Genomic DNA, 115343 nt, shown 5'->3' on the forward strand with positions numbered 1-115343 from the left:
GCTGATAAAAAGTTAATTCCTGATTCTTCTAACGGCTATATATTTACCTGTCTATCAGGTGATGCTCCTGATTCAAATGGAAAAATAAAATTTTATACCCAAGAAGAAGCTTATAAATTGGGTGAGCAATTAGCTCAAATTGTAAAATTAAAAAATATGATGCTTTTAGTGACAAATGGACCTAGAACCGGTCAATATGATCCTAAGGCTTTTCCTGATAAAGTAAAACTTCCAGTACATGAAAAAAATAGTGATATTGATTTAGTTAGTAAAGCTTTTTTAAAAGGAGTAGAAAGTATATTAGGTAATGAAGCAGAGGAAAAAGTAAAATTTGAGAATTTTGTATTTGGAAAGCCAAGTGTATTCAAAGGATATTTAGGTGCAGCCATAGAAAATGAAAAAAGCATAGTAGTTATTGGCGGGGAATCTTCAAGCCAAATCACGCAAGCTTTAGACTTAGTAGCAGGTAGGTTATATATTAAGAAAAATACTGCTATGAATGATGTTCATAAAAAGCAAGTAAATAAAATACTAGAAACTAATAAAGGAGCTAAATTATTAAAGGATAATGAAGTTAATTTAATTATTAATGTTATTACTGATGAAGCCTATAGTGATGCTGAAACAGTTGCAAAGGAGTTTGAAGAAGAAAATCATTTTTTTAATGAAGAGGAATGTTTATATGGAGATAGAGGTTTAAAAATTATAGGATATACATCAGAGCTAGGAACGGCATAAAAAACATGAAAAAAATTATTTTTAATAAACAACAAGATTTTGTCTCAATTATAGCACCGGCATCAAGCTGTCCTGATGCACAAGATAGGTTAGCTAAATCAATTGAAATGCTGAATTCACAAGGATTTAAGACCTTAGTAGATGATAAAATATTTATGGGGGATGAGCTACCATTTTTTGCTGCTCCGAAGGCTGAAAGGCTGAGAATGTTTAAAGAGGCGATGGAAAACGAGCAAGTTAGAATAATCTGGGCTTTTCGTGGTGGATATGGTTGTAGTGAGATTGTAGAAGATTGTTTTAACATAGAGAAGAAAGGTGATAAAATCCTGATAGGTTATAGCGATATTACAGCACTGCATCTACTTTTAAATGGTCATTATGATATTCCAACTATTCACGGCTCAGTGCTAACTTCTTTTTTGCCGCCTGTAAATCAAGATATTAATTCTATCCTAAATGTTTTAAAAGGTGAAGATAGTAAAATTGCTCTTTCGCCAATAAATAAAATTAATGACAATCCTATAGAGGGAAAAATACTAGGCGGTAATTTAACGGTTTTTAGCAAGCTAATTGGCACTTCTATTAATCTAAAAACAAACAATATATTGCTACTCGAAGACATCAACGAAAAAGGTTATGCAATTCATCGTAATCTAGTACAACTAAAAAATGCTGGTATATTTGATGGAATAGAGGCGATAATTTTTGGTGATTTTACTAGCGGGGATGAAAATACAGAATTAGCTATAAAAAGCTTCTGTTTAAATTAATTCCAAATATTGAGACTTATAGAGCTGAAGGAATAGGGCATGGAGCAGTAAACCAACCGGTTATTATGAATCATGAAGTAGTTATAAGCGGTAATTACTTAAGTTTCTCTAGTCCTTTTGCCTTAGAAGATTAATATATGATACAAACCATTAGAATAGGGACTAGAAAAAGTAAACTCGCTTTAACACAAACTAACCTAGTTATTGAGCAAATCAAAAAGCATTTTCCTAATATTAATTGTGAGATAGTAGAAATTACTACTAGCGGTGATTTGATCCAAAATAAACCTTTATATGATATAGGCGGTAAGGCTTTATTCTTGAAAGAAATAGAGCAGGCTTTGCTTGATAAAAAGGTTGATTTGGCTGTTCATTCTTTGAAAGATGTTCCAGGAATAATACCTGAAGATTTGAGTATTGCAGCTGTTTTAGAGCGGGAAGATTCAAGAGATGTGTTTGTTTGTCTAACACATAAATCCATCGAAGAACTGCCAAAAAATGCCGTAATAGGGACTTCTTCGGTACGCCGAAAATTATGTGTACAAAGAATAAGACCGGATTTAGAAATAATAGTGTTTAGGGGTAATGTTGACTCAAGAATCAATAAGCTAATTAATAAGGAAGTCGACGCAACCATACTTGCATATGCCGGCTTAAAAAGGCTTAATGCATTTAATCCGGAATATTGTCATTTGATAGAGCATTCGCAGATGTTGCCATGTATAGGGCAAGGTGTTATTGCGATTGAAATACGAAAAGATGATCATGCTATGATTGAGATATGCAAACAAATTAACCACCTACCGACTTTTGAATTGGTAAAGCCGGAAAGAGCACTTTTAGAATATTTAGATGCAAATTGCCGCACGCCTATAGGTGCTTATTCGAAATATTTAGATAATGGTGATATACAAACCGATTTTATGCTTGGTAATCTCGATGGTAGTAAAATAGTTTCCCATACAGAAATATCTAGCCCAAAAACCTCAAAAGAAGCAGGCATAAAAGCCGCTAAAATAATGTTAAGTAACCTCGAATAATCTATGAATTTTCAACAGTAAGATGGTATTGTTACGTGGATCGGTTTTTCCGTCTGAGCTAAGGAAATTACGAAGTAATTGACGAAGCAATCCAGCTAAAAAATGCTAAAATTAGTTATTTTTTACTATTTTTCTGGATTGCCACGCGGTCTACGACCGCTCGCAATGACAGTTTTAATAATACTCCAATTTTCTCCGGACACTACTGTGCCTACGCGGGAATGACATAGGATAATAACTGCCCGGTACTATAGTGCTATTGATGCGGTAATAACTATAAATCCCTACTCTTTCTCCGCATTCTTTCTAGCAGATGGGGATAGCATGACACTTAGTTCTTTTAACGCCTTATCTTCTACGTAATTCGGAGCGTTCATTAATAAATCTTCGGCTTGCTGATTTAATGGAAAAGCGATTATCTCCCTTATATTAGTAGCTTCCGCAAGTAACATAACGATTCGGTCTATACCTGGAGCTATGCCGCCGTGTGGAGGAGCTCCAAATTTAAACGCTCTAATCATACCGCCAAATCGTTTATCCACTTCTTCTTCACTATAACCAGCTATAGCAAATGCCTTATACGTTATCTCAGGCTTATGATTTCTAACAGCACCGCTAGAAAGCTCTATGCCATTACAAACAATATCATACTGATATGCGGTAAGCTCTAGCAACTCTTCGGTTGTTTTTGCGTTCTCAAGAGCTTCTAACCCACCCTGAGGCATAGAAAACGGATTATGGCTAAAATCAATTTTACCGGTTTCTTCGTTTAGCTCATAAAATGGAAAATCGGTAATCCAGCAGAATTTAAAGCAATCTTTTTCAAGTAAATCTAGCTCATCAGCAAGTTTAATTCTTACCTTACCGGCAAGTTTAGCAGCTTTATCTTTCTTATCGCTAGCAAAAAATACCGCATCTCCATTGCTAATATTAGCAGTAGCCTTCAAATCTTCTAACTGCTGAGTGCTTAAGAATTTTGCAACTGGTCCTTTTGCTTCCCCGCTTTCGCTAAACTGAATATAGCCAAGTCCTCCAGCTCCCTCCGATATTGCGAATTCTATCATTTTATCGAAGAAACTACGAGGCTGACTTGCAGCACTTGGTGCAGGAATTGCTCGGACAATACTACCTTTCTTGATATTTTCCCTAAAAATAGCAAAGTCTGAATCTCTAAAAATTTCCGTTACATCGGCAATAATAATAGGGTTACGTAAATCAGGCTTATCAGAGCCGTATTTTAACATAGACTCATTATATGGAATGCGGATAAATGGTGCTTCTGATACTTTCTTATCTGTAAATTTAGTAAATAGCTCATACATTATAGGCTCGATTGTGGTGAATATATCTTCTTGCGTAACAAACGACATTTCGATATCTAGCTGATAAAACTCGCCTGGTGACCTATCTGCTCTTGCGTCTTCATCACGAAAACATGGAGCGATTTGGAAATAGCGATCAAATCCCGATACCATCAATAGCTGCTTAAATTGTTGTGGTGCTTGCGGTAATGCATAAAACTTGCCTGGATGTAATCTACTTGGGACTAAGAAATCCCTTGCTCCCTCAGGTGAGCTAGCGGTAAGAATTGGTGTTTGAAATTCGGTAAAGCCTCTTGCAATCATTAAATGATGAATATAAGAAATAATTTGTGAACGTAGCATTATATTATTATGCAACTTCTCACGTCTTAAATCTAAAAAGCGATGTTTAAGCCTTGAGTCTTCAGGTGCGTCTTTTTCCGTATTAATCACAAACGGCAGAGTATCAGCAGCTGATTCAACAATAAACTCACCAGCTAAAACTTCTATATGACCGGTAGGAAGTGTGTTATTAATAGTCTCTTCTGATCTTGCTACTACTTTCCCAACTACTGTTACAACTGACTCATAACGTAAACGGCTAGCATCGTCCATAAGCTGCGGATTTTGGTCGGTAAACACGATTTGTGTTATGCCATAATGATCACGTAAATCTACAAAAACTAGATTGCCATGATCTCTTCTTCTATGTACCCAACCAGACAGTTTTACTTCAGTCCCAACATCGGAAATTTTTAATTCATTACAATTATGAGTTCTATATTTATGCATTTTATCTTTGTTTTTTAAATCAACTCACTATAATCAAAATAGCTAAATCCTGCAATAAAATTATCTAGGTTCTGTGAAAGGTTCTAATTGATTTTGAGTTTTGAACTATTTTTTAGCGAAAATTAATAAGATTTTTGACGGAATAGTTATTCATATTTCAAAAAAATCTTGTAATTTGCAGCAAAAAAGAGTCAAAATTAAATCTTTTTAGAAATCTTCACAGAGCCTAGGATACAAAAGTAATATTTAGGAATTTTAAGAAATTTTTTAGTTCCTGACGAGCAACTATATGTGAGCTGTTAAATGCTCGGTCATAATTTGCGACTTTTAAATCAAGTAGAGTTAAACCTTGCAGAAATAACTCTCTATATATTACACGTTCACTAAAACCATCAGCGAGTTTAAAATTGATTCTTTTAGCAAGCTTGTTCAATACGTTACTAACACGTCTTTTATTTAGAGCATCAAGGTTACTTAAACGATTACGCAAAATTATCCAATCTATACTCCCTCTATCACGACTAGCACGCTGCATTTTCTGTTCCCATATCATTTGGCTATAGATTGAGGGGCTGATAATTTCATCTTTATTGTCAACTTTTGCTATTACGTCTAAATCTAAAAAGCTATCATTTATCGGCGTAATAATGGTGTCAGCATAAGAATGAGCAAGCCTTGATAAAGCAGTATGGCTACCAGGCGTATCGATTACTATATAATCAGCATCCATATTATCCTTTAATATCTGCTCAAAACTATTTGCTTGCTCTTCTTCAGAACTTTCTTTGACATGGAAATGCTTTGGTACTAATACCGGTTTGTCAGGGTTTTGCTCATTATACAAATCTCGATTTTTTAGGTAATTAGTTAAAGAGCTTTGGCGAGAATCAGTATCAATACTTACAACTGAATATTTTTGATAAAGTAGTGCCACTATTAAATGGATAGAGCAGGTTGTTTTACCTGCCCCACCTTTTTCATTACCTATAACAAATATATAAGGCTTACTGCTCATAATTTTCCTTTATAAATTTCTCAAGTAGCCTTACACCATAACCTACAGCACCCTTCGGGCCAAGCGATGAGGGTTTATTGCTATTTGCAACGCCTGCTATATCTAAATGTGCCCATTCTACCCCTTCTTGAATAAAACGTTTGATAAAATGAGCAGCGGTAGAACTTCCAGCAGCTCCTGGCACATTACCGATATTTGCCATATCAGCTATGTCGGAGTTAATCATTGCATCATAATCTTCATGAAGCGGCATTCTCCATAATTTTTCATTTACTTCTTCACCAGCTTTTATTAGCTTATCAGCAAGCTCATCATTATTAGAAAAACAACCAGCATATGTAGGACCTAAAGAAACGACTATAGCACCGGTTAACGTCGCAACGTCAATCACGCATTTAGGTTTGAATTTTTCTTGTGCATACCAAACAGCATCAGCAAGAACTAAACGCCCCTCTGCATCGGTATTTAAAACTTCAGCAGTTTGACCTGACATAGTAGTTACAACATCCCCAGGACGCTGTGCATTACCTGATGGCATATTTTCAACGAGCCCTACAACACCTACGATATTTACCGGCAATTCTTGACTAGCAACCGCAATCATAGTACCAACTACTGCGGCAGAACCACACATGTCATATCTCATTAAATGCATATTATTTGATGGTTTTAGAGATATACCTCCTGTATCAAAAATAACTCCTTTTCCGACTAGAGCAATATAAGGAGCCTCTTTGCTTGCACCTTGATATTCCATTACCACTAGCTTTGATTCATTTTGTGAACCTTGACCAACTCCAAGAAGAGCACCCATGCCAAGATTTTTCATTTCTCTTTCACCAAGAATAGAAACATCGACATTTAATTCTTCTAGTGTTTCTGCTATTCTTTCAGCATATATTTGTGGAGTTTTAATATTTGATGGTTCATTACTAATATCTCTTGTGAAAAAGACCCCTTCAGCAATTAATTTTTTAACTTCAAACAACTTTGCTGCTTCTACGTTATTATCTGTAGAGATTTCAAATGATTCTACAACAAACTTATCTGCTTCTTTTAAAGTAGTTCTATATTTATCGAATCTGTAGGAAGCAAGTAACGCACCACTAGCAATTAAAGATGCAACAAGCGATGATGTAAAGCTGCTTATTCTATTCTTAATTTTTAAGCCAATAGTAGCGATTTTAGCATTAGTAGCATTTTGTAGGATTTTACCCGCTAATTCTTCAATCTTAACCTCAGTTAGTTTTTCTTCACTTCCAAGCCCTGCTAATACTAAATATTTTACTTCCCCTGACTTAACAACAGAAGGAATAATTTTGATCTGCCCATATTTACCAGTAAATTGTAATTTATTGGCAATAGTCTTGGAGATCAAACCATGATGTTGTTGGTCAAGGTTTATTAGTTCACTATCAAGTTTTAATTTGTCATCAATAAACACTATTAATGCTTGAGTATTTAATGATTCTTCCTCAGTAAATTTTACATGTAGCATATTTATTTTTCCTTATTAACATTTTCCTAGATAATTCTATTTATCTTATGAAACTTTGCAAGTATTAATTGCCTATAGAGAAACCAAATTAAAAACTAATTGACATAATTTAACGTTTTTTATATTTTTTGCCTAGTAATAATTAAAATTAAGTAATTTAATGCTGAGTCTAGAAGCTAAAACCTTTTTACACATTGAAAATAGATATAAAGAAATAAAAGAATTTCATAATGTTTATGATCTTACACCTCATCCAACAAGATATAATATTCTTAAATACACATTAAAATTCATTTCTTTACCATTTATAATAGCTATTCAAGCTATAAAATTTGTTACATTAGATACTGTTTCACTTACATATTTAAACATTGGTAATACTCTTTTAAAAAAAATAAATAAAAGCATTGAAAAGAAAATAAAAGAAGGTTCATGTAAAGAAACTGATGACAATATCCCGAAAATTGTTGAATATATATTAAAAAAATATGAAGAAAAGCCTGAATTAATAGAGCAGCCTAAATTTTCATTGTTACAAAATTTTATAATAAAAGTTAAAAAATATGTACCATTCGCTTCAAAACTTATAAATTTCTGGGATAATGGGGGAGTAAAGCATTCTGAGGAAATGGTAGAGAAACAAGAATTAGTCGAAATCATTTATAAGAAAATTGTTTCTGCAATATATATGGCAGGTAAGAATGGTGAAACAATGGAAACGGAAGATGTAAAAAAACTTTTTCCTGAAGTAGATTTTAAAGAATTTGAAGAAAAAGTTGAGTTGGTTAATACCGAAGCAGTCAAAATAAAAGATAACAACCCGGTATCTTTACCATGTAGTCAACCGCCTATTATCCTAGAATCTGAAGAAGTTGAGGTTACTACTGGCTCTGATGATATCATAGAAATTCCAGCAGAACCGGCTATTGCTATTCCAAATAATACTATAAACCCGCTAGTAAATCTAATGATGCTGAAAGCGGTATATGATGGAATAAATCGAGTACAGCAAGGAATGGCTGAATTTTATCAGGAGCAGGTAGCTATAGAAAATGATATAGAAATTCAAAATGCACTTTTTGATGAATTTTGTCAAGAACAGTGGGCTATAGAAAAAAGCATGAAAATTGAAAATGCCCCTATTCCATATTACATAGAGCCGCACCAATATTATGGTTATGATAATGCTCTTTTAGGAAATAATTATATCCCACAAGCAATAGCATGTTGTTGAAAATTTAACGTCATTGTGAGAGAAAACTGACATTATTACATGGCTCACCCCCACTCCTGTCACCCCGTGATTTATTCACGAGGTCCAGTTAAAAATGTCAATATTGTTGATATTTTTAGTTGTTTTTTAGATTCCGTGGTGGCATTGTTGCGTAGATCAAAACACGTGTTCGGTGTCATACCGTGGCTTGACCACGGTATCCAGAAAAACAACTTTTTATACTAATAATATTAGTATTTTTTAGCTGGACCTAGTTCCCAAGCCACGGGGTGCATTGTTGTGTGGATTGAGAGTCGTCATTGCGAGGAAATTACGAAGTAATTGACGAAGCAAGGAAGTAAAAAAATGCTAACTTTATAACATTTTTTATTATTTTTTTCTGGATTGCCACGCTCCTTGCAGTCGCGTAGCTCAGACGATTTGGTATCCACGCAACAATGCCTCCACGGCATGACTACCTTAGGATGTTTTTCAATGCATGCGGACAAGCCTCTGCGGGGATAACACAAAACACTTTTTTCAAACTATACACAAAGCTTGTGAGAGAGTTAAACCTACAACTTAACTTTTAATTTAACAAAACCTTGGTGGCTTTTATACTTCTTTTGTAAGTGACAATTATACTCGACTAATACACTTATATTACCTTTTTCAGCTAAAATATTAGCACCGATATTGTAGCCAATTTTAGGTTGTTTTGGTAATGCAACAATTTCAGTAACTTCTCTATCTCTCCATTTTATTTTAGCCTCAAGTTTGTTATTTTTGTTGTTAAAATAATTCTCTACAGAAGCCATAATTGTTGGTGTAATGCTTACTGCTCCTATTTTCTGTGGAGCTAACGATACATTACCGCCTACAATACTAGACCATATATTTTGCTTTTTAGAGGCAATACTTAAATGCTGAATACCAGCTCCGCTTTCTTGATAAGTACCATCTTTAATATAACCATATCTTATCCCGATATTTGGAGTGAAGCTCACTTTATTGCCGATAAGATAATTATAACTTAATAAACTTTCAAAATTATAATTATTATTCTTATATTTACCGTTTGCAATAGTGCCTAAGCGGTTGATCTTACTCTTTACAATATTATGGTTATAAGCAAACATACCTTGGATCATAAAGTTTTTTGGCAACTCTTTTTGACCATATAAAGCTATGATATGACTATCGACATTAGTATTTAATTTACCGCCGTTAGATTTAAACTTTGAATCTAGTCTAGTATAAGCGATACCGACTAAATCTTTATCATTATCAGATCCAATATCAAAACCGATAGTACCACCGGAAGTATGCCCTCTATACCCTATAAAACCTTTTTGAGTACCTTGCTTACTGATTCCATAAGTTCCTGATATCCAAAAACCTTTATCAAGCACTCTTTCATCTTCATCACCGGCAGCAACTCCAGTAAAACTATTTATTCTGCTAGATACAGTACCTTTGCTTACAGTATAAATGTCTTGAGTTGAATTAAAAATCGTTGCGACTACTTTCTCATCTTCTTTTACTGCTACCTGCATTGTCGCTACTTCTAAAGCTTCAATTCTTGCTTCTTCTGCACGTTTTGTCTCGAAGATAACAAATTCTTCTTTAGCTTTTTCCTCTTTATCTAATTCTTCTGCTTCTTTAAAAGATTCACTGCTTCCAGTTTGTTCTTGATCTTGTCTTCGGTTTTCACCTTGAGTTTGATTTTGTGCTTGCAGATGAACTTGATTTTGACCCTGCTCCTGTAGTCCTCTTAATTTTAATATTACCGTCCTTAGATCCCCATTCTCTCTTAATAATTCTGCCATTTGTGCTTGTAGTATTTGCACGGCTTCATTTTCCGGTAAAACTATTACCTCCTTTGCTTCTACATTTCCTTGGCGAGTTATTACTCGTGCTACAGGTACTGGATTTGGAGATAAATCAGGAATTATCGGATTTGCTTCAATTCCTGTTCCAAATTTATCCGTTGTGATATTTTCTATTGTTCCGTCTGCTCTTTCAATTGTAAGTCTAGTATCATTTATAAGATTGGCTCTCTCCATATTATCTATATATGCAATAACAGCTCTTCTTTTTGCATCCTTTATTAATTCTTCTTCATATATATTATATTTAACTTGTGTAACACCAGGTTGTGGTTTAAATGGAGAGCGTATATACTCAGATTCCTCGCCATAATTATCAACAACTAAGTTAGCCATCTTATCATCATATTGCTGTTGAGTAAGGTTACCATTTTGGAATTGATGAGTTAAAAGATCCATATCATTTTTAATCATTAATGCTTTCTCTTGATAAGCTAATACCATTCCTCTTCCATCTTTTATAGCATTAATTTCTGCTTGTGTTAGATATTTCTTATACTCATTTTTTTCTTCTGATTTATCAACGACATTATCATAATATAAAGTATAATTGTTACGTTCTTGGTGACGTGGAACTTGAATATTTTCAACAGCTTTTACTATATCGACACCATTTATTACTTCTGTTCTAATATCTTCTTTCAAATTTTTTAGTAATACTTCTTTTTCACGAAGTTGATCAAGTGTTAAGTCCTTATCTCTAAATGCTCTAATCCCCTGTAGTTCAAAAGTTCTTCCTGCTTCAATAAGTTTATCAGTAACATCTATTTCTTTAATTATATTATCTCTTACATGAAAATATTTTATTTTATAATTATCACCTACAGTAAAGCTACTTTTATATCCAATTGTAGGATTAACATTAATTGGTTTTACTTGAACTGGTGGAAGAACTTTATTAGGGTTTACCGGGATATTGATTATATCATCTTTATTATAGTGCCAGTCATTTGCCTTTATTGTTTCAAGTATTTGTACTTTTCGAGCTAATGTTAATGGTGAATTATTTTCTTTTACTTTATTTAAGGTTCTTTCTATTTCTTTTCTTATATTTTCATTCAGAGCTTCTCTTAATATAGGTTTAAAGAAGCGAATACCATCAAAATTATCATTAGCTCCTGTAATTTCTGGGTTTATTGCTACATGCGGTACAAATCCTCCTATTTTAATAGTATTCATAATTATATTTCTTGCAGCTCTTTCTGCTTCTCTTTCAGCTGCAGACCTTAATACGTTCTGACCTTTTGCAGCTTCATTTCGAGCATTTAGCTTTGCCTCCACTACTTTTTCATCAATTATCTTTCCTTGTTCATCTCTTAAAATAGGTTTTAAATTTTTTCTTCCTTTTAATGCTGCATTAGTACCGACTGCTGCCATATTATTAAAAGCTTCAACGTCCATACCTTTTTTAATAACACGCTTACGAGCTTTTTTAATATCCGCCTCTGCTGTAGCTTGAGCTTCTAGATTTATACCGGTTAATATAGTAGTTGCAGCACAAATTAAAATTAATTTAGAAAAGTTTTTTGATTTTGTATTAGACATAATATTCAGCACCCCTTAATAAATAATTATTAATTATAATTTAAAAATATTAGTATTTTAGTTACTATTAATGGAAATTATACACGAAAAAAATATTATGTCAAAAAATTTTTATTGAAATTATATAAGATAATATGTAGGGTATTTGTACCTTTAATATTTCAAGCTTTGGAAGTTGTAGTAAAATGATTTGAACGCATGTAGCAAATTATTCGTTGTCTCGTCTATTGTTATAGGTTCTACCCTCACGCCTGTCATAAAATTTAACTAAGTTTACTATACATTTCGGGATTCGCCTGTGTTCAACTATTCTTGTATACCTAGCTGGCATTGCCCACGTGGGGCTTTGTTGCATAGATCACTTCCCCCTGTCACCCCGTGGCTTGTCCACGGGGTCCAGAAAACAACTTTTAATACTAGTAATTTTAGTATTTTAAGCTGAATCCCGCTACAAGTGAGCTAGATGACACAAGGGAAAAATCGATCCACGCGGGCAATGTCTCCTCGTAATGACGAAAAAATCAAACTATGCAACAACTGCCTCTATAGAATATTAACTATCCTCGCAATGTGGTGTTTTACCAAGTTTGTCTACCTCATCTATTTTATTTTCTACTGATGATGTTATATATGAACTTATAGTTGAACAAATTAAATCCACTGGAGTATAATCATCATTATTTTTTATACATATTTTTATTCCTGGACATTTTAGCAATATCTTTATTATATCTAGGTTTCTTTTTTCATAAGCATAATGCAGTGCTGTTTTACCATAGATGTCTTGTTCGTTTACGTCGCATTTTTTATGTAAATATATCCTTATATTTGAGACATTACCGTCCAAAACTGCTTTATGTAGTGGCGGTAATTGCTTAAATTTATCTATCTTAATTCTTGCTTTATTTTCAAAAAAGTCCCACATAATATGCTGCTATAGGTTGTATGTGCGTCTTATAGCATATTATGTTTAGTAAAGCAACTACTAATTGAATAAATTTTTAGTTATTTCATACCAACAGTTTTCGGGGATATTTGATTTGTTACTAAAACCACATATAATTAAATGATCTTTAGCCCTAGTCATTGCAACGTAGAGTAGCCTTATATATTCTTGTAGATCTTTTAGCTTTTCTGCATCTTTCATTTTTTGTAGAAATTCAGGAGTGTCAGCAGCATTAGCAGAAAAGAACATTCGACCACTTGTATAACTTGCTTCTAAAGGTAATTTATGCGTCAATCCGGTACTCGCATCCTCACGTACTAAAGTATATGCTGCGGTGCTGCGTTCCGTGTTTCCTATAAATTCCTCTTTATTAGCTGCGTTCTCCAAATGGTCTATTCCCCCATTATCATGCCAAATAAATTTACTACTGCTGATAGGTAGGGTGGTGGAGTCGCATAATATAACAATTGGTGCTTCCAAGCCTTTAGAACCGTGTACGGTCATCACTCTTATTTTATCGGAATGCTCCATATCACGCTTAATCCAAATATCGTTATTCTCAAACCAAGCTACAAAACCTTGCAGAGAATTATCCATATCATTTGCGTAATTACTGCTTAGTGTTAGCAGCTCATTTACCATATCATCGATATGTAAATTTAGAGTATTCGCGACTAAGATAAAGAAATTATCAAGAGTAGAATTTTGATAAAGTTCAATAAAAGAAGTAAGTTTATTATATATATCCGTATATGAGGACAGATTTTCCCACAAACTTTCATCATTTTTATTCATTAGAAGTTCGTATAATTGTTGCTCGCTAATACCGATAATCGGTGATTTAAGTAAGGCTGCAAGGTTTAAATCGTCGTAAGGTAAAAGTACGAATTTAGCTACCGAAATTAAATCCATCATCGATAAATGCTCTTTAAGGTTTACTTTATCGCTTGCCTCGACTTTAAGGTTAGCTTTGTTAAGCTCTTTTATAAGATTATTGCTAAATTCATCTCGCTTTCTTACCAAAATCATAAAATCTTTTTCGGATATAGGATTACCGGTTGCTGGTAGAATTTCTTTGCTGGCTATTTTTTCCTTTATGAAGCTAATAATTTTTTCTATAAGTAAATCAGCTGATGAAAGAGCATTGGCATAATCTTGTGGCAATGCCCAAAAAAGTTCCTCCTGCTTTTCGCTTGTTACCAAAGACCAAACTGTTACAGAACCGGTATGTGTACGAAATGCAGAAATTACCGGATTATCGGATAGGAAAAGAGTAGGGTAATGAGCTTTTATATATTTAAAAACCTGATGAGTAAATTGTAAAATTTCGCCGCATGATCTATAAGAATATTCAAGTGTAATTTTCTTAAATTTTTTATTTGCTTTAGCGAGATTCGTTTGTAATTTCTCATTCACTAAATTAAAATTCGCAAGATCAGCACCTTGAAAACTATAAATAGATTGCTTATCATCACCAACTATAAAGATGCTACTATCAGGTCTATTAAACTCGGTTATTAGAGTGGTGATTATGTTCCACTGATTACGGCTTGTATCTTGTGCCTCGTCGACAAGTATGTGATTAATCTCACTTTCAAGCTTATGCGATAACCACTCATGTATAGCTTTATTCTCAAATAATTTTTCGGTATAATAAATTAAATCATCATAATCAAGCAAGTTATTTTCTTCTTTAAATTTCTCATATTTCTCTAGCAAAATATAAGCAAGTTTACAAAGTAAATTAGTATGATATTCTAGCTCTTCTATGCGATATTCTTCATCTAATTTATAAATCTGAGATGTTAGCTTCTCTAACTCTAACAGTAATTTAGGATATTTTTGGGTTAGCTCTTTCGATAAAAGGCTTTTACGTTTTTTTCCGTCTTTGGTAAAAAATAACTCTTTCGGCTCTATTTCTAAATCATAATCTGCAAATAAATTTTTTACCTTATCATAGATATTATTTAGCTCGGATAGTGCTAATCTCTTATTGTGTATTTCTGCCGGAATAGTTTTATAAGTGAATAATTTTTTGAATTTAATTTTTTGGTCAATAATCTCGCTGAAAATATCCTGCAAAGTTATTTCATGAAAACGATTTAGTAAAGTTTTAATTAAATCATTATGTTCATCGCTTAAATAAATCTCATTTCGTATTTTTAGAAAGATATCTTGTAATTGAGTCTCTTCAAGAATCTGAAACTCGGGTGTTATGCCGGCTTCTACGGGAAAAGTTTTAAGGATTTTTTGGCAAAAAGCATGGATCGTATAAATGTTTAAAGGTTCATTATTATCAAGCAATTTACTATATAGATTTTTTGCATTTTCAAGCTCTAAAGCAAGCGGCTTTTGACCACTCATTAAGAAAAGCTCTTGTTCTAGTTGTTTGGGATCACAAAGAGAGAAAGTTTTGAGTTTGTTACTAATTCTTAGCTGCATTTCTACGCTAGCTGCGTTAGTAAAAGTAAGGCATAATATATTTTGAAAATTTACTCCTTTGATTAATAGGCGTAAAAACCGATCAGTTAGAATTTTGGTTTTACCAGTACCAGCAGACGCCGACACCCAAACGGAATAATCAGGATCAGAAGCTTGTTGTTGTAAATTGTTCATTAGTTATAATTTTAAATATATGTAAAAAATAATATTAAAATTATAACGCTAACTAAAGATTATACAATATCTTCATCTGAATTATATTCTACTCCCATAAGAGCTAAATCATTTTCTGCATATGGTTCTAGAGCTTTCATTTGTTTTTTTCAAGGTTTAGTATGTAATTTATTATGTGATGTTTTTTTGTGAGTGCTGTTGCTTATCTATAATTATCTTTAAAGTAGCATCAATTGTTTGAGGATAATTATTAGTACTTGAGTATTTAGATTTAGCGTAATTATAGTATGATAGAGCTTTTTCGTACTCTCCTAATTCCATATAATCATCAGCAATATTTAAGTAATTTTGATATGTTTTTTCTTGTAATAAAAGCTTTCTATGTTCTTTAAGAATAGTATATTTTTTTAAAAAAGCAGTTGAACTGATATTAAATATATTGCTAAAATCATTTGCACATTTTTCTATATCAAGATTTTTTTCTATAAAAAGAGATTTGTTTTCCAAAGCTTTCTGTACATATATTTTAAATTGTATTTCATGTAAATCTTGTATTTTCTGAATTATAAGAGCTTGTTTTTCAAGATTATTAATTTCTAAAAATCTTGCTTTATTATAAAATTTTAAAGCAAATTCAAACATTACGTTTTTAATATATAAATCACCAATTTCAATATATAAATCTGAATTAGCTAAGCTAGGATTTTCTTTAATTTGCGATTTATATTGGCGAATTAACTTATAAGCTTCCCGCTGTTTATCAAAATCTAGAAGATTGGATATTAGATGATTAGTCATAAACTCCTGCAAAATCAAAAAATTATACTCATAATATTTATTTGTTTTGCTTTTGCAAGTAAAAATTTAAATTTTGGAAAGGTTATTTTTCTTTCTATATATTACATAAATTACAACTAAAGATGCGGCGAGTCCAAACCAAGTAAAAGCGTATTCTAAATGATCATTTCTAATAGCTGCTAAATGATTTATTGAAAGCGGTAGCAAAATATCTAGATTGCTAATATCTTTGCTCTCTTCAATGAGATAAAAATTTTTAAGATTTAATCCTAAAACTTTAGATGCCTCTTGTAAGTCTAAGGTCAACCATACGTTGTTTTTAATATCATTTGCAGGTAAGTAGCTACGAGTTTTTTCGGATGTCATAGTAACGCCGATAAGCTCATGGGGTTGGTCATTGGTTGCTTGTGTAATAATATTTTTATTGCGGTTACTAAACCAACCACGTGCTACTAAAATAATTTTGTCTTCATCGGTCTTAAATGGTGTAACTAAATAATAGCCATCCTTTTCACTCGACATTGACCGCCTACCATATAAATATATGTCTTTATCAGGTAAAAAATGCCCATTAAGTTTTATTTTTTGATAAGGTAAGTTGTCATGAATTTCAGCTAAATCGATTGCAGGGGAGGTAAGATTTTCTTGCATCGATGCTAAAAATAGCTTCTTTTCTTTTAAGCGATTAAGCTGCCAAAAACCTAAAGAGATGAGTATTATAAAGGTGATGAGTACGGTGAGTTTGGTTTTCATAATTGGGTTTTAGGAATGTTAATAATCGTCATTGCGAGGAAATTACGTAGTAATTGACGAAGCAATCTCATGCAATAGTATAAAATTCCTGAGATTGTCACGTCGATGCTATGCATCTCCTCGCAATGACGCTTTACGAAGCAGGTTTTAAAATCTTGCTTAAGAATTCCTTGTGTTTTTGTAATTCTTCTTTTGTTGGTTTAATAACGGGAATATTCCTATGTGCCTGAGAATCCAAGCGATTATAGCTAAAATTATTTACCTTAGCAGCTTTATCAAGCATCTTAAAGGCTGACTGCCTACCGCCGGTTAGTTCTACATATACTTCAGCAAGTAAAGCTGCATCTTTAAGAGCTCCATGAAGTTGTCTGCCGGAATTATCCACCTTAAATCTTTTACATAAAGCATCAAGGCTATATTTTGATCCAGGAAACATACTTCTAGCCATCACTAAAGTATCAATAGCATGTTCAAGTTCTAGGAGTTTAATTTCAGCTCTTTTTAATAATGATAATTCATGATTTAGAAATTTAACATCGAAAGGTGCATTATGAATGACGAGCTTACTATCGGCAATAAACTCTAAAAAATCATCTGCAATAGTATGAAATAGTGGTTTATCTTTTAGAAACTCGCCGGAAATGCCGTGAATTCTATAAGCCTCAAATGGCATGTCTCGTTCTGGATTAAGATAGAAATGAAAATGTCTGCCGGTTAGTACCTTATTTACCATTTCAATAGCACCGATCTCAACAATTCGGTGACCGCCTTTTGGATCAAGTCCCGTAGTTTCGGTATCTAAAATTATTTCTCTTAAACTTGACATTCCAAATCCTCTATTAACTTTGCTATCTGAGTTTCTAATTCTAACATATCAACGCCGCTATTTATAGCAAAATCTGCTTTTGCTATTTTACTCTCCTGCGAAAGCTGAATTTCCTTTATCTTGTTATAGATTTCCATATCAAAAGAAGATCTGGTTGTTGCTCTGTGCATTCTTATTTCTTCAGAGCAATGCACAGTCACGACAAAATCAAAATATTTATCAAATTTAGCTTCGTATAATAGCGGTATTTCGGCAAATCCGAATTTGGATTTTATGTTTTCCTGTTTAAATTGAATTAGCTTATCTATTAGGAGTGGATAAATAAAGTTTTGTAATTTCTCACGTGCGAGATCATTGTTATAAATTAAATTACTAATCTTTCCAATGTTAAAAGTTTCAAGCTCCGGCAATAATTTTAAAATACCGGTTTGGATCTTTGAATCTTGATATAATTCTTTTATACATCTATCGGCACAAAAAGTCTTATATCCTTTTTCTGCTAAATAATCCAAAATAAAAGTTTTGCCCGATGCATAGCTACCGGTAATACCTATTGCTAACATTTTGTTATAAAAATTTTATGTTCATTAGCGAGTTTTATAGTTTTCTCTTCTTCAGCTATAATTACTTGGTTTTTTTGAATTGCAACGCCTTTGTAATTATATTTAGCAAGATTTTTTATAGTATTAACGCCTATAGTTGGTAAATCTAGCCTATTATCTTGTCCTATTTTTGAAAGTTTAATAAGCACTCCACCGCAAGATTTTTTACGTAAGTCTGCACATCTAGCTATTAAATTATCCGTTCCCTCAGCCGCTTCTATGCCAAGCACATAACCATCTTCAACTATAACCGACTGACCAATATCAAATTTACTTAAATGATTTAATAATTTTACCCCAAATTCAATATCTTTTTTATCAGAATTTGTAGGGCTAGTATCAGTTATAATATTAGAATCACATTGTTGATTTTGATATATCTCACTACTTGAAATTATCTTAAAACCATAATTCTCAAAGAATTTAGCTACTATTCTTAATAAATTATCATCCCCACGAATTTTTTGGCTAATTATTTTAAGAAGTAATAAACTACCTATTTTATCCACTGCTAAATTTTTAAAATTTGGTCTATCGACTCCTCCTATAAGAATAATATTTTTTACGTTATGTTGTGTAAAATATTTAATAGCTGCTCCAACCATACCGATTTTAAGAGGTTGATACTCAAAGTCTTTAATTAACTCTATATCAGCTTCGCCCTCTATCGCAGCTATATAACAATTACCACCTTGTTTTCTATAATTACCTGCTATTAAAGAAGGTAATGAACCTTTACCAGCAATAATTCCAAGATTTGGGAGCATAAAATAGTTTGTAATTTAAAATCTAATATTGATTATAAGCGTATTTTAAATATAAATCTATAAAACCTTTACAAATTAATCAAATTAAGCGATAATAGTAAGTGCTAATATAGCTATAGTAATAAACGTAATTTAGAATAGAGGTTGCGGACTCGGGGGCAGTACCCGACGCCTCCACCAATACTCATACTCGATGAATTTCAAAAATTTGCTACGTTGTCCTACAAGTACTCCGGTACTCACGTATTAAGTATACGCTCCGTTCCTCGTCTTGTGGACGCCTTGCTCTTTTTGAAATTGATCTTCGTATAACAATATGATGCAAATACTGCTTGTATTTTAAAAATTGAATTTTATTTTGATGGGTGAGTGAGCGGAGCGTATACTTAATACGTGAGCATCACGAATCCCTGATAAAATGAAAGAGCAATTTTTAAAAGATAAGTAGTATTTTGAGGGGGCGAAATAGGATCGACGTGCCTAATAAAAAAATTGCTTTTACTCGGGATGATTCCGCCGCAGGCTTTTGCCTTACGGGTCAAAACAAAGAAACGCAAACGATAACTATCGTTCTGCAGGTACTCCAGCTTTAGCTGTAGCATAAACCTGCGCGGTTTGGGGGTTTACCGGGCAACAGAAAAACCCTCATGTATACTCGTTTAATTTGAAAAATTGGCGTCGTTGTTTTTTGCTTTTAATCCTCACGTATTAAGTATACGCTGCGGTTAAAAGCTTCAAAACGCCTTGCTCTTTTCCAAATAAAACTTCGTCTACTTACTTACTATTATTTAGTTCTTTTATATATGAATATCGAATATAAAAAATTTTTAAATGAATCTATGTTGGAATTTGTAAAAAAGGTTTTGGCAAGGATTCAGCATGAAAATTTATATTGGGACCAATTAATATATATATCATATAAGACCGATCATCCAGCTGTCATTTTGCCTTTAAAAGTTAGACAAGCATACCCAAAAGAAATAACGATAGTACTTCAGAATCAATTTGAGAATATAATAGTAAAAGATACCGGATTTTCTGTAATGTTAAGTTTTAGCGGCATTAAGGAAACAATTTATATACCATTTGATGCTCTTATTAGTTTTGTTGATTCAAGCAATAGTTATAGTTTTACTTTTAATCAGCAATTAAATATCCAAAATAATAATACAGCTGAAATATTGAAAATAGAAAAGCAAATTTTGGAAGAAGAAAATAATGATAAAATTGATGAAGCTTTATTGTCAAAAAATGTTATTATGCTAGATAAATTCCGTAACTCTTCTAAGTCTAAACCTATTAAACCTAGTTAAAATATTGAAAGAAGATATATCGAAAGTAGTTATATATACCGATGGTGCATGTTCTGGTAATCCAGGTCCAGGAGGGTGGGGAGCGTTACTTCAATTTAATGAGGTGAATAAGGAAATATTTGGACATGAGCTTGAGACTACTAATAACCGTATGGAAATTACAGCAGCTCTTGAAGCACTAAAAATTCTAAAAAAACCTTGTCATGTGGAAATTTATACTGATAGTAAATATTTACAACAAGGTATTACCGTTTGGATCCATAATTGGATAAAAAACAACTGGTGTAAAAGCAACAATGAACCCGTTAAAAATGCTGATTTATGGCAAAATTTGTACGAAGAATTAAGCAAACATACTATCATTTGGAAATGGGTAAAAGGACATGCAAGTAATAGCGGTAATATTGCTGCTGATAAACTTGCAGTACAAGGAAGACAAACTGCTATAGAAATTTTAAAATGTCGTGGATAAATAAGTTTTTTATTACTTTTTTTCATAAAAAAGTAGGAGAAGATGAGTTACTAAACCAATATTACGAAAGTAAGAAGCTTGACTATTTAGGGCGTCCTAAAAGATTTGTTATTTATAAAAATGCTAACGAACCAACAAAAATTTCGCCAAGTTGGCATGCATGGCTGCATCATTTAGTAAATGAAGTGCCGAGAAATGTTAAGCTTTTTTCTTGGCAAGAAAGTAACAAAATAAGCCAAAAATCATCTAAATCGTCAAATGCTAGATATAGTAGATGGCAACCATAAATTAACTATTTGGTATAAAAAACAATGAAACAAAATATTATTGAAACAATTATTGGTTTTGCAGTATTAATTATTGCTTTCCTATTCTTAATTTTTGCTTATAAAACTGGCAGTTCTATGACTAATGCCAAAGGCTATCAGCTCACTGCCAGCTTTCAAAGTGCGGAAGGGATATCAGTCGGAAGTGACGTGATGATTTCAGGTATAAAAATCGGTAATGTTAAAAAGATTTTTTTAGATCCAACCAGCTATTTTGCTACTGTATATTTAAATGTCAATGAGAATGTTAAAATACCTAAAGACTCAAAAGCTCAAGTAGTTACTAGTGGTTTACTCGGAGGTAAATATATTGCAATCGTACCAGGAAACGATAATGATGATTTAACACCTAATGAGGAAATAAAATATACTCAATCGGCAATTAATATCGAATCCTTAATTAACAAAATTGTTTCTTCATTCGGTAGTAAGTAAATCCCTCAATATCTGGGCTTTGCTTCCTCTTTTTGGAATTATAAATTTAGTTTTTATATTATATAGTTTTTTAAGAAAACTAATAATTGATTCAGAATTTTGTATCGGTACGTTAATTATTATTTCTTTAGCAGGTTTTCTTGTTTGATAAAACTGCCCAATAAAAGACTCTAAAACTTTTAATTTAGTGCTTGTTCTGCTATAAATGGGGGAATAGTTTTGCTCCCCCCATTTCTGTCCTCCCCTGTAAAGTGTAACCTTAATATAAAATCTATCATTTTCTTCAGTAATAATAAGCACATTAGCATCTATTATCCTTTCATATTGTTTTCCGATACGTAATTTAGATAATTTTATAAGATTAATTCTATCTCTAATCAAAGCTGCTTTTTCAAAATGAGAATCATCGCTTAGAGTCTGCATTTTAAGAGCTAATTTTCCTAGTAATTTTTCTATATTGCTTGATAAAAAATCGTTAATCTGTTCTATCAATTCGGCATAATCTTCTTTAGAAATATTACCTGTGCAAGGAGCAAAGCATTTGCCAATTTCATATTCTAAACACGGACGTTTTCTAAAGGCAAAATCGCTATCGCTACAAGTTCGTAGCTTAAAGATTTTTTGTAACTCTGTAATGATCAAGTCGATTTGATGTCCAGAGGTGAAAGGTCCAAACAATTTATTTCCTGTTGAATTATCTACATAACATTTTACTAATGTAGGGAAGTCATGGTCTGATCGTAGCTTTATATAGCTAGCTGATTTATCTCGTCTAAGTAATATATTAAAACGTGGTTGATGTTGCCTAATTAATTGTGTTTCCAGCAAAAAAGCTTCGCTTTCTGAAGTAGTAACTTTATATTCAACTAAATAAACTTGACGCACCATTCTAGCTATTCTGCCACGCAAATTATTTTTACTATAATAGTTTAAACGTTTTTTTAAATTTTTAGCTTTACCTATATAAATAATTTCCTTATCAGAATTATACATTAAATATATTCCTGGTAGAGTAGGAACTAAAGGTAGTAACTTTTTTATTAGGTTTGCTAACATCTAACAAAATAATTAAAATAAATAATAAATATAAATATCATTTTTTATGCAGAAGCCAAGTTATTTAAATTTCGACAATAAAAATTATAGATGGAAAAACGATATTGATTATCGCAAGGAGCCTGAAAAATATAGAGTAGAGAAAGGTGAGCAAGGCGTGCTTATTTGTCAGCCTTATAAAAATGAAATATTACCTTTCTGGAAGTTTAAAACCCCTGAAATTGCTAAAGAAAGTAGTGAAAAAATATATGATATGTTTTTGGAGTATTTAAATGATGATGATTTTGTGGGGGCAGATATGGCTCGTAAATATTTACAAATGGGTTTTACCAGAAGCAGACGTTACACTAATTATAAGGGGGGTAAAAAATATGATGCTGAGCATGATTACGAGCAGTTAGAAAAAGGAACAGGTGATCCTGAAAAAGCCATAAGTGCTGAGATATTTTTTAAAAAATGGCAAGAAGCGGAAGAAAATGAGAAATATAAAGCTATGAAGAAAGAATAGAAAAAGCAATTTGGTTAAATAAAAATAATGTAATTAAGCTATTGTAAAGAAGATTTTAGAGGTGTATCATCTAACTATAAGCAAAATAATTTGCTTAATAAAACATAAATTAATAAAGGAGTAAATTATGAAAGACTTAAAAGTTGGTTCTGCTAAAGAAGATATCGAAGGAATCAAAAAAGATATAGAGAGCCTAGTTTCAAGGTTACATAATTTAAAAGGTAAATCTGGTGACATCCTAGACGAGCAGCTAGATAATTTATCATCTGTTATGGATCATTACAAACATAAAGGAATAGAAAAAGGTAAAGCTAATGTAGCTGATTTATGTGAGTCGACACGTGACCACCCTTTGCGGAATCTCGCCTACGCTTTTGGTGCAGGTGTGTTACTCGCTATTCTTATGAAATAGGTAGTTCAATGTTAAAATCTCTAATATTTGAGTTATTAAAAAGTAGCATGGAGCAGGAAAAAAAATCTTACGGTAAGCCGTTTGTATATTTTTTCAATGTTCTAGGTTTAGCTTTAATAATTGCTGCTAATTATCTTTATGTTGCGGATGCGGTAAAATTCTGTTCTCTTATGAATATCGGTATAGCATCTATAGTAATTTCTATTATTATTGAAGCTATCAGATGTTATCTAAAATACAAAAATAGATATCGTACAATAAATATGTTAAGGGATAAAAGTAGAAATCTAGTAGATGGTGTAAGTGATCAGTTTGCAGATTTAATTCCTAATAAAACCTTGATTAAATATTTACCAACGATTATCCGCTATGTTCCAACCACTATGTTAACATTTTTAATAGGTGTTTACATAAAAAGAAAATTTGCTAAAAATATTACAAATCCGCTTTTAGGTAAATGGTAATAAAATAAGATAATAGTAATTTAAAAATTACTATTATCTTATAAATAAAATTATGAGTATAATTCTACGTGATCAAATATAGTTTCGCCTAAGCCTATAATATCATCATTTATGTTGGTTTCTAATATTGGGGCTTCAAGGTTATTTGAGATTAATTGCTCATGAAAATCTTTTACCGGCATATACTGAATAAACTTGCCTTCATAATTTCCACTAATGTGAGGCGTAGATCCATCATAATTAGAAAGAAATTCTACAAGTGTTTTAGTATCTACTTGTTGATTTGCAAAAAATTCGCTAAATTTTTCACAATTAAAACTTGTAACTAAAGAAGACTCGTTTTCGCTAGCAGTGATGAATAAAATAGCATTTTTGCTGCTTTCTTCCCAAGCTTTATGATATTGACCTGAATAGCAACTTCTAATAAGATATACAGTTTCCTTTGCTAAATCATCTGGAAATTCTGATATTACTTTTTGTAATTTTCCTTCTTCTTTTGAGTCATGAGAATGAATCATTACAAAAACAAAATCTAGTTTTTAGTCTCTAATATTTTTTGCTTCTTTTTGAAGTGTTTCAGATATTTGGTCTGAAAAAAGATATTTAGAACCGGTGCCATATGTTACTAATTGATCAAATAAAGGGCGTAAATTATTATATTCATAATTACAACTATTATAATTCCAAGTTTTCCCCCCATCATCTTGTATAATAAAAGCTAAGTTATTTTTATCTATACTAGTAATTTCGGTAAATATATTACTAAATAATGAATAAAGAGGTATATCTTTTTCATTAATTTTAAGAGTTAAGTTATACTTAAAATTATCTTGATTTATAGCAAAATTCATGAATCTAAGTTTGTTTCTATATTATTGCTGGTCAGGTTTTTTACACTTTCAAAATCACCTTTAATAAAAGCGATATCTAAATCAGTTGCCTCTAAACGTTTTAGTTCTTTCACTCTTTCAGGGGAGTCAGCTAACTTTTTAATTGTTTTAATAGCAATAGGAAGTAATGCTGTTATTTCTTCATTTTCAGGGTCGTGACTATCTGTTATAGCTTGATCAATTGCACATCTTATAATATCAATATAACTATTATTTGCTTTACTAGTTTTAACAAATTCTACTTTTTTTATATTTTTTAATTGAGTAATTAAACCTTGTAAATTTAAATTAAAAATATCTGTGTTATGACTATCAAAATTTAATTTTCCATGCATAAATAATTTCCTTTAATAATTATAAATTAACTTTTAGTGCATTACCATATAATATGGTTCTAAAGTTTGTCAACAAAAAGTTTATAATAATTAAGATTTCAGTATAATAAATATTAATATAAATTAAACTAATGATTAGTTTATCAACTTTCTTTTGAAGCAGCGTAAATATTTTACATTAGTTTAATATCAAGCTATTCTTGATTATTATTAAAAAATCTTTAACAGAGGTGATTATGACTAAAAATAAAAAATCAGTTCGATTTAATGAAAATCCACAAATTAAAGAGTTTGATCCAAAACTCGATAAAAATAGCGATATCTATTCTATAAAGAGAAAAATAATTAATATAGTTGACGATGAGGTAGAAAATGAAACTAAATTACTTACTGTAACTCAGTTTCTTGTTAAAAAAACTCTGCATGGTAAAGATTTCAGATATGAGATAACTGGTTTTATTAATAAAGCTGGGGAATATATAACTGAACCTGAACAGATAAAACAAAATTTAAAATTATACGCTTTTGCAGAATTTGCCGATTTACAAAAAGATATTTTAGGCAAGTTTGATAAGGAGGGTAATTTAAAAATATCTAAAAATTTTGAAGCCGATGAAGAGATAGTATTACGAAAAAATGGTAAGTTATTGTTTGTTAAAACAGAGAAAGGCTTAGTAATATAGGCAAGGAGAATTGAAGAAAGTGAATAAAATTTTACAAAAAGATGGATTCTTTTTTGAAGATTCAGGTAGAGATGTAAAAGTTCCAAAAAGTGCAATAAGTCCTAATGGAAAGCCAAAAAAGTCGATTCTTAAAAGAAGTTAAAATAATATTTTATTCTTATCGTAAAAAAGAAATTTAAAAATTATTTAAAATAGTGTTTGACAACATTCGAAATTATGGATATAAAATCAATCACACAAGGTTTGAAACACAAAACTTTGTAGCTGTTTAAAAAGTTGATAAAGCTAAAAACTAAATACACCGCGATAATAAAAATTTATATCGTGAGTTAGATACTGAAGAAATTGTAAAATTAATTCTGTATGCATCGTGTAATCTCAAGTAATAAAGCGTAAGTAAATATAATAAGAGCATTTGGTGGATGCCTTGGCATTAGAAGGCGATGAAGGACGTAATACGCTGCGATAAGCTTCGGGGAGCTGCGAATAAGCTTTGATCCGAAAATTTCCGAATGGGGAAACCCACCTAATTTATTAGGTATTGTATAGTGAATACATAGCTATATGAGGCAAACCCAGCGAACTGAAATATCTAAGTAGCTGGAGGAAAGGACATCAACCGAGACTCCGTTAGTAGTGACGAGCGAACGCGGACCAGGCCAGTGGCTTCAAAAAAATAACTAAAACAACATGGAAAGGTTGACTGTAGAGGGTGATAGTCCCGTATAGGTAAAAAGTTTGAAGTCCTTGAGTAAGGCGGGACACGTGAAATCCTGTCTGAACATAGGGGGACCACCCTCTAAGCCTAAGTACTCTCTAGTGACCGATAGTGAACAAGTACCGTGAGGGAAAGGTGAAAAGTACCCCGACAAGGGGAGTGAAATAGTATCTGAAACCAAATGCTTACAAGCAGTCGGAGCAAGCATTTATGTCTTGTGACGGCGTACCTTTTGTATAATGGGTCAGCGACTTAGTTTATCTAGCAAGCTTAAGCCGTTAGGTGTAGGCGTAGCGAAAGCGAGTCTGAATAGGGCGACTATAGTTAGATGAATTAGACCCGAAACCGAGTGATCTAGCCATGGCCAGGTTGAAAGCGGAGTAAAATCCGCTGAAGGACCGAACCCACTACTGTTGAAAAAGTAGGGGATGAGCTGTGGTTAGGGGTGAAAGACCAATCAAACTCGGATATAGCTGGTTCTCCGCGAAATCTATTTAGGTAGAGCGTTATAGCGGTTACCATCGGAGGTAGAGCACTGAATGAGCTAGGGGGTCCCACAGACTTACCAAACTCAATCAAACTCCGAATGCCGATGAGTATAGCATAGCAGACAGACTATGGGTGCTAAGGTCCATAGTCGAGAGGGAAAAAGCCCAGACCGCCATCTAAGGTCCCTAAATCATGACTAAGTGTTAAAGGATGTGAGAAGACCAAAACAACTAGGATGTTGGCTTAGAAGCAGCCATCATTTAAAGAAAGCGTAATAGCTCACTAGTCTAAATAAGTTTTCTTGCGCCAACAATGTAACGGGGCTCAAGTCATGTACCGAAGATGCGGATTCACACATTTGGTGTGAGTGGTAGCGGAGCGTTCCGTAAGCCTGTGAAGGTGAACCGTAAGGTTTGCTGGAGGTATCGGAAGTGAGAATGCTGACATAAGTAGCGATAAAGAATGCGAGAAACATTCTCGCCGAAAGTCCAAGGGTTCTTGCGTAAAGTTAATCTGCGCAAGGTTAGTCGGTCCCTAAGGTGAGGCTGAAAGGCGTAATCGATGGGAATCAGGTTAATATTCCTGAACCTGAAGGATGTGACGAAAGTAGTAAGTTGTACAGTCTTAATTGGATTGATTGTGCAGCGAATATTTTCCAGGAAATAACACCTTCATTATAGACCGTACCCGAAACCGACACAGGTGGACAGGTAGAGTATACCAAGGCGCTTGAGAAAACGATGCTGAAGGAACTAGGCAAATTGCATCTGTAACTTCGGAAGAAAGATGACCTACATATGGGCAACCATTTGTGGGTGGCACAAGCTAGGGGGTAGCGACTGTTTATTAAAAACACAGGGCTCTGCAAAGTCAATAGACGAAGTATAGGGTCTGACGCCTGCCCAGTGCTGGAAGATTAAGAGGAGGGGTGCAAGCTCTGAATTGAAGTCCCAGTGAACGGCGGCCGTAACTATGACGGTCCTAAGGTAGCGAAATTCCTTGTCGGGTAAGTTCCGACCCGCACGAATGGCGTAACGATTTCCCCGCTGTCTCCAGTATCGACTCAGCGAAATTGAATTCTCCGTGAAGATGCGGAGTTCCCGCGGTCAGACGGAAAGACCCCGTGAACCTTTACTATAGCTTTGCACTGGTGTTAGGAATCAAATGTGCAGGATAGGTGGGAGACTATGAAGCAGAGGCGTCAGCCTTTGTGGAGTCATCCTTGAGATACCACCCTTTTGGTTCTTGACATCTAACCGAGATCCTTGAATCAGGATCCGAGACAATGCATGGTGGGTAGTTTGACTGGGGCGGTCGCCTCCCAAAGAGTAACGGAGGCGCGCGATGGTTAGCTCAGGTTGGTCGGAAATCAACTTTTAGAGTGCAATGGCATAAGCTAGCCTGACTGCGAGTCTGACAAGACGAGCAGAGACGAAAGTCGGTCATAGTGATCCGGTGGTCCCGAGTGGAATGGCCATCGCTCAACGAATAAAAGGTACTCCGGGGATAACAGGCTGATGATTTCCAAGCGTCCATAGCGACGAAATCGTTTGGCACCTCGATGTCGGCTCATCACATCCTGGGGCTGGAGAAGGTCCCAAGGGTTCGGCTGTTCGCCGATTAAAGTGGTACGTGAGCTGGGTTTAGAACGTCGTGAGACAGTTCGGTCCCTATCTGCCGTGGGTGTAGGAAGTTTGAGAGGATCTGCCTTTAGTACGAGAGGACCAAGGTGGACGTACCCCTGGTGGACCAGTTGTCGTGCCAACGGCACAGCTGGGTAGCTAAGTACGGAAGGGATAACCGCTGAATGCATCTAAGCAGGAAACCCACCTCAAAACTAGACTTCCCCATTAGAGCCGTGGAAGACCACCACGTTGATAGGTCAGGTGTGGAAGCACAGTAATGTGTGTAGCTAACTGATACTAATAGCTCGATTGATTTACTTTGCTGTGAGATTACACATGTATATAGTGTTTATTCTATAATATGTCAGTATCAACTCACAAAGTTATCAGGTTAAAATAGCTTTATCAATTAATAAAAGTGTTGTTGCATGATTGTTATCCCGTGGCTTGACCACGAGATCCAGTAAAATATAATGTCATCTCGTGGCTTGTCCACGGGATCTCAGGATACAAATTGTGATACAAGATAATTAAGCCATGCAACAACACTAACAGCAACCAATACAAATCTACTATTTAAAAAGTTTGTATTGCTAGCTTGGTGGTTATAGCATGAGTGAAACACACGATCCCATCCCGAACTCGAACGTGAAACCTCATAGCGCTAATGGTACTATGTCATAAGGCATGGGAGAGTAAGTCGCTGCCAAGCTTGCAATGCAAATTTTTTAATTCCTCTTGTTAAATCTTCTTTTTATACTCAAAAAATTAAGTTCAATTACAAAAAGTAGAGGCTATAAATAATAAAATGAGCTATGAGCGACAAAAAGCATCGTTAGGACATTCAATCATTTTATTATATACTCCTAATAAATGAAGAGTTGGGTATACGAAGATCAACTTGGAAAAGAGTAATCGGTCTAAAGCCCTCTGAGCGAAGCGTATACTTAATACGTGGCTACCTGCGATCTTATAAGACGACGTAGCCAATTTTTCAAGTTCTATCTGAGTAGATACATAAGATATGATTTTTCTTTATATATTTTTTAGTATTATTTTTTTAACTAGCTGTCAGAATGATAATCACAGAAACAGCGATCTTAAATATATTTATAACGAAATTCAAGAAAATCATCCTGGTATTTTTAATAAAGAAGACCCTACATTTAAGGAAAACCTTAAACATAATTATCTAAAAGCAAACAAAGCTTTTTATAAAACATCTCAACAAAACCCTAAGCAAATTATAGAAGCTTTTATCAGCACTTTTAACGATACTCATTTAAGCGTTAATTGGTATAATGAAATGCCAAAAATAATACCTTATAATTTTAAACCATTTCAAATTAAGTATTTTCTTAAAAATATTGTTTGGATAGAGTTACCTAACTTTGATTTAACTGAATCGCAACAACAAGAATTTAATTCACTTCTTGCTGCAATTAAAAACTTTAGAAAAAAGAATATAATAGTTTTTGATTTAAGGGGTAATCAAGGAGGAAACTCTGATTATGGTAGCGAACTTATTAACCAATTATTTGGGAAAAATTATGCTACACAACAAAGAAATCTAGCTTATAAAAATGTTTATGTAGATTGGCGGGTAAGCCTTAATAATTTAAATCATGTTAAAAATTTATATAAACGATATCAAAATCCTTGTCTTAAAAATATTATTGAAGGTTTAGAGAAAAATTTACAAGAAAAGCAACCTTATTATAGAGAGTTACTATTTGATAAATCTTTACCCTTAAATACTTCTTTACTAAATCCGGTTAAAGCAAAAATTATTATAATTATTGATGAGAAAAATGTAAGTAGCACACTTGATTTTATCGATGAGTTAGAAATAATGACTCAAAATGTAATTCTTGTAGGAAAGACTACAAAGGCAGATCGGTTATATATGGAATTAAGAACGGTCGAGCTACCAAGTAAGCTAGGCGTTTTTTCTTTTCCTATTAAGGTTTATAGGAATCGCAATCGAGGCGACAATATACCTTATATTCCTGACTTTGAAATCGATCCTAAAAATACGCCTAAATTAGAAGATTTTATTTTAAATAAAAATTATGATTAATAACTTAATTTCTGATATCCGTTATTTATAACGTTTGGTTTTGCATTACCAGTATATTTTAGTGATATATAATAATTACTAATCTGTTCTAGTTTTATGCATTCATCAATATCATATATATTATCTGTATGTAACATTTGGTGATTAGCAAAAAGTTTATTCCTTGCTGCTTTTATTGCTTCTGCTCTAGATTTTGCTACTGTTAAAGTCATAAAATGACTTTCGCCAAAATTATCTTGTAGGTAATAACCTAAATTGACAAAAAATAAACTATTAGGCGTTGGTTTTATTTTGCCTTGATTAACTTCTATCTCAAATCCATCAATATTTTCTATCATAAACCAAGAATCTATATGGAAAGATTTAGGGTTGCCAATCCATTTTTCTTTAACTTTATTTGCTATTTCAATATCAGATTGTCCTATAACAAACACTACATCATGAATTTCTATATTGCATTTATCGATTTTTCCTCCTAAATAAAAGATAAATAATTTAGGTTTATTATTATTTTGGTTTTCAAAAAATTTCATAATATAATATTAGTATGGATATATTTAAAAATAATATAATTAGTAAATATAAAGAGCAAGGAAAAGCTTGGCTTGAAAAATGGTATTGCTAAGTAACGACTGATAGTAATAAATTTTTATTAAAAAGTAGAAGAATAGAGTTATAGATCATATCAATAGCCTTACTGTATCGCTTAGTTTTACGATTGAATCTAGCAAGATAATTCCGTATTAGAGAGTTAAATGACTCTACTAAAGCAGTTTCTTTTTTAGTAAAATAATGCCGTTTTGCTATCTTATATGCTCCATAAACATCGTAATGATCGCTGCATGAAATATCTATCTCATAATTCTCCTCGAGCCTTAAAGCCATAGGTAAATATGAACTAATATCTCGTCCTTTACTCACTTCAAAGTCAACAACTTGATTTCGGACTCTATCAACAGCAAGCCATACATAGACTTTGTTAGTTTTTTTTGACAATACGAAAATAACTCGTCTAATTCTATTATCTCTATTTTCTTTACATCTTCAGGTATCTCTATCTCATTTAAACGTTGACGCAATATTTTTGAAAATTTACGTATCCATTTTATTATTAATGGATTTGGCACATTCTCCATTCTCTCTATTGACATTATACCAGCTCTTTCCAGATACCATTTAATTACTCTGAGTTTTTGTTCTGTACTATATCTTTCTCTTAAATCTCCTTCTCTATAACTCTTCCCGCAACTCTTATATTTATATCTTTGCTTCCTTTTTACATAACCGTTTTTACTCTCTCTGCTGACCCGCAGCTCTTACATTTTCCTTCCATTTTAAAACCCTTTTTCTTTAACTTTAACACTTCTTTCTATACTTCTCTATACTTAGTCAGTAATGCCGTATTTTTTATCTAAAAAATACCCCACTTTTTTTATTATTAATTATAATGGAATTTTCGTTACCGTTGCTATCATTAAAATCTATTTGTTCAAGAATGCAAGTACTATTCGGAATAATTTTTTTCCAAATAGTACTAATAGGTCCTTTGGTAGGAATATGAAATATACCTGAAGCAAATACTTTATAGCCGTAAGGATTATCGGGTAAAATAGTTATATTACCAGGCAACATAATTATTGTTTTTTCAAACCCTAAAGCAGTAGTTGTATTTTGAATTAATAATTTTAAATTTGATTTTATAGGATCTTCTTTAAGTAGTATTCCTGCAGGAAAAGGAGTTCTTAAAAGTAATGTACCGTTATAAGAAAAAGTTCCTTTTATATTAATGTTGTAATCACACTTTTCATCACTATCAAAAGCTAATTGCTCAATAAAATTTGTGTAAGGAAAATCTTTTTCTTTACATTCCTCAAAATCTTCAACGTATACTAAGCCAATAATATTTCTTTCTTCTTGACCGTGAACTGCAATATTCTCTGCAACCAAATAATAAATCAGTTCTACTGTTTTTTCTTCAGTGATGCCTAGCTGCATTAATTTCTTTTTAGCGATCTCCTTAGACCACATTAACGAGGGAATACTATGCACAGAAGTAGGAAAACCTGTATTTTTTATTCCATATTTGTATGTAAAGTACCAAAATGCTTCAGCTGCAAGTTTTTCTATTAATAAAGGGTTAATATTCATATGTTTATTTTCTAATAATACAATTATGTTTTATACAACTAATAATATATAATATAATTTAGCTTAAGCAACTATTAAAAGAATAAATTATCTAAATTTTTAATTTCTATTCCATTTTCTTATTTATATATCCCTTTTATTTTTACTGTTTATTATTTATATTATTAGCTTCATTTTTTATTAAAAGGAATATACTCAAAAACATTATAAATTAATATTTTTTACCATTAAATAATTTGTACTACCTTTAAATGCACCGCTTTGTGCTTCATATTTTCCAACTTGCTTGAAACCGGCTTTATTATAAACATGTATAGCCCGTGGGTTATTTTCATCAGGATCGATAAAAAAAGTATCGCTTAATGGCTCAATAGATTTATGATAAAATTTTATAAAAGCTTCTAGAGTATTGCCAGCTAACCCTTTACATAAAAAGTTTTTATTACCTATACCAAAATCAAGAGTTATAGTATGACCTGATTTAGATAGATATTTTTTTTGAATATCTGACAAATTTTGATCTTTTTCAAGAATATCCGATAAAATAAAACAAAGCGGTTTATTATCTATAAAGCCAATCCAATAATAAGTTGTTCCATAAAAATAATATTGTTTCCTACCATTAATAAAATTTATAATATCTTCTTTATGCTCTTTACTATTATCCAAAATTCTTTTATATGAGGCTCTTCTAGCCAACTAAAAATAATATAATCAGTATATATAAAGAGCAAGGAAAAGCTTGGCTTGAAAAATTGCCTAAGATTGTAACAGAGCTAGCTATAGATTGGAATTTAACGGAACTTAAATCTATAAATAATTTATCTTTTAACTATGTTCTTTCAGGCTATCAAAATAATACACCTATTATATTAAAAATAAGCTTTGATAACACTGAACTATTGAAAGAAGCAGAAGCCTTAAAAGCTTTTAGAAATTTTGGTGCTGTAGCTATTCTAGCTCAAAAACATAATGCATTATTGCTTGAAAGAGCAGTGCTAGGTGTTTCCTTAAAAGAATATACTTCTTTTCTTTCAAAAGTAGTATTTCATACTCCTTTTGAAAGAAGATTATAATAATAAGTATTCTAGATGGAAAGCGGTTCCCATCTAGAATACGAATTTAATTTATTTCTTTATTTTTCCAACTCTTCATTTATTAGCAATATACCTATTTACAAAGAGCAAAAATTTTGAGAGATAAGCTACTTGAGCGTACCGAACCTCAAACTTTACTTCATGGTGATTTACATCATGACAATATACTACAAAATGGAAAGCAGTGGGTGGCAATTGACCCTAAAGGAGTGATTGGATATCCTATAAATGAAATATGGGCATTTATTATAGATATAGAGAAAGATACAGAATTTGTAGCAAATTATTTTAGATTTAATCTACAAGAAGTTAGAAATTGCTATTTCGTCCAGCTTATTTTAGCCATTTGCTGGAATCTTGAAGATGGGATAGAAAATAAATTAATTTCTGAAACTAGCTAAAAAAGCTTATGAATTAGTTTAGTTATTTCTTAGCAATCCAGAAAAAATAATAAAAAATGCTATGCATTTTACTGGATTGCGTACGTACAATTACTTCGTAATTTCCTCGCAATGACAGGTTCTTTTTTAATAACTGTCGGGTACTATTAAAAATCTTATAAATTACTTACGTAAATTGAAATAACCCGTTAAATATTGCAATAAATCAACTAGTAAAGTTAATTTGCCTTTCTAAAAGGAAAATCCATCCATATGTCATCATCAAAATTTTCTTCTTCATTCAATTTATTTAATATATCATTTAGTTTCTGTGTTTTGTCTATCTGCTCAGATATATTTTTTAAGTTCATATCATCAATTTTTAAAATTTTTATTTTTGCTTTGATCATGTTCATTAAAGTATTTTCCTTATTTTTGTTTGGTGTCTCTCAGTAAGAGCATAAATTACTTTAAGACATAATATATTAGTAACTAAAAAAATAAAAATAATAATTATTTTTCATCTAACTTTATTAACAATAGTTGAATTATATGTTAAAAAGATATCAGTAAAAATTACGGATGGTTTTTAAATTTATAATTGATATCATTTATTTCATATTTATTTTTAGTACAGAATATTTTATTGATTGTATAATTATGTCTAGTTTAGCTGAAATCAATGCTCTTGCTTATCAATATTACTTATCTACTCAAAGAGATTAAAAACTATATATGATCATTTAATAAGCCTTGGAGTTCCCTTTTTTGGATATATAAAAATTTTTAAGGATGGTTCTTATTTACCGCTTATATCAAATATTACAACTGAGTTTATGCAAGCCTATTTTTCTATAATAAAAAATCAAGGATTTACGGGTACTACAGTAATTAATAAAACAATTAATACGAAATATAACTATGTATTTTTTCCAACTGAAATAGAACATTACGATAAAAGAAAAGATCCAATTATGAATCTTATGTATGATTTCAATATTTGGAAAAATATGCTCGGTATATATAAGCTAATTAACTCAGAATTTATAGAATGTTATATGTTTAGTATGGAAGGTAGTACTATTCAAGCTATGAATTTTTACTTAAATAACACTCAATTACTAGAATATGGTATAGATTATTTTGATGTTAAAGCAAAAGATCTTATAGATACTACTGATAAGACAAAACTAGCTTATTTTAAACAGAAACTTAATTTTAATATATTAGATCAAAAAGAATTAATTTTGCAGCAATCAAAACAATTTTCATTGAATGCCGAAGTAAAAACAGGAAAATATAGCAAATTATCTTATAGAGAAACGGAGTGTATATATTATTTATCTTTAGGAAATAGTATGAAAGAAATAGGAAGTATTTTAAATTTATCTCCTAGAACTGTAGAACATCATTTAAATAGTATAAAGCAAAAAACAGGCTTATTATATAAATCACAACTAGTTAAAGAGTTTATTAAAAATGCTCCCTCAGCACTTTTTAAAGATATAAGAACCTAAATAAAATTCATAATAATATTGTAGAATTAAAGATTGTAAAATATAATATTTCTTCAAGTTTTTCAATTTTTTTATGAACCACTCACCTAAACCCATCCCTTTTTTATGGTCGATTATAAAGCCATATAAATATTTCTATCTTATTATGATGATTGCACCGATTGCAAGCGGTGTTTATCCTATCATATATAATTATGCTGTAAAGCTGGTATTAGATTTATTTACGCAAAACGAGAAAATTACATTTGCTCAAAGCTATAAACCAATAATGGTTTTTATAGCGGCACAAGCTCTACTTGATGGAGCTTGGCGAGCTCATAATTTTGCTCAGCTTAAAACGATGCCTTATGTTTTTCAAGATATGATGGATAAAATATGTAATCATTGTTTCAATTTACCATATAGTTATTTTCAGGATAATCTTTCCGGTTCTATAGTAGGGAAAGTACGTGGCATAGGTGATAATTATTATAAAATACATGAAGCAATCGAATATAAATTAAGTAAGCCATTATTAATTACTATATTATCTAGTATCACTCTTGCTAATACTAATCTTAAAATATTTATCGCTGTCATCGCTTTTACTGCTGTTTATTTACCGCTTGCATTACAATTTTTTACCAAGCTTGCTAAAATGGAACAAGATAAGCAAGATTCTTGGTATAATTTATTTGGTATAGTAGCCGCTTGCATAACAAATATTTTTACTGTTTTTTCATTTGCAGCAAAAAAGCGTGAGTTAAATAAAGTACAAGATTATTATTGCAAAGTGCATAACCCTTTGACAATCAGATATTTTAAATATGATCTTATTATCTGTGTAATATTATCTTTAGTATATTGGGTATATTTAATAGGAATATTTATATATGTAATTTACTTGCGTAATTTAGGAGAGATTAGCATTGGTGATATAGCTTTTATTATGTCGCTAACTTTTTTAGTTGCTGAAAATTCATGGCATACAACTATGGAGCTTAAAAGCTTTTTAGAGAAAATTGCAGCTTTCCGTTCCGCCTTTACAATTATACAAGCACCGCAAGATACAATAGATAAAGAAAATGCAGCTGAAATAAAAATTTCCAAAGGTGAAATAATATTTAAAGAAATATCTTTCGCCTATAAAGAAGATAGTAATGTATTTAAAAATCTTAATTTGCATATTAAAGCCGGCGAGAAAGTTGGTATTGTCGGGCATTCAGGCGGTGGTAAATCTACTTTGATTGCGTTGTTGTTGAAGAATTTTAAAGCCTCAAGCGGCGATATTATTATCGATAAGCAAAGTATTTATGATAGTTCCTCTGATAGTTTGCGATCACAAATATCGTTAATTCCACAAGATATTATGCTATTCCATCGCTCTATAGGTGAGAATATCGGTTATGCCAAAGAAAATGCTACGCAGGTCGAAATAGAAAATGCTGCAAAAGCTGCAAATATTCATGAATTTATAGAAAACTTGCCGGAGAAGTATAACACTATTGTCGGTGAGAGGGGCGTAAAGCTAAGCGGCGGGCAGAGGCAACGTATAGCGATTGCTAGGGCTATTCTTAAGAATGCCCCGATCTTAATTTTAGATGAAGCAACCTCAAGCCTTGATAGCCATACCGAGCAGGAAATACAGAAATCCATTAACGCAATGCTCGATATTGATAATGTAACTATACTTGCTATAGCTCATAGACTATCCACCATCAAACATATGGATAGAATTATAGTTATGGATAAAGGTGATATCGTTGAAAGTGGTAATTTTACGGAACTGCTTTCCATAGAAAAAGGTAAATTTAAGGAGCTATGGGAACATCAAGTTAACGGCTTTGTTTAATTTACTATATGCCTTAATATTTAACCTTTTAAACAACAGATGATTACTTTTCTATTATATTTTTGTACAATCTAAGTGATTTAAAACAATATTATAATTTTTAAGTTGTGAATATAAAGCAATATTTAAATTATTTTTAATATATTCAAAATCAGAGTTTTTCTTAATGTCAATATTGAATCTAATATAGAAAGTTAAGCCGTTATTATCTACTTTTGTTAAAAATACATTCGCTTCTTCATTAGGAATTATAAAATCTAATTTGCCTATTGATGTTTTAAGTTTATCCATCAAACTTTCAGGATTTAATTTAGTTTCGCTACTCGGGAATGTTATTTCTACCTGATATTTTACTATATTATTGTCTAGGGTCCAATTTGTTACATTATTTAAAATAATTTCACTACTAGGAATAAGGATAGAATGATTGGTAGTAGTTTGTAAAATAATACATCTAATACCTATTGTTTTTACTTTTCCGATTACACCTTTTATTTCAATTATATCCCCTTCTTTAATCGGTTGCTCGATCATTATAATAATTCCACTAATAAAATTAGTAATTAATGTTTGCGTACCGAATCCTAAACCGAATGCTAATGCTCCGCCTAAAATGGCTAAGCTTCCCATAGGGATATTAGCTAGAGACATAGCAATAATTATATATAAAATACGTATAGAATATGTAATTAGTTTACTTATAATACTTGTGCTAGTGTTGTTACCATTAAATCTATGACTTACAAAGTTATTAACAGATTTAGATAAGCGTTCTGAATATTTAATACCAAATAGTAAAAGTAGTATGAAAATACAGATATTACTTACTGTGATCTGGTTATTAGCAATAGGAAACAATTCATATTTCCATAAAGCAAGAAATTTTTGAGAAATTAATTCAATTCCCTCTTCAATATGATACATATTAATTCCTTTATAATAATTTGTTTTTTAAAAAATATAACAAGAAAAGTTAATATATAAATAATATAGTAAATTTAAAATGTATCAAAAATATAAATTCAATTTAGAAAATCAATTGATTGATAAGTTGCTTTTGAGTAACACATAATTTAATAAAGCTTGAAAGAAAAGTTACATTTTAGCTTTTACAAAGATTACAATATTGGTTTTAAAAAGTAATATTATGGAATTTAAAATATGGACTTAATTCCTAAATAGTAAGGAAAAATGTATAATAGATGTTTAAAATTAAGCTTGGATAAAAAACAGACAGCTTTTTTATGGGGGGCAAGAAAAACAGGTAAATCTACTTATCTAAAAGAATTATATCCAAACTCTATATATTACGATTTATTAAAAACAGATTTACAGCTGAAATATTTAAAAAAGTCTTCAGACTTCCGAGAAGAAATTTTAGGGCTTGAAAAAGATAAACTCGCTTTACCTATTATAATAGATGAAATCCAAAAAGTACCTGTATTGCTTGATGAAATACATTGGCTTATAGAGAATACGGATTGTTATTTTATTTTATGTGGTTCAAGTACAAGAAAATTAAGAATTGCCGGTACAAATTTATTGGGAGGCAGAGCGATAAAATATAATTTTTATCTATTAGTATATCCAGAGATAAAAAAAGATTTTAATTTACTCAAGATATTCAATAATGGCTTAATTCCATCACATTTTATCAGTAATAACCCTCGTAAATTGTTAAAAGCATATGTAGAAGATTATTTAACAAATGAAATCAGAGTCGAAGGGTTAGTACGAAACATAGCAGCTTTCGGTAGATTTATGGATAGTATTGCTTTTTCTCATGGTGAGTTATTAAACTATTCTAATATAGCACGTGATTGTAGCATAGATGCAAAAACAGTTAAGGAATATTATCAAATACTTGTTGATACTTTAGTAGGATATTTACTTTATCCATATAGCAAAAAAGTTAGCAGAGAAATTATATCATCTGTGCCAAAATTTTATTTTTTTGATGTTGGGGTTGCAAATAATATTACCCAGCATCAATTTGATAATACAAAAGGGCAAGAAGCAGGAAAAGCCTTAGAACATTATATATTTACCGAGTTAAAAGCTTATATAGGTTTAAATGATCTTGATTATCGTATAAATTATTGGCGTACTAAAACAGGTCTAGAGGTTGATTTTATAATTAGCACAGTTCGTGGTAATAAGATTTTACCGATAGAAGTAAAAATCTCAGAAAATGTACATAATAGTGAGCTTCGAGGTATTAAATCTTTTATGGAAGAGCATAAAGTACATAAAGGCTATATAGTATGCTTAGAAGAAAGGCTAAGGAAAATAACTTGGGACACGCAAGAAATAGATATAATACCTCTGCAACAATTTTTAGAAAAATTATGGAATAATGAAATTATTTTTTAAAGTTGTAGATCCGTCACCCTATTGTGGTATTGTTGCATGACTCATTTGTCTCCCAGATTCTGCGGGAATGGTATAGAAATCATGCCGCAATACTACTTTTAGCTAAGAATGAATTAAAATATAAGCTGTCCAGTTATCATTTTTTTATAGCAGTTATAAATTAATTTTGAAGTTTATACTTCCTAAATGCGATATAAATTTATTTGCTTTAGTTCCATTATAATTTATTCCTATCTCAATTGATTTTGTTTTAAGGCTTAATTTTGCCCCATAACTAAAACTTAAAGGTAGTTTCCTAATATATATAGGTAATATTCTATTATCTATAATATTTGTTTGAGCACTTGGTATTTTTGACTTAATATTTTTATGGGCAAAAGCATATATTTCAGGAGTAATAATTACTGATTTTAGTGTATTTGGATTTGCTAATTTTACCCCTAAGATACTTTCAATCGTCTGCTCTTTAACACTTGCTATTGATAAATTATCTTCTAAATATGATGCTTCTCTAATTTTGTTATATTTAAGTCCTAACATAGGCTTAATATGCGTAGTACTAAATAACTTATAGTTAGAGCCAAGCATTACTTGTATAGTACTAGTATAGGCTTTGTGAGTATTTTTTCTTTGATTAAAGTTAATTATATCACTAATTCCATATATTCCAATTATACTTGTAAAGATGTTTTGGTTTGAAGGTATATATAGTCCATACAATGAGTAGTAATTACTTCTAACTGTAGTTTTATATTTTGGAAAATTAAATTTTGTTTCTACTCTAGTAAAATTTGCTCCAAGTTGCAAAGAATTGTTTAAGTGTGCATCATGCCCTATTATTGTGCCTCTACTTGTACTATGATATCTACTTATTTCTTTTGTTTCTTTTTGAGTTGCTTTGCCTATAAATGGATTAATATAAAATCCATAAATTTGCTCTTCATCTCCTGCGGCTAATGCTCCAAAATTTCTTGTTAATGAATTTAATCTATTATCAATATTAGATATTAAAATATCGGTATTATTAACCACTCTACGTGGTGCAAATTCTGTGGTTGTAGAATTTTTCGTTGATGTTAAGCTATTGTTAGCATGATGTACTAAATTATTTTCAAAATTTTCTTCAGTATTACTATTTATTTTGCTTTCATCATTTAGATTATAATTATCAGCTACTCCATTTTTAGCTAAATTATCTATATTTTCGTTTAAACTGTTATCTGCATCAAAATTATGCTCGATCAATTCAATTATTTCGTTATAATTTGACTCTAATTCTTCATCATTTAAGGCTATAACGGAATTATTATCTGGTATATCTTGCAAATTATCTGCTTCATTGTGGGTATTGGAGCTTTCCTCTAATATTTTGAGAGGAAGGATAATATGACAGAGAGTGTAAAACTAAATCATCAATTATACTATCATCTATAAGATCAGTATCGTCCCATAAAAAATCATTATCATCAAATACAAAATCATTGAGGTTATTACTTTCTATAGTTGGGTTTTCTGTATGTGGAGATGCTTTAATTTGAATTGATATTAATATGACTAATAAAAAAATATATTTCATTACTTGTTACCTATTTTTAATACTTCAAATAAAAATTAAATTACCATATTTTATGGTAATAATCAATTAGAAATTAAAGTAGTTAATTAAAATCTTTCTTGAACGATTTTTTATTTAGAAAAAATGAAGAAGTGAATAATAAAGTAAGTCAGCTTTTAGGTGGGGAAAAAGCTAGATTAAGCCTAGCTAAAATTGCAGCTAGCTCACCAAAGCTTTTAGTACTTGATGAAATCACTAACAACCTTGATTTAGAGACAAAGGAGCATATAATACAAATTTTAAAATCATATCTAAGTGCGATGTTAATTATTTCACATGATATGGATTTTTTGAAAGTAATCGAAATAAAGGATTTTTTTAGAAGATAATAAAAGATATGGTTTAGTAGGTGCCAACGGAGCTGGTAAAACAACCTTTTTTAAAGTTTTAATGAGAGAGGAAGAACCGGCATTCGGCGAGGTTAATGTACCTAAAAATTCTAAAGTAGGATGTTTAAAGCAAGATCAATTTCTCTTTGAAAATACCAAAATTATAGATACGGTAATAGCAGGCAATAAAGAATTATGGCAAGCCTTGCAAGAAAAAGAAGAAATATTGAATAAGCAAGAATGTAGTGATGAAGATGGCTATAAGCTTGGTGAACTTGAGCAAATAATATTTGATAATGATGGATATAGTGCTGAAGTTTTTGCAAGTAGTTTGCTTACAGGGCTTGGGATAAATGAAAAATATCATTATGAGCCTCTTTCTATATTATCAGGGGGTTATAAATTGCGGGTTTTACTTGCTCAAAGTCTGTTTAATAATCCTGATATTTTATTATTAGATGAGCCGACAAACCATTTGGATATTGTTTCAATTTATTGGCTTGAGAATTATTTAAAAAATTCTTTTAAAGGAATATTAATTTTTATTTCACATGATTTGGCTTTTTTAAATAATGTTGCAACGGATATTTTAGATATAGATTATGGAGAAATAAAATCATATACGGGTAATTATGATAATTTTGTTCAAGAAAAAGCAATAATAGCTGAACAGAAATTAAGTGAGCGAAATTTTTTAGAAAAAAAAATAGAAAATATGCAAGCTTGGGTGGATAAATTTAGAGCAGGTACAAGAGCAAGGCAAAGTAGCTCGCGAGAAAAGCAGTTAGAAAAAATACAAGTGCCGGATTTGCAAAAAACTTCACGAATTAGTCCGTTATTTAGATTTTTGCAGCTAAGATCTTCAGGGAAGTTAGTATTAAAAATTGATCAGATAACTAAGAGTTTTGAGGATAAACAAATATTAAATAAAGTAGGTTTTAGCGTATCACGAGGCGAGAAAATTATCATTATCGGTGCAAATGGTATCGGCAAATCTACTTTATTAAAAATTTTGATGAATAAAATAGAAGCTGATCAGGGTAGTTATGAATGGGGATATGAAGCACAAATATCTTATTTTGCTCAAGATCATCATGAATTACTTAATAAAAATATTAGCATTCTTGACTGGCTTAAAAATTACGCTGAAAAAGAAACAGAGAACACCATAAGAAATATATTAGGGCAGGTATTATTTCGTAGTGATGAAGTAAATAAAAATATTCTAAATTTAAGTGGTGGAGAGGGAGCAAGATTATTACTTGCTAAAATGATACTAGAAAAAAGCAATATTTTAGTTCTTGACGAGCCAACAAACCATCTTGATTTAGAATCACGAGAAGCACTTAAAAAAGCCTTGGTTGATTTTGAGGGTACAGTAATATTAGTTACTCACGATCGTGACTTTGCAAGCCTAGCAACTAGAATTATCGCTCTTTCTCATAAAAGAAATATTATCGATTTTAAAGGTAAATATAAAGAATATGTTGAAAAATACGGCAATGATTATCTAAAAATCTGATAATAAAAAATATATATTTAATTCATTAGCACATTCTTATATAGTCATAAGCCAGTATATAAATAATTTTACTTGGTATGAATTTTCAAGAGTTTAAGCATAAATATGGTTATGATGCTGCTACTAAAATGATGCAGCAATATTTAGATATTAAATTTGCTCACCTAGATTGCTTATTGCTTTTTAGAATGGGTGATTTTTATGAAATGTTTTATGAAGATGCCGTGCTTGCTAGCGGCGTACTCGGTATTGCTCTAACTAAGAGGGGTAAGAATGGTGATGAAGAAGTCCCGATGTGCGGCGTACCTTACCATGCTCTTGAGAATTACCTAACTAAATTAATCGAAGAAAATTATAAGGTCGCTATTTGCGATCAGCTTGAAACCCCTGAAGAGGCAAAAAATAGAGGAGGTTATAAGGCAGTAGTTAATAGAAATGTTACCCGGATTATAACACCTGGCACAGTGATTGAGGAAAACCTAATTACCACTGCTGAGCCGAATTATCTAGCAAGTCTTGTTGTGCCGAAAAACAAAGATACGGCAGCACTTTGCTATGCTGACCTTTCTACTTCCACGATTTTTGTAGTTAATGTTCCTGAGCTTGAAATTCTTAATGAACTTGCTCGCCTAAAACCTCATGAAATTCTGCTTAGCGAGCATTTAAGGTCTTCTGATCTTGCGAGTAATATTTCCAAGCAACTAAATTTCCGCATTACTTATCAAGTCGATAGTTTTTTTGCCGCTAATAAGTGTGAAAAGATTATTCTAGATTTTTATAAGATGCAAGATATTAAAGGGGTAGGGGAAATATCTAGCAGTCAAATTTGTGCGATAGGTAGTATCTTGGAATATCTTACCCTAACGCAAAAAGAAAATATCCCCAATTTACCAAAGCCAAAGATTATCGATTTTCATAGCTACATGACAATTGATTTTTCAACAAGACGTAATCTTGAGATTGTTACAAATTCATGCGGAGGGAATAAAGGAAGCTTGCTTAGCACCCTTAACCACACTGTTACTAAACAAGGTGGGCGGTTGTTATATAACTTCCTATCAAGTCCGTTAACTGATACTCATAAAATAAATCAGCGTTTAAATATAACGGAGTTTTTCCATTCTAATCTAGATATAACCGCAAAAGTCCGTGAGCTACTAAAGAAAACTAGCGATATAGAGCGTTGTTTAACCCGTATTACTATGAATAGAGGTTCGGGGCGTGATTTGCTTAGTATTAAATATACGTTAGAGACGGCTAACTCTATCAAAGAAATATTTTTCGATAATTATGGCTTTGAGCTACCAAGTTTTATTGAAAAAATTGTTAAGCCATTAATAAGAAATGATGAGCTATATAATTTAATAGAAGAAAGCATATGCGAAGATGCCCCGAATAATTTAAATGATGGTGGTGTTATAAAACATTCATATCACCCAAAAGTATTACAGTTACATGATCTAATTAATAACGGCAAATTACATATTGAAAAACTAAAAGATCAGTATAAAAGAGAAACGGGAATAGATAGTTTAAAAATATCTCACAATAATGTGATAGGGCTGTTTATCGATATCACCGCTAAAAATGCTAATAAGATTAATGACCCTAAATTTATTCATCGTCAAACGACTGTTAATAGCGTGCGTTATACTACAATTGAATTGCAAAAACTTGAAAGTGATCTAGTTAATGCTAAAACCTTGGTAGTGAGTTTGGAAAAAGAGTTATACGAAGATATATGCAAGCGGGTAACGAAGCAATCCGATTATTTGCGGATTCTTGCCAGTTCTCTAAGTGGTATTGATGTATTTTGTAATTTTGCTTATATTGCAAGTGAAAATGATTATGTCAGACCTGAATTTACCGATGATTTAAGCTTTGACATCGTTAAAGGGCGGCATCCAGTAGTCGAAGAAGCTTTGAATAAAGAGAGAAAAAGCTTTGTGCATAATGATTGTCATTTATCGGAAGCGGAGCGTATTTGGCTAATCACTGGTCCTAATATGGCAGGTAAAAGTACTTTCCTAAGGCAAAATGCCATTATCGCAATCATTGCTCAAATAGGTTCATTCGTGCCTGCTAAAAGTGCTAGAATAGGGATGGTGGATAAAATATTTAGCAGAATCGGGGCAGCTGACGACCTGATTAAAGGACAATCGACTTTTATGGCAGAAATGCTAGAGACGTCAGCGATCCTTGCACAATCTACCAAAAACTCCCTAATTATATTAGATGAGGTCGGCAGAGGTACTTCAACTTATGATGGTGTATCTATTGCTTGGTCGGTGCTTGAATATATCCATGATAAATTAAAATGTCGCTGCTTATTTGCAACGCATTATCATGAGCTAACTATTATGGATAATTTTCTGCCAGCTATGCAAAATTATACTATTGCTATTGAGGAATCAGGCAAAGATATTTTATTTTTACATAATATTATAGCAGGTGCAGCTGATAGATCGTATGGCATCCATGTTGCAGCCTTAGCGGGGCTGCCTGCAAGTGTTATTAATAGAGCCGAGCAGATTCTGCTTAAATTCGAGAAAAATGCAGCAGGTAAAGGAAAGAATATTTTATCGACAGAGTCAAATAATTTGAGTTTATTTGCTCTTGAGCCTCCTAAACAGATGCAGAATTCTAAACTTGAAGAAAAATTTAAAACCATAGATCCCGATAAACTCTCGCCTAAAGAAGCTCTTGAGTTGATTTATGAACTGAAAAAATCGTTTTAAAATAAATGCAATATATTAATAATTTTCTAATTTAACTGTTGCAATTTATTCCATTATTTCTTATATTCAAAGTCGCTTAAATAAAAAGCACAAGGGTGTTTTAATATTAATAATGAATTTTATCCCCTTAAATTCAAATATTAAAATGCCCACAGCTAATTATTCTATATTTAAGCGGGTGTAGCTCAGGGGTAGAGCGCTACCTTGCCAAGGTCGAAGTCGAGGGTTCGAATCCCTTCACCCGCTCCAATAATTTTCTTCCAAATTTCTGCTTTTAGTTAAAATGATATTTTTGTTAAATCAATAGGATTGGTGACAACATAACGCCATAGCTTATCTATGCCTTTAGTTATGCCGATGCGTGTAGTGGTAGAATAGGGGAGTTTTAAATTGATGTCGCTAACAAAAAATTCGTTGTTATTGATTAGGTCAATTTTATTATGAGAGATGTTAATCCCTAAATATTTACATAGCTTGCCTGGTCCATCTAACTTTGATACTTCAAGATTTGGTACGTCAAATTTCGGGATGTGCCTTTGCTCACGTAGTTTTCTATGCCTAGCTGCCTCACCACTTATTTGACTTCCAACTTTTGAAGTATCTGCGGTATATAAATCCTTAGTAGAAATAATATATGCTCCTCTAATTAAAGTAGCAGCAGGAAAGCCATCAGTTTCGGTTACGAAGTTTAGACAATAATACATGCCGTAAATCAGATAAACATAGCTAAAACCAGCCGGACCAAACATTATATCAGTTCTTTTTGTACGACCTCTTGCAGCATGACAAGCTGGATCGTCTTGTCCAATATAGCTTTCAGTTTCAGTAATAATAGCTGTTTTGCCTTGAAAATATAAAACCTTACCCAGCAGCTCCTGACTTACTATATTAGTATCTCTTGCAAAAAACTCACGTCCCAAAGGGATTAATTTATTATTCATTTTTATTTAGTAGGTGGAACAGGATCATATCCGCCATCACAAAAAGGTTGGCATTTGATTATTCTTTTAACAGCAAGCCATAATCCTTTTATATTGCCGTGCGAGGTTATAGCATCTTTAGCATACTCTGAACAAGTAGGGTAAAAGCGGCAATTATTACCTAGCAACGGGGAGATAAAGTATTGGTAGAATTTGAGTAACAATAATAATATACTAGTCATTTTGCAGTTTATTTATTAGCTCTTCCATCTTTTCCGGCGTTAAATCTTCATAATAATCGTCGTTAATTTGCACTACCGGAGCGTTAACGCATGCTCCTAAACATTCAATTTCAATTAAGCTAAATTTCTGATCTTTTGTAACTTCTTTATCTTTTATGCCAAGTTTTTCCTTGCAAGTTTTCATTATATCATCGCTACCACGTAGCCAACAAGGGGTAGTAGTGCACACTTGGATATGATTCTTACCGACAGGCTTAAGGTTAAACATAGTGTAAAAAGTTGCCACCTCATAAGCTCGCATATACGGCATTTCTAGCATATTAGCCACATATTCAATAGCAGGAACAGGCAGCCAGCCACCATTTTGACGTTGAGCTAAATCAAGAAGTGGTAATATGGCACTTCTTTTGCCCTCCGGTGGATATTTTTTTATGATATCCTCCGCTAGACTTAAATTTTTCTTATCAAAACTAAAATTTGTAATTTTTGTATTCATATACTCCTAATATCATGAATAATTTAGTAGACGAAGTTTTATTTGGAAAAGAGCAAGAAGCCTCGGAATTTTTGACCGCAGCGTACACGCGAGTAAAGTGAGGATCAAAAATGAGAAGCGACGTAGCCAATTTTTCAAATAAAACGAGTCTACCTATCGATCTCACCAAATACTATATCAAGCGTTGCTATAATAGTAATAACATCTGCCATTAAATGACCTTTGGACATAAAATCAAGACCTTGTAAGTGAGCAAATCCTGGGGCTTTGATTCGGCATCTGTAAGGTCTATTGCCACCAGTAGAGTATAAATACACACCAAACTCACCTTTTGGGGCTTCTACTGCCTTATAAGTCTCACCAGCTGGAACATCATACCCCTCGGTATAAAGCTTAAAGTGATGGATCATTGCTTCCATAGATTCTTTCATTTTAGCCCTTGTTGGTGGTGCTAATTTTGGATCATCGGTTTTAACCGGACCTTGCGGCATTTTCTCTATACACTGTTTGATTATCTTAATAGATTCGTACATCTCAAGCATACGCACTAAATATCGGTCATAACAATCGCCGTTTTTACCGATCGGTACTTCAAAATCCATTTCACCATACACGTCGTAAGGGTTTGATTTTCGCAAATCCCAAGCTATGCCCGAACCTCTGAGCATCGGACCTGAAAACCCCCAGTCCATTGCCTCTTTTTGGGAAACAACGCCAATATCCACTAAACGCTGCTTCCATAACCTATTTTCATTTAATAGATTTTCAATATCTTGCAGCTTAGGAGGGAACTGATCAATAAATTTGTCTATATCCTCGAGTAAACCATCAGGTAAATCCTCAGCAACGCCGCCCGGTCTGAAATAGTTTGAGTGCATACGAGAGCCGGAAACACGCTCGTAAAATTCCATGATTTTCTCACGCTCTTCAAATAGCCATAATAAAGGGGTGGTTGCTCCGACATCTAAAGCTTGGCTGCCTATATTCAAGGTGTGGTTCAGGATTCTCGTTAGTTCTGAAAATAGTACCCTGATAAACTGAGCTCTTCGTGGTATTTCGCACTCTAATAGCGACTCAGCAGCTAAAGCAAAAGCGTGTTCTTGACACATTGGTGAAACATAATCAAGGCGATCAAAGTAAGGGATAGCCTGCAAGTATGTTTTATGCTCAATCAGCTTTTCGGTACCTCTATGCAATAATCCAATGTGAGGATCAGCATTATTTACTACTTCCCCATCCATTTCAAGAATTAGCCTTAAAACGCCGTGCGTTGCCGGATGCTGCGGACCAAGATTTAACGTTATACTTTTGGTGTTATTAGTCATATTATTTGTCATTGCGAGGAGCCACAGGCGACGTGGCAATCCAGTTAAATAATTTCATCATATAAATTTTTCCAATTTACGTTCATGCTTTGTTAGTAATAATATCAGTCGGTTGTTTCATAATTTTTCCTAGATTGCCGCGTCGGGACTATGTCCCTCCTCGCAATGACATTATTTTATATTTCTTCTATATTAATAGAACCTAAGGGTAATACTTCAAAATTATCGGTTATTATACAATCAAATTGAAAAGGCTTAAAATAAGCAAAAGTATTATATAATTCTTGATTTTGTTTATTTGCTAAAACAAGTTGGTATGAAAAAGAAAACTTATTATAATTTATTTGCCATCCATAATTAGACTTAGAATCTTCAATGTAACGTATAAATGATTTATTTACAGGATCAATTACCATATGTTTTGAAAAGTCATTAATAGTACATAGATGTATATAGGGTACTTCTTTTTCAACAAATGCTTTAAAAAATTCTGTATCTATTTTTAATGAAAAATTTTTATCTAAAGTTAATTTATTTCGTTGACCTTTTACGATATACGGAATCATTGCTTTACTAGTAATCACTCTAATCATTTAGCTTTCTCATCTCCTGGTAATACATAAGTAGGGCTGTGCCAAGGTGAGCTAAAATCAAACTCCCGATATTCTATATCTAAATTGACCGGTTCGTATGCTACTTTTTTCGTCTGTTCATCATATTTAACTTGCGTATAGCCGGTTAACGGAAAGTCTTTACGTAAAGGATGCCCCTCAAATTCATAATCGGTGAGTATTCGCCGTTTATCATCATTGCCGTCAAAATTTATGCCGAACATATCATAAACTTCACGCTCATACCAACAAGCGGCATTAAATATATTGATTATAGATGGTACGCTTTCTTTTTCAGACACATAAGTTTTAATGATAAGACGTTTATTTAGTTTTAAGCTTAGTAAGTTATAAACTACCTCGAACCTCTTATTTATTAAGTCTATTTTCCCTGGCTTCTCGCTTTTGCGGGAATAACATCGGTCAGGGAAATCGCTACCAAATAAGTCGGTTAGTACAGTAAAACGTAGCTCTTCTGATTCTTTTAAAGCTTTTAAGAAAGGTAATAAAAAACTTGGCTCAACTTTATACGCTAGGTAATCCTTAACTGTGATGGAAGTTATCAATATACTTGATTTAGCGGCAAGCTTCTCAATGATTTTTTCTAGCGTCATATTTAAAACCTGTAGTGCGTTTGATTTTCTTTTGTAATTGCATAAGCCCGTAAATTAAAGCTTCCGCTGTAGGAGGGCAGCCAGGGACATATACGTCAACCGGTACGATGCGGTCGCAACCTCGTACTACTGAATAAGAGAAGTGATAATATCCCCCGCCATTAGCACAGCTACCCATTGAAAGCACCCATTTAGGTTCAGCCATCTGGTCGTATACTTTGCGTAATGCCGGTGCCATTTTGTTGGTAAGCGTTCCTGCAACTATCATAAGATCGGACTGTCTTGGGCTTGGTCTAAACAGCATGCCAAAGCGATCCATATCATACCTACTTGCTGCTGCTTGCATCATCTCAACAGCACAACAAGCAAGCCCAAAGGTCATAGGCCATAAGGAATTGCTTCTCGTCCAGCCAATAACATCATCGACTTTAGTTAATAAGAACCCTCGATTTGAAAGCTCATTATTTAGCAATTCGTCTTCCTGATAAAAATTATTATGCATTTTTATTCTTACATAAAGTTAAATATAGTTGCGTAAATCGAGAGCGTCATTGCGAGAAGAAACTGCAAGTTTCGACGAAGCAATCTCATGAAGTAATATAATATTCCTGAGATTGTCACGTCGCTACGCTCCTCGCAATGACGAAAATTAAGCCGCAGGATGACATCCCGTATTTCTCACTCCCAATCTAAAGCTCCTTTCTTCCATTCATACACAAAGCCTACAGTAAGTACGAATAAGAAGAACATCATTGAGAAAAAGCCTATTTTGCCTATTGTTCCAAGGCTAATAGCCCAAGGAACTAAAAATGTGATTTCAAGGTCAAAGATAATAAATAAAATAGCGACTAAATAAAATCGTATGTCAAATTTTGATCTGGCATCGTCGAAAGGTTCAAACCCACATTCATAAGGCTCTAATTTATCTTTATTATATTTTTTAGTGGCTAATAAATTCGGTAGAATCATTATTAAGCTAGATACTAATGTTGCAATACCAAAAAATATAGCAATAGGTAAATATTCTTGTAAAAGTTCTGAGTTTTGCAGCATATATTTTATTGTTATGTTTTGGTGTCATTGCGAGGAGAGGCGAAGCATCGACGCGGCAATCTCAGGATGCTTGACAAGATTGCTTCGTCGCTTTGCTCCTCGCAATGACACTGTATTCTATATTTACCCCAAATAACATTATTTATCAATGACAATATCGGGTTTGACTAATAACTTCATTAAAATTAGTACCCAAATGCTGCTTGCCACCCACCATATTTGCCAAACATTATATGAAATCATGCCGATAATGTAATAATTTATGAAACATGCATAAGAGCTTGCTCTAAAATTATCATTTCCTATATTACCAATTTGTTTAAGGTATTTGTAAATCAAGATTAAGAATAAAGCTAATCCCACTAGCCCTAGCTCAAGAGTAATTTGTAGTATATTGTTATGCGGGTGAAGCGGCAAAGGATGCCATTTTTCACCTTTATAATCGATCATTTCACTATCTTTAACTTCTATATATTTAGAAGAGTTAAAGCCATTAATCATAAGCGGTTTTTCAGCAATTTTATTTGCAACGAAATGCCAGATAAATAAACGATGTGCCGCTGATGGATGGGTAGATAAATATTTATCTGATAACTCCTTAGGATTAATTTGTATGGCTATAACTGGAAATAGTAACGAGCCGGTTATTAGACCGAATATTATTAGTTTAGAAAATATCGGCTTTATAAGTCTTGCTAAAATAAATACTATCCCGCCTAAACTAAATCCTAGAAAACTTGCTAAACTATCAGAGATACTTAATAAATAAAGTACTAAGATATATAATATTAGAGCGTGATAATATTTTTTATCATAAATTAAAATAGCTATTACTACCCACGCAGTAATTGAAAGTAAAGCACAACCTCGATCTAGCATATAAAGGTTAAAATTTGCCTTAAATATTTTAGTTAAGAAGCCATGGGAAAAATATTCAATAAAGAATAGTAAAATTGCCGTAAGAGTACCAAATATTAAAGCTTTTTTAAGCTGTGGGCGATTTTGAAATGGCTTGAAATTACTGACAACAAAGCCAAGAAATAAGATTGTAAAGACTTGAACAAAATTAATTAGGTTGTTGGTAGGTTTAATTGCAAATAAACAAGATATCAAGCACCAACCAGCGAATAGTAGTTCTGTTTTTATCGTCATTGCGAGGAAATTACAAAGTAATTGACGAAGCAATCTCAGGATGTTAAATGAGATTGTAACAATGCTTTGCTCCTCGCAATGACGATTAGGTATCCATGCGGCAATATTTTGTAGTAATGATATGAGTAAAAACACCGTTACAGTAGCTGCGACTGATAAGCCGGCAACCATGCCAAGGCTTGGGATTAAGAATATAAAAAAGTAGTTTATCATTTTAACTTAAAAACACTCTTTAGCAAAGATTTCATAAATAGGGTGTTCGAATGTGGAAAGTGAAATGCTGCCGGAGGTCATCCACCCTTGAAAAAGTAATTTAGGGTCTTCGTCAATTATATATTCCGTTATAGTCATCAATATATAATTATCTTCGTTATACGGATCAAGGTTTTTAACACATTTATGTATTTTAATTTTTATATTACCGAAATATTGTTCTTCCCCAACTTTAAACGTAAGTTTTTCAGATTTAGCAGTAGTCTTATTTAAGGCAATAATCTCACAATTATCACAATTTTTGAATTCTGTACTATCACTAATGGCTTGATTGGAATTTAAAACCGGTGGATCATTATTAATAAGGTTAAATATATCATTCTCAATATCTTCAGTAGTCGTAACAGAATCTAACTCTTCTGCAAATATGATAGGCGAGTAGGTAAATATAATAAATGCTAAAATGATCTTTAAATGCTTCATAAGTAAATTAACTATAGTTTTTTAAATTATATACTATGAGAGATTAATGGCAACTAGGTTTTGTGGTAATTTGTAACAATGTGTCATCCCGTGGCTTGACCACGGGATCCAGAAAATAATAAAATTTATCTCGCTTTATGCTGGATCTCGCAGTCAAGCCGCGGGATGACAGGAGTGAAGCCCTGACTACTACAATAATATATTATGATCTATTCAAAAGAATTATTAAATTCGGTTTTGCGTCAGGATTTTCCTAGTTTTATAATTAAGGTATTTAATACTATTAATCCAGGTGCTGAGTATTATCCCAGTAAACATATTAACATAATTAGCGATTATTTAAGGGCTGTGCAGAATGGTGATATTAATCGTTTAATAATTAACATACCGCCTAGGAGTTTGAAATCTATCTGCGTTAGTGTTGCTTGGACTGCTTTTTTATTAGGACTTGACCCAACCAAGCGTATTATGTCGGCTAGCTATTCTCAAATGCTTAGTGTTAAACATTCGCTTGATTGTCGGTTTATTTTAAATTCCGATTGGTATAAGGAACTTTTCCCAAATACTATACTTAGCAAAACTCATAATCAAAAAAGCAAGTTTCTAACAACTGCTAATGGTTTTAGATTTGCAACATCGGTAGGTGGTTCGGCTACAGGGGAGGGCGGGGATATCTTAATTATCGATGATCCGCATAACCCTACGCAAATACATTCTTATAAAATACGTCAAAAAGTGATAGATTGGTTTGAACAAACCTTTGTCAGTAGGCTTAATAATCGTAATCGTGGTGCGATAGTTTTGGTTATGCAGCGTCTACATAGTGATGATTTAGCTGGATATTTGCTTAATAGTAGCAATGGGTGGCATCACTTAAAAATTCCGGCTATTGCTGATTGTGATTATTCTTTTGAACTAACAGCAAATTCTTATGTTAAAGGTGAAGTATTGGAGAATTATAAAGAGCCTGCTGATTGCTTAGCAAAATTAGAACAGGAAATAGGTAGTTATAATTATCATGCTCAATATTTACAAGAGCCTATACCACAAGGCTCATCACTGCTTAATATGGAAGATATTAGCTTTTATGAAAATTTGCCTGAGAAGTTTGATTATTTAGTCCAAAGCTGGGATACGGCGATTAAGATTTCTGAAGATTCTGACTATAGCGTTTGCACTATATGGGGTATTTTAGGGCAGAAATATTACCTTATTTCATTGGTTCGGAAAAAAATTAATTATCCTGAGCTGAAGAATTTGACGGAAAAACTAGCAAATCAATATAAACCAAGATTTATATTAATAGAAGATAAAGCAAGCGGTCAGCAACTAATTCAAGATTTAGGTTTTTTAGGTGATAATATTAGAGTGGTGGGTATTAAGCCTAAGCTTGATAAAGTTACAAGATTTGCTTCGGTAGTGCCGTTATTTCAAGCTGGTATAGTGTTAGTGCCTAGACAATCAACCATAGCCTTAAAGGAATTACTAAACTTCCCGCATATCAAAAATGACGATATAGTAGATTCAGTTAGCCAATTTCTAAACTTTATGAAAAATAAATCGCAAAAACTTCCTGCAAGAATCAGGAGTATAATTGTTTAGTAATTAGGGCTAAACTTAATAGCAATCCGGCATAATGATTTGCTTTAAATCTTGTCATGCAATTAGCCGGATTATGAATGTCTAAAGTTGCTATTTGTAATATTAATAAGGTTGAAGCACCGAGGATAGGTAGATAGTCTAGATTATAGACGGCAGCTGAAATAAATAATAAAATAAATCCAACGTAAAATATATAAAGCCAAAATTTATATGCTTTATTCTCTAAATAAATGCTTAAGGATTTCACTCCTATTTTCTTATCGTCATTTATATCCATAAATCCATATATCGTATCATACCCTATCGTCCATAAACAGCAGGCTAAATACATCGTAATTGCTGCTATATCCAGCTTATTCTGAACTGCTGCATAGGCTATTAGCGTTCCTAAATTAAATGTAAAACCTAAAAAAACTTGCGGGAGGTAGGTAACACGCTTCATTAGCGGATATATACTAATCATCATCACTGCGAAAAAACCTATATATATGGCTGTCTTATTCAAAGCTAGCAAAATAAAAAGCGAGATTATACCAAGAATAAAAAGTATGGCAATAGCATATTTTATAGACAAAATACCGCTAGCTAGAGGGCGGTTTTTAGTTCGTGCAACATGCTTATCGAATTTTCGGTCAAATATATCGTTGATAATACATCCGCTACTTCTTGTTGTGATGCTGCCTAGGATAAATAGTGGTAGTAAATATATTAAATCTGCTCTAGATGGATTGGCAAGCAGTAAACCAAATAAGGCAGGGAAGAAGACTAGTAAATAAGCTACCGGCTTATCTGCTCGCATTAATTTTAAAGTTAATAATAATTTATGCATGATTTTTTGACTTTCAGATGATTATTATATTTAGTTTTCTATCATCTGATAATAAATTAATGCTAATATAGCTGAATTAGCTAAAGATATTATAGGAAAATATACAAATATGTATAATGAATTTAATATTTAGTATATTTATGATTAATTGCGAATAATTTGAATGGTGGAAGCAAATAGTACGATTTGCTAACCACCATGGATAAAAGACAGTATATAAACGACCCTTTTTTATGCAACAAAATTCACAAGCAGCATAAAAATTTAGAGAGTGGGGACTGATTGTTTTCGTGTTTTTCTAATCTATATAAAACTACTATCACCCTCTGCTCCTGATATGCTAATATTATCATTTATATTTTGGTGGTCGATTATTGCATTAATATCATCTTCTAAATCTAGAATATTTCCTTTGGTAATTTTGTTTTTACTTAAAAGGTCTTGTAGGTTATTTGTTACTTGTTCTATATCGACTTTATTAATTAGAAGCTTAGCTTTATATGCAATGTTCTTTAATTGTTCTGCTATTTTAGTTTTATCATTAACATTAATAGTAGCATTATTAGATATTTTATCGTTTAAGTCATCCGTTAACTTTTGAAATTTATCATCCGTTTTTGCTATATTTTTATTTCGCTGTAAATATTTCTCAATTATAATTTGACTTTGTTGATCTATATTATTTTGCTCTAAATCTATATGCGTAATAGTAGTATTTTCTTTTAAAGCTTTAATAATTGCGTTTATTCCTACAGTCCCTATATAATTCGCATTAAGGCAAAGATGCGTAAGAGTCTTAAGCTGTAAGATTTCGGCTAACACTAATATTTTGTGATTACCTAACTCACATCCGCTAAAATCAAGTTTCTTTAATTGTGTACTTACTTTTAAAGCTTCAGTAATAATTTTTATACCTTGTTCACTTATAGTGCTACCCATAAAATCGATAGCGGTAATTGTCTTAATAACTTTTAATTTATCTGCGATTAATTTAGCAAAATCATTTGTTATTATCTGATAACAAAGACTGACAGAGGTAGGATCGTGAAAAAATTTATTTACTGTTTCGGCAAGTTCGTTATTTTCTAAAAGTATTTGTTTTTGTTGTTCTTCATATTTCTTTTCTGCTTTTTCTTTATTCTTCTCATATAAGTTTTCTTTGCTATAATTATATCGCTCAAGTTCTTTCTTAATTTTTATTGCTGCTTTATATTTTTCTATGGCTTCACTGTATTTTTCTTGATTGTATAAATCATCACCTGCGGCATTTAAACTTTCTGCTTTTTTTTCTGCTATAGCTTGATTTCTTTCTAGATATTCTTCAATTGTTTTGAATATCGGTTTGCCTATGTTGTTGGCTCCAAAATAGAGCGATGTAAGAGTAGAATTATCTTTTAGCATTTCAGCGAATTTCGTTGCTCCGGCGTCGCCTATTTTGTTCTTTGAAAGATTAAGCGAAGTAAGAGTAGAATTATCTTTTAGAACTCTAGCGAGTTCCGTTGCTCCGGCTTCGCCTATGTTTTTAATTGAAAGATCAAGCGTTGTAGCATCTTTCCTTAAACTATCGGCTTGCCGGTTCAATCCTCTTTTTTCTAGAAATTCTATTAAGTTTTCATGAAGTGTTTAGATAACTAAGTATATTGTTATAATAATCCAGTAATTCTTCAGCACAATTTACCACACTAGCTAAATAATCCTTTTTTTCAGGATGATCCTCTATTTCATAAAGGGCTGTTACTAATGAAAAAATCCCATTACATGGAATCTTTAATCCATGTACCATATTTTGCACCACATCTCTTTTAAATAACTCAGATTCTTTCAATTTATTATTTGCTTCTTGTAATTCTAATTTACATTTAATTATATCAGTATAATTTGTGATCGTCGAGTTAATGATATTCTCTTCTTGCTGATATGGTATTAATGTGACAGATATGGGAGATAATTGAAGATTCCAATTTGTTTTAGTAATATTATGATTATCTTTTGGTTGATTTTGATTATTAATTGTCATAGCATCTCCTTGCTGTTAAAGTTAAGAAAACAGCTCAGAGGTTAAAGTGCTAAAATTTTGTAGTTTTAATTTAACCTCTGAACTAGAGTTGCACCACGACCACTCTTAACAAGGACAGATATCCTAACTATTCCATGAAGTACAGAGGATTTAAGAGCTTTTTTGACAGATTTTTATACAATTAGGCAAACAGCTGCACAAATGAGACAGAGCTAAATTACTATTGTTTGTTATCTCAACTCTTTTATCCATTACATCTAAATCCAAAGTAGCATTAATTATGCTACAAAAACTATCAAAAATTCCTTTGAATATGGTATTTTGCTGGCATTTAAGCCTACTTTGTACTATAATTATAGTATAAATATTTTAATAATAATTTCATGTCAGTAAATAACTCAAACAAAACACAACCATTTCTACAATGGGTTGGCGGTAAAAGAAAAATAGTTGATCAATGTAGCAGCCTTTTAGCTGGCACATCTATTTGTGCTATAGATTTTTCTTTTATTGAACCGCAAAAAAATGATTTTGTTTATTTTGATCCTCCTTATCATAAATCAGGTGAGAAGTTTTATACCAGATTACCCTTTGATGAAAATGAGCAAACGAGACTTAAAGATTTTGTTACAGAACTTAATGATAAAGGTGTTAAAATAATGGTTTCTAATAGTAATACTCCCTTTATTAGAAACTCATACAAAAATTTTAATATTAGTACTATTAAGGTTAAATATTCCATGCCTGAACACAATAAAATATCTGATGAAGTAGTTATTACAAATTATCAATTACCACAATAGCTTAGTTATATTCAAACTTGATTAATTCAAAGCAATAATCTTGAGTCTTAAAAGCTTCTGTAAGATCTTGCATATGACGATTTCTAACATAGTAATCATTAAAAGCTGTTGTTGATTTAAGGATTAGCTTTTTGTTGACTATATCTTCCTCTACCACTACTAATTTACTTAATACCCCAAAATCAATATATTGGTTATAACGTTCAATAAGAAATTTCCTCACTTTATACCATACTGAATCAGGATTTAATTGTCTGCTAAGCTGCAATAGATAATTTTGTTGTGCATCTTCAGTGTTATACTGATTAGTTGCAAGCTCAGCAAATGGTATGATTTGTAACTGTCCAATACTATTGCCATAGATCATTCGTACTTGCTGCAATATTTTATCTTGGCTATGTTCTGAAAGAAGCATATTTTTAAGCAATTTTATTTGATACCTATTATCTACTACCCCAATAAAGCAGCAAGAGCTTAATAATTCATAGGCAGTATCATGATCAAAAATACCGACGATTTTACGTTTTAACTGGGCTTGTCTGCTAGTATTGTTACTGCTTTCTATTTTATCTAGATATTGCTCCTTAACTTTATGCACATTGCTAGATTTAAACTGAAACTTCTCACAATTAGCTTGAGTAGTTTCTCTCAGTTCATGAGCTAAAGCTTTAGCCATGTAATTTAAAAACACTTTTTTATGACCAAAATGATGTTCTGGGTATTGTTCAGCTAATTTCAATAAGAGCTTGTTAATAAAAGTAAGATTAAATTCTCGATTTGATTTTATCTGTAATAAATCAGCCTCTTCTTGGGTTAATGGATGGAAATCTGTTAATTTTTTTCTTTTGAACCAGCTTTTATGATTAACGGCATTAATTGATGCATTATTGCTGTTTGATGGTGTAGAGTTATATTTTTTAGAGATTTTATTAATAACTGCTTGAGTGCAGTATTAATCCGTGTAGCACCTATTGTGATATTAGCACTAGAGAAATTAGTATTATCAGCTTGTTGTTGATCGTTGATTAAGCTTGTTGCCTTGAATTGTAAATTTGTTTCAAGTTGTTGTTCTTGTAACTGAGTTTGGTTATTGTAATTAGATTCATTTTTTTTATTTTGAAAAATTGTAGATCTGTTAGATCTAGATTTATTAGATATATTTTTATTATTATCTATATATAAGTAGTTGGCGAAATTTTTTTCAGGTTGACCTGAAATTTCTTTCGGGTTGGAGCGAAAAATTTTTTGTGTATGGCTGAAAATTTTTTCGTTTTCAGCTGAAGATGTATGATTATAAGGCTGGAAATCTTTTGCTAATTTTATACAAGGAGTGTTACGACATTTGATACCATATTTAATTACTGTTGTGGTAGAAAGATTGATGAACCCGGATTGTTCTAGTTCGAGTAGACATTGTCTTACTCTTCGTTGACAAACTCCTAGAGATTCTTCAAAGAAATGATAGGTTTCCTGGAGTTCGTCGATAGAATTGTTATAATAGATTTGTAAGCGGAAGACTATTAGGGATAAGAGCTGTCTTGAGGTTTTACTTAAGATTTTACCATTATTAGAGGTCAGATTATTCCATTCAGGTGGAATAAAATTACCGACAAAATTGTAGAATATAACAGAGCTATTATCACTATTGTTTACTAAAGAAGCATTACATGAAATTAAAGCTCCACAGGCAAAACGAGATGTATATAAAGATACCAAAGAAAAAGGATTATTGCTAATCGTATCATATGGTGGTAGTAAAATATTTTATTTGGGCACAGTACTTGATAAGAAATATCATAGAATTAAAATAGGTGTGTTCCCTGATCTATCAATTATTGATGCTAGAGCCAAAGCATCTGAATTAAAAGGGGAGATTGCAAAAGGATATAATCCCGTCGCAGAAAAGATTAGATTAGCTAAGGAACTGACATTTAAAGAGCTTTATGACAAATACCTTAATGAATATAGTAAAATTAATAATAAAAGATGGAAAGATTATGCTGCCTCGGTAGATAGATATGCCAAACATTTATATCACAAAAAAATATCCACCATTCAAAATACACTAAAATTATTAACAATTATGGCTTAACTTGATGCGTATGCTTATTTGGACAGAGCCCCTATTAACTCAAAAATTTATAAATCGAATCTTACCGTAATTGTTCCTGAGTGTGTGCTATATTTCTTGTGCATGTAGTAGTTGTAATCAAACTGTAATTTAATATTATTATTTTGAGCTATTACTCCGGCACCTATGTTATACCCTAGTCTTGAATTTCTTGTCATATCTACTTTTTTGATCTCTTTAGGAATATCCTGGTTACTTGTAAATGTAGCTGTTATTGCCTTATGACTTGCAAAAAAATTTCTTTCTATACTGCCTTGTAATGATGGAATTAGTTTAAGATGCGAATTAATATCTGTAGAATTTAATATTATCTTACTGCCTATAGTACAGTTGAACACCTTTCTAGATTTCCTTGAAATCTTTAACAAATAATCATATGCTCCTTGTTCCTTGTATAAATTATTCAGCATATTATAATATTTTAGACTAATGTTCGGAACTAATTGCATACCACTTGTAAAATTGTGATAATAGCTTAAATTACCTTCAATGCCCATACCACGAATATAGGATTTACCATGTCTCTGGGCATTGATTACATTTTTGATATTGCTACCTGATAGTGAACCAATTAATTGTAGAGAAACGTTTCTATCTAAATCTTTTTGGTAATAAGCACTGACCATGTGTGAATTAATACGGCTTTTGCCTAGTGTTTCACTAAATCGTAAGTATGAATGAATATTGCCGTAGGCAATGCCTAATATATAGCTATCATTAAATGATATTTCTCCTCCTAGTATTATGGCTAGCATTCTTCCTGTGTAAGATGATATGCTGCTACCACTGTCTTGTTTACTAATAGCGTAACCACTATTATCCCAAATACTAAAACCTCTATTCTGCTCATCGCCCCCTGATATTGGTTGTGATTTACCATTTAATCCTATTAATCTGTTTTGGATTATTTGATTAAATATCTTTAACGCTAACATTACCTCATTATTACTTGCTCTGAACTGACTGATGCGGTCTAATATCCTGCTGCTTGGTTCTTTTAATTCATCTTTTAGATTAAGATCCTCAATGTTATTATTCCTATCAGATGATTCTAAGTTTTGATTACTGTTGTAACTACTATTTGGAGTATTATGATTAGTCTGATTACCACCACTACCATCTACTGCATCTAGTTCATCTTTTAGGTTAAGACCCTCAATATCATTATTTCTATCAGATGGTTCTAAGTTTTGGTTACTGTTGTAACTACTATTTGGAGTATTATGATTAGTCTGATTACCACCACTACCATCTACTGCATCTAGTTCATCTTTTAGGTTAAGACCCTCAATATCATTATTTCTATCAGATGGTTCTAAGTTTTGGTTACTGTTGTAACTACTATTTGGAGTATTATGATTAGTCTGATTACCACCACTACCATCTACTGCATCTAGTTCATCTTTTAGGTTAAGACCCTCAATATCATTATTTCTATCAGATGGTTCTAAGTTTTGGTTACTGTTGTAACTACTATTTGGAGTATTATGATTAGTCTGATTAGCGCCACTACTTACTGCATCCAATTCTAGGTTACAATCATTAAAAATATTAATTCCATTGTCTGATGATAAGTCTAAGGATGAGGTTAAAGCATCTAAATTATCTGATCTACTAGATTGAGATTTTTTAGGAGTTGAAGTAACAATATGACCTTCATCAAAATTACTATGTTTTGATATCATATCATCGATTTTTTTTAATTCTTTCTCTAATAATTCGGTTGAAGATTCATCAGAGCTTATAAGGCTTTGTTGGGATTTTTCATATAGTTTTTTTCTATTATTTAATTTTCTTAGTTCTGAATCTTCATATTCAATATCTTCCAACTCTTCTTTCCTTTTTTCTATAGCATGATTGATTGATCGTATTTTGTTATTAATGTTCTCCAGATGTGATATCCTATAATCTCTACGATCGTTTGACGTCTTTATTAAATCTTGCTTTTTTTCCAAAAGTTCTATTATTCCATTATGATCACTAAGGATATTTGTTGGGAGTGTATTGGAAGCAGCTATAACATTATTGCCAATGAATATTATAGTAATACTATAATTTGTGTATCTAAAAAATAGATATATTATTTTTTTGAGCATAAGTGTATTTAGAGCTTTTAAGGATTATTGTGGCTCAAGGGTTAATGTTTGTGTTTTATTTTGAGTATTAGGTTTAACAGTTTAGTAAGTTTTAAATTCACAGTAGCACCATCATATATACGCGAGCATCTGTAATGCGTAAACTACTTGCTTTTATGCATGCCATTATTAAAAATAATTCTTGCTGGACACCTAATTTTTGTTAATTCTTATTGACTTGCATTATAGATGCTCGCGTTTTAAAGATTTTACAACATGTAAACTTTTATCTGGACTATTATCTCATAGCAATAATTTAATACAAAATTATAGCTTATTGAAAATATAATGCACTATTAAAAAGCATCATAAAAAATTTTATAATTATGAATACTAAAGAAAAAGCTAAAGTACTTAGCTGTTTTGATGTAGCTAATTATTTTTTAGTATTAGTTGATAGAGAAGCAGGGGATAGTATAACCCATGTATGGACCTTCCCAATAAGGCAAGAAAAAAATAACACTTAATAGCAAAAAAGCAAATGCAGTCATGTATTCGACTTATAGTTAACAAATTAACTAATTTAAATTAGCAAATTTATCCTATTGCCCTGATGGAATTCGCTGGCTTACACACTATATACTTATCAGTTTTTCGGCTTCTAAAGAGCCGTTGGGTTATTCAGTTTTTTTGTAAGCTAAGTTTGTCTTATTTACCACCATTATCATTTTCTTTCGCATATTCTAGATCGGAATTTCATTAATATTTATAAAAATTTATATTTTCTATAAATTATTTTTGTTATTTATTATATTACTCATTTATTTAGTTACACATTTTACTTTCTAAGTAATCATTACCTGAACTTAGTACAGCAAATACTACTCTTGCTAATTTGTTAGCCACAGCCACTACCGTTTTATTATGACCATTTCGTTCAATTAAATTAAACATCCATGCTGTAAACTTACTATAAATTTTCTTGGACTTTTCTTCTTTAGATATAAATCTTATCTTAGCATTAAGTACTGCTCTACTACCTTGGATTAATAGGGTACGTAAATATACATCACCTCGTTTACTAATGCCTAATAATTTTTCTTTACCTCCACTAGAATGCTGTCTTGGGACTAGTCCTAACCATGCTGATAATTGCCTACCATTCTTAAAATTTCTTGCATTGCCTATTGAGGCTACTAAGGCAGTAGCAGTAATTAAACCAATACCAGCTATGGCCATTAATTGTTGACATTGTACCAAGTTCATAGCTATTACTTTTAGTCGTTTTTCTAATTCTTTTATTTTTTTATCATTCTCTACAAATTCTTCTTTTAATTCATAAAATGTTTGGTAACTTAATGAACTCAATTTCCCCTCATCTAAAATTTCAGTTAATTTCACTACAACATTATTAATACCTTGTGGAATAATAAAACCAAATTCATTTAACAATCCTCGAATTTCATTAGCTAGTGCAGTGCGATTTCTTACTAATCTTTCTCTAACACGGTGAATTGATAAAACATCTTGTTGTTCTATTGTCTTAATTGGTACAAATCTCATGTTAGGCCTTGCCACAGCTTCACATATTGCTTCAGCATCTGCCTGATCGTTTTTATTAGTCTTAACATATGGTTTTACAAATTGTGGTGCCATTAATTTTACTTCATGACCTAGTTTTATTAATTCTCTAGCCCAATAATTTGCTCCTCCACATGCCTCTATTCCTACTAAACATTTTGGTGTATTGACCATAAAACTTAATAGCTGATCTCTCATTAATTTTTTCTTTAACACTGTCTTACCATTTTTATCTACACCATGAATTTAGCTGGTAGAGCGATTAGTTTCCTGAATCGCCCCCCATTTAGAACCGCATCATGCCCTATTAAGGCAATGGGCTCAAGATATTATCCTTCACACGGTCTTCATTTATAAGATTTGATGTTATATTTTTACTTTTGGTAATGGGTTGCGTTCGATAAACAATTTAAATTTTTCCCAAGTAAACGATTTCCTTTGACTGCGTCGATTTAGCCATTTGAACAATATTCTCACTGCTTGATATACAAAAATACTCACTGCTTTATAATTGAAACTTACTCCATAATATTGGATATGTCCTCTTAACTTGCTGCAAAAGCTTTGCCATATAGTAGGCAGTTTATTATTGCTCTTAATGTCTTTACACCAGTCCTTAACTCTCGTTAGTTTGGTACTTATCCGTTTGCTGCAACTTTTTACCTTAGGTATTACCTTACCTTTTCTAGACTTGCCAAGGTAAAAAGTAAAACCTAGAAAATTAAATGCTTCTTGTTTTATGCCTTGTCTTAAACCTTTCTTTGAAAATCTTACCAACTTGGTCTTTTCCTCATTAAGTTTAAGATTATATTTCTCAAGACGCTTTGTTAAAGCTGTTCTAATTTTCTTTGTTTCCTCTTTATACCTACAACATATCACAGCATCGTCACCATAGCGAAACAATGTTACAGTTCCTTTGCAGTGCTGTTTTACTACTTCCTCAAACCATTGATCTAAAACATAATGAGCGAAGATGTTTGCAAGTATCGGACTGGCACAGATACCTTGCACTATCCCTTCTTCTTGAATAATCAGCTCTCCTTCACATAGTACTCCGGCTTTAAACATGCGAACTATGTTTCTTATCAACTTCTTATCATGAATCTTCTCTTGTAACATTTTCATTAGTATGTTCCTATCAATGGTACCAAAAAAATTGGCTAAGTCTATATCCAGTATGCTCTCAACTTCATTTTTATCAAGATGTTGCCTAAGCTCTCTCAAAGCATCATGACTCCCAATTCCTACTCTGAATCCATAAGAACATTCATAGAATATTGGTTCATAAATACTTTCAAGTGTTTTCTGCATCATCTTTTGACAAATCTTATCTTCAAAATTGCTAATTCCTAAAGTACGGTATTTACCCAGTTTACCTTCTTTTGGTATTTTTACTTCCAAAATGTTACCTGGCTTATAAGCCATATTCTTTAGTTTATTAACTAATTCTTTGATATTTCCTGTGAGCTTCGATCCATACTTAACCTTATTCACTCCATCTACTCCCATTGCTTTATTTGCATCAAGCTCTTGGTAGCAAACTGTAAGTGCTTCTTCATTGAACAAGTGCATGAGATTGTTAAAGACCTTGCCTTTATCCTTTGAAGATAACCATGCTATTCTCTTCAGTTTCGTTTCTGTCTTTGCTTGATATTCTGTTGTTACCATAACATTTCCCTAAAGAGATCGACTCTACCCACGGGCCTTCCCTCCATTAGCATTACCCAACTTCGTCGGTACTATACCCGATCTGACTTCCTATACTTCTTTTCAGCTTCCTCGCTGTTATACTTGTCAGCTAATACTGCCCTTTCAAGCAGGAATTATAGGATCTCCCACGTTCCTAAATAAACTTTTATTACATGCCATGCTCTTAGACCCCAAAGACCCCACCTCCAACTGCCTATTTGTGTTGCCTGTGATGTTGCATTCCTGATTTTTCACTCAGTCTGCGGTCTTATAAATTAAAGTTAACGAGGCTCAATAACTTCAGCCTTTCAGCTTACGGCCTATAATATTTCTGTCTACGCTTAACTGGTTTTGTTACCAAAACCAATCCAAGACTCGATACATAGTGTGCTAGGTCAACACTTCTATGACTGCTCCTTCCTCAGCTAGTTTATTTACGCTTCGTGGCGCACGAAAAATTCTCTTTGCAATATCTATGCCAATTGTGGTAACTTCCATTTTAGCCTCCTGATTTTTTTAATAATTTAATATTAATTATAGAAGATTAGCTTCCGCTTTTCATTCTTTATATCGGGAGGTCCATTCCATTAGTTAAAGCTGCAGAAATTAATATATTTTGTTCAAGGCATTAATCTTGCTTTATTTGATAAAGTGTTGTTTGAAGAAGAGATCAAGGCTTGGAAACATGGGTCGGTAGTACCGGCTTTACGCTCAATATTTGGCAGCTTTAGAGATAATGTAATTCCTTTGCCCAGAGAAATAGACTTTGCTATTTATGACTTAGCAACAAAAAAATTACTTCACAAAGTATATTCTTTTTATGGTGAACATTCAGCTGCTTATTTACGTCATTTAACACATAAACATTCTATTTGGTATGAAGCTATAGAGAATGCAGATAATACTATTACTAAAGAACAGATACAGGAATTTTTTAAAGCTAATATAATAAATGATATTAAAGATTATATTTTATCAACTACTAAAGCAGATATTGTACAAATAGAAAATGCTGAAGATGGGTGGTGGATGAATTATGATAGTGGCGTACCTGCTGAAGATATTACAGAATACCTTTTGAAGGTAAAGAAGAAAAAAGAAGGTAATAAAAGTTGAAAGTCATTTGGTCTGATGAAGCCCTAGAGCAGTTACAATTCTGGAAACGTACTAACTCTAAAATAAGTAATTAGAATTAATGGTTAATTTAAATTAGCTTTATTATTAAAAAGGAATTGAACCGGCACATTTTCACTATTTTCTACAAGAAAACGATAATATTGTTTTGCTACATCCACAGCATCATAACTACAGCAGGACTGAATAGCAAGTTTTAAACATTCTAATTTTAACTCTACATCACTTCTAAACATACACAACTCACCCATAATTTATTTCATTAATATTAGCAAAATTACTGCTAGTTATCAACAAATTCATGGATAGAGCTATAGATTCTATCTCCAGATATCCACAGTTTTAGATGAATTACAACTTTTTTTGTGATGGCTTAAAACTCCACTGGCAATGTAAAAATTAGGATGTTAATGTCATGACTAGCAAAACTTATCTATTAATGGAAATATCACTTAATTAATATGAATAATAATTGTGCTAATCAAAGATTATATTGGTCACTCTCTACTCCCCTAAAATATATGGGTTTAAGCTTAGATGAGTGGTTTGTTATCTTACTTGGTATAGTACCTGGAATAGTGTTACTAAATAGCGGACATGCTAAGCTTGGGATGATATGTATTATAGCTGGAGTTGTACTTTGTTATGCATTTAAGAAGTTTAAGAAACTATCGGAGTATTTTGTACTTAAGAGTTATTTAGTTGCTAAGAAATGGCTATATGCTCCTACTTCTTATCCTAATTTGCTTGGTAAAAAAATAGGTAAGTAATGGATCATTTATTTAAGCAAAGCTCTATTCAGCAGCTAGTTAAATATAATAAGAGATTATTGCTTATCACATTGCTGCTTGCGTTTACGAGTCTTCTTGGGATGATTAAAACAGTTAGCACGGAAGAAAAATGGTTATTAATTCCGGCAATGGAGCCAGATAGAAGAATGATAGTATCATCCAAAAGCTATCATGAGACCTATCTTAAAGAATGGGCAGTTTTTGTAATGAAAGAATTATTTACTACTTCGTCTGAGGAGGTGGAGAGACAAATAGCTGATATGAAAGTAGTATCTAGTAATACAGAGCAATTGGATAAATTTTTTAAGGAACATTTAAATTTTGTTAAGGGCTCTAATATTTCATCGGTATTTTTTCCTAAAAAAGTAAAAGTCATTGAGGATGGAGTATTAATTAACGGAACATTTCGTTATTGGTTTTCCGAAAATAAGCATATAGCAGCTGATAAAACTTATTTGTTAACCTACAAGCGAGGAGCAAATCATTTATTATTACTTACAGGTATTAAGGAAGAAGAGGCAAATAAGCAATGAAAAGTTTGAAGTCAGAGTTACAGATATTAGTAGTTTGCGTTGGAATAATGCTTGCAAGCTTTAGTAGTAATGCTTATGGGATAAGCTATATGTTACATGCTGATTCTTTGTTAGAGCTGCAAATAGCCAAAGATGCTCCAACTAGGATTAATATCGAAGGAGAAAAAATTAATGATATCTTTATTCATCCGCAGGAAGCTGCAGAAGTAGTAGTACATGATTCAGGCTGTTTATTTATTTTACCGCAGCAAGATAACAGTAAACTTTACCTAACTCTAATTGGAGAAAATGGTACGACCCAAGATTTAATCTTGAATTTTACTAAAACTAAACCAGCTCCTATTAGACTCATTAAGTTTGATTTAGAAAAAGAAGTAACAAAGTTAACTAATAATAAGGAAGATAAGCATCATGAATGTAAAAAACAAAGATGTAATAGAAAAAGAAAATAATAAACAGTATTTAAGAATAATATATCCTTTATTGCCGGTATTGTTAATTTTTTGTGTAAATGTAATACTATCTGAAGTTGCTTTAGGAGAAACATTAGAAGGACAGTTAGATCGCATTGGTGGGCTCTCTACTGGTAAACTTAAAACTATCGGGATATCAGGAGCAACGATTTTATCATCAATCTGGGCAGTAGTCAGGGGTAATTTAAGACTTGCCGGAGCAATTGTAGCCATTGGTATTATTTTAGGGTTTTATTTAGAGTGGGTCTCTAGTGGGATGAAAATCAGTTAGATAATTAAGATATTGATTAAAAGCAATGGATCAAGATTTCAATAAGCAGGAAGAAATAAAAGGTAAAGTAGAGAATCATACATTACCATCTGCATTTAGTAAAAGATTATCAGGACTCATAGAGATAATTAAAAACAGACCATTAGTTACTTTAGCTTGCATAGGAGTAATAATGGTTTTGGTATTTTATGGATTTTCAGAAAGTGAGGTAAAAGCTTCCCGAGGTTTACAAGAAGATAGACAATCAAGGGAAATATCAGGAATAGAAAAGGCCATAGATCCAAGGGCAAAATGGACTGCAGAAATATTAAATGAAGTTAAAAACATGCAGAACCATTTAGAGAAGCTAATAGAGAATAAATATTTAGAAACTAAAACTAAAATTGATGATTTTAGTCAAAAGTTAGAATCATTAGAGAAGCCTCATGAAGAAACTATATTATATGATGGCAATGATTTTAATAATAATCAAAAAATAGAAGATTTACTAGATAATAACCTTGAGCAAAGCATTGTTGCTGCTCCTACTGCTCCAGTAAAAAGATTACTTGGCTATGTAAAAAGAGCTGACTTAAGGATAAAAAAAGACGTTAAAGATTATATTACTACCGGCAGCTTTGCACGAGGGGTGCTGCTTACTGGAGTAGTAGTTGGAACCGGCACTAATAACTCAGCATCTCCTGAGCCAATAATGATAAGGCTTGTTGATACAGCTATTTTTTCTAAAGGATATAAAACGGAGCAAATCAAAGAAGCAATTTTAATTGGTTCTTGCAGCGGGGATATTTCATCAGAGCGGGCTAAATGTCGTTTGGAGACGGTATCTTTACTAAATAGTAATGGAGAGATAATTGAAAAACCGGTAGAAGGTTGGTTAATAGGAGAAGATGGTAGACCTGGAATTAAAGGGATAGTTGTTGATAGATCATCAGATATAGCAAGAATGGCGGTGCTTAACGGCGTACTTGGCGGGATAGCACAATTTTTCCAGAACCAGGCAAGCAATAGCATATTTCCGGTGTCACCGATTACCGGGCAACAAAATGCTTTAAAAGCTCAGGATTCTTTGAAAGCTGGTGTTTATGCCGGCACTGGTAATGCTTTAGAAAAGCTTGCTGATTTTGCAATTAAACGAGCAGAAAGTATGAGTCCAGTGATTGTTGTAGCTTCAGGTAGAGTAATAGATGTAGTATTTAGAAAAGGTTTTGATTTAAGAGAGAATAAAGAGGCTGATAAAGTAGATAGATTACTGCCGCCAACTACTACTGATTATTCGCAAAATAGCACAAATTATAGTAATGATCAAAATTATTCTGGGAATAAAGTGACAAGTTTTTCTAAGGCAAAAACTAAATTGCAAGAACATTTTATCAAGGATAATGGGACTGATGAAATGACAGATATTGATTTGCAGTCAGAACAACAATATCCGGGTAATTTTTAATGAATAATAAAATAATTAATCTGCTTTTGTTATTAATGTTAAGTTTTAGCGTTGCTAATTGTAAATTGATGCCATATAGAAACGATTTTGATTGCCCGCTGCCCCAAGGACTAAAATGTAAATCATTATATGAAGTAAATAAAATGGCAGATCTTGATATATTTAATCCAAATAGTAATAATGATAAGCCTAATTTTAAATCGAGATACTCTGCTAGATGCTTTGGAAGGTATAATAATGATATCAGGAATTGATAAAGATTTTGCTCGGGAAAGACTAGCTAAACATTTTGTTTATGAATCATATGATGAGGAGAGTAGCTTGTTTTTTAATAGAGCTTCAGTAGGATTTGTCCTGCTTGGCTGGCCGTTAGTTGGAACAAGCTTGCAAGCTCAAGGAGAGATAGCTGAATTTTTAAAAAGTGATGAGAATTTACCGGCAGGAAGTAGTTTTCAAATATTGATGATTGGCTCTGATCATATAAGAGAATATCTAGATAACTGGCAGTTACATAGAAAAAATACAATCTTTGCTGAGCTTAGCAGTAGAAGAACAAAATTTTTAGAGCAAAAAGCAAAGGAAGAGGGAAATATCAAAGATGTAGTTTTATTAATTTCAGTCACTATTCCGATGCTAACGATTGATATTAATGAGATGATACGAAGAAGAGAAGTACTGCAAGATACATTTAAATCAATTGGGCTTACTACTTATAATGTTGAGGCAACATTGCTATTAAAATTTGTCCGTTTAATATTTGGCTGGAGGGAAGAAGAACATCCTGAACTTAACCCTTATGAAATATTATCTGAGCAGATTTTACCCGGTAATTTTTCTTTATATGAAAAGGAAGATTATGTAAGTCTTAATGATAATCAAATATTTATAAGCTTAGAGACAGGAAAAAGACCTTCTGAGTGGCGTTTATCAGCCATGGATTTATTTTTAGGTAATGAGCTAAGACGAGATGAATATATTAGAGCAAATTTTTTAATTCATTTTGGTTTGCAGATTATACCAAATCAGTTAGTGGCTAAAACATCTGCTATTACCAAAAGAGAAGCTTTAGAGAGAAATATTAATGCCGGGATGGGTAAATTCTTTCCTAATCTGCAACTAGAAGCACAAGATTTAGCAGGGGCAGTAGCGTGCTTGCAAAGCGGTGATAGAGTAGTAAATATCCACTTAAATGTCATTATGTGGGATCAGAAGAATAAAGCCAAAGGGGCAGCATCACAGTTTTGCTCACAGCTGCGAAGAAGTGGCTGGTATTTTGTCCCTTGTAAATATGATCATTTAGCGGTGGTGCTTGCTAGTTTACCTATGCAGTTAGTTGAAGCCATACCAAATTCTTTAGTGGGTAAGTTTAATAGATTCAATAATATATTTAACAAAAAGACTCGGGGAATTGGCGTAGCATTATCAAATCTTGGTAGAGGCATAAGGACTATTGCCTCAGAAAGTAAGGTGTTACTGCCTATCATTGGTGAATGGAAAGGGGATTTAAGCTCTCCTGGAATGTTACTTACCGGTAGAAGAGGACAGATTATGTATTGGTCGCCCTTTGGTTCAGCATTAATTGGCTCAAATTTATATACTGCATCTGCAGCTCCAAATGAAAATTTTAATCTTTGTATAGCAGGAGTACCAGGATCCGGTAAATCAGTGTTTATGCAAGAATTAATGCTATCGGTCTTAGGTACTGGCGGCAGAGTATTTGTTCTTGATTATGGTAGATCATTTAAAAGAACTTGTTTGTTATTAGGTGGTAATTATATTGAATTTGATGTAAAAAATCCGATATCAATTAATCCATTCTCAGAAATTCCAGCAGGCGGCAGTGAAGACTCAATTGAAGCACAGGCAGATTTTCTAGCAAGTTTTCCATCGATTCTAGCTACCATGGCAGCTCCTCAGTATGGCACTAATGATTTGCAGCAACCAATGCTGCAAAAAGCCTTAATAGCTGTTTGGCAAGAAAAAGGAGCAAGAGCTGAGATAACTGATATAGCAGATTGGTTGCTAAAAAGAGAAGAGTCTTACGCACAAGAACTTGGTAATATGTTATTTCCGTTCACCAGAGATGGTCAATATGGCAAGTTTTTTAGTGGTAAGGCAAAATTATCCTTAAGCTCAGATATAGTAGTAATTGAAACTGATCATCTTCGTAGTAGCCCGGCATTACTTGCAGTAATTGTACAAATCATGATTGTGCATATTAACCAAAGCATGGTTAAAGGTGATAGGAAGCGTCCCTTTCTAATCATGATTGATGAAGCATGGAAATTACTATCTGGCAAGAGATCTGGAGAATTTATTGAAGAAGCAGGAAGAATAGCTAGAAAATACAATGGCTCAATTACTCTTGCTACTCAGCAATTAACTGATTACTTCAGGGAAGCAGGATCAGCTGCTGAAAAAGCTTTTGAGAACTCATCACATAAAGTTATTCTTAAGCAAAATCCTGAGAGCTTTAAAGCAATGAGAGCCAACCCCAAACTTGCAGGTTTTGTCGATGAGGACTGGAAGCTAAATTTACTACAATCAATTCATTCGAATCCACCGCATTATAGTGAAGCAGCGATTTATGGACCTAATGTCCATGGAGTTGTAGCAAGATTAATGTTAGATCCATTTACTCTAATGCTAACATCTACTAATGCTAGGGATTATAGGGCTTTAGAAGATAGAATGATTGCGGGAATGAGCGTTACAGATGCCATCAATAATATACTGGAAGAGCGAGGTTTGGTTTAAAGTGATTAAAAAATATGAGAAGGTATTTAGACATAAAAATTATTGTCATCAGCTTTTTTGTTTTATTTTTAGCTATATTGCAAGTCAGTAATGTTAATGCGGATGGTGTTAATAAGCTTGGCAAAAGCAGCAAAATATTAGATTATGGTGTTAGAGGTCATATATTTCCCATTATTGAAGAATCTTTACTAGAGATAATTATGGCGAGGCTCAAAATAGTAAAACAAAATGGAAATTTAGAGAAAATACAGGAAGAATTTCAAAATAGAGCAAAGCAAAAAATCTCTAGACCAACTCCTGTCTTAGCTCTAGCAAAAGCAAATAAAAACCTTAGCTGGTACTATGATCCAAGCTTTATACAAAAGACAGATATAAAAGATCAAGCGGGAAACATCATAGTAAAAGCTGGAACAAGTGTGAATCCTTTAGAAAAAATAAGTTGGGGGGAGCTATTGATATTTATTGATGGAGATGATGAGCAGCAGGTTAAGTGGGCTAAATTACAAATAGGAAGATTAGTACTTACTAAAGGAAACCCTATAGAGCTTGGGCAAGAATTAAACAAGCAAATATTTTTTGATCAAGGGGGTGTGCTTACTACTCGTTTTAAGATAAAAGCTATTCCAGCTATAATAGAGCAAAAAGGGATTTTATTAAAGATTAGTGAAATAAAGATTAATTGAAATATTATAGTATTTGAGTAAAAATTAAGGTGTGAATAAAAACTGATAAAATCCGGAGGTAATCTATGAAGAAATGGCAATTACCAGAAGCAAAGCAAAATTTAGAAAAGATAATAGATCATGTATTACAAGGTAAGGTGCATGCAATAGTAAAATCTAGTGGAGAAGTAGTATATCTAATTGCAGGTGAGAAAAATAATATGATAGCTGAGCAAGCAAAGGTAGGTTGTCAAGCAAATACAGATTTAGTCACTTCTGAAATATACAAGTAATAATGAAGTTAATAATGTTTATTATAATTATTTTGCTTGGTAATTATAGTTATGCATCAATTGGCTGCGTAGGCAGGTTTGTAAATCCAATCACTGATGTTTGCTGGAAATGTTTATTTCCAATTACTATCGGAGGAGTAAAAATTGTATCAAGTTCTATGGCTGATACTAATAACCCAAGGCAAATTGTTTGTTTTTGCCCTAAGCCTTCGATTCCGATGCCAGTTCCTGGTATTCCAATTGGATTCTGGGAGCCGGTAAGACTGGTGGATGTAACTAAATCCCCTATGTGCATGGTAAGTCTTGGAGGCATTAATCTTGGTACTAGCATGCAAAAAGGTGTTAAGGATGATATAGAGGGAAGTAGCTTTTATCATGTTCATTGGTATATATATCCGGTTATTTACTGGCTTGAGATCTTACTTGATTTTGCCTGTTTAGAGATGTCACAAGTAGATATCACATATTTAACTGAATTTGATCCATTATGGGGAGACGATAGCAAAGCTGCCATATTAAATCCTGAAAGTTTATTATTTGGCAGTATTACAGCTCAAAGTGCATGTATAGCTGATTGTGTAAGCTGTAGTTCTGGTAGTCTTTCTAATGATGCGATGTTTTGGTGCGGTGGATGTCAAGGATATCTTTATCCCTTTACCGGTACAACTAGCTCTCATAATGGTGGAGTTGGATCTTCTGCATTAATAGTAGCTAAATTTATGGCTAAGTTACATAGGGAATTGTTACTCTGGGGGTATATGGGAAGAGAAGGATTATGTTCTAAATATCCAATGCCAATAATCAAAAAGAGCCAATATAGACTGCAGATGACTTATCCTATACCAGAGGTGCATTCTTGTAAAAAAATTGGTGAGACTGAAATTATCTGGCAGCAGGGAAGAGAATTTCCTGTTAAAGGTGAAGATTTTGGTTATTCGATCTGGCGTAAACGCAGTTGCTGTTTATTTTAATTTGTAAAATTTTTATAAAATTGAGAAGTATGCAATTTAACCTAAAAACAATAATTTTAACTTGTTTACTAATATTAGGTAGCACAAGTTCTTTGGCACAACCAGAAGTATTGTTACATAATATAGTACAACCTAAATTAGAGACTAAAACATATAATCAAATCTACATTTTTGTTTCATTTTCAATGCCTGATTCAGCATTAAAGAGTTATTATATTGAAGCAGAACAAAAAGGTGTAAGACTTGTAATGCGAGGTTTAAAAAATAATTCATTTGTTGAGACTAAAGCAAAAGCCGATGAAATTGGTATTAGTTTTGATATTGATCCAAATCTATTTGAGAAATATCAAATTACTTCTGTACCGATAGTAGTGATAGATAATAACCAAGGCAAAGTTAAAAAACTAGCAGGTCATATAGGATTAAATGATGCATTGCAGATAATGCAAGAGGAACAAATGTGAGACAAAGTATTCGGGCTGTTGAAAAAGTTATAAAAAGAAGTAGAAAAGAGTTAATCTAAGGAATAAGCTGTATTTTTATGCTTAAATGAAGGTGTAAAGATGCAGGGTTATAAGCTTGATCAAAGTGTGAGATGTAATAGCCTTAGCTTAAGGCACATGATACCTAATGATCATTTATTAGTGAGGATTCATGAAGCTAAAGAATTAGAGTTTTCTTTTATCTATGAAATAACTAAGAATCGTTATTGTGCTAATTACGGACGTCCATCAATTGATCCTGTATTATTTTTTAGGATGCAAATAATAAGTTACTTATATGGTATAAAGTCAAATAGACGATTATGTAAAGAAATTCAGTTAAATATAGCATATAGGTGGTTTTGTGGTTTAAGTTTAGAGGATAAAGTACCGGATCATTCATCATTAAGTAGGATAAGAGATAGATTTGGGGTAGAACTATTTCAAGAAATATTTATAAGCTTGATTAAGCAATGGTATGAACTAGATATTATAAAAGGAGAAACAATTATTTCAGATGCCTCTTTAGTTGAATCTAATGCCTCTATGAATAGCCTAATATTAAGAAAAGATCAAGGTGATTCACAAAAGAGAGAATTAAAAAAATATGAACGTCGTTATCATGATTTCCGAGAAGGGAAAAAAGTAAGGAAAATATCTAATCAAACTCATGTCAGTAGGACAGATCCTGATTGTAGTCTTGTATCAAGAACTAATGGTTATAAAAAGCTATGTTATAAGACCCACTACTCAATTGATTCAGATTCACGTATTATAATAGATTGTTATGTAAGTACAGGATCACAACATGAGTGTATTGTACTTCCAAGTAGAGTTTGGAATATATTAAATAATTTTTCTTTTAGAGTAAAAGAATGGATAGCAGACAAAGGTTATGGTAGAGGTCCAACCTATGGATATTTTAAATTACTTGGAATTACAACTTATATACCTTTACATGTAGATAATCTTGGTGAAGGAAAAATAAGTAGGGGGGAATTTCAATATGATAGAGAACAGGATAGATATAAGTGTCCACAGGGACATTATCTTTATCCGTATGATAAATTAGATAAAAAACAAATAAAACGTTATCGTATTACAGGAGGGCATTGTAAAAATTGCTCTCTAAAATCAGGTTGTATTTCTGATAATTATAGTAATAGAGGACGATTTATTTATCGTAATCCTTATCAGGATGAAATAGATGAGGTAAAGGTCAGACAGAATAGAATTGATTTTAAGAAAAAACTAATTGAGAGAAAGTGGAAAATAGAAGGTCTATTTGGTGAAGCTAAGGAGAATCATGGTTTACGAGGAGCAAAATTTAGAAGTGTACAGAAAACACAGATTCAAATACTGATGATTGCGATAGTACAAAATTTTAAACGGATACTTAAAATTATTTTTTGGTTTTTTTATCTACTGCTATTAAAGATAAAAAAATATTAAAGTATTTGCAACCTTATTGATTTTTTCAACAGCCCGTGTAGTGTTTTACACTTAATTTATGTGGTGATATGGATCGTACCATATTAGCTTTCTTAGCATAATTTATTGCCCTTGCCTAAATTTATCCTTATTTGACAATACTCAATTTATCCCTCACTGGTACCATGCTGTTTGTTTAATACTTCAAATACTAAGTTTTGTAGTTCTACTACTGCTTGAGATAACCTTAATTGTTTAGCTATAGGAATATAGAATAGTAAAGTTTGTTCTGCTATCTTTTTTTGTTTTTCATATGAACTATGATAAGTAATTGTACGCATATTATGAATACGATCTGCAATTTTTATCATTAAAACTCTTACATCTTCTTGTTCGATTAATTTTTGTATATTTTCGTACTGTGATAAATTTAATTTTTTTCTACCTTGTTCAAATTTTGTTACCCCATTCACTAATTTTGCCACTGTTGGATTAAAAATTGCTTCTATGGTTGATAAACTCATCGAGGTATCCTCAACAATATCATGAAGTAGTGATGATAATAAAGTATCTTCGTCTGAAGTGAATTGTAATAATATGTCGGTTACAATTAGTGGATGTATATAAAAATGTTCCCCAGATTTACGGGTTTGTTTCGCATGATATTTTTTTATTAGATTTATGGCTTTTTTGATTTGTTTTATATCTATATTTGGGTTTTTCTTATTAATATCTTGAATTAATGTAGTTTCTATTTTTTTAGCATCTAAGGAATCAACAATAAATTCCTGTAAAATTGAGTTATTTTCTTTAAAATCCATAACTTTTGGTCTAATATCACGTACGCGTAACGGAATAACAAAAATTATGCTATATTCATTATTGAATCCATTATAATGCAATGCACCATAATGAGAATTTATTATCTTTACATTTTCTGCTTTACATAAATCTTGTGGAATATTTAAAGTAAAAGCAGCTTTTGTTGTGTCACCCATATAAAAATTTGGTAACTCATCAATTTTTCCTAATGCTGTTACTACAAATCTAATAGCTGGGATTTTCTTAGTATAGTTTTTTATAGAATCAATTCTGTACCATAACTCGGCAGAATCTATAAAAATATGAATATAATTATTATTTAAATTATATTCATGTACTTGCATTATAGTATTTATCAGTAGTTTTTTTATTAAATTTATATCACATTCTATAGTTTTGTAATTTGCTGTATTAAAAAAAGCTAAAGCAGGAGTATTCTCTGACTTCGCTATTCTTGTCTTAACCTCATTCAGTAATAAATTTATATCAATACTTTCTACTTCAAGCCTTATATAATCTTTAGCTTGAGTTGCAATCTCTTCTAGATACTTTGTAACAGAAGTTAGCTTATTATAGGCTTTAGTAAATGCTTCGCTAGAATCTACCATCATTTGTTTGCGTATATTATTTGTGACTTCTTGTGCTTGTTTTAATATTTCTAATCCTTCTTTACCAAGACCACGAGCTAATTTCTCTTGGTAATTTAAAGCATCTACTAATTTATCAGTAGTAGAACTATATAACTCTCTTAACTCTTGCTGATTATTAAGTAATAAATATGAATATTGTTGCTTTCTACGAACAAAAATTATGCCAATAATAACAGAAAAAAAACATGTATAAGCCAATATATAAATAACATTAGTGCTTAGTATAAAACTGTTAAATAGTAAGTAGTATGCAGTAAAGGCAAGCAATGTACCGGTAATAGATAACACTGTAAATACTATCCAATTCACAAGCACAATTAATAATATTATTGCAAATGCAATATTTATCAACCATTCTACATTGCCTTTTTCTAGAAGAAAAATAAAAGTAGAGGAGAAGGGCAAACAATAAAATAGCGTTAAATGATAATATGCTGGAAAATATTTTTTTAAAATAGATGGCCAATAAGGTTTTAACATCAGTCCTATGCACATTAAGCCGCCTATTATTCTAAGTAATAAAATCCAGTGGTATAAATTAGGTTCTGCATAACTATACATGAATATAGGTAGCATATAATTAAAAATCATAAATAATGCAAATATATTTGCACTAACACCATAACCTTCTATTTCAGGCTGTGAGTAATTTATAAATTGCTTAGAAAAAGATTTTAATGATGTAAATAATTTGCTGGAATAACTAGCTTTTATAGTGAATTGATTACCATCATCTCTTTTTACCATTATAAATCCTTTATTTAGAATATAATGGCTAATAAAAAAACTAATCAAATTTATAACAACGCTTATAGGAATTAGTAGCTCATTATCAAAAAATAATTTACCAATGATAAAAGTTACGGTAGTAATTATTGATGGTATAAAAAAAGAAAGAGAACTACCTTTAAGACCTATAATGCCTGCAATTAAAGGAATTGTAAAAATTAATGCTACAATCTCAGATGCTATATTTATCCCTTTAGCTAAATCTACTATTCCTGCATATTGGATCCTAGGCAAAACATTATTCACTGATGCTGTTACTGCAATTATCCCTAGCCCAAACGTACTATAACGTGCTAATTTTAGCTCATCAATATTAATATTTTTTTTATCACAAACTGGTTTTATTACATCATGAGAAAGCAATAATGCTCCTGAATTTAAAAAGGAGTCAGCAGTAGACATAACCGCACCAATTAATCCAATAGCTAGGATGCCTTTAGCACCAGCAAAGAAGTAATTATTTATTAAATAAGTAATTATTTCACTCCCTCTAGAAGGTATATTTACGTCTCCAGTTTCTTTCAAAACTATAGCAGACAAACCAATTAAGGTAAGTAGCCCAAAGAATATGATTAGAAAAAACATACTAATATAATAACTATTGGTAAGTTGCTTACTATTTCTAGCCATAAGCATTCTTTGTATGAAAGGAAAACTTAAAGGAAAAGCTGGAAAAATATACCATACACAATAGATAAGATAATCTTTTAAATTAGGATGGTGCAGAATATCGAAATACTGAGTAGGTATTTTGGTGATTAAAGATTCCATACCACCAACTTTATTAAGTACTACATAGGCTATCATTGGTATCATTATCATTACTGCTATAAATTGTATAAGATCAGTAATAGTGACAGATTTTATGCCACCTGTAGAAGAGTAGATTATCAAAAATGTTCCACCAAATATTATCCCCCATAATTTTGGCATTCCTAATAACTCAGCAACATTACCAAGCCATATAATTTGCAAAGTTACTAAGGTAATAGTATAGAAACTACCAAGAATACCTATAGTAAAACGGGTTTTTGTACCATAAATTTGTCCCATTAATTCAGCGGTAGTTAAGCAACCATCAAAATATTTAATACGCGGTAAAATAAAGAAAATAATAAATGAGAAGCAAAATATCACACCGCACAAAATTGTTGATAATATTGGCAAAATACCATCATCAAATACATAACCCGCATATCCTATCCCTTTAGAACCCGTAATATATGTGGCCAGTATGGTAATTGTGAGTATTCCACTACCAAATACTTTATTGCCTATAGCATATTCTGCTATATCTTTGATGTGTTTACTTGCTCGAAGACCAACAATGAATGTTATTATGAGAAATATAATAACTATAATATTATCTATATTTAGGTTATACATATTGACCTTAAAAAATTTAATGTCCCCCTACGGGGATAAAAAATCCCTAGCTTAAAGTGTAGAAGTTTAGACGAACTGTTGAAAAAATCAACCACTTTCATCTGAGAGATGAAAGTTTGATTATGGCGACTAGAAGTCGCATGTCAAGCTAAAACTTATTCGAGTCTTATGTTAGAAATCATATCTGATTCATGTGCATCAGTATGCTTATTAGGATCTGTCAGGAAGATCATACGCATCAAGTTAAGAAAAGCAAGTAGGTTATACTGGTATTACGGTAGTAAATTATGAATTAAAAAGAAGCTAATATATGGTATAAATTTTTGCAAGATTAACAACTAAATTGTGAGAATTTGTACTATGGGGAAAATAGTAAACTTAGCAAAACTATGCCAAGAGTTTTTTGGAGAGACAGCCAATAATTTATCCATTACAACAGGATTTATTAAGAGACAACGAAAAATAACTGGTTCAGCTTTTCTAAAAGCTATAGTGTTTGGTAATATGAGCGATAGTAATTGTAGTCTTGATGGAATGCGTAACTTTTTAAGTGAAGAAACTATAGATATTTCTGCCCAAGGCTTAGACTTTAGGTTTACTGAGGTAGCAGTAAAATTTATGCAGTCAATGTATGAACAATGCTTGAAATTATTTAGAAATACTATGCCGCTTGATTGCAACATTTTGCAGCAATTTAATAGCGTTAAATTATTGGATAGTAGCCATATTATTCTACCTGCCAATATGGCGGATATGTATAAGGGTTGCAGTGCTTGCTATAAGGGGCGTAGTAGTACAGTGCAATCTTCTCTTAAATTACAGGTAGTATTTGATTATTTAAATCAATCGTTAGATAAAGTCGATATAACAGAAGGTATAAGGGCTGATCAAGGATATAGAGAACATTTATCAAACATATCTACTAAGGACTTATTAATATCTGATTTAGGTTATTTTGTCCCAGCTTCATTTATTCAAATTATCGAACTTGGTGCATATTTTATTAGTCGTTATAAAGCAGATACTAATATATATGACCATATCACTGAGGAAAAAATTGATTTATTAAACTTATTAGATAATAAATTCTTTTTATCAAAAGATGTACTTTTAGGTAAACAAGCAAAAGTTAAGCTACGGATTATATGTCATAAATTGACTGATGAACAGGCTATTGGTAGAAGAAGGAAGGCTAATTTATTAGCTAAGTCTCATAAATATAAATCTTCTTCAAGAAACCAGAGATTACTAGATTGGTCAATATTTATCACTAATATATCAGAGGATATGGTTAATGCTGAGCATATAATGATAATTTATCGAGCAAGATGGCAAATTGAATTATTATTTAAATTATATAAAAGTCATGCAAAAATTGAGAATCTTAAAGGGAGAAGTAAACCTGCAAGAGTTTTGTGTGAATTATATGGTAAATTATGTAGTGTGCTTATTTTTCATGGATTATCGAATTGTGTAGAATTAGCAAATGATAGAGAAATTAGTTTAACCAAAGCATTTATTGAACTACAGAAAAGGTCAAGAGAATTATTCCTGTCTATTACTGGACGTCTTAATGATTTAGAGCAGTTCCTTAAGAAATTAATTATAGATTGGGGGAAATTTTCTTTGAAAGATAAATATCGTAAAACCAGATTATCTTCCTTAAATACACTAAAATTATTAACAATTATGGCTTAACTTGATGCGTATGCTTATTTGGACAGAGCCCCTATTAACTCAAAAATTTATAAATCGAATCTTACCGTAATTGTTCCTGAGTGTGTGCTATATTTCTTGTGCATGTAGTAGTTGTAATCAAACTGTAATTTAATATTATTATTTTGAGCTATTACTCCGGCACCTATGTTATACCCTAGTCTTGAATTTCTTGTCATATCTACTTTTTTGATCTCTTTAGGAATATCCTGGTTACTTGTAAATGTAGCTGTTATTGCCTTATGACTTGCAAAAAAATTTCTTTCTATACTGCCTTGTAATGATGGAATTAGTTTAAGATGCGAATTAATATCTGTAGAATTTAATATTATCTTACTGCCTATAGTACAGTTGAACACCTTTCTAGATTTCCTTGAAATCTTTAACAAATAATCATATGCTCCTTGTTCCTTGTATAAATTATTCAGCATATTATAATATTTTAGACTAATGTTCGGAACTAATTGCATACCACTTGTAAAATTGTGATAATAGCTTAAATTACCTTCAATGCCCATACCACGAATATAGGATTTACCATGTCTCTGGGCATTGATTACATTTTTGATATTGCTACCTGATAGTGAACCAATTAATTGTAGAGAAACGTTTCTATCTAAATCTTTTTGGTAATAAGCACTGACCATGTGTGAATTAATACGGCTTTTGCCTAGTGTTTCACTAAATCGTAAGTATGAATGAATATTGCCGTAGGCAATGCCTAATATATAGCTATCATTAAATGATATTTCTCCTCCTAGTATTATGGCTAGCATTCTTCCTGTGTAAGATGATATGCTGCTACCACTGTCTTGTTTACTAATAGCGTAACCACTATTATCCCAAATACTAAAACCTCTATTCTGCTCATCGCCCCCTGATATTGGTTGTGATTTACCATTTAATCCTATTAATCTGTTTTGGATTATTTGATTAAATATCTTTAACGCTAACATTACCTCATTATTACTTGCTCTGAACTGACTGATGCGGTCTAATATCCTGCTGCTTGGTTCTTTTAATTCATCTTTTAGATTAAGATCCTCAATGTTATTATTCCTATCAGATGATTCTAAGTTTTGATTACTGTTGTAACTACTATTTGGAGTATTATGATTAGTCTGATTACCACCACTACCATCTACTGCATCTAGTTCATCTTTTAGGTTAAGACCCTCAATATCATTATTTCTATCAGATGGTTCTAAGTTTTGGTTACTGTTGTAACTACTATTTGGAGTATTATGATTAGTCTGATTACCACCACTACCATCTACTGCATCTAGTTCATCTTTTAGGTTAAGACCCTCAATATCATTATTTCTATCAGATGGTTCTAAGTTTTGGTTACTGTTGTAACTACTATTTGGAGTATTATGATTAGTCTGATTACCACCACTACCATCTACTGCATCTAGTTCATCTTTTAGGTTAAGACCCTCAATATCATTATTTCTATCAGATGGTTCTAAGTTTTGGTTACTGTTGTAACTACTATTTGGAGTATTATGATTAGTCTGATTAGCGCCACTACTTACTGCATCCAATTCTAGGTTACAATCATTAAAAATATTAATTCCATTGTCTGATGATAAGTCTAAGGATGAGGTTAAAGCATCTAAATTATCTGATCTACTAGATTGAGATTTTTTAGGAGTTGAAGTAACAATATGACCTTCATCAAAATTACTATGTTTTGATATCATATCATCGATTTTTTTTAATTCTTTCTCTAATAATTCGGTTGAAGATTCATCAGAGCTTATAAGGCTTTGTTGGGATTTTTCATATAGTTTTTTTCTATTATTTAATTTTCTTAGTTCTGAATCTTCATATTCAATATCTTCCAACTCTTCTTTCCTTTTTTCTATAGCATGATTGATTGATCGTATTTTGTTATTAATGTTCTCCAGATGTGATATCCTATAATCTCTACGATCGTTTGACGTCTTTATTAAATCTTGCTTTTTTTCCAAAAGTTCTATTATTCCATTATGATCACTAAGGATATTTGTTGGGAGTGTATTGGAAGCAGCTATAACATTATTGCCAATGAATATTATAGTAATACTATAATTTGTGTATCTAAAAAATAGATATATTATTTTTTTGAGCATAAGTGTATTTAGAGCTTTTAAGGATTATTGTGGCTCAAGGGTTAATGTTTGTGTTTTATTTTGAGTATTAGGTTTAACAGTTTAGTAAGTTTTAAATTCACAGTAGCACCATCATATATACGCGAGCATCTGTAATGCGTAAACTACTTGCTTTTATGCATGCCATTATTAAAAATAATTCTTGCTGGACACCTAATTTTTGTTAATTCTTATTGACTTGCATTATAGATGCTCGCGTTTTAAAGATTTTACAACATGTAAACTTTTATCTGGACTATTATCTCATAGCAATAATTTAATACAAAATTATAGCTTATTGAAAATATAATGCACTATTAAAAAGCATCATAAAAAATTTTATAATTATGAATACTAAAGAAAAAGCTAAAGTACTTAGCTGTTTTGATGTAGCTAATTATTTTTTAGTATTAGTTGATAGAGAAGCAGGGGATAGTATAACCCATGTATGGACCTTCCCAATAAGGCAAGAAAAAAATAACACTTAATAGCAAAAAAGCAAATGCAGTCATGTATTCGACTTATAGTTAACAAATTAACTAATTTAAATTAGCAAATTTATCCTATTGCCCTGATGGAATTCGCTGGCTTACACACTATATACTTATCAGTTTTTCGGCTTCTAAAGAGCCGTTGGGTTATTCAGTTTTTTTGTAAGCTAAGTTTGTCTTATTTACCACCATTATCATTTTCTTTCGCATATTCTAGATCGGAATTTCATTAATATTTATAAAAATTTATATTTTCTATAAATTATTTTTGTTATTTATTATATTACTCATTTATTTAGTTACACATTTTACTTTCTAAGTAATCATTACCTGAACTTAGTACAGCAAATACTACTCTTGCTAATTTGTTAGCCACAGCCACTACCGTTTTATTATGACCATTTCGTTCAATTAAATTAAACATCCATGCTGTAAACTTACTATAAATTTTCTTGGACTTTTCTTCTTTAGATATAAATCTTATCTTAGCATTAAGTACTGCTCTACTACCTTGGATTAATAGGGTACGTAAATATACATCACCTCGTTTACTAATGCCTAATAATTTTTCTTTACCTCCACTAGAATGCTGTCTTGGGACTAGTCCTAACCATGCTGATAATTGCCTACCATTCTTAAAATTTCTTGCATTGCCTATTGAGGCTACTAAGGCAGTAGCAGTAATTAAACCAATACCAGCTATGGCCATTAATTGTTGACATTGTACCAAGTTCATAGCTATTACTTTTAGTCGTTTTTCTAATTCTTTTATTTTTTTATCATTCTCTACAAATTCTTCTTTTAATTCATAAAATGTTTGGTAACTTAATGAACTCAATTTCCCCTCATCTAAAATTTCAGTTAATTTCACTACAACATTATTAATACCTTGTGGAATAATAAAACCAAATTCATTTAACAATCCTCGAATTTCATTAGCTAGTGCAGTGCGATTTCTTACTAATCTTTCTCTAACACGGTGAATTGATAAAACATCTTGTTGTTCTATTGTCTTAATTGGTACAAATCTCATGTTAGGCCTTGCCACAGCTTCACATATTGCTTCAGCATCTGCCTGATCGTTTTTATTAGTCTTAACATATGGTTTTACAAATTGTGGTGCCATTAATTTTACTTCATGACCTAGTTTTATTAATTCTCTAGCCCAATAATTTGCTCCTCCACATGCCTCTATTCCTACTAAACATTTTGGTGTATTGACCATAAAACTTAATAGCTGATCTCTCATTAATTTTTTCTTTAACACTGTCTTACCATTTTTATCTACACCATGAATTTAGCTGGTAGAGCGATTAGTTTCCTGAATCGCCCCCCATTTAGAACCGCATCATGCCCTATTAAGGCAATGGGCTCAAGATATTATCCTTCACACGGTCTTCATTTATAAGATTTGATGTTATATTTTTACTTTTGGTAATGGGTTGCGTTCGATAAACAATTTAAATTTTTCCCAAGTAAACGATTTCCTTTGACTGCGTCGATTTAGCCATTTGAACAATATTCTCACTGCTTGATATACAAAAATACTCACTGCTTTATAATTGAAACTTACTCCATAATATTGGATATGTCCTCTTAACTTGCTGCAAAAGCTTTGCCATATAGTAGGCAGTTTATTATTGCTCTTAATGTCTTTACACCAGTCCTTAACTCTCGTTAGTTTGGTACTTATCCGTTTGCTGCAACTTTTTACCTTAGGTATTACCTTACCTTTTCTAGACTTGCCAAGGTAAAAAGTAAAACCTAGAAAATTAAATGCTTCTTGTTTTATGCCTTGTCTTAAACCTTTCTTTGAAAATCTTACCAACTTGGTCTTTTCCTCATTAAGTTTAAGATTATATTTCTCAAGACGCTTTGTTAAAGCTGTTCTAATTTTCTTTGTTTCCTCTTTATACCTACAACATATCACAGCATCGTCACCATAGCGAAACAATGTTACAGTTCCTTTGCAGTGCTGTTTTACTACTTCCTCAAACCATTGATCTAAAACATAATGAGCGAAGATGTTTGCAAGTATCGGACTGGCACAGATACCTTGCACTATCCCTTCTTCTTGAATAATCAGCTCTCCTTCACATAGTACTCCGGCTTTAAACATGCGAACTATGTTTCTTATCAACTTCTTATCATGAATCTTCTCTTGTAACATTTTCATTAGTATGTTCCTATCAATGGTACCAAAAAAATTGGCTAAGTCTATATCCAGTATGCTCTCAACTTCATTTTTATCAAGATGTTGCCTAAGCTCTCTCAAAGCATCATGACTCCCAATTCCTACTCTGAATCCATAAGAACATTCATAGAATATTGGTTCATAAATACTTTCAAGTGTTTTCTGCATCATCTTTTGACAAATCTTATCTTCAAAATTGCTAATTCCTAAAGTACGGTATTTACCCAGTTTACCTTCTTTTGGTATTTTTACTTCCAAAATGTTACCTGGCTTATAAGCCATATTCTTTAGTTTATTAACTAATTCTTTGATATTTCCTGTGAGCTTCGATCCATACTTAACCTTATTCACTCCATCTACTCCCATTGCTTTATTTGCATCAAGCTCTTGGTAGCAAACTGTAAGTGCTTCTTCATTGAACAAGTGCATGAGATTGTTAAAGACCTTGCCTTTATCCTTTGAAGATAACCATGCTATTCTCTTCAGTTTCGTTTCTGTCTTTGCTTGATATTCTGTTGTTACCATAACATTTCCCTAAAGAGATCGACTCTACCCACGGGCCTTCCCTCCATTAGCATTACCCAACTTCGTCGGTACTATACCCGATCTGACTTCCTATACTTCTTTTCAGCTTCCTCGCTGTTATACTTGTCAGCTAATACTGCCCTTTCAAGCAGGAATTATAGGATCTCCCACGTTCCTAAATAAACTTTTATTACATGCCATGCTCTTAGACCCCAAAGACCCCACCTCCAACTGCCTATTTGTGTTGCCTGTGATGTTGCATTCCTGATTTTTCACTCAGTCTGCGGTCTTATAAATTAAAGTTAACGAGGCTCAATAACTTCAGCCTTTCAGCTTACGGCCTATAATATTTCTGTCTACGCTTAACTGGTTTTGTTACCAAAACCAATCCAAGACTCGATACATAGTGTGCTAGGTCAACACTTCTATGACTGCTCCTTCCTCAGCTAGTTTATTTACGCTTCGTGGCGCACGAAAAATTCTCTTTGCAATATCTATGCCAATTGTGGTAACTTCCATTTTAGCCTCCTGATTTTTTTAATAATTTAATATTAATTATAGAAGATTAGCTTCCGCTTTTCATTCTTTATATCGGGAGGTCCATTCCATTAGTTAAAGCTGCAGAAATTAATATATTTTGTTCAAGGCATTAATCTTGCTTTATTTGATAAAGTGTTGTTTGAAGAAGAGATCAAGGCTTGGAAACATGGGTCGGTAGTACCGGCTTTACGCTCAATATTTGGCAGCTTTAGAGATAATGTAATTCCTTTGCCCAGAGAAATAGACTTTGCTATTTATGACTTAGCAACAAAAAAATTACTTCACAAAGTATATTCTTTTTATGGTGAACATTCAGCTGCTTATTTACGTCATTTAACACATAAACATTCTATTTGGTATGAAGCTATAGAGAATGCAGATAATACTATTACTAAAGAACAGATACAGGAATTTTTTAAAGCTAATATAATAAATGATATTAAAGATTATATTTTATCAACTACTAAAGCAGATATTGTACAAATAGAAAATGCTGAAGATGGGTGGTGGATGAATTATGATAGTGGCGTACCTGCTGAAGATATTACAGAATACCTTTTGAAGGTAAAGAAGAAAAAAGAAGGTAATAAAAGTTGAAAGTCATTTGGTCTGATGAAGCCCTAGAGCAGTTACAATTCTGGAAACGTACTAACTCTAAAATAAGTAATTAGAATTAATGGTTAATTTAAATTAGCTTTATTATTAAAAAGGAATTGAACCGGCACATTTTCACTATTTTCTACAAGAAAACGATAATATTGTTTTGCTACATCCACAGCATCATAACTACAGCAGGACTGAATAGCAAGTTTTAAACATTCTAATTTTAACTCTACATCACTTCTAAACATACACAACTCACCCATAATTTATTTCATTAATATTAGCAAAATTACTGCTAGTTATCAACAAATTCATGGATAGAGCTATAGATTCTATCTCCAGATATCCACAGTTTTAGATGAATTACAACTTTTTTTGTGATGGCTTAAAACTCCACTGGCAATGTAAAAATTAGGATGTTAATGTCATGACTAGCAAAACTTATCTATTAATGGAAATATCACTTAATTAATATGAATAATAATTGTGCTAATCAAAGATTATATTGGTCACTCTCTACTCCCCTAAAATATATGGGTTTAAGCTTAGATGAGTGGTTTGTTATCTTACTTGGTATAGTACCTGGAATAGTGTTACTAAATAGCGGACATGCTAAGCTTGGGATGATATGTATTATAGCTGGAGTTGTACTTTGTTATGCATTTAAGAAGTTTAAGAAACTATCGGAGTATTTTGTACTTAAGAGTTATTTAGTTGCTAAGAAATGGCTATATGCTCCTACTTCTTATCCTAATTTGCTTGGTAAAAAAATAGGTAAGTAATGGATCATTTATTTAAGCAAAGCTCTATTCAGCAGCTAGTTAAATATAATAAGAGATTATTGCTTATCACATTGCTGCTTGCGTTTACGAGTCTTCTTGGGATGATTAAAACAGTTAGCACGGAAGAAAAATGGTTATTAATTCCGGCAATGGAGCCAGATAGAAGAATGATAGTATCATCCAAAAGCTATCATGAGACCTATCTTAAAGAATGGGCAGTTTTTGTAATGAAAGAATTATTTACTACTTCGTCTGAGGAGGTGGAGAGACAAATAGCTGATATGAAAGTAGTATCTAGTAATACAGAGCAATTGGATAAATTTTTTAAGGAACATTTAAATTTTGTTAAGGGCTCTAATATTTCATCGGTATTTTTTCCTAAAAAAGTAAAAGTCATTGAGGATGGAGTATTAATTAACGGAACATTTCGTTATTGGTTTTCCGAAAATAAGCATATAGCAGCTGATAAAACTTATTTGTTAACCTACAAGCGAGGAGCAAATCATTTATTATTACTTACAGGTATTAAGGAAGAAGAGGCAAATAAGCAATGAAAAGTTTGAAGTCAGAGTTACAGATATTAGTAGTTTGCGTTGGAATAATGCTTGCAAGCTTTAGTAGTAATGCTTATGGGATAAGCTATATGTTACATGCTGATTCTTTGTTAGAGCTGCAAATAGCCAAAGATGCTCCAACTAGGATTAATATCGAAGGAGAAAAAATTAATGATATCTTTATTCATCCGCAGGAAGCTGCAGAAGTAGTAGTACATGATTCAGGCTGTTTATTTATTTTACCGCAGCAAGATAACAGTAAACTTTACCTAACTCTAATTGGAGAAAATGGTACGACCCAAGATTTAATCTTGAATTTTACTAAAACTAAACCAGCTCCTATTAGACTCATTAAGTTTGATTTAGAAAAAGAAGTAACAAAGTTAACTAATAATAAGGAAGATAAGCATCATGAATGTAAAAAACAAAGATGTAATAGAAAAAGAAAATAATAAACAGTATTTAAGAATAATATATCCTTTATTGCCGGTATTGTTAATTTTTTGTGTAAATGTAATACTATCTGAAGTTGCTTTAGGAGAAACATTAGAAGGACAGTTAGATCGCATTGGTGGGCTCTCTACTGGTAAACTTAAAACTATCGGGATATCAGGAGCAACGATTTTATCATCAATCTGGGCAGTAGTCAGGGGTAATTTAAGACTTGCCGGAGCAATTGTAGCCATTGGTATTATTTTAGGGTTTTATTTAGAGTGGGTCTCTAGTGGGATGAAAATCAGTTAGATAATTAAGATATTGATTAAAAGCAATGGATCAAGATTTCAATAAGCAGGAAGAAATAAAAGGTAAAGTAGAGAATCATACATTACCATCTGCATTTAGTAAAAGATTATCAGGACTCATAGAGATAATTAAAAACAGACCATTAGTTACTTTAGCTTGCATAGGAGTAATAATGGTTTTGGTATTTTATGGATTTTCAGAAAGTGAGGTAAAAGCTTCCCGAGGTTTACAAGAAGATAGACAATCAAGGGAAATATCAGGAATAGAAAAGGCCATAGATCCAAGGGCAAAATGGACTGCAGAAATATTAAATGAAGTTAAAAACATGCAGAACCATTTAGAGAAGCTAATAGAGAATAAATATTTAGAAACTAAAACTAAAATTGATGATTTTAGTCAAAAGTTAGAATCATTAGAGAAGCCTCATGAAGAAACTATATTATATGATGGCAATGATTTTAATAATAATCAAAAAATAGAAGATTTACTAGATAATAACCTTGAGCAAAGCATTGTTGCTGCTCCTACTGCTCCAGTAAAAAGATTACTTGGCTATGTAAAAAGAGCTGACTTAAGGATAAAAAAAGACGTTAAAGATTATATTACTACCGGCAGCTTTGCACGAGGGGTGCTGCTTACTGGAGTAGTAGTTGGAACCGGCACTAATAACTCAGCATCTCCTGAGCCAATAATGATAAGGCTTGTTGATACAGCTATTTTTTCTAAAGGATATAAAACGGAGCAAATCAAAGAAGCAATTTTAATTGGTTCTTGCAGCGGGGATATTTCATCAGAGCGGGCTAAATGTCGTTTGGAGACGGTATCTTTACTAAATAGTAATGGAGAGATAATTGAAAAACCGGTAGAAGGTTGGTTAATAGGAGAAGATGGTAGACCTGGAATTAAAGGGATAGTTGTTGATAGATCATCAGATATAGCAAGAATGGCGGTGCTTAACGGCGTACTTGGCGGGATAGCACAATTTTTCCAGAACCAGGCAAGCAATAGCATATTTCCGGTGTCACCGATTACCGGGCAACAAAATGCTTTAAAAGCTCAGGATTCTTTGAAAGCTGGTGTTTATGCCGGCACTGGTAATGCTTTAGAAAAGCTTGCTGATTTTGCAATTAAACGAGCAGAAAGTATGAGTCCAGTGATTGTTGTAGCTTCAGGTAGAGTAATAGATGTAGTATTTAGAAAAGGTTTTGATTTAAGAGAGAATAAAGAGGCTGATAAAGTAGATAGATTACTGCCGCCAACTACTACTGATTATTCGCAAAATAGCACAAATTATAGTAATGATCAAAATTATTCTGGGAATAAAGTGACAAGTTTTTCTAAGGCAAAAACTAAATTGCAAGAACATTTTATCAAGGATAATGGGACTGATGAAATGACAGATATTGATTTGCAGTCAGAACAACAATATCCGGGTAATTTTTAATGAATAATAAAATAATTAATCTGCTTTTGTTATTAATGTTAAGTTTTAGCGTTGCTAATTGTAAATTGATGCCATATAGAAACGATTTTGATTGCCCGCTGCCCCAAGGACTAAAATGTAAATCATTATATGAAGTAAATAAAATGGCAGATCTTGATATATTTAATCCAAATAGTAATAATGATAAGCCTAATTTTAAATCGAGATACTCTGCTAGATGCTTTGGAAGGTATAATAATGATATCAGGAATTGATAAAGATTTTGCTCGGGAAAGACTAGCTAAACATTTTGTTTATGAATCATATGATGAGGAGAGTAGCTTGTTTTTTAATAGAGCTTCAGTAGGATTTGTCCTGCTTGGCTGGCCGTTAGTTGGAACAAGCTTGCAAGCTCAAGGAGAGATAGCTGAATTTTTAAAAAGTGATGAGAATTTACCGGCAGGAAGTAGTTTTCAAATATTGATGATTGGCTCTGATCATATAAGAGAATATCTAGATAACTGGCAGTTACATAGAAAAAATACAATCTTTGCTGAGCTTAGCAGTAGAAGAACAAAATTTTTAGAGCAAAAAGCAAAGGAAGAGGGAAATATCAAAGATGTAGTTTTATTAATTTCAGTCACTATTCCGATGCTAACGATTGATATTAATGAGATGATACGAAGAAGAGAAGTACTGCAAGATACATTTAAATCAATTGGGCTTACTACTTATAATGTTGAGGCAACATTGCTATTAAAATTTGTCCGTTTAATATTTGGCTGGAGGGAAGAAGAACATCCTGAACTTAACCCTTATGAAATATTATCTGAGCAGATTTTACCCGGTAATTTTTCTTTATATGAAAAGGAAGATTATGTAAGTCTTAATGATAATCAAATATTTATAAGCTTAGAGACAGGAAAAAGACCTTCTGAGTGGCGTTTATCAGCCATGGATTTATTTTTAGGTAATGAGCTAAGACGAGATGAATATATTAGAGCAAATTTTTTAATTCATTTTGGTTTGCAGATTATACCAAATCAGTTAGTGGCTAAAACATCTGCTATTACCAAAAGAGAAGCTTTAGAGAGAAATATTAATGCCGGGATGGGTAAATTCTTTCCTAATCTGCAACTAGAAGCACAAGATTTAGCAGGGGCAGTAGCGTGCTTGCAAAGCGGTGATAGAGTAGTAAATATCCACTTAAATGTCATTATGTGGGATCAGAAGAATAAAGCCAAAGGGGCAGCATCACAGTTTTGCTCACAGCTGCGAAGAAGTGGCTGGTATTTTGTCCCTTGTAAATATGATCATTTAGCGGTGGTGCTTGCTAGTTTACCTATGCAGTTAGTTGAAGCCATACCAAATTCTTTAGTGGGTAAGTTTAATAGATTCAATAATATATTTAACAAAAAGACTCGGGGAATTGGCGTAGCATTATCAAATCTTGGTAGAGGCATAAGGACTATTGCCTCAGAAAGTAAGGTGTTACTGCCTATCATTGGTGAATGGAAAGGGGATTTAAGCTCTCCTGGAATGTTACTTACCGGTAGAAGAGGACAGATTATGTATTGGTCGCCCTTTGGTTCAGCATTAATTGGCTCAAATTTATATACTGCATCTGCAGCTCCAAATGAAAATTTTAATCTTTGTATAGCAGGAGTACCAGGATCCGGTAAATCAGTGTTTATGCAAGAATTAATGCTATCGGTCTTAGGTACTGGCGGCAGAGTATTTGTTCTTGATTATGGTAGATCATTTAAAAGAACTTGTTTGTTATTAGGTGGTAATTATATTGAATTTGATGTAAAAAATCCGATATCAATTAATCCATTCTCAGAAATTCCAGCAGGCGGCAGTGAAGACTCAATTGAAGCACAGGCAGATTTTCTAGCAAGTTTTCCATCGATTCTAGCTACCATGGCAGCTCCTCAGTATGGCACTAATGATTTGCAGCAACCAATGCTGCAAAAAGCCTTAATAGCTGTTTGGCAAGAAAAAGGAGCAAGAGCTGAGATAACTGATATAGCAGATTGGTTGCTAAAAAGAGAAGAGTCTTACGCACAAGAACTTGGTAATATGTTATTTCCGTTCACCAGAGATGGTCAATATGGCAAGTTTTTTAGTGGTAAGGCAAAATTATCCTTAAGCTCAGATATAGTAGTAATTGAAACTGATCATCTTCGTAGTAGCCCGGCATTACTTGCAGTAATTGTACAAATCATGATTGTGCATATTAACCAAAGCATGGTTAAAGGTGATAGGAAGCGTCCCTTTCTAATCATGATTGATGAAGCATGGAAATTACTATCTGGCAAGAGATCTGGAGAATTTATTGAAGAAGCAGGAAGAATAGCTAGAAAATACAATGGCTCAATTACTCTTGCTACTCAGCAATTAACTGATTACTTCAGGGAAGCAGGATCAGCTGCTGAAAAAGCTTTTGAGAACTCATCACATAAAGTTATTCTTAAGCAAAATCCTGAGAGCTTTAAAGCAATGAGAGCCAACCCCAAACTTGCAGGTTTTGTCGATGAGGACTGGAAGCTAAATTTACTACAATCAATTCATTCGAATCCACCGCATTATAGTGAAGCAGCGATTTATGGACCTAATGTCCATGGAGTTGTAGCAAGATTAATGTTAGATCCATTTACTCTAATGCTAACATCTACTAATGCTAGGGATTATAGGGCTTTAGAAGATAGAATGATTGCGGGAATGAGCGTTACAGATGCCATCAATAATATACTGGAAGAGCGAGGTTTGGTTTAAAGTGATTAAAAAATATGAGAAGGTATTTAGACATAAAAATTATTGTCATCAGCTTTTTTGTTTTATTTTTAGCTATATTGCAAGTCAGTAATGTTAATGCGGATGGTGTTAATAAGCTTGGCAAAAGCAGCAAAATATTAGATTATGGTGTTAGAGGTCATATATTTCCCATTATTGAAGAATCTTTACTAGAGATAATTATGGCGAGGCTCAAAATAGTAAAACAAAATGGAAATTTAGAGAAAATACAGGAAGAATTTCAAAATAGAGCAAAGCAAAAAATCTCTAGACCAACTCCTGTCTTAGCTCTAGCAAAAGCAAATAAAAACCTTAGCTGGTACTATGATCCAAGCTTTATACAAAAGACAGATATAAAAGATCAAGCGGGAAACATCATAGTAAAAGCTGGAACAAGTGTGAATCCTTTAGAAAAAATAAGTTGGGGGGAGCTATTGATATTTATTGATGGAGATGATGAGCAGCAGGTTAAGTGGGCTAAATTACAAATAGGAAGATTAGTACTTACTAAAGGAAACCCTATAGAGCTTGGGCAAGAATTAAACAAGCAAATATTTTTTGATCAAGGGGGTGTGCTTACTACTCGTTTTAAGATAAAAGCTATTCCAGCTATAATAGAGCAAAAAGGGATTTTATTAAAGATTAGTGAAATAAAGATTAATTGAAATATTATAGTATTTGAGTAAAAATTAAGGTGTGAATAAAAACTGATAAAATCCGGAGGTAATCTATGAAGAAATGGCAATTACCAGAAGCAAAGCAAAATTTAGAAAAGATAATAGATCATGTATTACAAGGTAAGGTGCATGCAATAGTAAAATCTAGTGGAGAAGTAGTATATCTAATTGCAGGTGAGAAAAATAATATGATAGCTGAGCAAGCAAAGGTAGGTTGTCAAGCAAATACAGATTTAGTCACTTCTGAAATATACAAGTAATAATGAAGTTAATAATGTTTATTATAATTATTTTGCTTGGTAATTATAGTTATGCATCAATTGGCTGCGTAGGCAGGTTTGTAAATCCAATCACTGATGTTTGCTGGAAATGTTTATTTCCAATTACTATCGGAGGAGTAAAAATTGTATCAAGTTCTATGGCTGATACTAATAACCCAAGGCAAATTGTTTGTTTTTGCCCTAAGCCTTCGATTCCGATGCCAGTTCCTGGTATTCCAATTGGATTCTGGGAGCCGGTAAGACTGGTGGATGTAACTAAATCCCCTATGTGCATGGTAAGTCTTGGAGGCATTAATCTTGGTACTAGCATGCAAAAAGGTGTTAAGGATGATATAGAGGGAAGTAGCTTTTATCATGTTCATTGGTATATATATCCGGTTATTTACTGGCTTGAGATCTTACTTGATTTTGCCTGTTTAGAGATGTCACAAGTAGATATCACATATTTAACTGAATTTGATCCATTATGGGGAGACGATAGCAAAGCTGCCATATTAAATCCTGAAAGTTTATTATTTGGCAGTATTACAGCTCAAAGTGCATGTATAGCTGATTGTGTAAGCTGTAGTTCTGGTAGTCTTTCTAATGATGCGATGTTTTGGTGCGGTGGATGTCAAGGATATCTTTATCCCTTTACCGGTACAACTAGCTCTCATAATGGTGGAGTTGGATCTTCTGCATTAATAGTAGCTAAATTTATGGCTAAGTTACATAGGGAATTGTTACTCTGGGGGTATATGGGAAGAGAAGGATTATGTTCTAAATATCCAATGCCAATAATCAAAAAGAGCCAATATAGACTGCAGATGACTTATCCTATACCAGAGGTGCATTCTTGTAAAAAAATTGGTGAGACTGAAATTATCTGGCAGCAGGGAAGAGAATTTCCTGTTAAAGGTGAAGATTTTGGTTATTCGATCTGGCGTAAACGCAGTTGCTGTTTATTTTAATTTGTAAAATTTTTATAAAATTGAGAAGTATGCAATTTAACCTAAAAACAATAATTTTAACTTGTTTACTAATATTAGGTAGCACAAGTTCTTTGGCACAACCAGAAGTATTGTTACATAATATAGTACAACCTAAATTAGAGACTAAAACATATAATCAAATCTACATTTTTGTTTCATTTTCAATGCCTGATTCAGCATTAAAGAGTTATTATATTGAAGCAGAACAAAAAGGTGTAAGACTTGTAATGCGAGGTTTAAAAAATAATTCATTTGTTGAGACTAAAGCAAAAGCCGATGAAATTGGTATTAGTTTTGATATTGATCCAAATCTATTTGAGAAATATCAAATTACTTCTGTACCGATAGTAGTGATAGATAATAACCAAGGCAAAGTTAAAAAACTAGCAGGTCATATAGGATTAAATGATGCATTGCAGATAATGCAAGAGGAACAAATGTGAGACAAAGTATTCGGGCTGTTGAAAAAGTTATAAAAAGAAGTAGAAAAGAGTTAATCTAAGGAATAAGCTGTATTTTTATGCTTAAATGAAGGTGTAAAGATGCAGGGTTATAAGCTTGATCAAAGTGTGAGATGTAATAGCCTTAGCTTAAGGCACATGATACCTAATGATCATTTATTAGTGAGGATTCATGAAGCTAAAGAATTAGAGTTTTCTTTTATCTATGAAATAACTAAGAATCGTTATTGTGCTAATTACGGACGTCCATCAATTGATCCTGTATTATTTTTTAGGATGCAAATAATAAGTTACTTATATGGTATAAAGTCAAATAGACGATTATGTAAAGAAATTCAGTTAAATATAGCATATAGGTGGTTTTGTGGTTTAAGTTTAGAGGATAAAGTACCGGATCATTCATCATTAAGTAGGATAAGAGATAGATTTGGGGTAGAACTATTTCAAGAAATATTTATAAGCTTGATTAAGCAATGGTATGAACTAGATATTATAAAAGGAGAAACAATTATTTCAGATGCCTCTTTAGTTGAATCTAATGCCTCTATGAATAGCCTAATATTAAGAAAAGATCAAGGTGATTCACAAAAGAGAGAATTAAAAAAATATGAACGTCGTTATCATGATTTCCGAGAAGGGAAAAAAGTAAGGAAAATATCTAATCAAACTCATGTCAGTAGGACAGATCCTGATTGTAGTCTTGTATCAAGAACTAATGGTTATAAAAAGCTATGTTATAAGACCCACTACTCAATTGATTCAGATTCACGTATTATAATAGATTGTTATGTAAGTACAGGATCACAACATGAGTGTATTGTACTTCCAAGTAGAGTTTGGAATATATTAAATAATTTTTCTTTTAGAGTAAAAGAATGGATAGCAGACAAAGGTTATGGTAGAGGTCCAACCTATGGATATTTTAAATTACTTGGAATTACAACTTATATACCTTTACATGTAGATAATCTTGGTGAAGGAAAAATAAGTAGGGGGGAATTTCAATATGATAGAGAACAGGATAGATATAAGTGTCCACAGGGACATTATCTTTATCCGTATGATAAATTAGATAAAAAACAAATAAAACGTTATCGTATTACAGGAGGGCATTGTAAAAATTGCTCTCTAAAATCAGGTTGTATTTCTGATAATTATAGTAATAGAGGACGATTTATTTATCGTAATCCTTATCAGGATGAAATAGATGAGGTAAAGGTCAGACAGAATAGAATTGATTTTAAGAAAAAACTAATTGAGAGAAAGTGGAAAATAGAAGGTCTATTTGGTGAAGCTAAGGAGAATCATGGTTTACGAGGAGCAAAATTTAGAAGTGTACAGAAAACACAGATTCAAATACTGATGATTGCGATAGTACAAAATTTTAAACGGATACTTAAAATTATTTTTTGGTTTTTTTATCTACTGCTATTAAAGATAAAAAAATATTAAAGTATTTGCAACCTTATTGATTTTTTCAACAGCCCGTCTGAAGGTTTATACTATATTCAGCCCAATGTACATTATCACTGATGGGAAAAGTCAGCAATATATTTGCCGTAAATATTGGAAGATATACTAAAACATCACCTGAGCAAAGAATTGCATTTGCATCCGTTAAATCCATTTGGGATGAGAAGCCACTCAAAGACTGCTTGCTGCCTGAAATCTAAAAATATAGCTCTTTTTGACACTATTTTACTTAACTTGACGGCACCCAATCTAATGAATGGCTTCCAAGTAAATCCGGTTCATACTGAGCAACTACTTTACTATAATCACCCACACTATAACCGCCGCCACCTTTTGCAGGATCCATATCTAATGAGGCATCCCAACCGCTTACGTTTCCAAGCCCTTTAGCACCAATGAAATACTTGTTTATTTCTGCTTGATCCTCAACAGTGTTTACTTTGCCGTTTAAATGCTTAGCATACATTGTACATAGACCGGTCATTTTGTAAATTTGTTCAGTGCTTAAGTTAGTCCAAATCTCTTTTAATTGTTTTATTGCACCTTTTCTGTTGCCGTCTGTGTCATTTGCAGCATCGCCTTCAAGAGAAAGTCTAGCACATTCGAAAAGATTAGAGCTTGAACCTTGACCAAATTCCATAGACATACAGTTAACAAGCGATGGCGTAATACCTGCTTCGTATAATTTGTTAAGGAAAATTACACCATTTGCATTAAATCCCATTAACCCAGGAGCACCGTCTACAGGTAAGGTATAAGAGACTTTTAATTCAGGATGTGCTTTAATCACCTCAGTTATTGCTACAATATGTCTATCTAAAGCTTCATTATGGGCTAAGAACCCACCCTCGAAATCAAAATCAATTGCAGTCAAATCATAATTTTTGATAGCTTTTAAATAAATATCTACAATTTGTTTAATGTCTGTTATTGGTCCCTCTATTGGTTCATTTGATGCACCGCCAAAAGATAAAATTATATCACCATTCTTTTCTCTAATACCACTAATATAAGATTTATAATAATCAGAAACAATTACGTCTCCTTCATATTGCTGATTATCATTTCCATCAGACATACTTAGGTTACCGCCCCAACAAGCTTTTACTTCACCTGTATTTTTATCGGTAGCAGCAGTAATAAACCCTAAGAAATATCCTTTTAAATTTGTTGATTCAGCCCATTTATCAATAGGTGGTGTAGGCCAAGCCGTTGCATCAACGAAAGGCGAACCCTTAATATGATTACCTTCTTGCCAAGCTGCAGGACCTTTTAAAGCTTCACCGGTAGAAGCGTAATATAAGCTAGGCACAGAAGTATTATTAGCATAGTCAAACACTGTAATATAAATTTCGTAATTTGTATTAGTAGTTAAGTTTTTTAAAGAAATGCTATTAGTTATAGTAGATGCTTCATGATATTTTGTTTCATTAGTGACTCTATACTTTACTATATATTTATCAACACCTGTATCTTTATCTATACTTGGTGTCCAGTTTAAAGAAAAACTTGTAGGGCCAGAAGAAGTTGTTGTTATATTTTTGACTGGTGTTGGAGGAGTATGATCTTCAGGTATTACTATAGGTTCACCGCTAAAAGTAAAGTCAGTAGGTAATGAAGGATATGTGGAGGTGCTAGAAAAACTAACACCAAAAGTTAAAGTTGTAGAACTTTTAGCTTTTAATAAAGATAAATGCTCTGATAATTTTCCTTTAATTACAGGAGGAGTAAATGTTTGTTGAGCAAAACCTGTGTATGCTCTAATTTCACTACCTGGAGTAATGTTGTGTATTTTATTCACGTCAAAGCTTATTTCAGGAGAATTTACATCCTGATCAGTGTTATTTCTGATTGTAAGCTCTAATGGTATATACCAATCAGCTAAGTCTTTTCCCCATTTTGCTGTAATTATATAAGATAGTGGCATAATAACCTCCTCTAATTTATTAAAAAAAAATTGTTCTTAATATAAAAATAGACTGAATAATAAGCTATCTTTATACTTAATTATAAAAATTGCTGAGAATGAGGTTAACATAAGTATTTATTGTCATATGTGCACTCATCCTTACTTTCAAGCTAGCATATTATCTTTTTTTTTAGATAATTAAATTTATGTTACTGCCATATTTCTGTATCATTGTTGTAAGTCTGCACTGTTACAAATAGAGAGAAGTAGTAATATAGGTTCTGTCACATCTAGCAAAATTATAGAAAATGATAACGACGCTATGCGGGTTTCAAGGCAGAAATTTGGCCATTTTATTACAGATGCGACAGAGTCATCATTGATGCCCTCCTTAAGCTCTTCTATATTTTGATAATCATTAATAAATATTTCAGTGTCCTAAAGAAACGCTCAATAACAATATTGTCAATACTCCTGCCATTACCATTCATTGATATCTGAATATTATTATCTTTGAGAATCTGTATATGATCCATTACTGGTATATTGACTACCTTGATCACTATTAAATATCTGTGGAGCTTGATACTTACTTAATGATTCCTTCAATACATCAGTTACCAAGGTGCCGTCAAGACTTATTTAACCGTTCTTTAATGATCCTATAATGATTTGGGGTCAACTCATCATATCGCCATATAAATACCCCCCCTAAATTCAAATCAATAATTTGATCTAGAAAGTAATTTAAATTCCAGTCTGTCAGCCCTACGGTAGTCAAGGCTAACACAATTTTATCTTGTTCTATGCCATAAGAGATACTTTGTACTAATGCTTGTTTTACATTATTGATAATATCATCTTGATTCCACATTGCAGCAGCGTAACAATAATGCACTAATCTATCGCATTGACCTGATGCGATAATCGCCTTAACTTTGTCGGTAATCTTCTTCCCTTTTTCTGTATTTGGATTGTTATAAGAATAACCTGCAATAAAACCAAAACTAGTTTCTTTATTATTTTTTTTTAGCATTTTCATTGTTTCAATAACAAATGCAGTGTTCATATTACACTCGTCATCAAAATCAACGCCATCCCAACCATTATTAATGGTCGTAGATATAATGCGGGATACATCATTCATACTAGAGGGTTTTTCTTCAGGAGTACATCCACCCCCGCCATAAACCCAAAGTCTTTTACCTGTAAAACAAGGATTATACTCTGGTTTTGGTTCATGTTCTGGACTCCACCCTTGAGAAGTCATGCTTCCTGTTGTTAGTTCCTCAAGATTTGTAACCATACCATACATTATGTAGTCAAATTCATTCAATGGGTAACGAGTTAAAGACATACTCCAACCACCAAGTAATTTACTCATACACACCTTTTTCATTTTTGTTGTGGGCAGTAGTACCAAACAGATAATCCTGAGTACTTAAGTTATCATATTTATGATCTTTAGTCCAATAATAATCCATGTTTATTAATTATAAATGTAAGTGCCTATAAGTAATAGCAAAGCATCCAACCATTTTACTCACATCCGATAGAGATGGCATATATGATATCAGATTACTTATTTAGAACAGATATACTAGTCACTAGTATATTGCATGATACTATAGAGGATACAGAACTTACCAAGGAGAAAATATTACAAGAATTTGGAGAGAATATAGCCAATCAAGTAATGGATTTGACTAGGATTAAGGATAATGGTATAAAGATTAGTTCTGCTGAAATGGTAGAGATGTTATACAAAGAGAAGAAACATGATGTACTGCTAATAAAACTTTTTGATAGGCTACATAATATGCAGACACTAGGGGTAAAATTTCCTGAAAAAATCAGAAAGATTGTAAATGAAACTCTTAAAAAATTTATAACCCTAGGTATTTATTTTGAAGATCAGGTATATGGAGTATTAAATATATCAAACAAAATAGCCGAACTATGCCATCATTATTCACCTATAAAAAAACGTATGTTACAGGATCAAACAATTATATTTAAGGATAATTACCAGCTTCCTTTTCCAACTGCTCAAAATGCGATAATCCATAATTATATCCGCCATATACTGGTATCAAAATAATTAATAATCCCCAATTACCAAAATATTTTATAACATAAATAGTACCGAAAGAGGTTAGTATATATACTATTGCACGTGAAAACGCATATGAAAAGTTACTATAAGTAAATCGTTGAAATATTGGAAAATATTTGAAGAAAATAGGAAATGCTGGTGATTTAGATGGACCAAATATTACAAAAAATAGTTGTAATAACATCACACAAAATGGCGTTGTTAATCCATGCTCTAATATATATGGACAAAATGGAATAAAAATAAGCATAGTCATTATTTTTATTTTTAGTATTTTCAGTGGATATATTCTACGGCTTAAATATGCTATTGATAGCATATTAATCATTGCAGCAATTGATACCAAAAAGTTGTGACTAATAACTTCCTCTGGCGTATAACCGAATTGATTTTTAAGAATATTGCCACAATAAATGAAAGCAAAATAAAAAGTTAATGGCCAACTATAATCTATTAAAAATAAAGCTAAAATGCTTTTTTTGTCAGGTTTTTCAGACCACATAGGGTCATCTTGTAATATTCTGTGATGCGTATCATTATCTTGCAGTATTTTTTTTACTCGTGCTTTTGCATTTGCAAATTCCGGCGTTTCTCTAAGAGCAGTTCTAGCTATCGTTCCTATGAACGCAATTAATGCTCCTATCCAAAACACTATCCTCCAATTGAATGCAAATGAGGTAACAATATATGCCATACATAAAGCGGCGGTACTTCCCACAGCAGCAACAGCATCTATTAATGTTACAACTGAATATTGTGCAGGTGGTTTAGTAATTTCAGTGAGATAAAGTTGTGCTCCCATCAGTTCTCCCATCGAAGACATACCTTGTACAATGCGACATATAGTCATTATCACAGTGGCAGTAATACCTATTTGAGCATATGTAGGGAGAGTAGCCATAATTATACAGGCTATAGACATCATAAAAGTAGTAATAACTACTGTGATTTTACGTCCAATATGATCACCAATCCAACCAAAAATTAATGCTCCAACAGGTCTAAAAACAAAAGTAGAACAAAATGCTGCTGCATAAAGAGCTGTAGTTTCAGGATTAGCTTTTGGGAAAAAAAGTTCATTAATGACCACTGCCATATGCACATAAATCATTAGATCAAAATACTCTAAGAATGTGCCTACAGATAATAAGCCAATAGCTTCCATCCGTTGCCTTACAGTAAGCTCTCTTGCTTCTTGCTGATTTTTTATCATTTTTGCACCTTTCAATTATTATGGATGTACTCCAATATTTGCTATTAATTGGCTCTATTATCATTTCAGCTTTTATTGTTTCTAAAACTATCTTTGTTTTTTCTGATGCACTATATTATTTTGCTTTTTTATAAATATCATTGCATGTTGTATTTATATTTTATTTTATAATTTTACTGCCCAGTTTTTGGGTACCATTATAATATTTTCTTACAATAATATTGTATCTCTGTAACAATACTTATACAAGAAGTATTATTAGGAGTTATGCCTTTAACTACGCAGAGTAAATCTCGGGGGCAAGCCCGAAAGAAATCTATTGAATAAATTGACTGGATTTAAATTATGAATTATTTTTGTTATCAATCTACTTTCAATACAGACTCTGAGATATGTCATATCAGGGAGCATAAATGATGCTAAAATTTTTAAAGTATTATTTTTATATAATACTATTATTAAGTACAAAATCTATGGCATCGCTAAATCCAGAAGCAGAACAATATATATCAAGCATGCTTAATAAACATGTACCATATCAGGTAAGTGTTCTTAACAATAATTTTATTATCAATAATGTTAACGCTTATCCTCCTGGAAAATTAACGGCCATGTTTGCAAAATTTTTAATAGACAACAATTTAGTAAAAAATAAGGTGTTTGCAGATATAGGATCTGGATGCTTTGCCTTAGGTATAATAGCTGCAAAGAACGGGGCTCATACAATTATTGGTAGTGATATAAGTGAACATGCAATACAATGTGCAAAAGATAATTTGATACTTCATGGTATTACAAACAATATGTATTTATTTAATGGAGAAGGTGTATTACCGTTGTTACCAAAATTTCTCGGTAAGATAGATATACTTGTCTCAGGGGTGCCTTGGGATAATTTATCTAAAAATGAATTTAACGGTATAATACCTGCAAGACAATCAATCAGCCGAGCTTTTTATGATGTTGATAATGCACTCATAAAAGATATTATGTTGCAAGGTTTTAATTTATTATCAAATCAAGGAAGAATATTTATTACTTCATCACTAAGAAAAATTCAACGAATAGAGCAATTATGCTCAGAGTATCAACTGAATTGTAAGATACTTAAAAGCGAGGATATACACAATGATGGTAACACACATTATATATTAGAAATAACTCGTATAAAATATTTAACTGATAGTAGTTGATACGGAATGTGGTAAAAGTTGTTGACAGTCAAAAATTGTATTAATTGACATTGTAGAAGTCAAGACGGGCTGTTGAAAAAATCAATAAGGTTGCAAATACTTTAATATTTTTTTATCTTTAATAGCAGTAGATAAAAAAACCAAAAAATAATTTTAAGTATCCGTTTAAAATTTTGTACTATCGCAATCATCAGTATTTGAATCTGTGTTTTCTGTACACTTCTAAATTTTGCTCCTCGTAAACCATGATTCTCCTTAGCTTCACCAAATAGACCTTCTATTTTCCACTTTCTCTCAATTAGTTTTTTCTTAAAATCAATTCTATTCTGTCTGACCTTTACCTCATCTATTTCATCCTGATAAGGATTACGATAAATAAATCGTCCTCTATTACTATAATTATCAGAAATACAACCTGATTTTAGAGAGCAATTTTTACAATGCCCTCCTGTAATACGATAACGTTTTATTTGTTTTTTATCTAATTTATCATACAGATAAAGATAATGTCCCTGTGGACACTTATATCTATCCTGTTCTCTATCATATTGAAATTCCCCCCTACTTATTTTTCCTTCACCAAGATTATCTACATGTAAAGGTATATAAGTTGTAATTCCAAGTAATTTAAAATATCCATAGGTTGGACCTCTACCATAACCTTTGTCTGCTATCCATTCTTTTACTCTAAAAGAAAAATTATTTAATATATTCCAAACTCTACTTGGAAGTACAATACACTCATGTTGTGATCCTGTACTTACATAACAATCTATTATAATACGTGAATCTGAATCAATTGAGTAGTGGGTCTTATAACATAGCTTTTTATAACCATTAGTTCTTGATACAAGACTACAATCAGGATCTGTCCTACTGACATGAGTTTGATTAGATATTTTCCTTACTTTTTTCCCTTCTCGGAAATCATGATAACGACGTTCATATTTTTTTAATTCTCTCTTTTGTGAATCACCTTGATCTTTTCTTAATATTAGGCTATTCATAGAGGTATTAGATTCAACTAAAGAGGCATCTGAAATAATTGTTTCTCCTTTTATAATATCTAGTTCATACCATTGCTTAATCAAGCTTATAAATATTTCTTGAAATAGTTCTACCCCAAATCTATCTCTTATCCTACTTAATGATGAATGATCCGGTACTTTATCCTCTAAACTTAAACCACAAAACCACCTATATGCTATATTTAACTGAATTTCTTTACATAATCGTCTATTTGACTTTATACCATATAAGTAACTTATTATTTGCATCCTAAAAAATAATACAGGATCAATTGATGGACGTCCGTAATTAGCACAATAACGATTCTTAGTTATTTCATAGATAAAAGAAAACTCTAATTCTTTAGCTTCATGAATCCTCACTAATAAATGATCATTAGGTATCATGTGCCTTAAGCTAAGGCTATTACATCTCACACTTTGATCAAGCTTATAACCCTGCATCTTTACACCTTCATTTAAGCATAAAAATACAGCTTATTCCTTAGATTAACTCTTTTCTACTTCTTTTTATAACTTTTTCAACAGCCCGTCTCAACTATTACATATAGACTATCTGGGTTTCAAACTTTCTTTTGTGATACATACTACCGCCCTAGACAAAAAGCATTATTGCATCATTTAAATTAGGCAACATAAGTGTTGATAAACTCATAATTAGTGCACATGTCATCATCTTATCTAATGCCCATACTCGCCAAAAATATTTTTTCACACAATTGCTAGTCTCTTGCGACTGGTTAACCACCTTATTTGTATAATCTTTGCTTCTCATTATTTTACTACTTTATATTTTTATTCTTGATTCTTATATTCTTTAAAATTTAAATCTTTAGATAATTCTGCTTCTAACGCTTCTATGGTAGGAAGATCTGTTTTTATTTCCTCCGGTAGGTTTTCTGTTAATCTATATTCAGCTAAACCAATAGGTTTACTCATATCTCGTAATGTATATTCGGCTAATACATTATTTTTAGATTTACATAAAATTAGCCCAATAGTTGGGTTATCACTTGAATGCTTTAATAAATCATCTACTGCTGATAAATAAAAATTCATTTTTCCCGCATATTCCGGTTTAAAGTCCTTATTCTTTAGCTCAATCACTACAAAACAACGTAATTTTAAATGGTAAAATAATAAATCAATATAAAAATCCTGATCTCCTACCTCTAAGTGATACTGTCGGCCTACAAATGCAAATCCTGCACCCAATTCTAATAAAAACTTTTCTACATGTTTTACTAATTCTTTTTCTACTTCTCGCTCATGTGCTTCATTACCTATATTCAAAAAATCAAAAATATATGGGTCTTTAAGTGTATGATAAGCTAAATCTGATTGTGGAGATGGTAATGTATCTTGAAAATTTGTTATTGCCTTACCTTGACGCTTATGTAACGCAAGTTCGATTTGCATAACCATAATATTGCGTGACCAACCATACTCTATTGCCTGGTGTATATAAAATAATCTAGTGCGTTTATCCGATATTTTGTCTAATAGAGTCACATTATGATACCACGTTAATTGTGCAAGCACCTCTTGCACAAATTGAAAATCTTGATATTCTTCAGCAAAGCGTCGCATGTATTTTAAATTTCTACTACTAAAACCTTTCATTTCAGGAAAAGCTGAGTGTAAATCTTGACTTAAATTATCTATTACTTTAGAACCCCAGCCATATCTCTTTTGACGATCTAAAATCTCAGTACCAATATAATGGTAAAGTGTTGTTAGCTCCGTGTTAACTGCTCTAGCCGCTCTCAATCTGCTTGTAGCAACTCGATTCTTTAATTTCTCTAAAAACTCTGCATATCCTTGAATATTAATGCTAGTACCATCACTCCCACTATATTGCTTTATTACCATGATTACCTTATTACCTCGCTTTAAATTCTTCTTGACTTGTTGCTATTATTACTTTTAACTTATTTATGTTAGTAGGTTTCCTGCTCTTCTTCTTGTCACCTACTAACGTTATTCTTTATGACTCTTGCTGCTGGAGGCGTTCTTTTTTCTATTCGTCGCCAGCAGTTATTTTACGTCTAATCTAAATCTTGATTTCAGATATCTTAAGCCTCTTGCCGTCTTGTACCACTATCGCCGGAACTTGCTCAATACCAAACTTATTCGTTAACTCACCTGCCTGATCAAAATATAATGTTCTACCTATATCCTCTTGTAACTCCAGTATTTTTCCACCTACAAGAATTATCATTTCTAAATTATTATATTCTTCTTGGCGTTCTTGTGTAACTATCATCTGCGTATTATTTTGTTCTGCACCATCTAATCGCTGCTTAAGCCACTCCATTTGCTCCTGACTTCTTCCATCGATGAATATTAGCTCGCGATCAAACACCATGTGATCTAGAGGATTCACTTTTGTACCTGCCTTATGTAATATCTTGCCGTCAGATAATTTTATATCCTTTGTTAAGGTAAAACTTGGATCATACCAAAACTCCCTTGGCTTACTTGTAGCTCTTATGCCAACAACAGGTGCTGGCTCTAATACCTGACGTCTTGCTGTTCGTAGCATCTCTTCTTGATGTTGCTGCAAATCAAGCGTCGATAAACGATTCTTAATCATGCTGACAAACCCTTCCTCTACTACCTCGTATGTTGCACCTTGCTTTCCTGGATCCATAGCATGGGCATCAATAATAAATATTACTTTACAAATTATTAGTATTTTAAATGTTAATTTAATCATTATATACTACTATTTATGACATTTAATTGATGCATTACTTTTTCATATACTATTTTACTAATAGATTTAGCATTTCTCCCTTCCACATAATTATCTCCTACAAATATCACACGGTGATATTTATCCTCATAATTAATCGCTTCTCTCCGAATTAAACTGATTGCCTTATTAATCTCTCCAAAAAACATCCTGCCCGCAGGATCTTGGCTCTGTTCAAGTCTTGCTTTTTCTAAATCCATTATCTCACTGCGTGATACATATAATATTTGCATTTTATCTTGGTAATTAGAGAGCATTTGCGATCCAAGATGTCCACAACAACACCCAATTAGAAATATTAACAATATTATCATAAGTCTTGTCACATTCACTTGATGCTTATTTACTGTAATATTATTTACAGCCTCCACCTGAAGTGATGTCTTAGACTCGTTATTTGATATCTGATTCTGATTCATATTAGAATTATCTCCTCTCTGCCGCTTTTTGGCTCTATACTTTTATGATCCACTTTAAATGCTGGTAGTTTCTTGCCCTTTCTTTTGATAAGCTCTCTAATTGCCGTATCCTTATCTATTCCATTATTCTTGCATTGATGCAAAAAGCCATAATCCTCACTCTCCGTCGAATACAAGCACTCGCTATACGGATCTACCACTAATCTTCCTACAACACGTAAGTTACTGCCCATGATCATAATCTCAGAATATTTATTTTCCGGATCTTTGGTAATAGTCTCGATTAATGCCGCACAGTTCTTAAATTTCTCAGAATGTCTCATCTGACCAATCCCAGCTGGTTCTTGACGCAGCACTGCCGTCCAGCTACTGTTATTTAAAATTGCTTGATGCTTCGGTCCGTTATCTAAATCTTTGTACTCTTGTACGCAGGTGATTAAACTCCCACCGTATTTTCTGACAGTTCTTGCAAATGCTTCTAAAAAACCTACGCTATGATCTATAATTCTCCATGCTTCATCAACAATTAATACAAATCTCTTATACTTCTATCCCCACATAAAAATTGCATTGTTATTTGCATTAATATTATGCCCAAAATGACTGACAAGAATACCTCATCACCTTTAACTTCTTCAAATTCAAATACAGTTAAAGGTGAATTGAATTTAGCATTCTTTCCTTGCCTAAAATACCTGCCATGAACTCCACTCGATGTATATGGATATAGAGATATTGCAAGATCTCTTCCCATACCATTTTCCATCTCTTCTAGAACCCCCGCATATTTATCTAAGTTTAGCGTATCCCCGTATTGCTTTATCCCTTCATTTAATCCCTTTTCAATTATAGCTTCTTTTGTGTTATCTCCGCTCACACCGCACATTGTAGCTATAGTAGTTTTTGCATAAATAATCGCATCCTTGGTTACAAAATGCTCTCCAATCTTTAAAACCTCAATAGTCTCATTCTCGGCGACCTCTTTTGCCTTATTATTTTCCAAGAATAATATTTCTAATCCTTCAGCAGTTAAACCGGTACGCTGCATAATCTCATCTTTGCTTTTACCTTCTCGCTTTAGCTTCTGAGCTTCTAAATAAACAGCTCCGCTACCTATAATCCCATGAAACGGATTAAGTGATAGATCATTTAATGCATTAAATCTTAAGAACTCACTATTATCCATAGCCTCAGCAATATTTTGGTAAGACGATCCTATATCTAGCACAAATACTTGTACATTTTGCGACACTAAACTAGTAGCGAGTTCCTGCAAAAAAAATGACTTCCCACTGCCTGACGGTGCCATCACGCATACATTATAGTTACCGGCACCTCCTACCCTATAAAATGGATTCCAGTTAAACATCTCACCTTTGTGACCAAGTAGTAATACACCGCTTCTATTAATACCTTTCCATTCTCCATGAATAGGTAATTTAGCAACTACCTCACTTGCAGGAACGTTTTTTACTAATTGAAAGAATTTTAAAGACTTCCAAAAAACTGCTTGCTGCATTGGCAGTATTGATAATAAACCAACAAGATGCAATTTATCGTTTCTAGCTAGTTGAAAATCTAAACTATTATAATGGCTCAGCAGTTTCTCTTCTGCTATTTCCACTCCATTTTTTGTAGTTGTGATAAATATTTGCAAATTCTCAGTTAAAAATCTCTCACCATTCTTATTGCGATCAATTAATACTTTCCACCACTTCGCTTCATTCTGTAAACTAATGTCATCGGACTGTTGAAAAAGTGCTTTATACCTAATCCTTTCTATGTAATAACTTAAAATTTTACTAAATAAACGCATTTTAGCGTAAACTAAGAGTTTATATTTTGTAATATATTTAAATCATTGTAGACTTTTTCAACAGCCCGTATTAATATTATTATGTTAGTTACTTTAGTGATGAATGCAATCAGTTCTTACTCTGCTACTATGGAGGATAGTTATAATAGTGCCAGACAGTATGAACACAGTATTAAGCTTGGTAATCCTAATCAAATGGGCAATAAGATAATATTTGATAAAGAGGTAAATATATCAAATTTAAGTAAAATGAATGATCAAGACTTAACAAATCAAGGTAGTGTTATGCTAAATAACTCTGCACAAGGGCAATTACTGCAACAAAGTGAGCTGAAGAAAATAAATGCAATGCAAGAATATGACCTTAATCCTGACAATCCCTTAATTAGTAATTCAGCTAAGATTGAGGCAGATCCATTAAAGCATACAGAAGGGACTGCACTTAATGTTAGTGAAAAAGTATTCAAAACCAAAATTAATAAGAGTTGCTGTGAAGGGGCAGAATTTGAAATAGATATTATCAGGAATCTTATACTAGATGCTGAATTAATAGATAAATGGGGCGATTGGCAAGATAAAGCAATAGCATTTTCAGGTTCTGAGATAAGTAACAGTTATCGTCACTGGCTTTATCCTGTCTTTTGGAAAAAGAAAAGACATTTCGGTAAGCGTAAAACAATATACAGCATGCATATGCATAATAATCAAGCAATAATGCTTGATGTAAGAGCAGCAATTGCCGGTAAGTTAAATGTTTCTCTTGATCATATTGATACATATATGGGCATTTCTTCTCAAGGAGAAGGAGCGTTAACTGAAGGCTGGGATAGAGATATAGTAAAATGGGATAGATATGTTTTTACTTATAAATATCGTGATAAAATCAAGGAATTTAGAGAAAAAAGTGAATATTTCCAAATAGTAAATAAATCTTTAGAAGCTTTGCTTGAAGAACATGAATGCCATGAAATAAATCGCATATGTCTTGAAGCTGGTGATAAATTATTTTTTAATCAATATAATGTTAATCGTCCATGCTGGAGTGAGCAAATTAAATATCAATGTAGTAGTGAGCCAAAATATGGGTGTGATCATTTAAAGAAGCAAGCTTGTGAACTTGCAAGGAGCAATTGCGTTAAGCAAGCTGCTAGTATTTGTTTGCAATGGCACAAAGATTACATATGTATAGCCCAGAAAAAAGAGTTTAGCTCCTCTATAGCAGGATCAAAAATGTTTTGTTTAGGAGGGAATTGTCATACTGCAACTATTGTGCCAAAGAATGATATTGCAAGTATTGGGCACCTTGCCATGCTAAATGAAATGAAAAAAGATATGCAGACAAATCCGATTTCAGTATTTAAAGGGCATGCCAGCAGTTGCCGCAAAGTAAATATTGGTAATTTTCTTAATTGTTGTTCTGGGTTTAAAGGCTGGGGCAAAGATTTAGGATTAAGTAGGTGTAATGCAGAAGAAAAAGCCTTAGCCTTAAAAAAAGCAAAAGGTCAGTGCTACTATGTTGGTACATATTGTGCTAAGAAAGATAAAATATTTAAGACATGTATTACTAAAAAATCTACTTATTGTTGTTTTAATTCAAAACTTGCAAGAGTATTTCAAGAACAAGGCAAAAAACAATTAGCTATTGGTTTTGGCACAGCACAATATGCTAATTGTAGGGGATTTACAGTAGAAGAGCTGCAAAGAATAGATTTTTCTAAGTTTGATTTAGAGGAGCTATTTAGTGATTTACTTGATCATGCTAAAAGTAAAATGAGTAAGAGTTTTCCACAGCAACTAAAAAACCAGATGCCTATAATGCAACAACAAAGGTCTAATAATAATTGTACTGATTCAAATTTATCTTATTAAAATAATGAAGTGGTTAGTAAACACAATAACTAAATCATCACTAGCTATTACATTACTAGTAATTAATTTATGGTTATTAATCAATGATTGGTCAAATCATGCATTTGCTGGTACTATGGAGTTAGATAGTAGTAATAAAAATGAAATGATCAGGTTTAATGTAAATAATCAATTTTGGCAACAACCTCAAGGGTTTTTATGGTATAATGAGGATCATGTTTACAAGCCAGAAATATTAAAATTTTCTCAAGATAAAAAAAAGCAAGAGCCAGAACTTGAGCCTTATGATGAAAGGATAGAAGCTTTAAAGAAGGAATTTAATAGAGCTCAGCGTCAAGCTCTTGATAATCCAACGCTAGAAAATGTCATTATTGCTCAAAGGTTACATAAACAAATTTTAGAAAAATCACATAAATTTGCCACCATGTGGCAACTAGCAACGATACTAGATTACAAGCTAGTAAACATGGATGAACCAGTAAATTCCTTACATAAAAAATTATATGAAGTAAGGCAAGAAGAAGAAAACAGCAAAAAACTAAGATTGTTAGCTAAGAATTGGGGATTAATTATGCAAGTAAATCAAGGATGCAATTACTGTCAGGCATTTACCCCTATTGTAAGAGAATTTGCAGATAAATATGGCTTTCAATTAATTTTTGTAAGTAATAGTGAAACTAGATTTCAAGGGATGCCAACCATTAAAGATACCGGTTTATTACAAACACTAAATCCTGCAAAGCTTGTACCGGTATTATATTTAGTCGATAGCAGCGGCAAACAAATATATCTAATTGCAAAAGGCATTATTAGTGAAAATAAAATTTCTGAAAATATTTTATTGATAGTGCAGTACTATAATGTACTAAAGGTTAGTGATTATGATTGGTAACAATAAGTTTAGAAGAGTGATCTACATAAAACATGTGATGCATATTTTCATGATAGTTTTATTGTTACAAGCGACAACATCTTATGCTTGGGATTTACAGGATGTATTTGAAGGGATGAGTGTTAATGTAACGAAACCTGGTTCATATCAATCTCAAGCTGCCGGCTATTATGCAGCAGGAGGACTATCAATGCGGACTAGTAAAACAGCTTTTAATCCGATCTCTATAACTCCGCCAACACTGACCATGAGCTGTAGTGGTATTGATTCTTATCTTGGTAGTTTTTCTATTATTTCAGGAGATGAGTTAGTACAGCTGATGAAAAATATAGGTTCGCAAGCAAAAGCTTATGCATTTTCATTGGGCCTTAAGACCTTTGCTCCGCAAATAGAAAATGCCCTAAAAGATTTAAGAAATCTTGCTATGGAAATGAATCAATTTGCTAAGGGCGATTGTGAAATGACTAAGGCTCTTTTTGCTTCAGTACTGCCTAAAGATTCAGCAATGAGAGAATCAGTTTGCAAGGATTTACAATCCAGCTCTGGCTTTGATTATTTTGCTGCCGGTAAAAAA

At 32.2% G+C, this 115343-nt stretch carries 107 protein-coding genes, 1 tRNA gene, 2 rRNA genes, 1 other RNA gene and 7 pseudogenes (2 of these 118 only partly in view); 62 read left to right on the forward strand and 56 right to left on the reverse strand.

Features of this window, described 5'->3' with window-relative positions; translation table 11 throughout:
• The 3 genes and pseudogenes from AAGD49_RS01675 to hemC form a co-directional block, all read left to right on the forward strand.
• Window positions 1-738: the 3' portion of a hypothetical protein gene (locus AAGD49_RS01675; RefSeq protein WP_341788878.1), read on the forward strand. The gene continues 453 nt to the left of window position 1, outside the view; the window shows 738 of its 1191 coding nt (coding positions 454-1191); the start codon falls outside the window, past its left edge; its stop codon occupies window positions 736-738.
• A gap of 5 nt (window positions 739-743) precedes the next feature.
• Window positions 744-1642, forward strand: a pseudogene (locus AAGD49_RS01680) (LD-carboxypeptidase).
• A 3-nt stretch (window positions 1643-1645) separates the two neighbouring features.
• The gene (gene hemC, locus AAGD49_RS01685) at window positions 1646-2548 is read left to right on the forward strand and encodes a hydroxymethylbilane synthase (protein WP_341788879.1); all 903 of its coding nucleotides are present in this window, start codon (window positions 1646-1648) and stop codon (window positions 2546-2548) included.
• A gap of 284 nt (window positions 2549-2832) precedes the next feature.
• Here the strand turns inward: hemC and aspS are convergent, their stop codons facing one another.
• The 3 genes from aspS to AAGD49_RS01700 all read right to left on the reverse strand — a co-directional run bounded on the left by aspS (window position 2833) and on the right by AAGD49_RS01700 (window position 7154).
• Window positions 2833-4641, reverse strand: a complete 1809-nt coding sequence (aspS, locus tag AAGD49_RS01690) for an aspartate--tRNA ligase (protein WP_341788880.1) — start codon at window positions 4639-4641, stop codon at window positions 2833-2835.
• 226 nt (window positions 4642-4867) lie between these two features.
• Window positions 4868-5656: a division plane positioning ATPase MipZ gene (locus tag AAGD49_RS01695; RefSeq protein ID WP_341788881.1), complete on the reverse strand. Its 789-nt coding sequence runs from the start codon at window positions 5654-5656 to the stop codon at window positions 4868-4870.
• On the reverse strand, window positions 5646-7154 hold the full coding sequence (locus tag AAGD49_RS01700) for a leucyl aminopeptidase (protein WP_341788882.1): 1509 nt from the start codon (window positions 7152-7154) through the stop codon (window positions 5646-5648). Before AAGD49_RS01700 ends, AAGD49_RS01695 begins: the two co-directional genes overlap by 11 nt.
• Window positions 7155-7314: 160 nt before the next feature.
• Here AAGD49_RS01700 and AAGD49_RS01705 point away from each other — a divergent pair, with 160 nt between their 5' ends.
• On the forward strand, window positions 7315-8388 hold the full coding sequence (locus AAGD49_RS01705; protein WP_341788883.1) for a hypothetical protein: 1074 nt from the start codon (window positions 7315-7317) through the stop codon (window positions 8386-8388).
• A 554-nt stretch (window positions 8389-8942) separates the two neighbouring features.
• Here AAGD49_RS01705 and AAGD49_RS01710 read toward each other — a convergent pair.
• The 8 genes from AAGD49_RS01710 to AAGD49_RS01745 form a co-directional block, all read right to left on the reverse strand.
• On the reverse strand, window positions 8943-11801 hold the full coding sequence (locus AAGD49_RS01710) for an autotransporter outer membrane beta-barrel domain-containing protein (protein ID WP_341788884.1): 2859 nt from the start codon (window positions 11799-11801) through the stop codon (window positions 8943-8945).
• 553 nt (window positions 11802-12354) lie between these two features.
• On the reverse strand, window positions 12355-12726 hold the full coding sequence (locus AAGD49_RS01715; RefSeq protein WP_341788885.1) for an ankyrin repeat domain-containing protein: 372 nt from the start codon (window positions 12724-12726) through the stop codon (window positions 12355-12357).
• A 60-nt stretch (window positions 12727-12786) separates the two neighbouring features.
• Entirely contained in the window at window positions 12787-15363 is a 2577-nt protein-coding gene (locus AAGD49_RS01720) for a UvrD-helicase domain-containing protein (RefSeq protein WP_341788886.1), read from the reverse strand.
• A gap of 171 nt (window positions 15364-15534) precedes the next feature.
• On the reverse strand, window positions 15535-16161 hold the full coding sequence (locus tag AAGD49_RS01725) for a hypothetical protein (protein WP_341788887.1): 627 nt from the start codon (window positions 16159-16161) through the stop codon (window positions 15535-15537).
• A gap of 66 nt (window positions 16162-16227) precedes the next feature.
• Window positions 16228-16914, reverse strand: coding sequence for an SURF1 family protein (locus AAGD49_RS01730; protein WP_341788888.1), 687 nt, complete (start codon window positions 16912-16914; stop codon window positions 16228-16230).
• A 133-nt stretch (window positions 16915-17047) separates the two neighbouring features.
• Window positions 17048-17740: a DNA polymerase III subunit epsilon gene (gene dnaQ, locus AAGD49_RS01735; RefSeq protein ID WP_341788889.1), complete on the reverse strand. Its 693-nt coding sequence runs from the start codon at window positions 17738-17740 to the stop codon at window positions 17048-17050.
• The gene (coaE, locus tag AAGD49_RS01740; RefSeq protein WP_341788890.1) at window positions 17728-18303 is read right to left on the reverse strand and encodes a dephospho-CoA kinase; all 576 of its coding nucleotides are present in this window, start codon (window positions 18301-18303) and stop codon (window positions 17728-17730) included. The genes dnaQ and coaE overlap by 13 nt, the downstream gene beginning before the upstream one ends.
• Window positions 18297-19109: an LpxI family protein gene (locus AAGD49_RS01745; protein WP_341788891.1), complete on the reverse strand. Its 813-nt coding sequence runs from the start codon at window positions 19107-19109 to the stop codon at window positions 18297-18299. The genes coaE and AAGD49_RS01745 overlap by 7 nt, the downstream gene beginning before the upstream one ends.
• Window positions 19110-19172: 63 nt before the next feature.
• Here AAGD49_RS01745 and ssrA point away from each other — a divergent pair.
• From ssrA to mlaD, 5 genes are all read left to right on the forward strand, one after another.
• Window positions 19173-19758: a transfer-messenger RNA gene (gene ssrA, locus AAGD49_RS01750) on the forward strand.
• Between the two features lie 154 nt (window positions 19759-19912).
• Complete coding sequence (locus AAGD49_RS01755) at window positions 19913-20422, forward strand: ClpXP protease specificity-enhancing factor SspB (protein WP_011477055.1); 510 nt, start codon at window positions 19913-19915, stop codon at window positions 20420-20422.
• A gap of 4 nt (window positions 20423-20426) precedes the next feature.
• Window positions 20427-20894 carry a ribonuclease HI gene (gene rnhA / locus AAGD49_RS01760; protein ID WP_011477056.1) on the forward strand — a complete coding sequence of 156 codons (468 nt, stop codon included), beginning with the start codon at window positions 20427-20429 and terminating at the stop codon, window positions 20892-20894.
• Window positions 20882-21181: an NADH-ubiquinone oxidoreductase subunit NDUFA12 family protein gene (locus tag AAGD49_RS01765; protein ID WP_068041416.1), complete on the forward strand. Its 300-nt coding sequence runs from the start codon at window positions 20882-20884 to the stop codon at window positions 21179-21181. The genes rnhA and AAGD49_RS01765 overlap by 13 nt, the downstream gene beginning before the upstream one ends.
• 24 nt (window positions 21182-21205) lie before the next feature.
• Window positions 21206-21655: an outer membrane lipid asymmetry maintenance protein MlaD gene (gene mlaD, locus AAGD49_RS01770; RefSeq protein ID WP_341788892.1), complete on the forward strand. Its 450-nt coding sequence runs from the start codon at window positions 21206-21208 to the stop codon at window positions 21653-21655.
• Here mlaD and AAGD49_RS01775 read toward each other — a convergent pair.
• Complete coding sequence (locus AAGD49_RS01775; protein ID WP_341788893.1) at window positions 21638-22711, reverse strand: GIY-YIG nuclease family protein; 1074 nt, start codon at window positions 22709-22711, stop codon at window positions 21638-21640. The genes mlaD and AAGD49_RS01775 overlap by 18 nt on opposite strands.
• Before the next feature lie 46 nt (window positions 22712-22757).
• On the opposite strand from AAGD49_RS01775, the gene AAGD49_RS01780 reads away from it, so the two are divergent.
• The 3 genes from AAGD49_RS01780 (at window position 22758) to AAGD49_RS01790 (ending at window position 24095) form a co-directional block, all read left to right on the forward strand.
• Window positions 22758-23219: a DUF4385 domain-containing protein gene (locus AAGD49_RS01780; RefSeq protein ID WP_341788894.1), complete on the forward strand. Its 462-nt coding sequence runs from the start codon at window positions 22758-22760 to the stop codon at window positions 23217-23219.
• A 127-nt stretch (window positions 23220-23346) separates the two neighbouring features.
• Window positions 23347-23631 (forward strand): hypothetical protein, encoded by a 285-nt coding sequence (locus tag AAGD49_RS01785; RefSeq protein ID WP_011477061.1) that lies wholly within the window; start codon window positions 23347-23349, stop codon window positions 23629-23631.
• 8 nt (window positions 23632-23639) lie between these two features.
• Complete coding sequence (locus AAGD49_RS01790) at window positions 23640-24095, forward strand: hypothetical protein (protein ID WP_341788895.1); 456 nt, start codon at window positions 23640-23642, stop codon at window positions 24093-24095.
• Between the two features lie 50 nt (window positions 24096-24145).
• Here the strand turns inward: AAGD49_RS01790 and AAGD49_RS01795 are convergent, their stop codons facing one another.
• From AAGD49_RS01795 to AAGD49_RS01805, 3 genes are read right to left on the reverse strand one after another with little or no spacing between them, the layout of a single operon-like run.
• A complete protein-coding gene (locus AAGD49_RS01795; RefSeq protein ID WP_341788896.1) occupies window positions 24146-24613 on the reverse strand; it encodes a hypothetical protein in 468 nt (155 codons plus the stop codon).
• A gap of 21 nt (window positions 24614-24634) precedes the next feature.
• Window positions 24635-24946: a hypothetical protein gene (locus tag AAGD49_RS01800; protein WP_341788897.1), complete on the reverse strand. Its 312-nt coding sequence runs from the start codon at window positions 24944-24946 to the stop codon at window positions 24635-24637.
• The gene (locus tag AAGD49_RS01805) at window positions 24943-25320 is read right to left on the reverse strand and encodes a hypothetical protein (RefSeq protein ID WP_341788898.1); all 378 of its coding nucleotides are present in this window, start codon (window positions 25318-25320) and stop codon (window positions 24943-24945) included. The genes AAGD49_RS01800 and AAGD49_RS01805 overlap by 4 nt, the downstream gene beginning before the upstream one ends.
• A gap of 419 nt (window positions 25321-25739) precedes the next feature.
• Between AAGD49_RS01805 and AAGD49_RS01810 the strand changes: the two are divergent.
• The 4 genes and pseudogenes from AAGD49_RS01810 to AAGD49_RS01825 all read left to right on the forward strand — a co-directional run bounded on the left by AAGD49_RS01810 (window position 25740) and on the right by AAGD49_RS01825 (window position 30915).
• A pseudogene (locus tag AAGD49_RS01810) lies at window positions 25740-26145 on the forward strand (hypothetical protein).
• Between the two features lie 252 nt (window positions 26146-26397).
• Window positions 26398-29157: ribosomal RNA gene (locus AAGD49_RS01815) — 23S ribosomal RNA — on the forward strand.
• Window positions 29158-29432: 275 nt separating this feature from the next.
• Window positions 29433-29547: ribosomal RNA gene (gene rrf / locus AAGD49_RS01820) — 5S ribosomal RNA — on the forward strand.
• A 312-nt stretch (window positions 29548-29859) separates the two neighbouring features.
• Window positions 29860-30915: a S41 family peptidase gene (locus tag AAGD49_RS01825; RefSeq protein ID WP_341788899.1), complete on the forward strand. Its 1056-nt coding sequence runs from the start codon at window positions 29860-29862 to the stop codon at window positions 30913-30915.
• Here the strand turns inward: AAGD49_RS01825 and AAGD49_RS01830 are convergent.
• The 4 genes from AAGD49_RS01830 to AAGD49_RS01845 form a co-directional block, all read right to left on the reverse strand.
• A complete protein-coding gene (locus AAGD49_RS01830) occupies window positions 30912-31448 on the reverse strand; it encodes a DUF1543 domain-containing protein (RefSeq protein WP_341788900.1) in 537 nt (178 codons plus the stop codon). The two genes, AAGD49_RS01825 and AAGD49_RS01830, sit on opposite strands and share 4 nt — an antisense overlap.
• 88 nt (window positions 31449-31536) lie before the next feature.
• Window positions 31537-31911, reverse strand: coding sequence for an IS1 family transposase (locus tag AAGD49_RS01835; protein ID WP_341788901.1), 375 nt, complete (start codon window positions 31909-31911; stop codon window positions 31537-31539).
• A 411-nt stretch (window positions 31912-32322) separates the two neighbouring features.
• Complete coding sequence (locus tag AAGD49_RS01840; protein WP_341788902.1) at window positions 32323-33063, reverse strand: hypothetical protein; 741 nt, start codon at window positions 33061-33063, stop codon at window positions 32323-32325.
• Between the two features lie 204 nt (window positions 33064-33267).
• Complete coding sequence (locus tag AAGD49_RS01845; RefSeq protein WP_341788903.1) at window positions 33268-33732, reverse strand: GNAT family protein; 465 nt, start codon at window positions 33730-33732, stop codon at window positions 33268-33270.
• Between the two features lie 86 nt (window positions 33733-33818).
• On the opposite strand from AAGD49_RS01845, the gene AAGD49_RS01850 reads away from it, so the two are divergent.
• Window positions 33819-34139: a hypothetical protein gene (locus AAGD49_RS01850; RefSeq protein ID WP_341788904.1), complete on the forward strand. Its 321-nt coding sequence runs from the start codon at window positions 33819-33821 to the stop codon at window positions 34137-34139.
• 116 nt (window positions 34140-34255) lie between these two features.
• The gene (locus tag AAGD49_RS01855; protein WP_341788905.1) at window positions 34256-34561 is read left to right on the forward strand and encodes an aminoglycoside phosphotransferase family protein; all 306 of its coding nucleotides are present in this window, start codon (window positions 34256-34258) and stop codon (window positions 34559-34561) included.
• A gap of 218 nt (window positions 34562-34779) precedes the next feature.
• Here AAGD49_RS01855 and AAGD49_RS01860 read toward each other — a convergent pair whose 3' ends face one another.
• Window positions 34780-34956, reverse strand: a complete 177-nt coding sequence (locus AAGD49_RS01860; RefSeq protein WP_341788906.1) for a hypothetical protein — start codon at window positions 34954-34956, stop codon at window positions 34780-34782.
• A gap of 420 nt (window positions 34957-35376) precedes the next feature.
• Between AAGD49_RS01860 and AAGD49_RS01865 the strand changes: the two genes are divergently transcribed.
• Both AAGD49_RS01865 and AAGD49_RS01870 read left to right on the forward strand, forming a co-directional pair.
• The gene (locus tag AAGD49_RS01865; protein WP_341788907.1) at window positions 35377-36057 is read left to right on the forward strand and encodes a helix-turn-helix transcriptional regulator; all 681 of its coding nucleotides are present in this window, start codon (window positions 35377-35379) and stop codon (window positions 36055-36057) included.
• Window positions 36058-36130: 73 nt separating this feature from the next.
• Window positions 36131-37888, forward strand: a complete 1758-nt coding sequence (locus AAGD49_RS01870; RefSeq protein WP_341788908.1) for an ABC transporter ATP-binding protein — start codon at window positions 36131-36133, stop codon at window positions 37886-37888.
• 54 nt (window positions 37889-37942) lie between these two features.
• Here AAGD49_RS01870 and AAGD49_RS01875 read toward each other — a convergent pair whose 3' ends face one another.
• On the reverse strand, window positions 37943-38812 hold the full coding sequence (locus tag AAGD49_RS01875; protein ID WP_341788909.1) for a mechanosensitive ion channel family protein: 870 nt from the start codon (window positions 38810-38812) through the stop codon (window positions 37943-37945).
• Window positions 38813-39079: 267 nt separating this feature from the next.
• Between AAGD49_RS01875 and AAGD49_RS01880 the strand changes: the two genes are divergently transcribed.
• Complete coding sequence (locus tag AAGD49_RS01880; RefSeq protein ID WP_341788910.1) at window positions 39080-40261, forward strand: ATP-binding protein; 1182 nt, start codon at window positions 39080-39082, stop codon at window positions 40259-40261.
• A gap of 153 nt (window positions 40262-40414) precedes the next feature.
• On the opposite strand, the gene AAGD49_RS01885 is transcribed toward AAGD49_RS01880, so the two are convergent.
• Both AAGD49_RS01885 and AAGD49_RS01890 read right to left on the reverse strand, forming a co-directional pair.
• Window positions 40415-41587 carry an autotransporter outer membrane beta-barrel domain-containing protein gene (locus AAGD49_RS01885; RefSeq protein ID WP_341788911.1) on the reverse strand — a complete coding sequence of 391 codons (1173 nt, stop codon included), beginning with the start codon at window positions 41585-41587 and terminating at the stop codon, window positions 40415-40417.
• A 10-nt stretch (window positions 41588-41597) separates the two neighbouring features.
• Window positions 41598-41837 carry a hypothetical protein gene (locus AAGD49_RS01890; RefSeq protein ID WP_341788912.1) on the reverse strand — a complete coding sequence of 80 codons (240 nt, stop codon included), beginning with the start codon at window positions 41835-41837 and terminating at the stop codon, window positions 41598-41600.
• 131 nt (window positions 41838-41968) lie between these two features.
• On the opposite strand from AAGD49_RS01890, the gene AAGD49_RS01895 reads away from it, so the two are divergent.
• The 4 genes from AAGD49_RS01895 to AAGD49_RS01910 all read left to right on the forward strand — a co-directional run bounded on the left by AAGD49_RS01895 (window position 41969) and on the right by AAGD49_RS01910 (window position 46714).
• The gene (locus AAGD49_RS01895) at window positions 41969-42205 is read left to right on the forward strand and encodes an ATP-binding cassette domain-containing protein (protein WP_341788913.1); all 237 of its coding nucleotides are present in this window, start codon (window positions 41969-41971) and stop codon (window positions 42203-42205) included.
• On the forward strand, window positions 42189-43727 hold the full coding sequence (locus tag AAGD49_RS01900) for an ABC-F family ATP-binding cassette domain-containing protein (protein ID WP_341789201.1): 1539 nt from the start codon (window positions 42189-42191) through the stop codon (window positions 43725-43727). Before AAGD49_RS01895 ends, AAGD49_RS01900 begins: the two co-directional genes overlap by 17 nt.
• A 77-nt stretch (window positions 43728-43804) precedes the next feature.
• Window positions 43805-46465 (forward strand): DNA mismatch repair protein MutS, encoded by a 2661-nt coding sequence (gene mutS, locus AAGD49_RS01905; protein WP_341788914.1) that lies wholly within the window; start codon window positions 43805-43807, stop codon window positions 46463-46465.
• A 174-nt stretch (window positions 46466-46639) separates the two neighbouring features.
• A tRNA-Gly gene (locus tag AAGD49_RS01910) sits at window positions 46640-46714 on the forward strand.
• Window positions 46715-46743: 29 nt separating this feature from the next.
• On the opposite strand, the gene AAGD49_RS01915 is transcribed toward AAGD49_RS01910, so the two are convergent.
• The 10 genes from AAGD49_RS01915 to AAGD49_RS01960 form a co-directional block, all read right to left on the reverse strand.
• Window positions 46744-47406, reverse strand: coding sequence for a DNA-3-methyladenine glycosylase (locus AAGD49_RS01915; protein ID WP_341788915.1), 663 nt, complete (start codon window positions 47404-47406; stop codon window positions 46744-46746).
• Between the two features lie 2 nt (window positions 47407-47408).
• The gene (gene yidD, locus AAGD49_RS01920; RefSeq protein WP_341788916.1) at window positions 47409-47627 is read right to left on the reverse strand and encodes a membrane protein insertion efficiency factor YidD; all 219 of its coding nucleotides are present in this window, start codon (window positions 47625-47627) and stop codon (window positions 47409-47411) included.
• On the reverse strand, window positions 47620-48123 hold the full coding sequence (gene nuoE, locus AAGD49_RS01925; protein ID WP_341788917.1) for an NADH-quinone oxidoreductase subunit NuoE: 504 nt from the start codon (window positions 48121-48123) through the stop codon (window positions 47620-47622). Before nuoE ends, yidD begins: the two co-directional genes overlap by 8 nt.
• A gap of 149 nt (window positions 48124-48272) precedes the next feature.
• A complete protein-coding gene (gene nuoD, locus AAGD49_RS01930) occupies window positions 48273-49448 on the reverse strand; it encodes an NADH dehydrogenase (quinone) subunit D (protein WP_341788918.1) in 1176 nt (391 codons plus the stop codon).
• Between the two features lie 176 nt (window positions 49449-49624).
• Window positions 49625-50014, reverse strand: coding sequence for a hypothetical protein (locus tag AAGD49_RS01935; protein ID WP_341788919.1), 390 nt, complete (start codon window positions 50012-50014; stop codon window positions 49625-49627).
• A 23-nt stretch (window positions 50015-50037) separates the two neighbouring features.
• Window positions 50038-50673, reverse strand: a complete 636-nt coding sequence (locus AAGD49_RS01940) for an NADH-quinone oxidoreductase subunit C (RefSeq protein ID WP_341788920.1) — start codon at window positions 50671-50673, stop codon at window positions 50038-50040.
• The gene (locus AAGD49_RS01945) at window positions 50651-51175 is read right to left on the reverse strand and encodes an NADH-quinone oxidoreductase subunit B family protein (protein ID WP_341788921.1); all 525 of its coding nucleotides are present in this window, start codon (window positions 51173-51175) and stop codon (window positions 50651-50653) included. The genes AAGD49_RS01940 and AAGD49_RS01945 overlap by 23 nt, the downstream gene beginning before the upstream one ends.
• A 176-nt stretch (window positions 51176-51351) precedes the next feature.
• Window positions 51352-51726, reverse strand: a complete 375-nt coding sequence (locus tag AAGD49_RS01950; protein ID WP_341788922.1) for an NADH-quinone oxidoreductase subunit A — start codon at window positions 51724-51726, stop codon at window positions 51352-51354.
• A 138-nt stretch (window positions 51727-51864) separates the two neighbouring features.
• Window positions 51865-53091: an O-antigen ligase gene (locus AAGD49_RS01955; protein WP_341788923.1), complete on the reverse strand. Its 1227-nt coding sequence runs from the start codon at window positions 53089-53091 to the stop codon at window positions 51865-51867.
• Between the two features lie 6 nt (window positions 53092-53097).
• Entirely contained in the window at window positions 53098-53574 is a 477-nt protein-coding gene (locus AAGD49_RS01960; protein ID WP_341788924.1) for a DUF2155 domain-containing protein, read from the reverse strand.
• Between the two features lie 204 nt (window positions 53575-53778).
• Here AAGD49_RS01960 and terL point away from each other — a divergent pair, with 204 nt between their 5' ends.
• Window positions 53779-55176 (forward strand): phage terminase large subunit, encoded by a 1398-nt coding sequence (gene terL / locus AAGD49_RS01965; protein WP_341788925.1) that lies wholly within the window; start codon window positions 53779-53781, stop codon window positions 55174-55176.
• On the opposite strand, the gene ubiA is transcribed toward terL, so the two are convergent.
• From ubiA to AAGD49_RS01980, 3 genes are all read right to left on the reverse strand, one after another.
• A complete protein-coding gene (gene ubiA / locus AAGD49_RS01970; RefSeq protein ID WP_341788926.1) occupies window positions 55157-56005 on the reverse strand; it encodes a 4-hydroxybenzoate octaprenyltransferase in 849 nt (282 codons plus the stop codon). The two genes, terL and ubiA, sit on opposite strands and share 20 nt — an antisense overlap.
• Before the next feature lie 303 nt (window positions 56006-56308).
• Window positions 56309-57586, reverse strand: a complete 1278-nt coding sequence (locus AAGD49_RS01975; protein WP_341788927.1) for a ribonuclease inhibitor — start codon at window positions 57584-57586, stop codon at window positions 56309-56311.
• A gap of 31 nt (window positions 57587-57617) precedes the next feature.
• Window positions 57618-58022: a hypothetical protein gene (locus tag AAGD49_RS01980; protein WP_341788928.1), complete on the reverse strand. Its 405-nt coding sequence runs from the start codon at window positions 58020-58022 to the stop codon at window positions 57618-57620.
• Window positions 58023-58477: 455 nt separating this feature from the next.
• Here AAGD49_RS01980 and AAGD49_RS01985 point away from each other — a divergent pair.
• Window positions 58478-58825 (forward strand): annotated as a pseudogene (locus tag AAGD49_RS01985) (DNA adenine methylase); the annotation flags it as partial.
• 1 nt (window position 58826) lies between these two features.
• Here AAGD49_RS01985 and AAGD49_RS01990 read toward each other — a convergent pair.
• Window positions 58827-60499: pseudogene (locus AAGD49_RS01990) on the reverse strand (hypothetical protein).
• On the opposite strand from AAGD49_RS01990, the pseudogene AAGD49_RS01995 reads away from it, so the two are divergent.
• Window positions 60450-60884: pseudogene (locus AAGD49_RS01995) on the forward strand (Arm DNA-binding domain-containing protein); the annotation flags it as partial. The pseudogenes AAGD49_RS01990 and AAGD49_RS01995 sit on opposite strands and share 50 nt — an antisense overlap.
• 80 nt (window positions 60885-60964) lie before the next feature.
• Here the strand turns inward: AAGD49_RS01995 and AAGD49_RS02000 are convergent.
• A complete protein-coding gene (locus AAGD49_RS02000) occupies window positions 60965-63052 on the reverse strand; it encodes an autotransporter domain-containing protein (protein ID WP_341788929.1) in 2088 nt (695 codons plus the stop codon).
• A 365-nt stretch (window positions 63053-63417) separates the two neighbouring features.
• Between AAGD49_RS02000 and AAGD49_RS02005 the strand changes: the two genes are divergently transcribed.
• Window positions 63418-63558 carry a hypothetical protein gene (locus tag AAGD49_RS02005; RefSeq protein ID WP_341788930.1) on the forward strand — a complete coding sequence of 47 codons (141 nt, stop codon included), beginning with the start codon at window positions 63418-63420 and terminating at the stop codon, window positions 63556-63558.
• Window positions 63559-63856: 298 nt separating this feature from the next.
• Here AAGD49_RS02005 and AAGD49_RS02010 read toward each other — a convergent pair whose 3' ends face one another.
• A complete protein-coding gene (locus AAGD49_RS02010) occupies window positions 63857-64858 on the reverse strand; it encodes an IS110 family transposase (protein WP_341789202.1) in 1002 nt (333 codons plus the stop codon).
• A gap of 120 nt (window positions 64859-64978) precedes the next feature.
• A complete protein-coding gene (locus tag AAGD49_RS02015; RefSeq protein ID WP_341788931.1) occupies window positions 64979-66280 on the reverse strand; it encodes a reverse transcriptase domain-containing protein in 1302 nt (433 codons plus the stop codon).
• Between the two features lie 675 nt (window positions 66281-66955).
• Here AAGD49_RS02015 and AAGD49_RS02020 point away from each other — a divergent pair.
• Window positions 66956-67417 carry a hypothetical protein gene (locus AAGD49_RS02020; RefSeq protein ID WP_341788932.1) on the forward strand — a complete coding sequence of 154 codons (462 nt, stop codon included), beginning with the start codon at window positions 66956-66958 and terminating at the stop codon, window positions 67415-67417.
• Between the two features lie 83 nt (window positions 67418-67500).
• Here the strand turns inward: AAGD49_RS02020 and AAGD49_RS02025 are convergent, their stop codons facing one another.
• The gene (locus tag AAGD49_RS02025; protein WP_341788933.1) at window positions 67501-67686 is read right to left on the reverse strand and encodes a hypothetical protein; all 186 of its coding nucleotides are present in this window, start codon (window positions 67684-67686) and stop codon (window positions 67501-67503) included.
• Window positions 67687-67896: 210 nt separating this feature from the next.
• Here AAGD49_RS02025 and AAGD49_RS02030 point away from each other — a divergent pair, with 210 nt between their 5' ends.
• The 12 genes from AAGD49_RS02030 (at window position 67897) to AAGD49_RS02085 (ending at window position 77564) form a co-directional block, all read left to right on the forward strand.
• On the forward strand, window positions 67897-68205 hold the full coding sequence (locus AAGD49_RS02030; RefSeq protein WP_341788934.1) for a hypothetical protein: 309 nt from the start codon (window positions 67897-67899) through the stop codon (window positions 68203-68205).
• Window positions 68205-68759 (forward strand): TraE/TraK family type IV conjugative transfer system protein, encoded by a 555-nt coding sequence (locus tag AAGD49_RS02035; protein WP_341788935.1) that lies wholly within the window; start codon window positions 68205-68207, stop codon window positions 68757-68759. Before AAGD49_RS02030 ends, AAGD49_RS02035 begins: the two co-directional genes overlap by 1 nt.
• Entirely contained in the window at window positions 68756-69211 is a 456-nt protein-coding gene (locus AAGD49_RS02040) for a hypothetical protein (protein WP_341788936.1), read from the forward strand. The genes AAGD49_RS02035 and AAGD49_RS02040 overlap by 4 nt, the downstream gene beginning before the upstream one ends.
• Complete coding sequence (locus tag AAGD49_RS02045; RefSeq protein WP_045805770.1) at window positions 69171-69503, forward strand: hypothetical protein; 333 nt, start codon at window positions 69171-69173, stop codon at window positions 69501-69503. Before AAGD49_RS02040 ends, AAGD49_RS02045 begins: the two co-directional genes overlap by 41 nt.
• Window positions 69504-69528: 25 nt before the next feature.
• Window positions 69529-70947, forward strand: coding sequence for a TraB/VirB10 family protein (locus tag AAGD49_RS02050; RefSeq protein ID WP_341788937.1), 1419 nt, complete (start codon window positions 69529-69531; stop codon window positions 70945-70947).
• Window positions 70947-71201, forward strand: coding sequence for a conjugal transfer protein TraV (locus AAGD49_RS02055; protein WP_341788938.1), 255 nt, complete (start codon window positions 70947-70949; stop codon window positions 71199-71201). The genes AAGD49_RS02050 and AAGD49_RS02055 overlap by 1 nt, the downstream gene beginning before the upstream one ends.
• Window positions 71185-73704 carry a TraC family protein gene (locus tag AAGD49_RS02060; protein ID WP_341788939.1) on the forward strand — a complete coding sequence of 840 codons (2520 nt, stop codon included), beginning with the start codon at window positions 71185-71187 and terminating at the stop codon, window positions 73702-73704. The genes AAGD49_RS02055 and AAGD49_RS02060 overlap by 17 nt, the downstream gene beginning before the upstream one ends.
• Before the next feature lie 14 nt (window positions 73705-73718).
• The gene (gene traW, locus AAGD49_RS02065; RefSeq protein WP_341788940.1) at window positions 73719-74387 is read left to right on the forward strand and encodes a type-F conjugative transfer system protein TraW; all 669 of its coding nucleotides are present in this window, start codon (window positions 73719-73721) and stop codon (window positions 74385-74387) included.
• A 65-nt stretch (window positions 74388-74452) separates the two neighbouring features.
• Entirely contained in the window at window positions 74453-74659 is a 207-nt protein-coding gene (locus AAGD49_RS02070) for a type II toxin-antitoxin system prevent-host-death family antitoxin (RefSeq protein ID WP_266234656.1), read from the forward strand.
• 2 nt (window positions 74660-74661) lie between these two features.
• On the forward strand, window positions 74662-75630 hold the full coding sequence (gene traU, locus AAGD49_RS02075; RefSeq protein WP_341788941.1) for a conjugal transfer pilus assembly protein TraU: 969 nt from the start codon (window positions 74662-74664) through the stop codon (window positions 75628-75630).
• Between the two features lie 29 nt (window positions 75631-75659).
• Window positions 75660-76094, forward strand: a complete 435-nt coding sequence (trbC, locus tag AAGD49_RS02080) for a type-F conjugative transfer system pilin assembly protein TrbC (RefSeq protein WP_341788942.1) — start codon at window positions 75660-75662, stop codon at window positions 76092-76094.
• Between the two features lie 156 nt (window positions 76095-76250).
• The gene (locus tag AAGD49_RS02085; RefSeq protein WP_172686766.1) at window positions 76251-77564 is read left to right on the forward strand and encodes a transposase; all 1314 of its coding nucleotides are present in this window, start codon (window positions 76251-76253) and stop codon (window positions 77562-77564) included.
• A gap of 146 nt (window positions 77565-77710) precedes the next feature.
• Here the strand turns inward: AAGD49_RS02085 and AAGD49_RS02090 are convergent, their stop codons facing one another.
• A complete protein-coding gene (locus AAGD49_RS02090; protein ID WP_341788943.1) occupies window positions 77711-81190 on the reverse strand; it encodes a sodium:solute symporter family transporter in 3480 nt (1159 codons plus the stop codon).
• Window positions 81191-81550: 360 nt separating this feature from the next.
• Here AAGD49_RS02090 and AAGD49_RS02095 point away from each other — a divergent pair, with 360 nt between their 5' ends.
• A complete protein-coding gene (locus AAGD49_RS02095) occupies window positions 81551-82888 on the forward strand; it encodes an IS4 family transposase (RefSeq protein ID WP_341788944.1) in 1338 nt (445 codons plus the stop codon).
• A gap of 47 nt (window positions 82889-82935) precedes the next feature.
• Here AAGD49_RS02095 and AAGD49_RS02100 read toward each other — a convergent pair whose 3' ends face one another.
• On the reverse strand, window positions 82936-85023 hold the full coding sequence (locus tag AAGD49_RS02100) for an autotransporter domain-containing protein (RefSeq protein ID WP_341788929.1): 2088 nt from the start codon (window positions 85021-85023) through the stop codon (window positions 82936-82938).
• A gap of 365 nt (window positions 85024-85388) precedes the next feature.
• On the opposite strand from AAGD49_RS02100, the gene AAGD49_RS02105 reads away from it, so the two are divergent.
• Entirely contained in the window at window positions 85389-85529 is a 141-nt protein-coding gene (locus tag AAGD49_RS02105) for a hypothetical protein (protein ID WP_341788930.1), read from the forward strand.
• A gap of 298 nt (window positions 85530-85827) precedes the next feature.
• Here AAGD49_RS02105 and AAGD49_RS02110 read toward each other — a convergent pair whose 3' ends face one another.
• Entirely contained in the window at window positions 85828-86829 is a 1002-nt protein-coding gene (locus AAGD49_RS02110; RefSeq protein WP_341789202.1) for an IS110 family transposase, read from the reverse strand.
• 120 nt (window positions 86830-86949) lie between these two features.
• Window positions 86950-88251 (reverse strand): reverse transcriptase domain-containing protein, encoded by a 1302-nt coding sequence (locus AAGD49_RS02115; RefSeq protein WP_341788931.1) that lies wholly within the window; start codon window positions 88249-88251, stop codon window positions 86950-86952.
• A 675-nt stretch (window positions 88252-88926) separates the two neighbouring features.
• On the opposite strand from AAGD49_RS02115, the gene AAGD49_RS02120 reads away from it, so the two are divergent.
• Complete coding sequence (locus AAGD49_RS02120) at window positions 88927-89388, forward strand: hypothetical protein (protein ID WP_341788932.1); 462 nt, start codon at window positions 88927-88929, stop codon at window positions 89386-89388.
• A gap of 83 nt (window positions 89389-89471) precedes the next feature.
• Here the strand turns inward: AAGD49_RS02120 and AAGD49_RS02125 are convergent, their stop codons facing one another.
• Entirely contained in the window at window positions 89472-89657 is a 186-nt protein-coding gene (locus AAGD49_RS02125; protein WP_341788933.1) for a hypothetical protein, read from the reverse strand.
• 210 nt (window positions 89658-89867) lie between these two features.
• Between AAGD49_RS02125 and AAGD49_RS02130 the strand changes: the two genes are divergently transcribed.
• The 12 genes from AAGD49_RS02130 (at window position 89868) to AAGD49_RS02185 (ending at window position 99535) form a co-directional block, all read left to right on the forward strand.
• Window positions 89868-90176 (forward strand): hypothetical protein, encoded by a 309-nt coding sequence (locus AAGD49_RS02130; RefSeq protein WP_341788934.1) that lies wholly within the window; start codon window positions 89868-89870, stop codon window positions 90174-90176.
• Window positions 90176-90730 carry a TraE/TraK family type IV conjugative transfer system protein gene (locus AAGD49_RS02135; protein ID WP_341788935.1) on the forward strand — a complete coding sequence of 185 codons (555 nt, stop codon included), beginning with the start codon at window positions 90176-90178 and terminating at the stop codon, window positions 90728-90730. Before AAGD49_RS02130 ends, AAGD49_RS02135 begins: the two co-directional genes overlap by 1 nt.
• Window positions 90727-91182, forward strand: a complete 456-nt coding sequence (locus tag AAGD49_RS02140; RefSeq protein WP_341788936.1) for a hypothetical protein — start codon at window positions 90727-90729, stop codon at window positions 91180-91182. Before AAGD49_RS02135 ends, AAGD49_RS02140 begins: the two co-directional genes overlap by 4 nt.
• Window positions 91142-91474 (forward strand): hypothetical protein, encoded by a 333-nt coding sequence (locus AAGD49_RS02145; RefSeq protein ID WP_045805770.1) that lies wholly within the window; start codon window positions 91142-91144, stop codon window positions 91472-91474. Before AAGD49_RS02140 ends, AAGD49_RS02145 begins: the two co-directional genes overlap by 41 nt.
• A gap of 25 nt (window positions 91475-91499) precedes the next feature.
• Window positions 91500-92918 carry a TraB/VirB10 family protein gene (locus AAGD49_RS02150; protein WP_341788937.1) on the forward strand — a complete coding sequence of 473 codons (1419 nt, stop codon included), beginning with the start codon at window positions 91500-91502 and terminating at the stop codon, window positions 92916-92918.
• Window positions 92918-93172 carry a conjugal transfer protein TraV gene (locus AAGD49_RS02155; RefSeq protein ID WP_341788938.1) on the forward strand — a complete coding sequence of 85 codons (255 nt, stop codon included), beginning with the start codon at window positions 92918-92920 and terminating at the stop codon, window positions 93170-93172. The genes AAGD49_RS02150 and AAGD49_RS02155 overlap by 1 nt, the downstream gene beginning before the upstream one ends.
• Window positions 93156-95675: a TraC family protein gene (locus tag AAGD49_RS02160; protein WP_341788939.1), complete on the forward strand. Its 2520-nt coding sequence runs from the start codon at window positions 93156-93158 to the stop codon at window positions 95673-95675. The genes AAGD49_RS02155 and AAGD49_RS02160 overlap by 17 nt, the downstream gene beginning before the upstream one ends.
• Window positions 95676-95689: 14 nt before the next feature.
• Window positions 95690-96358, forward strand: coding sequence for a type-F conjugative transfer system protein TraW (gene traW / locus AAGD49_RS02165; protein WP_341788940.1), 669 nt, complete (start codon window positions 95690-95692; stop codon window positions 96356-96358).
• Between the two features lie 65 nt (window positions 96359-96423).
• Window positions 96424-96630 carry a type II toxin-antitoxin system prevent-host-death family antitoxin gene (locus AAGD49_RS02170; RefSeq protein WP_266234656.1) on the forward strand — a complete coding sequence of 69 codons (207 nt, stop codon included), beginning with the start codon at window positions 96424-96426 and terminating at the stop codon, window positions 96628-96630.
• 2 nt (window positions 96631-96632) lie between these two features.
• Window positions 96633-97601 (forward strand): conjugal transfer pilus assembly protein TraU, encoded by a 969-nt coding sequence (traU, locus tag AAGD49_RS02175; RefSeq protein ID WP_341788941.1) that lies wholly within the window; start codon window positions 96633-96635, stop codon window positions 97599-97601.
• Window positions 97602-97630: 29 nt separating this feature from the next.
• The gene (trbC, locus tag AAGD49_RS02180) at window positions 97631-98065 is read left to right on the forward strand and encodes a type-F conjugative transfer system pilin assembly protein TrbC (protein ID WP_341788942.1); all 435 of its coding nucleotides are present in this window, start codon (window positions 97631-97633) and stop codon (window positions 98063-98065) included.
• Window positions 98066-98221: 156 nt separating this feature from the next.
• A complete protein-coding gene (locus tag AAGD49_RS02185; RefSeq protein ID WP_172686766.1) occupies window positions 98222-99535 on the forward strand; it encodes a transposase in 1314 nt (437 codons plus the stop codon).
• A gap of 250 nt (window positions 99536-99785) precedes the next feature.
• On the opposite strand, the gene AAGD49_RS02190 is transcribed toward AAGD49_RS02185, so the two are convergent.
• The 3 genes and pseudogenes from AAGD49_RS02190 to AAGD49_RS02200 form a co-directional block, all read right to left on the reverse strand.
• Window positions 99786-101483, reverse strand: coding sequence for a fibronectin type III domain-containing protein (locus AAGD49_RS02190; RefSeq protein ID WP_341788945.1), 1698 nt, complete (start codon window positions 101481-101483; stop codon window positions 99786-99788).
• Window positions 101484-101890: 407 nt separating this feature from the next.
• Window positions 101891-102104: pseudogene (locus tag AAGD49_RS02195) on the reverse strand (DDE-type integrase/transposase/recombinase); the annotation flags it as partial.
• The gene (locus tag AAGD49_RS02200; protein WP_341788946.1) at window positions 102097-102864 is read right to left on the reverse strand and encodes a hypothetical protein; all 768 of its coding nucleotides are present in this window, start codon (window positions 102862-102864) and stop codon (window positions 102097-102099) included. The gene AAGD49_RS02200 and the pseudogene AAGD49_RS02195, both read right to left, overlap by 8 nt.
• 123 nt (window positions 102865-102987) lie before the next feature.
• On the opposite strand from AAGD49_RS02200, the pseudogene AAGD49_RS02205 reads away from it, so the two are divergent.
• Window positions 102988-103566, forward strand: a pseudogene (locus AAGD49_RS02205) (HD domain-containing protein); the annotation flags it as partial.
• Here AAGD49_RS02205 and AAGD49_RS02210 read toward each other — a convergent pair.
• Complete coding sequence (locus AAGD49_RS02210) at window positions 103481-104794, reverse strand: MFS transporter (protein WP_341788947.1); 1314 nt, start codon at window positions 104792-104794, stop codon at window positions 103481-103483. The pseudogene AAGD49_RS02205 and the gene AAGD49_RS02210 sit on opposite strands and share 86 nt — an antisense overlap.
• Before the next feature lie 473 nt (window positions 104795-105267).
• Between AAGD49_RS02210 and AAGD49_RS02215 the strand changes: the two genes are divergently transcribed.
• On the forward strand, window positions 105268-105987 hold the full coding sequence (locus tag AAGD49_RS02215) for a 50S ribosomal protein L11 methyltransferase (RefSeq protein ID WP_341788948.1): 720 nt from the start codon (window positions 105268-105270) through the stop codon (window positions 105985-105987).
• A 101-nt stretch (window positions 105988-106088) separates the two neighbouring features.
• Here AAGD49_RS02215 and AAGD49_RS02220 read toward each other — a convergent pair whose 3' ends face one another.
• The 6 genes from AAGD49_RS02220 to AAGD49_RS02245 form a co-directional block, all read right to left on the reverse strand.
• Window positions 106089-107402, reverse strand: a complete 1314-nt coding sequence (locus AAGD49_RS02220; RefSeq protein ID WP_341788949.1) for an IS1182 family transposase — start codon at window positions 107400-107402, stop codon at window positions 106089-106091.
• A gap of 408 nt (window positions 107403-107810) precedes the next feature.
• Window positions 107811-108887 carry a YhcG family protein gene (locus AAGD49_RS02225; protein WP_341788950.1) on the reverse strand — a complete coding sequence of 359 codons (1077 nt, stop codon included), beginning with the start codon at window positions 108885-108887 and terminating at the stop codon, window positions 107811-107813.
• A 181-nt stretch (window positions 108888-109068) separates the two neighbouring features.
• Window positions 109069-109734 (reverse strand): conjugal transfer protein TraW, encoded by a 666-nt coding sequence (locus tag AAGD49_RS02230; RefSeq protein ID WP_341788951.1) that lies wholly within the window; start codon window positions 109732-109734, stop codon window positions 109069-109071.
• Complete coding sequence (locus AAGD49_RS02235; protein WP_341788952.1) at window positions 109734-110192, reverse strand: hypothetical protein; 459 nt, start codon at window positions 110190-110192, stop codon at window positions 109734-109736. The genes AAGD49_RS02230 and AAGD49_RS02235 overlap by 1 nt, the downstream gene beginning before the upstream one ends.
• A complete protein-coding gene (locus AAGD49_RS02240) occupies window positions 110189-110719 on the reverse strand; it encodes a hypothetical protein (RefSeq protein ID WP_341789203.1) in 531 nt (176 codons plus the stop codon). Before AAGD49_RS02240 ends, AAGD49_RS02235 begins: the two co-directional genes overlap by 4 nt.
• Window positions 110719-112008, reverse strand: coding sequence for a DUF5934 domain-containing protein (locus tag AAGD49_RS02245; protein ID WP_341788953.1), 1290 nt, complete (start codon window positions 112006-112008; stop codon window positions 110719-110721). The genes AAGD49_RS02240 and AAGD49_RS02245 overlap by 1 nt, the downstream gene beginning before the upstream one ends.
• 81 nt (window positions 112009-112089) lie before the next feature.
• On the opposite strand from AAGD49_RS02245, the gene traN reads away from it, so the two are divergent.
• The 3 genes in view from traN to AAGD49_RS02260 are tightly spaced (at most 1 nt apart) and all read left to right on the forward strand, a layout consistent with a single transcriptional unit that may run on beyond the window.
• The gene (traN, locus tag AAGD49_RS02250; protein ID WP_341788954.1) at window positions 112090-113877 is read left to right on the forward strand and encodes a conjugal transfer protein TraN; all 1788 of its coding nucleotides are present in this window, start codon (window positions 112090-112092) and stop codon (window positions 113875-113877) included.
• A 1-nt stretch (window position 113878) separates the two neighbouring features.
• Window positions 113879-114769 carry a conjugal transfer protein TraF gene (locus tag AAGD49_RS02255; RefSeq protein ID WP_341789204.1) on the forward strand — a complete coding sequence of 297 codons (891 nt, stop codon included), beginning with the start codon at window positions 113879-113881 and terminating at the stop codon, window positions 114767-114769.
• On the forward strand, window positions 114759-115343 hold the 5' end (the start) of the coding sequence (locus tag AAGD49_RS02260) for a conjugal transfer protein TraH (protein WP_341788955.1). Its footprint extends 747 nt past the window's final position; only the first 585 of its 1332 coding nucleotides appear in the window; the start codon lies at window positions 114759-114761; the stop codon falls past the right edge of the window. Before AAGD49_RS02255 ends, AAGD49_RS02260 begins: the two co-directional genes overlap by 11 nt.

The sequence above is a fragment of the Rickettsia endosymbiont of Lasioglossum villosulum genome (assembly GCF_964026455.1).
Lineage (GTDB): Bacteria > Pseudomonadota > Alphaproteobacteria > Rickettsiales > Rickettsiaceae > Rickettsia.

Bases quoted from the DNA above. Each gene is read 5' to 3' on its own strand.
- hemC (WP_341788879.1), top strand. From the start codon at position 1,646: ATGATACAAACCATTAGAATAGGGACTAGAAAAAGTAAACTCGCTTTA.
- aspS (WP_341788880.1), bottom strand. From the start codon at position 4,641: ATGCATAAATATAGAACTCATAATTGTAATGAATTAAAAATTTCCGAT.
- AAGD49_RS01695 (WP_341788881.1), bottom strand. From the start codon at position 5,656: ATGAGCAGTAAGCCTTATATATTTGTTATAGGTAATGAAAAAGGTGGG.
- AAGD49_RS01700 (WP_341788882.1), bottom strand. From the start codon at position 7,154: ATGCTACATGTAAAATTTACTGAGGAAGAATCATTAAATACTCAAGCA.
- AAGD49_RS01705 (WP_341788883.1), top strand. From the start codon at position 7,315: ATGCTGAGTCTAGAAGCTAAAACCTTTTTACACATTGAAAATAGATAT.
- AAGD49_RS01710 (WP_341788884.1), bottom strand. From the start codon at position 11,801: ATGTCTAATACAAAATCAAAAAACTTTTCTAAATTAATTTTAATTTGT.
- AAGD49_RS01715 (WP_341788885.1), bottom strand. From the start codon at position 12,726: ATGTGGGACTTTTTTGAAAATAAAGCAAGAATTAAGATAGATAAATTT.
- AAGD49_RS01720 (WP_341788886.1), bottom strand. From the start codon at position 15,363: ATGAACAATTTACAACAACAAGCTTCTGATCCTGATTATTCCGTTTGG.
- AAGD49_RS01725 (WP_341788887.1), bottom strand. From the start codon at position 16,161: ATGACTAATCATCTAATATCCAATCTTCTAGATTTTGATAAACAGCGG.
- AAGD49_RS01730 (WP_341788888.1), bottom strand. From the start codon at position 16,914: ATGAAAACCAAACTCACCGTACTCATCACCTTTATAATACTCATCTCT.
- dnaQ (WP_341788889.1), bottom strand. From the start codon at position 17,740: ATGTCAAGTTTAAGAGAAATAATTTTAGATACCGAAACTACGGGACTT.
- coaE (WP_341788890.1), bottom strand. From the start codon at position 18,303: ATGTTAGCAATAGGTATTACCGGTAGCTATGCATCGGGCAAAACTTTT.
- AAGD49_RS01745 (WP_341788891.1), bottom strand. From the start codon at position 19,109: ATGCTCCCAAATCTTGGAATTATTGCTGGTAAAGGTTCATTACCTTCT.
- AAGD49_RS01755 (WP_011477055.1), top strand. From the start codon at position 19,913: ATGAATATCGAATATAAAAAATTTTTAAATGAATCTATGTTGGAATTT.
- AAGD49_RS01765 (WP_068041416.1), top strand. From the start codon at position 20,882: ATGTCGTGGATAAATAAGTTTTTTATTACTTTTTTTCATAAAAAAGTA.
- mlaD (WP_341788892.1), top strand. From the start codon at position 21,206: ATGAAACAAAATATTATTGAAACAATTATTGGTTTTGCAGTATTAATT.
- AAGD49_RS01775 (WP_341788893.1), bottom strand. From the start codon at position 22,711: ATGTTAGCAAACCTAATAAAAAAGTTACTACCTTTAGTTCCTACTCTA.
- AAGD49_RS01780 (WP_341788894.1), top strand. From the start codon at position 22,758: ATGCAGAAGCCAAGTTATTTAAATTTCGACAATAAAAATTATAGATGG.
- AAGD49_RS01785 (WP_011477061.1), top strand. From the start codon at position 23,347: ATGAAAGACTTAAAAGTTGGTTCTGCTAAAGAAGATATCGAAGGAATC.
- AAGD49_RS01790 (WP_341788895.1), top strand. From the start codon at position 23,640: ATGTTAAAATCTCTAATATTTGAGTTATTAAAAAGTAGCATGGAGCAG.
- AAGD49_RS01795 (WP_341788896.1), bottom strand. From the start codon at position 24,613: ATGATTCATTCTCATGACTCAAAAGAAGAAGGAAAATTACAAAAAGTA.
- AAGD49_RS01800 (WP_341788897.1), bottom strand. From the start codon at position 24,946: ATGAATTTTGCTATAAATCAAGATAATTTTAAGTATAACTTAACTCTT.
- AAGD49_RS01805 (WP_341788898.1), bottom strand. From the start codon at position 25,320: ATGCATGGAAAATTAAATTTTGATAGTCATAACACAGATATTTTTAAT.
- AAGD49_RS01825 (WP_341788899.1), top strand. From the start codon at position 29,860: ATGATTTTTCTTTATATATTTTTTAGTATTATTTTTTTAACTAGCTGT.
- AAGD49_RS01830 (WP_341788900.1), bottom strand. From the start codon at position 31,448: ATGAAATTTTTTGAAAACCAAAATAATAATAAACCTAAATTATTTATC.
- AAGD49_RS01840 (WP_341788902.1), bottom strand. From the start codon at position 33,063: ATGAATATTAACCCTTTATTAATAGAAAAACTTGCAGCTGAAGCATTT.
- AAGD49_RS01860 (WP_341788906.1), bottom strand. From the start codon at position 34,956: ATGAACATGATCAAAGCAAAAATAAAAATTTTAAAAATTGATGATATG.
- AAGD49_RS01865 (WP_341788907.1), top strand. From the start codon at position 35,377: ATGCAAGCCTATTTTTCTATAATAAAAAATCAAGGATTTACGGGTACT.
- AAGD49_RS01870 (WP_341788908.1), top strand. From the start codon at position 36,131: ATGAACCACTCACCTAAACCCATCCCTTTTTTATGGTCGATTATAAAG.
- AAGD49_RS01875 (WP_341788909.1), bottom strand. From the start codon at position 38,812: ATGTATCATATTGAAGAGGGAATTGAATTAATTTCTCAAAAATTTCTT.
- AAGD49_RS01880 (WP_341788910.1), top strand. From the start codon at position 39,080: ATGTATAATAGATGTTTAAAATTAAGCTTGGATAAAAAACAGACAGCT.
- AAGD49_RS01890 (WP_341788912.1), bottom strand. From the start codon at position 41,837: ATGAAATATATTTTTTTATTAGTCATATTAATATCAATTCAAATTAAA.
- mutS (WP_341788914.1), top strand. From the start codon at position 43,805: ATGAATTTTCAAGAGTTTAAGCATAAATATGGTTATGATGCTGCTACT.
- AAGD49_RS01915 (WP_341788915.1), bottom strand. From the start codon at position 47,406: ATGAATAATAAATTAATCCCTTTGGGACGTGAGTTTTTTGCAAGAGAT.
- yidD (WP_341788916.1), bottom strand. From the start codon at position 47,627: ATGACTAGTATATTATTATTGTTACTCAAATTCTACCAATACTTTATC.
- nuoE (WP_341788917.1), bottom strand. From the start codon at position 48,123: ATGAATACAAAAATTACAAATTTTAGTTTTGATAAGAAAAATTTAAGT.
- nuoD (WP_341788918.1), bottom strand. From the start codon at position 49,448: ATGACTAATAACACCAAAAGTATAACGTTAAATCTTGGTCCGCAGCAT.
- AAGD49_RS01935 (WP_341788919.1), bottom strand. From the start codon at position 50,014: ATGATTCCGTATATCGTAAAAGGTCAACGAAATAAATTAACTTTAGAT.
- AAGD49_RS01940 (WP_341788920.1), bottom strand. From the start codon at position 50,673: ATGACGCTAGAAAAAATCATTGAGAAGCTTGCCGCTAAATCAAGTATA.
- AAGD49_RS01945 (WP_341788921.1), bottom strand. From the start codon at position 51,175: ATGCATAATAATTTTTATCAGGAAGACGAATTGCTAAATAATGAGCTT.
- AAGD49_RS01950 (WP_341788922.1), bottom strand. From the start codon at position 51,726: ATGCTGCAAAACTCAGAACTTTTACAAGAATATTTACCTATTGCTATA.
- AAGD49_RS01955 (WP_341788923.1), bottom strand. From the start codon at position 53,091: ATGATAAACTACTTTTTTATATTCTTAATCCCAAGCCTTGGCATGGTT.
- AAGD49_RS01960 (WP_341788924.1), bottom strand. From the start codon at position 53,574: ATGAAGCATTTAAAGATCATTTTAGCATTTATTATATTTACCTACTCG.
- terL (WP_341788925.1), top strand. From the start codon at position 53,779: ATGATCTATTCAAAAGAATTATTAAATTCGGTTTTGCGTCAGGATTTT.
- ubiA (WP_341788926.1), bottom strand. From the start codon at position 56,005: ATGCATAAATTATTATTAACTTTAAAATTAATGCGAGCAGATAAGCCG.
- AAGD49_RS01980 (WP_341788928.1), bottom strand. From the start codon at position 58,022: ATGACAATTAATAATCAAAATCAACCAAAAGATAATCATAATATTACT.
- AAGD49_RS02000 (WP_341788929.1), bottom strand. From the start codon at position 63,052: ATGCTCAAAAAAATAATATATCTATTTTTTAGATACACAAATTATAGT.
- AAGD49_RS02005 (WP_341788930.1), top strand. From the start codon at position 63,418: ATGAATACTAAAGAAAAAGCTAAAGTACTTAGCTGTTTTGATGTAGCT.
- AAGD49_RS02015 (WP_341788931.1), bottom strand. From the start codon at position 66,280: ATGGTAACAACAGAATATCAAGCAAAGACAGAAACGAAACTGAAGAGA.
- AAGD49_RS02025 (WP_341788933.1), bottom strand. From the start codon at position 67,686: ATGGGTGAGTTGTGTATGTTTAGAAGTGATGTAGAGTTAAAATTAGAA.
- AAGD49_RS02030 (WP_341788934.1), top strand. From the start codon at position 67,897: ATGAATAATAATTGTGCTAATCAAAGATTATATTGGTCACTCTCTACT.
- AAGD49_RS02035 (WP_341788935.1), top strand. From the start codon at position 68,205: ATGGATCATTTATTTAAGCAAAGCTCTATTCAGCAGCTAGTTAAATAT.
- AAGD49_RS02040 (WP_341788936.1), top strand. From the start codon at position 68,756: ATGAAAAGTTTGAAGTCAGAGTTACAGATATTAGTAGTTTGCGTTGGA.
- AAGD49_RS02045 (WP_045805770.1), top strand. From the start codon at position 69,171: ATGAATGTAAAAAACAAAGATGTAATAGAAAAAGAAAATAATAAACAG.
- AAGD49_RS02050 (WP_341788937.1), top strand. From the start codon at position 69,529: ATGGATCAAGATTTCAATAAGCAGGAAGAAATAAAAGGTAAAGTAGAG.
- AAGD49_RS02055 (WP_341788938.1), top strand. From the start codon at position 70,947: ATGAATAATAAAATAATTAATCTGCTTTTGTTATTAATGTTAAGTTTT.
- AAGD49_RS02060 (WP_341788939.1), top strand. From the start codon at position 71,185: ATGATATCAGGAATTGATAAAGATTTTGCTCGGGAAAGACTAGCTAAA.
- traW (WP_341788940.1), top strand. From the start codon at position 73,719: ATGAGAAGGTATTTAGACATAAAAATTATTGTCATCAGCTTTTTTGTT.
- AAGD49_RS02070 (WP_266234656.1), top strand. From the start codon at position 74,453: ATGAAGAAATGGCAATTACCAGAAGCAAAGCAAAATTTAGAAAAGATA.
- traU (WP_341788941.1), top strand. From the start codon at position 74,662: ATGAAGTTAATAATGTTTATTATAATTATTTTGCTTGGTAATTATAGT.
- trbC (WP_341788942.1), top strand. From the start codon at position 75,660: ATGCAATTTAACCTAAAAACAATAATTTTAACTTGTTTACTAATATTA.
- AAGD49_RS02085 (WP_172686766.1), top strand. From the start codon at position 76,251: ATGATACCTAATGATCATTTATTAGTGAGGATTCATGAAGCTAAAGAA.
- AAGD49_RS02090 (WP_341788943.1), bottom strand. From the start codon at position 81,190: ATGTATAACCTAAATATAGATAATATTATAGTTATTATATTTCTCATA.
- AAGD49_RS02095 (WP_341788944.1), top strand. From the start codon at position 81,551: ATGGGGAAAATAGTAAACTTAGCAAAACTATGCCAAGAGTTTTTTGGA.
- AAGD49_RS02100 (WP_341788929.1), bottom strand. From the start codon at position 85,023: ATGCTCAAAAAAATAATATATCTATTTTTTAGATACACAAATTATAGT.
- AAGD49_RS02105 (WP_341788930.1), top strand. From the start codon at position 85,389: ATGAATACTAAAGAAAAAGCTAAAGTACTTAGCTGTTTTGATGTAGCT.
- AAGD49_RS02115 (WP_341788931.1), bottom strand. From the start codon at position 88,251: ATGGTAACAACAGAATATCAAGCAAAGACAGAAACGAAACTGAAGAGA.
- AAGD49_RS02125 (WP_341788933.1), bottom strand. From the start codon at position 89,657: ATGGGTGAGTTGTGTATGTTTAGAAGTGATGTAGAGTTAAAATTAGAA.
- AAGD49_RS02130 (WP_341788934.1), top strand. From the start codon at position 89,868: ATGAATAATAATTGTGCTAATCAAAGATTATATTGGTCACTCTCTACT.
- AAGD49_RS02135 (WP_341788935.1), top strand. From the start codon at position 90,176: ATGGATCATTTATTTAAGCAAAGCTCTATTCAGCAGCTAGTTAAATAT.
- AAGD49_RS02140 (WP_341788936.1), top strand. From the start codon at position 90,727: ATGAAAAGTTTGAAGTCAGAGTTACAGATATTAGTAGTTTGCGTTGGA.
- AAGD49_RS02145 (WP_045805770.1), top strand. From the start codon at position 91,142: ATGAATGTAAAAAACAAAGATGTAATAGAAAAAGAAAATAATAAACAG.
- AAGD49_RS02150 (WP_341788937.1), top strand. From the start codon at position 91,500: ATGGATCAAGATTTCAATAAGCAGGAAGAAATAAAAGGTAAAGTAGAG.
- AAGD49_RS02155 (WP_341788938.1), top strand. From the start codon at position 92,918: ATGAATAATAAAATAATTAATCTGCTTTTGTTATTAATGTTAAGTTTT.
- AAGD49_RS02160 (WP_341788939.1), top strand. From the start codon at position 93,156: ATGATATCAGGAATTGATAAAGATTTTGCTCGGGAAAGACTAGCTAAA.
- traW (WP_341788940.1), top strand. From the start codon at position 95,690: ATGAGAAGGTATTTAGACATAAAAATTATTGTCATCAGCTTTTTTGTT.
- AAGD49_RS02170 (WP_266234656.1), top strand. From the start codon at position 96,424: ATGAAGAAATGGCAATTACCAGAAGCAAAGCAAAATTTAGAAAAGATA.
- traU (WP_341788941.1), top strand. From the start codon at position 96,633: ATGAAGTTAATAATGTTTATTATAATTATTTTGCTTGGTAATTATAGT.
- trbC (WP_341788942.1), top strand. From the start codon at position 97,631: ATGCAATTTAACCTAAAAACAATAATTTTAACTTGTTTACTAATATTA.
- AAGD49_RS02185 (WP_172686766.1), top strand. From the start codon at position 98,222: ATGATACCTAATGATCATTTATTAGTGAGGATTCATGAAGCTAAAGAA.
- AAGD49_RS02190 (WP_341788945.1), bottom strand. From the start codon at position 101,483: ATGCCACTATCTTATATAATTACAGCAAAATGGGGAAAAGACTTAGCT.
- AAGD49_RS02200 (WP_341788946.1), bottom strand. From the start codon at position 102,864: ATGAAAAAGGTGTGTATGAGTAAATTACTTGGTGGTTGGAGTATGTCT.
- AAGD49_RS02210 (WP_341788947.1), bottom strand. From the start codon at position 104,794: ATGATAAAAAATCAGCAAGAAGCAAGAGAGCTTACTGTAAGGCAACGG.
- AAGD49_RS02215 (WP_341788948.1), top strand. From the start codon at position 105,268: ATGGCATCGCTAAATCCAGAAGCAGAACAATATATATCAAGCATGCTT.
- AAGD49_RS02220 (WP_341788949.1), bottom strand. From the start codon at position 107,402: ATGATACCTAATGATCATTTATTAGTGAGGATTCATGAAGCTAAAGAA.
- AAGD49_RS02225 (WP_341788950.1), bottom strand. From the start codon at position 108,887: ATGGTAATAAAGCAATATAGTGGGAGTGATGGTACTAGCATTAATATT.
- AAGD49_RS02230 (WP_341788951.1), bottom strand. From the start codon at position 109,734: ATGATTAAATTAACATTTAAAATACTAATAATTTGTAAAGTAATATTT.
- AAGD49_RS02235 (WP_341788952.1), bottom strand. From the start codon at position 110,192: ATGAATCAGAATCAGATATCAAATAACGAGTCTAAGACATCACTTCAG.
- AAGD49_RS02245 (WP_341788953.1), bottom strand. From the start codon at position 112,008: ATGCGTTTATTTAGTAAAATTTTAAGTTATTACATAGAAAGGATTAGG.
- traN (WP_341788954.1), top strand. From the start codon at position 112,090: ATGTTAGTTACTTTAGTGATGAATGCAATCAGTTCTTACTCTGCTACT.